Origin of the sequence: Rhizobium sp. R711, from assembly GCF_002211365.1 — a bacterium.
Taxonomy (GTDB): domain Bacteria; phylum Pseudomonadota; class Alphaproteobacteria; order Rhizobiales; family Rhizobiaceae; genus Rhizobium.
Window position 1 is genome coordinate 1 of sequence record NZ_LOKZ01000039.1, and the last position, 113,995, is coordinate 113,995.

Here is a 113,995-nt window from a genome sequence, read left to right on the forward strand (position 1 = left end):
CGGCCGAGCTTCTCGGCAATACTCTCAACGCTCAGGCCAGTCATTCGCCACCGGGCGATCTTGCGTCGTTCATCCAGATCAATATGGGAGTAGGTCCGTTTCATTGCATCTTCCTTGCGAGTGATAAGCCATTGGTATCATTCGCAAGTCGCACTTCATCCTTGAACCCACCCCCCGCTACAACACACGATCGCATAAGGTAACTTATGGAACTCCCATCCGCAGGTGCGATTCACCATTCCGATCGTCGTCGCAGATCAACACTCTGCGGAAATCTACCGCAGACATCTCCGCGATCATGGGTTGGTTGGCATCCGGGTGCTCAGTGTAATCGCATCAAACGAACGATCGCTGTGGATTCTTAAGAACGCTACGTCGGGAGATCCCACGGATTCACGAGCGCCACTCCCATGCTTTCAAAATCCTTGACGTTGCGCGTGACAAGCGTCATACGCCGGGTGAAGGCTGTCGCCGCAATATAGGCGTCATTGATTGGTTTGGGGTTGGGCACATGCCATTGGGCCGCCTGAACAGCCGCCGCCTCGTCCAAAGGCAGGATGCGGCCGGAAAATGCCGTGAGGACCGTATTTCCCAGCCAGTGGCGCAGCACCTTCCCGGCGACTGCATCATTATGCTCCACCAGCCGAACGCCGATCTCCAACTCGTGCAGAACTACGGATGAAATGAAGGTCTCGGCCGGATCGACGGTTTCGTTCCAGACCACGACATTGGGGTCGGCCTTGCCACTCGCGACCTTGCGCAGTTCTGACACGACATTGGTATCGAGCAACAGCATCAGGACAGGTCGACCGGCTGGGCAAGTTCCGTGCGCTGCGGGAGCGGCAAGTCAACATCATCCGCTCCGGGCGCGGCCAGCATGTCACCGAGCGTCCGCATTTTACCGGTAAGCCGCTTGTACTCATCGAACGACAGGAGAACATGCGCAGGCCGTCCCCTGTCGGTGATGATGACCGGTCCATCCCTGGTGGCGCGCTTTGCGCGGCCAAGGTCCTGATTGAGTTCTCGGCCCGAAAGTGTGGTAACGGTCACGATAAGCCTCCAGCGTTCGTGGTTACGTAACCACATTTAATCCGCATAAACTGGAATTGCAAGATGCGGGGCTCCTCAGACTGAATATCCCAGCGCGGCGGCCTTGCCATCGTTTCAGAATATCCGCAGGCTCAACCTTGGACGACGGCTTCTTCCAGATGATAGGAGCAGCTTTGTAACCGATGAGTGCCTATCAACCGCCGGCCGAGAGTGAAAGCCAGCGAGATGGAAAGTCTTCTGCCATGGAACTGGAAGGTTGAGCGAGAGGCGATGACAAAACAGGAGAGACGGGCGGCATGACGCACAACAGCCAGGCGACGACGACCGCACGACCGGAGCTTGATGATGAGGCGTTCGAGGCGTTTATCAGGGCACGTCGTCCTGCATCGCCAATCCGGTCAATGAGCGGTCTCGATGGCTATCTCACTGCTCTCACTATCGGACCGAGGTTTATCGACCCACGCCAATGGATCCCGGAACTGACCAGCCGAAAGACCACCGGCCCAAGTTCACCAAGATCGATAATCAGACCTTTGATCCATTCGATTGGGATCTCTCCTTTCTGCTGGGAACAGCGTACGCGCCGAGGTCTTGGCAACCGGTCCTTCGAGGTCATGCCGTCACTGGCGATATCATTGCGCCCATCCGCAACCTTGGCGAGACAAAACGGGAAGCGACCCGCCAGGATGTTGCTGACGTCGCCGAAGCACTCGTCAATATACGAACCTACTTTATGCCGCAGCGGGCAAAGCAGAAGTTCTGACTGAGAGCCAAAAACCTATTCCGTCAATCACGAAAGCCGTGGGCTGTTCGTCGCGCTCACAATTCATCTCCGCCCTTCGGCAGTCTCGGCGAATTCTGCTGGGTACCCGTTCTTGATCATCTCCGATAAAAGCTTGTCCCTGAAGCGAGAGACGCCGCTGGTGAACTTGAAGGTCAAAACCCGACGACCTGGTCGCCTATTCGCCCGGAATCGCGAATATAGCTGCGGAACGAACGCCCCATGACGCGCCGGAAAGCCGTACTAAAGGCTGCTTCCGAGTTGTATCCAGCTTCCTGCGCCAGATTTGCCAGCGGCTCCGGTTGGCGTTGATGCCGCGCAACGGCCGAGAACATCCGCCATCGGGTCAGATAGCCTATCGGCGTCTCGCCTACGGTCTCGCGGAACCGCTGCGCGAAGCCCGAGCGTGACATGCCCGCCTCACCGGCGAGGCGCTCCAGCGTCCACTTCCGTGCGGGCGCGGCGTGAATCGCCGTCAGCGCGGCGCTGATATGTCGATCGGCAAGCGCATAGAGCCAGCCCTGGCTCTCTGGCGTCTGTTCCAGATGCGCCCGCAACGCCTGCACCAGCATCATATGCGCCAGATGTTCGGCGATCAGCGACGCACCCGGACGGGCGGCTGACAATTCGTCCATCATTTGGCCGACCGAGAGGCGCAACGCGGTACGATCGGCCTCGCCATGAAGATGAATGATCGGCGGCAGGCCAGCTAAAAGCATGCCGGCCTCGATGCCCTGCACTGCGAAGCGGCTGCCAATCAGAAAAACTTCGCCGCCGCCGTTCAATGTCACGACCCCGCCGCTCCGGCCTGGCGGGATGATTTTGGCCGCATCAGTGGATGGCAGCGATAGATCACTCGACAATTGAAAGTCGCGCCCGGTTGGAAGCACGAAAGCCTCGCCGGCTTCAAGGCGGACCGGCTTTTCGACGCCGCTGACGGACAGCCAGCAGGCTCCAGAGACCACCCCATAGCATTTGAGAAAGCCCCGCTGATCGCGAAAGGCGACCGACCATGGACCCGCTGCGTCGAAGCCGGCAGAGACATAGCTCTGCGGGCGCAGCACCGAGAGAATATCCGACAGTGGGTCCATGCCTTCCTCGAGTTTGGACGATTGCGAATGTTTTATAGACGTTTGCGCATTGCTAGTACACCACGTTTGATCGATATTTGCGGCATGGCCAATTTGACGCCCAACCGCAGGAGCATAGAATGCGTGTTTTTGTCACCGGTGCGACCGGCTTTGTCGGCACGGCCGTCGTCGAGGAATTGCTTGCGGCCGGACACGAGGTTCTCGGCCTCGCTCGCTCGGAGAGATCGGCGGCAGCGCTGATCGCGGCGGGGGCGAAGGTCCATCGCGGTGATCTTGGTGATTTGGAGAGCCTTCGCACCGGGGCTGCTGCTGCGGACGCAACGATCCACCTTGGTTTCAACCACGACTTTTCGAGATTCGTCGAGAGCTGTCAGGAGGACGCCCAGGTGATCGAAACTTTGGGCGCGGCGCTGACCGGGCGTGACGGGCTGTTGCTGGTCACCTCGGGCACGGCGATACTGCCGGGCGGCACGGTCTCAACCGAAGCGACTCCGGCCCCGATGAGCGAGGGAGCCCACCCCCGCACGGCAAGCGAGCATGCCGCCGCGCGGGTTGCCGAACGAGGAGCGAAGGTGGCGGTGGTCCGCCTTTCGCCTTCGGTCCACGGGGCGGGTGATCGAGGCTTTGTTTCTTTCGTCGCCACATTTGCGCGCCAGCATGGTCGCTCAGCCTATGTTGGCAAGGGACTGAACCGCTGGTGCGCCGTGCATCGACGCGATGCGGCGCGGCTTTTCCGTCTTGCCTTGGAAAAGGGCGAAGGTAGAGCTTGTTATCACGCAGTCAGTGAGTCGGCCGTGCCATTCCGCGATATTGCCGCCGCGTTGGGGCGTAGCCTCGATCTCCCCGTCGAGGGTCTGCCGCCAGACGCCGCAGGCGCCCATTTCGACTGGTTCACGGCGCTGGCCTCCTCCGACACTCCAGCGTCGAGCGACTGGACCCGTACCACCCTCGGCTGGCATCCGACCGAGCCAGGTCTGCTCGCGGATATTGAGAGCGGCCTCTATTGCGGCGCCTGATTCCGAACCACGGTCCGGACGGTGGGGACCAGCGTTGCAACGGGCGCAGCAGCGCATGGCTCAACCTGGGCAACTTCGATGAAAACGGCCGGGGCGCGTCGCGCTGTCAGTTCGGCCGAGATCGGTCAGCCGGTGTTACGAGGCGGACAGCGCATTGGATGCAACTGCGAGCATGATGCCGCAGCAGCCTAGCCGTGCCGCAGGATTTAATCGCCACGGCACGTCCTCTCGCCAAGGTCAGCCCATAGGATCCACGCCAATCCGAGCTGAAACGCGGCGTCAGCACCACCTACTACGCGCTGTTCGTGCGCTCGCCCGTGATAGTGCGCAGTGTGCCATTCGACGGCCGACGAAGCCTGCGGGTCTGGCATCACATGAGCATTTCGATAAGAGAGTTGAAAGCAGTTCCCGCAGTTGGTGAGGGCCTACCCCGACGCCGATGTATTTCGCCGTGTAGCGGCTTTTCTCGCTGCTAGCTAGGCCTTCCCGCTCGTCCTTCCGGCGGAAGGGTACGTTCGTCTCATCGATCTCAATCATTCCGGGGCCAGGGAAATTGCTGTCTTGCCGACAAGTGGCTTTGGCGGTGCTTTCACGGAACCCGCTCAGCTAGGCCGAGCAGGCAGACTGATAACAGGCCTATCCAGGCCTGCCACCGTCGAGTGAGGCTCGGCCTCCAGCGAAGCCAGAACAGGCTGTTCCTTGTAGCGTCCATACCGCTTCGCACCGCGATAAAGCGAGCTGCCGGTCAGTAAGGCCGGAATGGCGATAAATCCTCCGGCCGGGCCCCAGAGCCAGATCCAGAAGGCGAACGAGACGAAAACAAGGAAAGGGTTCAGACGGGTCGCAGCCCCAAGCGCCTGCGAGGTAACGACTTGGGATTCAATCATATGCAGCAGAAGATATACAATGGCCGGCATCAGGATTGGAACGAGTCCATGGAAGCTGGAGAGTCCGGCAAAGACGAGCATCAGCGTCATGATCGCCGGACCGAGAAACGGAATGAAATTCAGGATGACCGCGAGAAGGCCCCATTCATAAGCATTGGACAGGCCAACCACAGCCATTGCTGCCCAGGTAACCAGTCCGAGCGCGAAATTGATGGCGGCAATGGTGATTAAATATTTTGAGATCGAAGTTTCGAAATCATCGAGAAAGCGCATCAGCATAGCTTTTACCGGCCGCTCGATAGGCAGCCCCCGGATGCCGTGCCAAAGCTTTGCGGCATTGGCGATAAAGAAGAATACGCTGACGACGAAAAGCAGATATTCCTTGACGATGACCGGGCCGAGCATCAGCGCCGACTGTACACCGTTGTCGTTTTGAACCTGAACGCTCGAGACGTGGCGGTCGTGGAAAAGGCCGGAAAACTGCCGTTGCGCTTCCTGGATTGAACCCAAGGTACCCTTCCAGGAAGCAAGTTCGAGACGGAAGCTCCTCCACATCTGCGGGCCACGGTCGATGAAATCGCTCACCGGCAGTGCGAGCCCGATGACGAAAATGAAAGTAACCAGGAAGACCAGCATCACGACGACGAGACCGGCCAGCATTTTCGGCGCGCCGAGCCTTTCGATCCTGCGGGACAGTGGCAGAAACATCGTCCCGACGACGATGCCGAGCGCAATGGGGGCGAAAAGTTGTTGGCCGACGCGCGCCACCGAGAAGAAGGCGACGATCGCAAGAAAGATCAGCGACAGCCGGGCACCGGCCGCCATCGTGTTCTGCATATCCGGTCTCCGGCAATATTTCTCAAGAGGATACGACGAATGGCGAACTGAATACAGGCCGGCCGGGTTTGAGCCCCAGAAATATCGTGGCTGCCGAGGTCGCGCAACAACCCGCCTGTTTGTCCAGCCTCGGGAGTGCCGGGGTCATCTTGCTCCATGCACAATGCAGGCGCCAAAGCTTGCCAAGTGCGCCGCCGTCCTTGCCTGCGAGAGGACAAAAAACCTTACCAAGTCACGCCCATCTGACCAATGTAGGCATGGCTCAGCATGCTTTGGCTCGAGAACGCAAAGCGAGCTTCCCAAGGCTCCAGTCGCCGTCTCAGGTCTCTGTTCGGCTGGAGAACCGGACGTACAAGGTGAATGGGGTGCCATTCCGCAAGACGGACTACAGTCATGAGGAGACCGAAATCTGGATGCGCGCTGCCTGCGAGGAAGCCCAACACTTGGCCCGGCCACTTCGGAACGACGGCCTTGTGATCACATCGCGGGAACCCTACGGTTCTACCAATGTCCGCAAAACTGGCGAACCACTTCCTGAGCCCATGGTGCTTTAGGCGATTTCAAGCCGGGTCGCGGCAATCGCAGTCGACCATTTCAACGATCAATCGTACAACCGAAAGAGGGAATGGATTTAACCCGGCTAATCTGGCGTAATGGGTCCATGGCAAAATCCGCGCGTTCTCGGCCGTTGGTCGCATCCGAGGAACCAGTTCGCAGCAGGTCTCGGAAGCCTCGCGATCCTTCGCAACCGCGCCTTCCCCTCGATCCGATGCCCTTACGCGTCGATCCCTGTCTTGCGCTCAGCAGACAAAGGCTCCCGAAGGGCGACGAATGGACGTTCGAGGTCAAGTGGGACGGCTACAGAATCTGTGTCCATCTCGAGAACGGCAGGGTGCGGATTCTGACGCGAGGCGGCCACGACTGGACACCCCGGTTTCCAGCCATCGAGGATAGCGTTAAGCGACTTGGTGTTGGTACGGCAATCCTCGACGGTGCGTCGCGCGCGCCGGCATCGGCAGCCTCGTCCCTGCCGCGCGCAGGGGAAACGATTTCGTCTACGTCCGATCGGTCGGAACAGGTTTCAATGAGCAGAATGCCGAGCAGCTCCGCAGAATGCTCGATCGACTGAAACGAAAGCGCGCACCGGTCGACTACTCGGGTCGAGGTAAAAATCTCGTGTGGGTGCAGCCCACGCTGATCGCTGAAATCGAGTATCGTGCCTGGACACACGACGGGAAGCTGCGGGCCGCTTCGTACAAGGGGGTACGCGATGTTCAGGACAATGCGGCGATCTACGAGATCGCAATCTAGCAGCGGATCGGCCCAGGGTCGTCGTTTATTGGGCGCGACCATCGGGCGGAGTTGGGGTTCACATTCAACTCGCGATACTGGACACACGCTTTCATATCCTTTCGGGGCGGAGACGCAGATCAGCGGGCTATGCGTATCGAATTGAACGTGTGGTGCTCGTAAGGACGAGCACGGGGATGACAGCCCTTGCTTGCGCAGGTAACTCGGAGTTCACCATCTCTCCAAAGTATCTATGAGGCAATGCCCCGAGCCAGTTGATTTCAAAGGGATTTTAGACTGATGTGGAGCTTCCACTATGGCTTCAGTCATGCAGCGCTACGAGATACAAGCACTTGAGAATGGAATGTGGTCGGTCATGGATCGCCAGACCGGCAGGCGAGTCGCTGACCGGGAAGGTTCGGGCGAAAGAACGAGGCTGGAGGCCCAGGCCTTGGCTGATTTCCGCAACGGCATGTTGGCTCGTCCCGCAAAGGAGAAGATTTCCTCGCGGCTCCAGAAGCTCCGTGGCGCCTGGGCACGCCTGACAGCGAAGCGGCAGACGCGATAGACCTGCGTCCCTATAGCCGGTCGGCCGGACCAAAGTCCGATTGCGACGAAGTGAGCTGAGCCTAATTGTCCCTTGTCCTCCGTTGGAAGGACCAGGGAGGCAACATCGGGTGGGGTTCGAAATGATCCGGTGGCCTCCCAACATCGTGGTCCGGTTGAAATCTGTTGGCGGCCCGCATTCATCAGGTTGTCATCCAGACCCCAAGCCCACGACAATCACAGAAATGTTGTCGTCTCCGCCAGCCTCCAAAGCGGCCTGCAACAAAGCATTGGCAGCGGCTTGCTCGTCCATTTCCTTTGAAAGAACGCGATGAATGACGGCGTCCGAAAGCATGTCCGAAAGCCCGTCGCTGCAGAGGAGCAGCGTTTCCCCATCTCCAAGCGGCTCTTGAGTGCTAACGTGAGAAAAGATGCGACTCGGCGTAAGACGACCGCCCAGCGCCTGCGTTATCTGATGACTGCGCCATGTCTGGCCGAACTGTTCTGGCACGTCATCGACTGTAACTTTGATAAGCTTCCCGTGACGACCAGTGCGGTAGCCTCGGCTATCGCCGACGTTGAAAACGGTGAGCGACGATGGGCCAAGTTCTATCCCCACCACTGTGGTGCCCATTCCCGTCAGCTCCGGACGGCGCGCCATCAACTTGAATATCTCCTCGTTGGCACGGCGAATGCGATCATCCCAGTCAGCGTCGTCAAAGCGGTCCATATCTGCCTTGAGGCATTCCAGGGCATAGCTACTCGCGACCTCACCGCGGGCGTGGCCACCCATGCCGTCGGCGATGAGGAACACCGGGCGTCTTTGGATAGAAACCGTACCGCTGCGCGATGCGTTATCACCCACCAAGATGGCATTTGCGACGAGGATGGCATCCTCGTTCTGTTGGCGAACCAAGCCCTTGTGCGTGACTGCAGCATATTGGATTGTCGGACCCGATTGGACTGTCATCGCTGACCTCCCCATTTATCCTTGATCCTCAGCCAGGCATGCTGGCTCCCTGTCGCATTCTCCGATGCTCGAAGGTCCTGCGATAGATCAACAGCTATTTCGCAACGAGATGGACAACATTCCCTCCGATACGTCCGAGCGTCACCGTCGAGGATTACACGAAAATTGCAATCACGGGAATTCCGGCTCCCTCCGCAGCGCGAATGAATGCCTCGTGCTGCGCTTACCGGGATATGGCCATGAAGGGCCATCGAGGCAAGCGAAACGGAAATGTTTCGGTGGTGCAGAACTCGAAGTTGTCGAGCACTCCGGTAGCTTCTTGGCGTCTTCACGCAGCTTGACTTGCCTTCGACCACCTGCTCGGTTGCGAATGATTGCAGTCGACCCAAAACCTTGCCGACATTCTTCTCAATAAGACCCACCTCTCGGGCTGACGTGCCATGAAAGTGCGCGTACAAGGCCTAAACCATACCCTATTTCAAGCGTCCAATGCCCCTCCCCTATCGAAAGTCAAAGGTTCTCCGCCGATCCCGTGTCCTATGGGGATCGTTCTCGCAATGGCGACCGAGACTGGTTTTCTGGATAGATGCAATCACGATCGGGATCGTAAGCGTCGGCTTCGCCAAGGCGGCCGATCTGGCGCAAAGAACATTCCTCTCGATCACTTCGTCGAGCCAGAACGCATTCTTGTTGTCGCTGCTGATCACGCCCATTGGCTTCATGCTCTCAGCCTATTTGGCTGCGCGGGTCTTTCCCAACTCCCAGGGAAGCGGCATCCCGCACGCTATTGCGGCAAGACACCTTCATGATGACGAAGATCGCGGCCGATTGCTTTCTCTGCGCACTGCTCTCGGTAAGATCGTCCTGACTGTCCTGGGTCTGTTCATTGAAAGCTCCAGATTGTGCGGGTGTTTAGAAAGGATTAGGCCATGCTCGGCCTGTCGCTGAGTATTACAGCCGGCAACTTATTTTGAGACGACAAAGCCACCAGGTCCGGTAGGCTCCTACCCATTGTGGGGAGTAGCTGAAAATGAACTCAGAAGCGCGCGATATCGAATATCAAGCCGACTGGCAAAGCATCGCCATGGTTCTAACGATGCCATTGGCCATTGCTGCGGTTTCGTTTGGATGTCAGTTTTTTCTGTAATTTTGCGGCACAAAGATAACACTGACTAGAAAAGGGACGGTTGTTGCCGCCCCTGTACCCAAGGTTCCGCAGTTGGCGGTCCACTTGTCGTTTCTCAGGACCACGTCGTGATTTACCGTCAAACCCCTGGCGACGTCCACGACTCGCCATGAGGAGGCGCTCTGCCAATGATCAAAGTGATCCTCTGCGCGGTCCCCATCGGTGATCCGATTGTCGCCATGACCGCTGCTACCCCGTGGGGCGCCGAATATCGGCAGGAAACCGACCTTTGAGGCGACGCCAGGGAGACCATTGACGGCTGATTGGCAACGCCACTGGTATTGGCGGCTGCCCTGACTCATCGCCTGTCACGTTGCTTTTCCTGAGACAGGAACTGGCCAATCACAGAAGTGGAACGCGCCTAACGACGCCGCCACGGGGGATGCCATCGTGTTTTCCTGATTGGTGTCCCGACTTCAAGCCGTTCGGGGGTGACACGGAAGGCCAGGTTGCTGTCGCCAAGGGCAAGGTGCAGGCGATCCAGAATGCTTTGCTCAGCAAGAACTGCTGGGCCGGTAATCCGCGAAAAGATATCACCGGCGAACAATGCCGTCGCCATGCGGTCTCAACAGGTGCCGTCAGGAACAAACTTGCCAGCGCCGCGGTTTCTGCAGAACAACCACGGAGAGTTCGTCATGCGTGCTCGCACCTTATCGGTCATTATCGCAATCACCGTCATTACGCCTGTATTGGCAGAGTCGTTGCCCGATGAGGCGGGACCTTCGCCAGGCCAGAAGAACTCTACTTCTCAACAGGAAAGCATCACAAACCCCGGTGGTTTCGGCAAGTCGCCTGATATGAAGGCAATCGACCCCAATCGCACCGGCTCCACTGATCTCGACTGCAGGCAACAGAAGGACATCAGGACAGAGCGAAGCGCCAAGGCTACCAACAATATGGATTGCGTGCGCTAGGAGCGATGCTCCGCGATTTGCGAGGCGCCGTACTTGATATCGGCCATGATCTTCGGAAGGAACAGCCACCGCCGGCTTCAGAGGGGCTGCCATTTGGGCCACTCGGGGCAGCTGGGTAGGCATGGGTGCGGTATACGACGTCCCGCCCAACTCACTTCGCGAAATAGTACTCTTAGGAGTTAGCTTCGTCGGGCCCTTGGCAGCCCTGAAAGATGCTCGCCATGCTTAGCTTAGGGACGCGGCCGACCGGGTGACGATTAAATACGCCTAAGTTGAATTAAATATGAGCAAGGCCCAAACAAATATTAATTTGTAGCCAATCGCTGCTACGTTATCGTCGAATCTGGTTTCGATGAGTGTGGTTATGCGCAGACATGCTGCCCCCTAGCTGTTTGCCGGTCATTCGCGGGGGCTGCGACATACTAGACGGACGTAATCCGCTAGGATCGGATCGTTAGCAAGGTGCTGCTGAAACAACCATTCCTCCATTTGGCCGCGGCAATAGATATCAAGCACATACTGCTGTTGCACCGTCAACGAGGGCAAATGAGCCAGAGCCGTCGGGCCCCTCGAAGTATGGCCCGGCGCTTTTTTCTCAGTTTCTTTGCCAAGTGATACTTGAGACGACATAGCTGTTCTCCTTCTGAGAGAAGAACTGCTGTCGAAGAGATGAGTTCCTTGGCCTTCGGCGCGCACGGCATGGCGAATAAGCTGCCGACCTTCCAAAGACTTTTGCGAACAACCCGACAGGTGGGAGTATACTGCGACATCGGCCCAAGTGCATGGCACGGGCCGGATTGAGACCCCTACGCGCGCTTGCCATTATGGAGGAGCGCCAAGATGCAAATCCCCACATTGACACTGGAAAACGGCGAGGTTGAAGTCCTCGCGTCGGTCGTCGGCGAAATGATGTTCGGGAGCGCGAAGCAATAGCGTGCCATGCCGGCGCCATGCTTGCCAATGTTTAGAAAATACTGAAGATTCTCATTCAAGTATCCGCTAATCTGCAGGCGCCTGTAGAGGGGACCACCGATCAGTTCGAGAAGGAGGTTGCTGCACTTGGTGAAGCTACGAGCGCGGCTGAAAACATTTCCTGCTGGCGCGCGGTCGGACATGATGATGCATACGCCGGTGTGCACTTGCGGCACCGCTCCGAATGCGGGACAACAGAAATTGAAACGCAAATGTTCCGGGCCACTGGAATGAAGATCCGGAGGCGGGGCAAAGGACGATGTTCCTTGTCTATATCCGATCTCAGGCAAGGTCTGTTCGAGCTGATGCGCCGCCTCCAGCAGTCTTATCAATGCCACCCCATCAAAGGACACGGTGACGTGTAGAGGTCGTGCCCTCCGTCGCCCATTGCAGTTCGGGATCGATGATCGGAGCATAAACCCCGTTCCCGGCGTCCGGCAGGTCGAGCGCCGTGCCGAGAAGCCATTCATGCAGGAACCATAGCCTCCGGGCATATCGGCCTGTCGGCTGCGCCCGAACGATCCCCTCAAAGGGAGCAGGGCCGACTGCCTGAAACAACGCTCTCAGAACTGCCAGATCGAGACCCTCGTATTTAAGGGCAAAGGTCGGTGACCCTCCAAGTCCGCGGCAGGCGCATGGCGCGGCGTGGTGTCCAGCCATCCCGGCTGTAACTTCTATGCCGCGGACCAATGGCTGAAAGCTGGCGGGGCAAAGGGACTTGCAGGCCGAACGCATCGATAAGGGCAGCGTAGCCGGCCGGGGTCGCCTGCTCCGGCAGCCTCAAATCCTGAAAAACAGTAACAGGTCCTGAAAAACGATACGGAAGCTCATTTCCCAGAAAAGTCGATCTACCATCTGAAATGACGTCCCCAGCAGAACATGCCGTGAAAAACGATAACTTCCTATGAAAAACGATAAGAGGATGCCAACCTCCTGAAATCTGAAACTTTATTGCGGCGGGATGGCGGATCTAACTGAAAGTTTGCTCAAGATTCATGCCCGTCACCCCTGATTGAGGAGTTCTGTGCCAATTGAATTTTCTCTCAAAACGAAATTCTGTTAGGCCATTGATTTTCTGCTTCTCGGCGAGAACCTTTCGTTGGCTCAAGGTCAACCCCGATGCGATATCGCCGTAGACCGCGATAGCGAGCTGTCGACTTCGGGAAACGGGGTATCAAGCGTCAAGGCAGCACACCGGTCGTTGCCGGCTCGACGGTCTGATCCTGATTTGCCCTCGCCGGCTTGCCTGCGCGACCTCGGCCGGCAGTGCGATTTACCGATGATCCGCACCGCCGATCATAGAACACCTCGCCTGCCCGTGTCAGTTCGCCCCGCCACTTCTGCCGCTTGAGCAGCCGTACACCCAATCCCTTCTCCAGCGCTTGGATGTGCGAATTCAGTGCCGGCCGGGCGATGTCCATGCGCACGACCACCCAACGGAAGTAGCAGCAGACCGCAGCACACAGCGATCCTGCAAAAGCTTGTCAGCACACCAGCAACGAACAAACTTGCATAATCGCAGTTAGGAACGAAAGGAGATCGCAATGGCCAAGCGAGACGTGATCGCAATCGGTGGTTCGATGGGGGCGGTCACAGCCGTGAGACAACTGCTCGCAGACTTTCCCGCAGCCTTCGCTCCTACTATTTTCATCGCCACCCATGTGGGCGCCCACGGCAACAACCTGCTTGCCGACATTTTTGCAAAAAGAGCACCAATTCCGGTCACCACAGCTATCGACAGCGAAGTGGTTCAAAAGGGACACGCCTATGTCGCCCCGGCAGACAGGCACCTCTTGGTAGTCGATGGCGTTATCCGTCTTGGGCGAGGTCCGCGCGAGAACCTGGCCCGCCCCGCAATTGACCCTCTGTTTCGATCCGTCGGCGCAACCTACGGTCCAAGGGCCATCGGATTGGTTCTTACAGGACTGCTGAATGATGGTGCCGCAGGTCTAGCGGATCTGAAGCGTTGTGGTGGCGTAACCGTCGTCCAGAACCCTGCGGACGCCGAAGCATCCGATATGCCGCTCGGGGCTCTGGCGGCAACCGAGGTTGATTTTCGTGCACCGCTTGCTGATCTACCGGACCTGCTGGTGCAGCTGGCAGGCGAAGAGATCGGCGAGCCTTTGCTCATACCGGACGACATCAAGCTTGAGATCGACATCGCTCTTGGCGGAAAGACCCGCGCTGCGACGATCGCCCAGATCGCGGACTGCGTTCCCTTGTCCTGCCCTTCCTGTGGAGGGGTGCTTTCGCAGATTAAAGCTCCCTCTCCTCTCAGATTTCGCTGCCAAATCGGTCATGCCTTTAGCTCAGAGGTTCTTGCTTCGAGGGCCGACGGCTCCGTTGTTGCAGCGCTGAGGATTGCGCTTCGCGTCATCGAGGAGCGTGTTACGCTCAGCGAGAAGATGGCAGACGACGCACGCCGAAGAGGCCGGACGGCTGCTGCCGCGATCAGCGAAGGGCGTGCTGACGAGGGTCGCCGATTTGCCCAGGTGTTGCGGCAAGCGCTTCTCGAACTTTAGCCGGTGCCTTCGCGCGCTCTGGTTGCGACTGACGCTAACACACCTTAATACGCTATCGGCGGTTTGACGATCATCAGCCACAATATACTGAGCACCGCGGCGAATGCCGGAAAACCGAACCAGAACCAGGTCCAGAATAATCGATGGTAGTGGGGCGGAAGCGGGGTTTGCGCGATAGATGCTGCCGTGGCGAGGTCCCGCAGCCGAATCTGGATCCAAACCACCGGCAGCCAGAAGACACCGGTTACAAGATAGAGAAGGATCGACAGCACGAGCCAGCCATCGAGCAAGGAGTAGCCGGCGTTCCAGGCCAGCGCGACGCCGGTGACTGGCTGGGCGATGACCGCTGTTGCGGTAAAAACGAAGTCGGCATTGACCACAATGCGCGCCACGCCAGCGATCTGCTGTGGTTTCCCGGTGAGATGCGCGGCCAACATGAAGAAGGCGATACCGGCGCCGGTTCCCAGAAGGACCGCGGCTCCAATCACGTGGAGATACTTGAGCACGAAAAACAGCATCAGCGGTCCCTCAAGATCACCAACGCGACCAGATTTAACATGACGATAGGCCAGATCTTAGTAAGCGGCCCCAAGGGCTCGATCCATAGGCGCGGCAACAGCAACGATCCGGCAACCGCATAGAACAGGGAAATGCCCAGAGCGGCAAAAAGAGCGATGCGGGTTGTACGGCGGAAAGCAATTCCGACACCTATCAGAAGGTTTGTAAGGCCCCCGGCAATGACAGAAGGGCCGCTCATCGATTTTGCGCCGCCTTCGAACATTAAATCGAGTCCGATCTGATATCCGGGTCCAATCGAAACCAATCCGGTGGTGATCCAAAACGCCGCAAGTATGATGAAGACCAGCGGTCGCAAAAGGTAAAGCAGCGCAAACCAGCGTTCCTGGACAGTGGCAGGCTGTTCGGCGAGTGCTTCTGGCAACGAGCGAGGGATGATACTTGTCACCCTTGTCCAATCCGTCGGGTCACCGACGGCCCCACGCGCGATTTCAAGCTCAGCGTTCGAGCGCACCGGAGGCCGCCAGCCGAGCTTGCCAATGGCGTCTCCAAAGCGATACGTCAATTTCGCAAAAGAGTGGGGAAGCATAAACTCATGCGCGGGCGACCAGCCGAGCCATTGCCGGTAGAGCTGGACTATCTCGGTGAAGCTGTGCCGAGTGGGACCGACGAGGTCGAGTGCAATCCCGTGCGCTGTCTCTTTCTGAACGAAATACTCAATAGTTGCCACGACGTCGTCCAGTTGAACGACTTGCAAAGGCCCTGTCGCGGGCATAACAGGCATGACAGGTAAGGCCGCAAGCCCACGCATCAACGCACTTGCACCAAATACCGGGCGACCAAGAACCACGGACGGACGTAGGATGACCCATGTTAGGCCGGAGGCCTTCAAAACCTCCTCGCTCCGCTGCTTTGTCGTGGAAAAGCGGCTTGTGGGATCCCGGTCGACACCTACTGCTGAGATGTGGATAATTCGCACCGCTTGCGAATGGCGGCACGCCATGATGATGTTTGACACGACGTCTTCATGAATAGCGGAAAGGTTTTCCCCTGGCGCGTCCTGAAGCGCGCCAACACAATTGACGACTGCTTCTGCGCCGGCGAGCGCCTCCTTCAACGCTCCCGTTGACCGGGAGAGATCCATCGATCGCCATTCGACCATAGGAAATCGTTGTCGCGAAACTTCGACGTCGCGGGCGATACCTACGAGGGTGTGCGATCGTTGCAGTCGGGAAACCGTGGCCGATCCGATAAGCCCGGAGGCTCCCAGTATGACGATACGCATGAAGATACGTTCCGATTCCAAGACCTCTACTACGCAAACCACCGCGCTCGGATGCGGTTCCATTTTCCCCCTCTATCGCCCCCGAGCCTGACCACATGCCCATGCGGCGACATGCACAAGTAAGTGCGTTCGCCACTTCAAGACAGCGGTCGGCGCCCTGTTTACGACACAGCGATCGCCGCAGCGGCGGGCGGGAGAACGGTCAGCGCGGCAAAACTGAAACGGCTGTGGCAAAGAACGATTTACCGCAGCTTTGGCATGCGTTCACAAAGGCCGTTTCGGATCGAGGTAGCAGCAATCGCACCTTGTCCCAATGCAACTGCTATCTGGTCAAGTCCAGCGACCACGTCGCCCGCTGCATAGCGGTGAGTCCGTCAAGCGAACAAGAGCTGCCTCTTTTACTGTCGCGACGTCGGCGTTCCGTGGAAGACCGGAGCGGACGGTTTCGGCAACGCAGTGGCTATGCCCAGAATGGTGAAGGTCTTGATAGGAATCGAACCGCCGGCCCGTTATAGTTAAGCGGCGCGGCAATTGAATTCCTCTCGAGGCAATAGCTTAGATCGGCATGCCTCAAGATGCGCCTGCGGCAGAGATTAAGGAACCACTGCAAAGGTTCGCGCCTCTGTCGCTGGTTTCTCAAACCAGGCTGACCCGGAGGTCATTGATCACAGCGGCAAGGCCGGTCGCGCCTATCAAAGGCACGATCCGTACCGGATCGAGTTTTGAGACGGCGCGTCCGAATACCGCGATGTTCGTGTGTCCGTTGAGCCGTGAAGGATAGATGATGCCATCCGGTAGGGATTTGTGTTCGTGGAATGCCAACGACCACGCGCGCCAAGCTTTGGCGCGAGGATTTCGCGACGTCCGTCGGAACCCCCATTCTGACAGCATGATCATCGCGCAGGTCGACGAGTAGAAGTTCTTCTGTCGTTTCGATCTCGGCGAACCGCCGTACATGAATTTCGTTCTCCTCAATCGGGAGATCTCCGATCAGACCGTCGCGGCGGTCGCGAAGCACGGCCTCCAGAAAGCACACTTTGAGCGTATCGCCCAAATAGAGCACACCGAACCGCCTTGCGGCGTCACGCCGGCGTGGATCGCTGAACCGGCTCGGCGTCTTTCCAAAGCCCAACGGGTCTGGAAAGACGCTCGCATAGATCCGGCCGAAACGAGACCCTGAGGGAAGGACTTTGAGATCGAGCGACGAATGTTCGAAACCGGCAGGCGGCTTGATGCCGGTCATTTAGCGAAAGTCACCGCGGGCGACACTTTCGGCTACGGCGATCGCATCGGCGTCCCGACCTCGCTTCAAGGCATCGAGTCCCGTGCGACCGTCAAGCGCCCCATGTGGCGAGACCAGAAAGCGGTAGACCGCCCAGGCTCCTGCCAAGATTTCATGCAGTTTCGGGAGCGCGGCATAAGGGCGACCGTCCTGATCGAGTTGCCACACAGGGAAACGAAAACCACGTTTGGCACCATCCAGGCCAAGCACCTGTCCGCTTTGGCGCTTCGTGTTGACCGTGACCCGCGAAACGCCCAAGAGATCCGAAAACGCGTCTGCGCTCAGCATATCATCCTCGCCCAGGATCTCCGCTACACGACGGCGACCGCGTTCCCGTGCAGCTGCCAAAACGGCGGAGAGTTCTTCGTCCGGTTTGGAAGCCTCTTCCACAGGGAACGCATGTTCAACTTCCGATGGGTCTTCCTCGACAATCGAAATCGTCTGCGCTCCGGCGAGTGGATCAACAACGACGCGGAAGCTAACTTGGTGACCAGCCTTCTGGCTGAGTTCGACGGCCCTGGTATACTGCCTGAGGAGTGCTTTCTCGAAGTCGGCCTTTCGGGGTAATTTCATCGAGAATGCGATGCTGGGAGCTTCGCCTTTGAGTTCGCTTGCTGTCGTTTTCGTGACGGGCATGACAACCAACCTTTCTTAACCTAAAGATAGGCAAGACGAGAGGGCTGGTCAAGTTCGTTAAGTTTGTAAAGCCATGTAAGGCTTTTTTACATTCACACAGCGGTCTTTCACGAGACGGCCTTGTGTTTCGGAAACGATTGCACGCCTTGAAGGGATCAGAACCAGCGACCCTGGTGTTGACAGAAGCTCTTTATCTCAAATGCTCCTGTAGCTGACATCGCCACCGGCCGAGGAGGCTGACCGATTTGGGGCCGACTGCAGAATGGCCGGATTTCGCGGCAGGAAGACTGAAGCAGACGTTTTCTCTGCCTGATCGGCCAATGAAAAGTTCAGGAGGCGTGAATGTAGCCGCGAAAGGGCTCGCCGCTCAACGCCGCGTGCGTCATGTCCGACGCAGTACCAGGTCGTAAGTCCCACCGGTAGGAGTTTGTGCAAGGAACGACGCAGTCAGTGGCCGATGGGCAGCCATGTGGCATGATTTTGATGCGCGCCGAGTGCGGCTTCGTCTTTGTAGATTTCCAGGAGCATGTAGGCGTCGGACTGAAGGCGCGACTTGAACAGTTCACCCAGATAGTTGCCCGCCTCGTTGGTGAGCGCGGCCTCCGGATAAACGATGCCTAGCGCCACCTCAGTGGAGCTAGGCATTGCAACGGCTTACGCTTGCGTCAGGAATTGCTGCGTCGTGATAGCATTTGCGTAGAAGGGTGCGATGTCGCTCAGGAACGAGGTCTGCTGCTCCTTGGTGAAGGCCGCCGACGCATCGTAGATGACGTTGGTGTGATAGCCGAGATCGTGGGCGTTGCGCACGGTCGACTCGACGCACTGCCGCAGCGCGAAGCCCATGACGTAGATGTCGAAGATCCGGTTATTGCGCAGGTAGCTGTCTAGCGTGGTCGCGGCGAAGGCGCTGCTGCCACCGGTGCGCTCGCTGATGGTATATTCGCCGTCGAGCGGTTCGAAGCCTGGGAAGAATTCCGTCTGCTCGCCGAGGAACGAGCCATAGTCGCGCACCATCTTGCGCAGCCCGTACTTCCCTTCGCCCAGCACCCGGTAGGCCGGTTCGAGCACCATCCTGACGTGGATGACTTCGATGTTGCGGCGACGTGCCTCTTCGATGACCTTCTTCGAATTGGCGATCGCGGTGTCGATCTGCTCGCGGTCCTGGAACTGGCCGTTGATGCCGCCGGTGGGTGCCAGCCAGTCGTTCTGATATTCGATGAGGATCAGCGCGCTCCTGGCGCCGGCTTCGTTGGATGCGTGGTCAGTCATGATGTTACTCCTTTGTTTTGGATCATGTTCGGGTGCTCGCCCCTGCGGTCGGCGTCAGGCCGCGAGGAGAGCCTGATGCTGGCGCAGGTGCGCGCGGAAGCGTTCGGCATAGTCCTCGACCACCGCGTTCCTGACGCTCGGACGCGCCGCCAGTGCCGCCCGCCACGCCGAGACTCGCGGGAAGCCTTCGAAGATCGCATGCGACACCGCGGGATCGATGATCGCGAAATAGCGGAAGAGCGGGGCGTAGACCGCATCGACCATGCCGAAGGCGGCACCGGCGAAATACGGCCCCGACCCCAGCTCGGCCTCCAACTTCCGGAGCCGGTCGCGGAATGCGGAACGCTTGGCCTCCGCGGTCGCCGGATCGGTGGCGTTGAGAAACTGCCAGCCATCGGCCAGGGTCTGCGTGGCGAACTCGATCCACGCTCGCTGCCGGGCGCGCAGCAGCGCATCGTCGGGATACATCGACGCGCCGCCCTGCGTTTCGTTGAGATACTCGCAGATCACCACGCTTTCGAAGAGGATGGCGCCCTCCTCGTCGGTCTGGTGCACCTTGAGCAGCGGGACCTTGCCGGTCGGCGACAGCGCCAGGAACCAGTCCGGCTTGGCTGAGAGGTCGACGTTGGTCCGCTCGAACGGTACGTTCTTCTCCAGAAGGACGATCGCGGCGCGTTGAACGAACGGGCAGAGCGGATGGCTGATGAGTGTCAGGCTGGGGTCGGGCATGATGGCTCTCGATGTGACGGCAATTCCGGATGAAGGAGCGGCGCGACGGTCAGATCGCCTGGCCGCCAGAGATGTCGAAGGTGGTGCCATTCGCCCAGCCCATGTCGTCGGACAGGATGGCCGCGACCGCGCCGCCGATGTCGTCGGGCTCACCGACACGGCCGAGCGCGATGGTCCCAGCGACATAGGCGTTGACGTTCGCATCATCGCGGACCACGCCGCCGCCGAAGTCGGTCGCGATAGCCCCCGGCGCGATCGTGTTCACGCGGATCTGCCGCGCGCCCAGCTCGACCGCCATGAACTTGGTCAGCGTCTGGATCGCCGCCTTCGCCGCCGCATAGAGGCCGTAGCCCGCCATCGTGACGCGCACGAAGCCCGACGAGACGTTCAGAATGCGTCCGCCATCCGCGATCAGCGGCAGCAGCTTCTGCGTCAGGAAGACCGGGCCGCGCAGATGCGTGTCGATCAGCGAGTCGAACTGTTCCTCGGTCGCGTCGGTCAGGAGCGCGTACAGGCCCTGGCCGGCATTGTTGACCAGGAAGTCGAACTGCTCGCGGCCGAACTGGGTCTTCAGCGTGTCGGCGACCGTCTCGGCAAATGCCGGGAAGCTCGCCGCATTGCTGACATCGAGCGCGATCATCGCGGCCTTGCCGCCCAGCGCCTCGATCTCCTGGCGCAGCGTATCGGCCTCTGCCGCGCCGCTGCGATAGGTGCCGATGATGGCGACGCCGCGCTTGGCAAGATGCAGCGCCATGCTGCGGCCGAGGCCGCGGCTGGCGCCGGTGATGAGTGCGATCTGCTTGGTCATGGTCTGTCCTTCCTGGAGTGGTCTCGCCGGAATGCCGCACCGCTGCGGCGTCGTTCCGATGCCAACCAGATAAGTCGGGCGGGGCGCGTCCGCCCGCCCAATGCTCTCAAACTATTGCCTGATTGTCTCAGGCTCTTTGCTTGTTCGAAAAACAGTGCCATAGAAGGCTCATGACCGAGCATCTCCAGCCGCATATCGACCTCGCCCTGCGCCACGCGCGATCGGGGATGACCGTTACGCCGATCCAGCGACTGGAGATCGGCGTGGGGCAAGCGACCTCCGGCACGTCGCCGTGCCTGTACCGCTCGATGATCTGCTTCATCCTGCAGGGGTCGAAGGATGTGGCGATCCACGACAATCTGTTGCGCTACGACTCCTCGCAGTATCTCGTCAGCGCGCTGGATCTGCCGCTGAGCGGCCAGATCCACGATGCCGATGACGGCCGGCCCTATGTCGCGGTGTCGCTCGTCCTCGACCCCGCATTGCTGGCCGAGATCGCGTCCACCATGCCACCGGTGCGCGACGCCGATGCGCCTGGCATCGGGATCGCGATCAATCTGATGACCCCGCCGCTGCGCGACACGCTGCTGCGCCTGCTGGCCTTGCTCGACACGCCGGGCGACATTCCGGTTCTGGCGCCGATGGCGGAACGCGAATTGCTTTATCGTCTCCTGCAAGGCCCGCAGGGGCGCCTGCTGCGCCATATCGCCCGGCCCGAGGGGGCGCTCGGCCGGATCCGGCGTGCGGTCGAATGGATTCGCGATCACCACAATACGCGGCTGCGGATCGAAGCCCTGTGCGATGCAAGCGGCATGAGCCGCGCCAGCCTGCACCGCCACTTCGTGGCGCTGACTGGGCTAAGCCCGATCCAGTATCAGAAGCAGCTTCGATTGCAGGAAGCGCGACAACTGCTGCTCTCCGGCGACCGAACCGCTTCAGATGTAGCCTTCGCAGTAGGTTACGAAAGCGCCTCGCAATTCAGTCGCGAATATCTCCGGCAATTCGGCGTACCCCCGGTGCGCGACATACGTCAGCTCAGGCAGGCGATCGGCAGCTCAGCAGCGGCGTAATCGGCCATATTGCATCGTCTGTATGATGCTCGTCCGCCGAACGAACGTCTGCTTACGAGAGTTGACGAGGCCACAATCGGCGACCGAATTGGGGGCGCGAAGCTGCCATCTATTCTACTGAGGGTTTGAGGCTACATGACAGTGTAGGTCTTGAAGAGATACGAACCTTCGACACGTGAATTCCATGGTGCCCTTTCACTGAAAATCCTTACTCTTCACCTTCAGCGTATCGATATGAAGATCACGAACATACATATCGCGCGCCTGCACGACCGGCTTCGGCGTATCGCGTGGATTCGGACCGCCACCATGGGCGAACTCGTCGCCCCGGCCTGTGGGTAGCTTCAACTCGGTGTCGCGGTCGGCCAGCCCTGAGAGATCGCCGGACAGATCGAATAGCTCTTGCGCCACCAGGTGCACCACCTCCCCTTCCCGCTGGATCCGCCCGTTGATCGCCATCATGGACGATCCGAGGACAACCCGCCTGCGCTTTTCGAACAGCGTCGGCCAAACCACGATGTTGGCCGGCCCCGTCTCGTCCTCGATGGTGATGAACATCACGCCCTTGGCCGACCCAGGCTTCTGGCGCACGAGGACAAGGCCAGCGGTGTAGACCCACCGGCCATCGCGCGCATTCATCGCCTCGCTACAGGTGATGATGTTGCGCTCCTGCAGATCCCTACGCAGGAAAGCGATCGGATGCTGGCGCAATGTCAGGCCGGTATGGCTATAATCCTGGATGACGTTATGTCCGTCCGTCATCTGCCGAAGCTCCACCTCCGGCTCCTGCTGTTCGGCGATGGTCTGCATCTCACGTTCGGCGGCGGCGGCAAACAGCGGCAGCGGTTCGTCGCGGAGCGCCTTGATTGCCCAGAGGGCATCGCGCCGTTCGAACTTCAACGACGGCAGGAAAGCATCCCCCTGGGCGAGCTGAACGAGAGCCTCGGCGGGTACGCCGGACCGGCGCCATATGTCGTCGACCGACCGGAAATCACTGTTCATGCGTGCCGCGACAATTCGGGCGGCATCCGCGACCGCCAGTCCCTTGACCCGCCGGAACCCGAGCCTGACCGCATGACGACCAGAATTATCAATTCTCTCCAGCGTGCAATCCCAGCGGGACCGATTGATGCAGACGGGACGCACCTCCACCCCATGCGCTCTCGCGTCGCCGACGATCTGGGCCGGCGCGTAAAAGCCCATGGGCTGGCTGTTGATCAGCGCCGCGCAGAAGGCTTCGGGATAGTGGCGTTTGATGAAGCTCGAGGCGTAGGCAATAAGCGCAAAGGAGGCCGCATGGCTTTCTGGAAAGCCGTAGGAACCAAATCCCTCCAGCTGCGAGAAGGTCTTTTCTGCAAACGCCGGCGAGTAACCGTTCTTCACCATGCCGCAGACAAGCTTGTCCTTGAAACGCAAGACGCCGCCGGTGAACTTGAAGGTCGCCATGGATTTGCGCAGTTGGTCGGCCTCGCCACCGGTGAACCCCGCACAGACCATAGCGACCCGCATGGCGCTTTCCTGAAACAACGGCACGCCAAGCGTCTTGCCAAGAACCGCCTCAAGCTCCGGCGTTGGATACTCGACCGCCTCCTTGCCTTCACGCCGGCGAAGATAGGGATGCACCATGTTCCCCTGGATCGGCCCGGGCCGGACGATCGCCACTTGGACGACGAGATCGTAGAATGTCCGCGGCTTCAGCCGCGGCAGCATTGCCATCTGGGCGCGGCTTTCGATCTGGAAGGTGCCAAGCGTATCGGCCTTGCGGATCATCGCATAAGTGGCCGGATCTTCTTGCGGGATGGTCGCAAGATCGATGTCCCGGTCCTTGTGCTCCCGGATGAGTTCGAATGCCTTGGCCATACAGGTGAGCATGCCGAGTGCCAGCACATCAACCTTCATGAACTTCAGCGCTTCGACGTCATCCTTGTCCCACTCGATGATCTGCCGATCCTTCATCGTCGCCGGCTCGATCGGCACCAGATCGTCGAGCCGGTCATGGGTGAGGACGAACCCGCCCGGGTGTTGGCCGAGATGGCGAGGCGCGCCCATCAGCTGTTGGGCCAGTTTCAGGGTCAGGGTAAGACGCCGATCGTCGGGATTGAGATTGAGCTCACGGACATTGCGGTCGCAGACCTCTTCCGACCAGGACCACATGTCTGAGGAGAGTGCCTTGATCACGTCCTCTGGCAGTCCGAGCGCCTTGCCAACGTCGCGGGTGGCGCCGCGAGCCCGATAGCGCGTGACGGTGGCGCAAAGTGCCGCTTTCTCTCGCCCATAGGTCCGGTAGATCCATTGAATGACCTCCTCGCGCCGCTCATGCTCGAAGTCGACGTCGATATCCGGGGGCTCGTCACGCTCCTGCGATACGAAGCGCTCAAACAGCAGATCGTTGGTGGAGGGGTCGATGCTGGTGATGCCGAGAATATAGCAGACGGCACTGTTGGCGGCCGATCCGCGGCCCTGGCACAAGATCCCCTGACTGCGGGCATAGCGGACGATCGAGAAGACGGTCAGGAAGTATGGCGCGTATTTCATGGTGCGGATGAGATCGAGCTCATGGCGAACGATCTTCAGCACATCAGGCGGCAGGCCTTCCGGATAGCGATCGGGCACGCATTGCCAAACATAGTGCTCGAGCGAGGATTGGGCGTCCTTGCCCGGCACGATCGCTTCCTCGGGATACTGATAGGTGAGCTCCTCGAGCGAAAACGTGCATCGCCGCACGATCTCCATCGTCCGCGCCAGAGCCTCCGGATAACGCGGAAACAGCCTCTGCATTTCCTCCGGCGGTTTGAGATAACGATCAGCGTGGCGCTCGCGCTCGAAACCAACATCATCAATCATGGTGTTGTGACGGATGCAGGTGACGACATCCTGCAACTGCCGCCGGCCCGGCTCATGGAAAAGCACGTCATTGGTGACGACGGTTTTCACGCGGAACTTGGCTGCCATGTTGGAAATCTCATGCAGGCGCAGCTGGTCATTCGGCCGCCGACGCAGGCAGAGCGAGACATGGGCACGGTCGCCAAAGACCTCGGCCAGTTTGCGCAATTGCACGGCGCAGGTCTCGTCGGCGAGATCAGGCACGAGAATGCCGATCATCCCGTCGCAATAGGCGACGATATCATCCCAGTGAAGGATACAGTTGTTCTTGCCGCCCCGGCTTTTGCCAAGAGTGATAAGCCGTGTCAGCCTCGAATAGGCGGTGCGATCGATCGGGTAGACCAACACCGACATGCCATCGGTAAGGTCCAGCCGGCAGCCGACGAGGAGGCGCAGGCCGGTCGCGCGCGATGCTTCCAGCGCGCGGACGATACCGGCCAGGCTGTTGCGATCGACCACACCGATTGCCTCGATGCCAAGCTCCCTGGCGCGGGTAAACAGCTCGTCGGCCGACGACGCCCCGCGCAGGAATGAGAAATGGGTGGTGACCTGGAGTTCGGCGTAGCTCATGCGAATATTCCATGCATGAACCAGCGATGGTCACCGGTCTCCGGATCGACACCATCCCCCGCCCTGAACACCCAGAGCCTCTCGCCGGCTTCGTCCTCGATGACGAAATAATCCCTGACCGCCTCCATCTCGGCGTCGCGCTGCCACCATTCCCCAAATATGCGTTCCGGACCGTCGGCACGTTTGACCTGTGTCGCCGACCGCGCCAGGTGATCGACGCCGGTGGATGGTCCGGCATCAGGGCAATGGCGGTGATGAGTTCCGGCCGCGGCAGCAACCGCACTGGCCGGCGCCAATGACCAACCCATGCCACCTCGAGCGGCTCAGAGGCGGCTCCAATCCGCTGAACCGAGCGTTCGGGCACATCCGATGCAACAGGGGCGACGCGGTAGACCCGCTGGCCACGGTTGCCGTAAATGTCGATCAAAGGAGTGACATCCCTCACCTCGTCCTCGACCAGAGACGAGACCCTCTGCATGTCCTCGAGCGATTCGGCGATGACGGCAACTAGCGTGAGTTTTTCGATCCCGAAGCCGGGTTCGATCTTCTCCGTCCGGTCGCGAAACAGCCTCGTCAGCCAGGCGACATCGCGGGCCGGCTTGGCCGTCCCGGCACGGATCGCCTGCCTTGTACCGTCAACCTTTTCGACGATCAGGTCGGCGCGGCGCACCCCGAGACCACGTTTCTGAAGCTCGCCGATCAACTGTACGACCAGCCTGCCGACATATTTGTCGATGGTCTCGGCGGCGCCGATCGGCTCCGCGAAGGCTCTGGAGACTTCAATCAGTTCCGGCGTTCGGATCGGATCGATCGGCTCGGAGACGCGGCCGAACATCTGGTCGAGGCGTCGGGCGATTTCGGGTCCGAAGCGCAGTGTCAGCGGCGCGCGCGGGGTATTGGCCAATTCGCCGATTGTCTGGAAGCCGAGGGTGGTGAGATCGCCGACGATCTTTTCCGGAAGGCGAAGCAGCGTGATCGGCAGCTTTTCGACGGCGGGGACGGTCTTGCCGATTGGCACGACGACGGTCTCGCGGCTGATCGCCCGCGCGCAAGCGTGTGCGGCACCCCAGGTATCGGCAATCGCGACCCTGGCCGTCAGCTTTCGCGCCAGGAACTGGTTGGAGATCTTGGTGACCATTGGCAACTCGCCGCCCTGCAGATGATCGGCGCCCTCAGTGTCGAGAACGATCCCGTCGGTGCCATCGACCGCGACAACAGGGGAATATTGCGTCAGCGCCCACAGCGTGATCCGTTCGAGAGCTGCCGCATCGGCATCCGGCTGCGCATCAACAAGCCTCAGCCCCCGAAATAGAGCCTGGGCTTTGGCCGCCGGCATGCCGACACGCAGACCGGCCTTGCGAGCAGCCGCATCGACGGCCGAAACCCAGCGCTTCGAGCCGCTCTTGGCGATCACCGCGATTGCCTGCTCAGCCGGAATGGACGGATCGTCGCGTCTGATCCGATCGGTCGGCAGATCCGGGAGATAGATCGATACGACCCTTGTCATCACACGCCCTCACGAGAAACTCAGCACACCCACCCGCTTTCACGCGCATCAGTTCCAGAAACCACTGCGCCCGGCCAACGCCAGGCACCGGAAGGTCTTCCGACGGAATGACGCTGACCCTCCAACGGGTGGTACTGGCTGTCGGCTGGCCAAAGTCATTGGCCTCCGTCTGTCTTCGCCATCGCCGCACCGTGAGCGCCATCGTCCCGGTGCGCTCCGCGGCAAGCTGCAGGCGCCGGGAGCTGACCATCGGCAGGCGAACGAGCTCACCGACCACGGCGCCAAGACCACCAAAGGACAAGCCTTCCTCCATGTTGGCAAGTACGTCTTCCTCCTTGTCGGACTCGACGAAGATCACCCGGTCGGGATGGAGGCCGACCTGTGCCAGTGCCGGAAAGAACAGATCGGGCCGCGTCAGGCACCAGACGATTGGACCCCTGGTGCGCGCCGCAATGCCGGCCGCACAGAGTGCGGCCGCGGCCCCATCAACCGTCCCAGACCCGCCGCCGGCGAACTCATGCAGTGCCCCATAGGCCAAGCCACCGCCGGGCAGAACGGCATCGATATCAGGCACGCCAAAGGCAAGACAGCCGGCCTTCCTGGCGGACAAGCCCTGAAGCGTAGAGATCCGCTCGCGCAGATCGGAAATCACATCTGAAATCCCCGGGGAACGGGCAGCAGTCATCGTTCACGGCTCCCTTCAAGATCGTGCGGCGTCAGGATCGGGCCGACATCATGTCGAGCAAAATGCGGATGTTCCCTTTCTGTTCCCGACAACCATAAGAGTCAAGCAACCCGAAGGATGGGAATATTATCCTGAATATTGTAAAATCCGCGAATTGCTATCGGAATCAAGCGGGTAGCTGGCGAGCGATTTTTTCCGCTGACTGTGGTTTGAACCACTATCCGCTTGGATAACGGGGATAAAGCTGAGATCGTCACGGTGTTTTAAACTTTCCCTGCTGAACTGCCGCCAGGCGTGGGCGATAAACTCAGGGCCAAGGGTCAAGCCGTCGATATGGGCGAGCTCATTCGCATTGTCCCGGTCACCACATTTGCGAAACCTGATCCCGCCAGCCAGGAGGACGGTAGGCAAGGTGCCGAATGCCTGGTTCGCGCGTGACGAAGGCAAATCCTTGGCATTCATGTGCCGCAACGGAAGAGCGTCCGGAAGGTGAAAGACGGGATGACCGCCGATGATCTCTATGGTTTCCTGACGACGGATCCGAACAACCTGGTGAAGCCCATTCACGACAAGGCGATGCCGGTGCTGCTGCCCACCTCAGACGAGACCGACGTCTGGATGCGGGCGCCGTGGATGAGGCGATGCACTTGGCGCGGCCGCTACCCGCTGCCGCGCTGATCGTCTCGTCTCGTGAGCCATACGGCTCCTTGATCGTTCACAAAGGACGGTGAACCGTTTCAGCAGGCGATGCTATTCTAGATAGACCAGTTCTCGATCGCCGTCGCCACATTTGACTCTGCCGACGAATGTTCGTGTTCTTTTCGATAGGGAAGGATACGCGCTTGTGTCGCCGGCCGGCTTTACGCGGCAACCTTGCCGCGCCTAACATAGATCGCTAAAGCCATAGCGCTTGGCATTGAAAAAAGAGGGCACCATGGCAACTGGCACTGTAAAATTCTTCAATCAGGACAAGGGTTTTGGCTTCATCACCCCTGACAATGGCGGACCGGACGTGTTCGTTCACATCTCGGCGGTCGGTTTTGGTGGCTCGTTGAAAGATGGCCAAAAGGTCAGCTACGACGTAGGCCAGGACCGCAAGACGGGTAAATCGAAAGCCGAAAACGTCGCCGTTCTCTGAAGTCGCTTGCCCCGTCTTGAGACGGGGCAAGCATTCCCTGGCGCTTAAGGGGTTCGAACCTTCGGCCCTGTGGAAGCTCGGATACGAGCGATAGTCATCTTTCGATTTTCTGGTATCGTGCGGTCCATAGCGTGGGGAGTAGGCGTTATGAAGAGTTTGGTTCCGGACGAGTTCTATTGGGCTCGATCAAATAAGTACGCAGGCGGCCGGACGACGATCGTGCAGGTTTCCACGATCTTCGGAGAATCCCCTGACTTCTGGACATTGGCGGTACCGGGATCCGATCAGCATCACATGATCGGCGATTTCGAGATCATTGCCCCCGTTGAGCCGCTCGAAGCCCATCCTCTACGTCACGCCGCGGAATAGCGCCGTTTTGAGGACCAAGTCGATCATTCGGCTTGCGCCCGCAAAAACCGGCAATCCGAAGGTTGATCAGGGGGACAGGCACTCCTCACAGATCCCGCAGCAGTCTTCCTCGATGATGGCGCGACGCCCGCAGCAGTCGCATGACGACATCTCAACCCCGCCGCAGGTCTTCCGTTCCGGCGGCAGGATTTCCATCGTGTCGTCGTCGAAAACGGTCGTGAGAATGAGGTCGTTCATGTCGAGGCTCCGGGGGATTCCGACTCAAGATGGTGATGCCGGCGCTGGAGACAAGATGGGCGCCTTGGCGGTTCGAAGCGGACGACGGTTCAGTCGTTGCGGATACTGTACCGGAAGTCTGTGTGTGAGCGGTCTGACGAGGTGCGAAAAAAGTTCTTTCGCAATGTCGGGAACGATCTTCGTCAGACGTCTTTTAAGCGTTGAGGACGAGGAGAGCCGACATGACGACGTCCATCACCGTTCAAGGGATTTACGCTGCGATCGCCGTACGCGACCTTGAGTCAGCACTCGAATGGTATGCAACGTTCATGGGCCGCCCAGCCGACGACCATCCGTTGCCGCACATGGCGCAGTGGCGGGACATGGGGACAGCGGGGCTCCAGCTGTGGCGCGACGACGAACGGACGGGAAGCGGGATCATGACGATCGTCGTGCCCAATCTTGCCGCGGAGAAAGAAAGACTGGCTGCCCAGGGAATCTTGCCCGCTACCGAGGCCAGTGGAGAGTTCGGCGCGGTCGCAAACTTCTTCGACCGGGAAAACAATCGCATCATCCTCGCTGAGCCGCCGAAGGGCTGATCAGCTTGCCGTTCAAGGGAGCGAAGACATGGACATGTCCAATCTCAAACCCGCTGTAGATCTGGCCGCGATGCGCGCATCAAGGTTCAAGAACGAAACCCGGGAATATGCGCAGGCCAGGACGAGCCTACTTGCGGAGGAAATCGAGGCGCGGCGGCATCTCACCCGCCTGGCCGAGCAACGCCGCCGCCTTCCGCCAGGTCCGCTTGTGGAGAAGGACTATCGCTTCAAGGACGAGAACGGAAGCGAGCTCGGTCTTGCCGATCTGTTCGGCAGGCACGACACACTCGTGACCTACTTCTGGATGTTCGGACCGCAGCGCGAGCGACCCTGCCCGATGTGCACCAACTTTCTCGGTGGCGCGAACGGCAACGGTGCTGACGTCAAGCAACGCGTCGCCTTCAAGATCATCGGACGCAGCCCCGTCGAGCGGCAGCGCGCCTTCGCCATGGAGCGCGGCTGGCGCGATCTCGATTTCGTGCAGACCGTCGGCGACGCCTATGCTCGCGATCTCGGGCTTCTGGACGACAAGGGCAACGAGTATCCGGGACTGACCGTCTATCAGAAGGACGGCAGCAAGGTCCGGGTCTTCTACAATGCCGAGATGCCGGCCGCGGCTGCGGATCCGGGACAGGACCCAAGGGGTTCCGTTGACGTCGCGCCGCTCTGGAACATTCTCGATCTGACGCCGGCGGGACGTGGCACGGACTGGTATCCGAAGCTCAGCTACTAAGAACGGAGGAGATCTCTGGCTGATAAGCAGCAGGCGATCATCGGTCTGTTATTGCACTGTCGTTTCAAATCGTTGACGCGGGAGACTACCATCACCATCTACGCTCCATGCCAAAGCACGAAAAGAACGACGTGGAGCTCATCCGGACATGGACGCTTTCTTCTGCGGCCACCATGGGGTCGTACGTGCGCGCGAAAGGAGTACTTCAGGAGCTGCAATCGCGTGTTCCTGCCACGTCGAAGAAGTCGCTGGCGCTTGATGGAAGCGACATCATCCTCGCCATGCCGGCCGACGACAAAGCCGCGTTCAACGCTGCGACCGCCATCGTCGCGAAGGCGATGATGGATATCGAAACTCTGCCCGTCATCCCGCGAGAGATCCAGGACATCCTCACGATCAAGACCAGTGAACGGCATCGCTGGCTTGCAGACGGCCGGCTACCGAGCGCTGGGACGCGGACCGTACGGCTGAATGGGCGGGCGCGGAGGATCACGTTCCACGTCTTCGATCCAAAGGTGGTCGTAGACCTGCTTGATCGGGGCGCAATCGACGAGTGGCGGGAAGACGACGTCTCAGCGAAGGCGGAGAACAGGCGGCAGGCTGCGTATCGCGCGAAGCTCAAACGTACGCTCAAAAAGCCGACCACCAAACCAAAGAGATCGGCGAAGCAGTCCGATGCTGCGGCCACGGAGCTTCGTGGGTGGGACGAATTCGATATCGACGGCCTGCTGCGGTAACCAAACCACATTACCACGCCTTGATGGGATACGAACCGCCGTTCGGCGGCCAAGAATCTTCTTAACCTCAACGACTTCGGACATCATAGGAATAGGGGTCATTGAAGATCACAGCTTTTGCATCTGATGACTTTACCGCCAGCTGCAGCCGGCGCAAACCGGGTCAACTGTCCTGGAGCACCGTTATCATTAGCGCACCAGCACCTGCGATGTTTGTCAGCTTCTCAAGCCGTTTCAATGGAGTTCCGCGAGTGAAGGCGTCCTCGACGCCGTCAGATGGGCAGCCGGAGGACGAGCCACAATCATTTTCGGCAGAGTCTATTGACCGTAATTCGCAACCCTGATTTATGATTTGCGGCAATGATGATACCTCGCCCCTCTATCGAAACTGCCCTTGAGCGCGCGTTAGCACGCGCGCCCGTTGTCGCTCTGATCGGCGCGCGTCAGGTTGGCAAGACCACACTCGCCCGCAAGATTGCCGATCGAATAAAAGGCACGATTTATCTGGATCTGGAACGTATAGGTGACCGCCGCAAACTGGAAGATGCGGAAGCGTTCCTCAAGGCTCAAGTCGGCCATTTGACGGTACTGGATGAAGTGCAGCGGTTGCCGGCGCTGTTTGCCGAGCTGCGTGGGATCGTTGACGATCGGCGCGCTGGCGGCGAGCGGTCAATGCAATTTCTGTTGCTGGGATCGGCGTCCCTGGACCTAATCCAACAGGTATCCGAGACGCTGGCAGGGCGCATAATCTATCTCGAAATGCCGCCAATCGGTGTGGAAGAGGCCGGGGCGGCTTCTATCGACATCGACGAGTTGTGGCTGCGCGGCGGCTTCCCCGATAGCCTGACGGCGGCGACGGATGAGGATAGTTATCTCTGGCGACAGGCATTTGTTCGCAGCTACCTTGAACGCGATGTTCCGATGTTTGCGCCCCGTATGCCAGCCGCGACAATCGGACGGTTTTGGACGATGCTCGCCAACGGCCAAGGAAATACACTTAATAGCGCGCGGCTTGCCCAAGGTCTGGGTGTATCTGCGCCTATGATTGGCCGCTACATAGATCTCCTTGTTGATCTCATGCTGGTTCGCCGTCTTCAGCCATGGAGCGGTAATCTTGGCAAGCGTCTTGTGAAGTCACCAAAGATCTATGTCCGCGACAGTGGGCTTGTACATGCTCTTTTGGAAATCGGAACACTTAATCAATTGTTAGGTCACCCCGTCGTTGGGCCGAGTTGGGAAGGTTTTGTGCTTGAGACGCTTATCCTCGCAGCCGGTCCAGACGTGGCGCCTTTCTTCTACAGGACAGCCGATGGGGCCGAGATCGACCTCGTCATTGAACAAGCTGGAAAGGCTAAGGTGGCGATCGAGGTCAAGCGTGCCAGCGCTCCACAAGCTGAGCGCGGCTTCTTTGTGGCTTGTGACGATCTGGAGATAGAAAACAGGATCGTCGTTGGCGCAGGAGCGGCTAATTATCAGGCGAAGGGCGGGGTCAAGGTGCGCACACTGCAGTCGGCTGTGAAAGAGGTCCGGGAAATCCTGAGATCACCGTTCGCGGCGTAAGCACTAATTATGGAACTGACGTGGTGAGCTTGGCTTTTGAAAAAATAGGATTCACGCCTCGTCGCCTCAACAGAGGAACGAAAGAACGCAGTCGACCTATTATCGACAAAGCCAGTTCCTGGCGATCGGACCTTGTCCTGATCGCTTCTCTGCGCAGGCAGCGGTCCGCCGGTAACCTTGCCCCCAGATTTATCCAGCTTTGAGTTTCCTCCAGCGGTATTTTGAAGTGCTCCCGATTTTGGGCCAGCGGGAGAGCTGGAATTTCCGGCGCCATGAAATCGGCGCCAAGACGGTGACGTTCAAGGTTCAGCCAGATCACCCGCAGCAAGACCGTTCCGGCAGCTCCGCCAGTGATCGGCGATCGCGAGCCCCCAACTTCTCGGAGTTTAGAAATCAACGATCTCTCGCGCACTCAATGATGACCCCGGATTCCGGGAGACAAGCGATGCGAAATAAAGCGACGCCATCAAGCTTGGCCATACCCCAAACGCGATCGCCCGACCTTGTCGGGCTCGCCACAACCGAGAAACTGCACATTCGGAGCCGAGCAGTTTAAATACTATCCAAAAGTGTAAAAAGACACGGGTCTCCGACGAAAGTCAACTGGCAAGGTGGACGAGTACTCCCCCGGTTTGAGACGCTATGTGTTTAATCTATTTGATAATGGTCAATCCTTTGGAAAACCGCGACGGCACGGATTGGGCGTTAAAGATATCGAATTATTTAAAATATTTCCCCTTCCCCGTCGAAATTTGACAAAGAAAGTTGCGAACGAACCTCAAAGTCTTGCCACGGGTCGACTACGATCACGCCGGTACCATCGAAATCCTGAACATTACGCGTGACTACAGTTAGACCGTGAACCAGCGCGGTCGCGGCGATCAAAGCATCAGCCTCGTTGCGGCGGTCCGGAATATGTAAGTGGGCACAACGCGTTGCTATCGCGTCATCGATTGGCAGAACTCGCTCGGCGAATTCAGGGCGAACACGGCTATCCATCCATCCTCGCAAGCGAGAGCCCTGGGCAGCGTCGCGACGCTGGATGGTTAATATCCCACGCTCAATTTCCAGGATCGTAATTGCGGAAATGAACAAGACATTGGAATCTTGCGCACCGACCCACTTCGTCACATTGGGATCGGCCTTACCGTCTCCAACTTTGCGCAACTCGGAGACGACGTTTGTATCCAGCAGGTACTTCAAGACAGATCGACCTCGCGAGGTGCAATCTCGGCTCTCGGTAAATCTAATTCGATCGTCGACAAACCAGGCATTGAAAGAGTATCGACGAGATTCCGTCGCTTGCCGGTCAGGCGGACGAATTCGCTGTACGTCATCAACACATGGGACGGCTTCCCGCGATCTGTAATAACTACAGGTCCTCTTTTGGCAGCCTTCTTTGCCTTACTGACGTCGTGGTTCAACTCCCGGCTAGACAAACTTGTGATGCTCATAGAATGCCTCCATGTAGGAACATACCTACATATATGATATTATTGACTGTGGAGCAATATCCAAGATAGCCGCCTTGATGGGAGTAGAACCAACGACCCTGCTGTTACGTTTGAAATTCCTCAATATCGATACCTGACTCTTGCGCCTTGGGAATCTTAGTAGTCCAGCCATCGGTGAACTTCTTAAGGTCGGCCGCAGCTACAGCTTGCAGCTCTATATCAACGTTCGCACAGTAGTTAAATGGAAGGTGCTTCAGCCTCCACCGGGGGCTATTCATAACTAAGGGTTTTTTGCGATTATCCGAAAGACTGCGAGGCGAGTGCAAATACGATCGGAGCACCTGTGCTCGGCCCCCCATATAAGGCGCTCTCAGAAGAAACCATGGTGGTCACGGCGTCGAAGACTGACATTCCGCTTTGCTGGATAAAACTGCCGAACGGTCCGGCACCAAAATGGGTGTCGAGGCGCAAAAAACTGCCGACATGGGCTACGACATGCGGATGAACGACGGCAATCGCGTCTTCCTCGCAATAAGCGACGACAGGACCGACGACGTGACCGCGGCCAAACCGGCGCCGCATGGAGTAAGCCATTAGCCTGCCACCGTCATAAAGACCGTAGCAGATGGAGCTTTCAAACAATCGCTTGAGGTGTTCATAGCGCCGCGTACCGAAAGCGGGCTCATCCAAGGCCGTAACAACGTCCAGATCGCTGCATTCGAGCCGCCTCAGGTCAAGCCCTTGCCTGATATCAGCCGCCTGAGGCACGGATAGAATTTCCCCTTGACACTGAAAGACCGTCTGTTTCGGCATAAATCCAAAAGTTGCGCATATCCGGCGCGCCGCTCTTGTCGCATTCAGCCGTATCCGTTCATGGTGGCATTCTTCCAGCATCCGCTTAACCAGCCACTCCGCCGCACCATTAGTCTGCAGGCGCGGCGCGGTGATAAGCATCCCGAACGTGGCGAAATTCTCTCCGTGTGGAAACCACATGGTCGAGCCCGAAACCCTGCCGATTTCGTCAAGCGCCACGAAGCCGCGGCCGACATCCCGTAGATGCTGCCAGTCCTGCGATCGATGCGGCCATCCGACTGACATCGAGAGAGCTTGAAGTTGAGACAGAGAGACTTCTGAGATGTCGGCAAAGCGCAGTTCGAATGCATCGACATGCAGTTTTTCGGGTACTTTTGTATCCATTCGCAATCCAACCGCCATTCGATCTTCCTGCTGCTTATTCGCGCAAGCCGGCATCATGTTTGGCGAGCTTAGCCGAGACCGCGCGAAACATTTCACTGCGTATGCAAATACCGACGCAAGAATTGACCGTATGAGCCACGCTTTCGGCAGGTATTCTTCTGACAGACGCCTAATCTTCTCGTTGATCACAACCTCACTCGCACAGACGAGGACGGCAATCGGAGATTGGCAACACCAATGCAGGCACTGGATATCCTGGCAAAGCTGGTCGCTTTCGATTCCGTCGTCGGAACGCCGAATGCTGAAATCGTAGAGTGGATCAGTACCTATCTGAAGTCCTTCGGTGCCACCGTCGATATTATTCCCGGCCCCGAGGGTGACAGGTCGAACCTCTTCGCCACCATCGGCCCTCGCAACAAACCGGGCTATGTCCTCTCCGGACACATGGATGTCGTGCCCGCCAACGAGGCGGGATGGGCGAGCGATCCCTTCGCGCTTCGGGTCGATGGCGAGAGGCTGTATGGCCGCGGCACCAGCGACATGAAGGGCTTTCTGGCCGCGTCTCTGGCGGCTGCGCCGATGCTCGCGGCAAGCCCCCTCGCGCGGCCAATCCATTTTGCTTTTTCCTATGATGAGGAAGCCGGCTGCCGTGGCGTGCCGCATCTCATTGCGCGCCTGCCGGAGCTTTGCCAAACGCCGCTCGGCGTCATCGTCGGCGAACCCAGCAACATGCGCGCCATCCTTGCACACAAGGGGAAATCCGCCGCCCGCATCACCCTGAAGGGACGCTCCGGTCATTCGTCGCGGCCCGACCTCGGCCTCAACGCCATCCATGCCGCCGCCGAGGTCTTGCAGGCAGCCGTTTCGACCGCCCATTCTCTTGCCCAAGGGCCGTTCGAAGCGAAGTTCGAGCCGCCTTATTCATCAGTCTCGGTCGGTACCATTCACGGCGGGCAGGCCCTCAACATCATTCCGGATCTCTGTATGCTCGAGGTCGAAGCAAGGGCAATTTCCGGCGCAGACCCGGCAGCACTGCTCTTACCGGTACACGAGGCCGTTGCCGTGCTTGAAAACCGAGGATTCCAGGTCCAATGGGAGGAGCTGAGCTCCTATCCCGCCCTTTCCCTTCCAAGGGCAGCCCCCCTTGCCGGCCTGCTGACCGAACTGACTGATATTGAGCCGCTGGCGGCCGTCAGCTACGGCACCGAAGCCGGGCTTTACCAGCGTGCCGGCCTGGAGGCGATCATTTGCGGTCCGGGCGACATCGGGCGCGCGCACAAGCCGAACGAATTCATCCTCATGGACGAACTCGCTGCCTGCCAGGCCATGATCGAGGGTCTCGGCAGTCGTTGCCTGGCCTGATGCGGCAAGAGCGAGGGATAGAAGCCCATGACGTTCCTTTTCAATTCGGATGCCCGTCGAGGTCATATCTTCCACGAAGCTTTCGCCCGCGAGCTGTCGGATCTCGCCTTCTCCATGGATCCGACGTCGGTCGATCCAGACGCCGTGCGCTATCTGATCACCTGGACGGTTCCGGACGACTTGCCGCGCTATCGCAATCTCGAAGTTCTGTTTTCCATCGGCGCCGGTATCGACCAGTTCAATACGGCGCATGTCCCCGATCACGTAAAAGTCGTCCGGATGGTCGAAGACGGCATCACTCGCATGATGCAGGAATATGTGACGCTTGGCGTCCTTTCGCTCCACCGCAACCTGCCCGCCTATCTCAGCCACCAGCGCCGCCAGGTCTGGAATGCCTTGCCACAGGTTCAGGCTCACGAGCGTCGCATCGGCGTGCTGGGGCTCGGGAACCTTGGCCAGGCCGTGCTCGAAAGATTGAAGCCGTTCGGCTTTGTGCTTTCCGGCTGGAGCCGCAGCCAACACGAACTGGAAGGCGTTGCCTGCTTTGCCGGCGAAGCGGGACTCCGGGCCATGCTTTCTGAAACCGATCTCCTGATCTGCCTTCTGCCACTGACTGACGAGACCCTCGGTTTTCTCAATGCCGATCTCTTCGAGAAACTGCCACAAGGCGCGGGTCTCGTGCATGTCGGTCGCGGGCCGCAGCTCGTGTCGGAAGATCTCCTGGTCGCGCTCGACAATGGCCAGCTTGCCGGCGCCGTGATCGATGTCACCGATCCCGAACCGCTGCCGGCCGGACATCCATTCTGGAGCCACGAGCGTATCCTGCTGACGCCGCATATCGCAAGCGTCACCCAGCCCCATAGCGCCGCGCGCGCCGTCATCGACAATATCAAGCGGATCCGGGCGGGCTTGGACCCGCTCGGCCTCGTCGACCGCCGACGTGGCTATTGATCTCAAGCCCGAAAGGAACCCTATGTCCCTCCTGAAGACGATTGATCCCAACCCCGCCTTCACACCGCGCGAAAACGTTGTCGCTCCCGAACGGCTGATCTCGGGCGATCCGAAGCTCAAGACCTGGGCGCAGGATAGCGCCCGCAACGAGACGGTGCACACCGGCGTATGGGAGGCGACCCCCGGTGTCAGCCACTCGATCAAGGGCGAAACCTTCGAATTCTGCCATATTCTCTCCGGCGTCGTCGAATTGACGCCGGAAGGCGGCGCGCCCGTCGTCTATAGAGCCGGCGACAGCTTCGTCATGAAACCGGGCTTCGTCGGAATCTGGAAGACGATCGAAACGGTCCGGAAGATCTACGTGACCGTCACCCCTTGAGATCCCCAGCACGATGCGGTTTCCGAGCCCTGCGTGCAGCCTTGCCAAAGAATACGCTGCCCGATCGTCTCAAAACGGCGTTTTCCGCCGCGGCAGCCGACGCGATCGGATCAAGCTACTTCGCCGATCCTATAGCATTTCGGTAAATTGACCGGAGGTATCATTATGGACCTGAGCTTCGATCCCGACAGTCTTTCGCTTCCTGTCGGCCATATCATCGGTGGGAACTTCAGGGCTGCGAGTGGTGTCATTCCGATGCACCGCCCCTCCGATGGGAAGGCCTATGCCGAGTGCCCGATCGCGGACGCGTCCGTTGTCGACCAGGCAGTTCAGGCGGCCAAGACCGCGCTGAAGCATAGCAATTGGGGCGGCGTCCGCCCGCGCGAGCGCCTGAATGTCCTGCACCGGTGGGCCGATCTCATCGAAGAGGAAGCCGAAACGCTGGCGAGGCTGGAGGCTGTCGCGTCGACGCGACCCGTCGGCCAGCTTGTCGAGGGCGATATCGCGATTTCGGCGGAGCAGATCCGCTTCTTCGCCGAATTCGCCGACAAGGAAGGCAGCGACCTCGTGCCGACCGACGATGGCAATATCGGCATGATCATGACGGAGCCCTATGGGGTGGTGGGAGCGATCACGCCCTGGAATTTCCCGATCAACATGGCCGCATGGAAACTTGGCCCGGCGTTGGCTGCCGGAAACGCCGTCGTCCTGAAGCCGTCCGAAATGACGCCGTTTTCATCCATCTATCTGGCAGAGCTCGCCGTGCGCGCCGGCCTTCCCGCCGGCCTGATCAATGTGGTGCTGGGTGACGGCGTGACGACCGGCAACGCGATCACCGGCCATCCCGAAATCGCCAAGATCAGCTTTACCGGTTCGACCCGCGCCGGATCGGCCATCATGAAGAACATCGCCCGGACGGGCATAAAGCCGATGACGCTGGAGCTCGGCGGCAAGAGCCCGCAGATCGTCTTTGCCGATGCGGACCTCGACAAGGCGGCCGCGGCCATCACGGCCAGTATCGTCGGCAACGCCGGCCAGGCCTGCGTCGCCGGATCGCGTCTCATCGTCGAGAAAAATATAGCGGCCGCACTGATCGACGCCATCCGGAACCGGATGAAGGGCGTAGCTCCGGGTCCCACCTGGGATGCAGCGAGCCGCTACTCCCCCATCATCTCGGAGAAGCAGAGACAGCGTATCGATGCGATCGTCTCCGCCACCATCGAAGCCGGTGCAGAATGCCTTGCCGGTGGCACGCGCATGGACGCACCAGGCTATTTTTACAGCCCGACGCTGATGGCCGGAGTCGATCAGAATTCTCCAGCCATCGTCGAGGAGGTCTTCGGTCCGGTGCTGACGCTCCAGACATTCGAGGACGAGGAGGAAGCCCTGCAGCTTGCCGACCATCCGTACTACGGGCTCGCCGCAGGCCTCTTTACCCGCGACCTCTCGCGCGCCATCCGGCTGACCCGCCGTCTGCAAGCCGGCACCGTCTGGGTCAATCGCTATAGCCGCACACGCGACCACATCCTGCCGACCGGTGGTTACAAGCAGTCGGGTATCGGCAAGGATCTGGGCCGTGAGGCATTCCAGGCCAACCGCAAGAGCAAGAGCGTTTTGATCAGCCTTTGAGGACAGCGAACATGAAAACCTACAAGATCGCTTTGATCCCCGGTGATGGCATCGGTCGCGACATGACCGCCGCTGCCTGGTCGGTTCTGCAAAAGGCAGCCGGCAACAGCGGCTTTCTGCTCGACGATACTGAATTTCCTTGGTCCTGTGCCTTCTACAAGGAAACCGGCGCGATGATGCCCACCGATGGCATTGCAACGCTGCGCCGTTTCGATGCCATACTGCTCGGAGCCGTCGGCTGGCCGGCCGAAGTGCCGGATTCGGTATCCCTGCACGGGCTGCTGCTGCCGATCCGCAAGAACTTCGTGCAATATGCCAATATTCGCCCGCACCGCCTGCTGCCGGGCGTCCAGGGACCGCTCAAAGCGTCAGCCTTCGACATTCTCTGCATCCGCGAAAACACCGAGGGCGAATATTCCGGCGCGGGCGGCCGCATTCATCAGGGCACGCTCGACGAGGTCGCGGTCGAGACGTCGATCTTCACCCGCAAGGGCGTCGAACGCATTCTGCGTTTCGCCTTCGAGCAGGCGCGAGCCAGGCGCGGCAAGCTCGCCTCGGTGACGAAATCCAACGCCCAGAAGCATTCGATGGTCTTCTGGGACGAAATCACCCGACAGCTTGCGCAGGACTATCCGGACGTCGAGGTCACGAGCTATCACATTGACGCCATGGCGGCCCGCATGGTGATGGCGCCAGAAACCCTCGACGTGGTCGTCGCATCCAACCTCTTCGGCGACATCCTCACGGATCTCGGCGCAGCAATCCAGGGCGGCCTCGGTTTTGCGGCATCGGCCAATATCAACCCTGAACGGAACGCTCCCTCGATGTTCGAGCCTGTGCATGGGTCCGCGCCCGATATTGTCCATCTCGGCATCGCCAACCCGATCGCAACTGTGTGGTCTGGCGCCATGATGCTCGAACACTTGGGCGAGCAGGATGCGGCAAATGCCGTCATGGCGGCGATCGAGACGACAACCGCAAGCGGCATCGGCACGGTTCCGGGCAAAGACCGGACCGACGCAATCACCACAGCACTGCTCGCCGCAATTTGAAGTCTTATCGAGGTTTGAACATGCAAAATCTGAAAATGCCATCCCTGTTCCGCGAGCAAGCGCTGATCGGTGGCGACTGGCTTGCCGCCCGTTCGGGCAAGACCGTTGCCGTCGTCGATCCGGCCACGCAGGCCATCATCGGAACCGTGCCGAATATGGGCGGCGACGAGACCCGTGCAGCGATCGAGGCCGCCGAGGCGGCTTATGGCTCCTGGAAGAAGCGGACCCATGCCGAGCGTGCAGCGCGGCTGGAAGCCTGGCATGATCTGATGCTCGAGCATATCGATGATCTAGCGCTGATCCTGACGATCGAGCAGGGTAAGCCGCTTGACGAGGCCCGTGGTGAAATCCGTTACGGCGCGTCCTTCGTCAAATGGTTCGCCGAAGAAGCGCGCCGCATCGGCGGCCAGACCATTCCATCGCCGACGCCCGACCGCCGCATCCTTGTGCTGAAAGAGCCGGTCGGGGTTTGCGGCATCATCACGCCCTGGAACTTCCCGAATGCGATGATCACGCGCAAGCTTGCGCCGGCACTTGCGGCCGGCTGCACGGTCGTGGTGAAGCCTTCCGAATTCACCCCCTACTCGGCCCTGGCGCTCGGCGTGCTTGCAGAAATGGCCGGCATTCCGGCAGGCGTCATCAATATCGTCACCGGCATGCCGTCCGAGATCGGCGCCGAGATCCTTGCCAACCCGACCGTGCGCAAGATTTCCTTCACCGGCTCCACGCCCGTCGGCTCGCTACTGATGCGCGGCGCAGCCAGCAGCATCAAGCGACTTTCCCTCGAGCTCGGCGGCAATGCTCCCTTCATCGTCTTCGATGACGCGGATCTCGACCTTGCCGTGGAGGGTGCGATCATCTCCAAATTCCGTAATGGCGGACAGACTTGCGTCTGCGCCAATCGTATCCTGGTCCAGGCCGGCGTCTACGATGCCTTCGCCAAGAAGCTCGCCGCGCGCGTCGATGCCATGAAGGTCGGGCCGGGCACGGAAGCCGGCGTTGCGATCGGTCCGATGATCAATGAAGCGGCGATCGCCAAGATCAGCCGGCATGTCGATGACGCGCTCTCGAAAGGCGCAACCATCGTGACGGCCAAGCGGGATCTGCCGGCCGGCCCGCAATATACGGCGCCGATCGTCCTGACCGGGGCCACCACCGCCATGCAGCTCGCCGCCGAGGAGACGTTCGGACCGGTTGCGCCGCTCTTCCGCTTCGAGACGGAAGACGAGGCGATCACGATTGCCAATGGTACGCCCTACGGACTTGCGGCCTATTTCTATACCGAGAGCCTGAAGCGTGCCTGGCGTGTGGGCGAAGCGCTCGAATTTGGCATGGTCGGCCTCAACACCGGCCTGATCTCGACGGAGGTCGCGCCGTTCGGCGGCGTCAAGCAATCGGGGCTTGGGCGCGAAGGCTCGCAGCTCGGAATCGAAGAGTATCTGGAAACAAAGGCCTTCCATATCGGCGGCCTTAACTGAGTTGTCGCGTCTCAGACTGGAAAAGGGGCCGCAAGCGCGACCCCTCTTTTTATGCTGCTGATTTCGTTCAAAGCCTGCCACCAGCTGATATCACTGAAATCTGTCGAGCGTTTTGTAATACAGGCCGACCAAGGGCAGAAACCAAGGCTTGCCGAAATGGCCGGGAACGGCCGGCCAATCGAGCCCCTTCAATGGATTGCGGTCGGGCCTTCCAAGGATCGCATCGGCGATCGTCATGCCAAGATGCGTGGAAAGCTGCGCGCCATGGCCTGAATAGCCCATGGCGTACCAGATGCCGTCATGATAGCCCGCGCGCGGATAGCGGTCCTTGGTGATATCGACGAGACCACCCCAGCAATAGTCGATCTCGACCTCGGCGAGCTGGGGAAATATGCGGGCGAGGCTTTCGCGAAGTATCGCGCCGCTCCTGGCGTCGGAGCGCTGGTCCGAGGTTGCGGAGAAGCGGGCCCGCCCTCCGAAGATCAGCCGGTTATCCGGTGACAGGCGCCAGTAGTTGCCGATGTTCATCGTGTTCACGCAGGTGCGATTGCCGGGCATTGCCGAGGCAACTTCCGCATCCGTCAAGGGCCGTGTCGCGACGATAAAACTGCCGACCGCCATGATGCGGCGACGGAAGTAGCTGAAATTAGCTGTCGTGTAGGCGCCGGTCGCGATCATGACCTGGTCTGCCGTAACGATGCCCTTGGTGGTCTTGAGGACGTGCCTACCGCCGGCCTGGCTGCGCTCCGTCACGGCAGCGCCTTCCACGATAACAGCTCCGCGTCGCTTGGCCGCCTCGGCCAATCCGGCGACATAGCGGCCCATATGCATCATGGCGCTCTTCTTCGACAGCATCGCGCCATGAAACGGCGAACCGATCTCATCCTTGAGTTCGGTGGCGGACAGCAGCGCGGTATCGGGATCGACCTCGGCATGCACCGCCTCGAAATTCCTGGCCAGACCTTCGAAATGCTGTGGCTTGGAGGCAAGCTTCAGCTTGCCCGCGCGACGGAAATTGCAGTCGATCCCCTCTTCCGCGATAATCGCTTCAAGCGTGTCGATCGAAGCATCGAATGCGCGATAGAGCGCGATCGCCCGCTCCTTGCCCAATTCCGCCTTGGCCGCGATGTAACTATGCGCCAAACCATTGTTCAGATGGCCGCCGTTGCGACCGGACGCGCCGAAGCCGACGGTCTCAGCCTCCAGAACAAGAACCTTCGCCCCCGCCATGGCAAGCTGCCGGGCGGCGCCAAGCCCGGTGAAGCCGCCGCCCACGACGACGACGTCATAATGCCCTTCGACGGGGCCGGCAGCGGCACCCGCAAAGCGAGGCGCCGTATAGTGCCAATAAGAGGAATGTTTCATCTGGCTGCCTTTTCTCAGAGCCCCACAACACCGGGCAGACGGGAAATATCGGCGATTTCGACATAGCCATAATAGGGATTGGCCGGCTCATGACCGCGGTTGACCCAGACCTTGTTCTTGATGCCGAGATCATGCGCCGACATGAGATCGTAGCGGAAGGAAGACGAGCAGTGCAGAATGTCTTCCGGGCCGCAGCCGAGCATGTCGAACATGTATTCGAAGGCCTGGAAGCGCGGCTTATAGGCATTGGCTTGCTCTGCCGTATAGACGGCATGGAAGGGTGCGCCGAGCTTTGCGACATTCGACATGATCTGGCTATCCATCGCGTTCGACAGGATGACGAGCGGAATTTCCTTCGCCACCTTGGCAAGGCCTGCCGGAACGTCGGCATGTGGTCCCCAGGTCGGCACGCGCTCATAAACCATCCTGGCGTCTTCCTCCTTGAAGGTAACGCCGTTGCGCTTGCACGTCCGTTCGAGCGAATTATGCACCACCTCAGCATAAGGCTTCCAAGCGCCCATGATTTCGTCGAGCCGATAAGCAGAAAAATTGTTGATGAACTGCAACATGGCCGCCTCGTCGAGACGATCGCCATAGAGGTCACGGGCAGCTTCCGCCATCTGGAAATTGATCAGCGTGCCGTGGCAATCGAAGGTGATATATTTCGGGCGGAAGGTGGTCATGCGCTTCGTCCTTACGTGCTGCCCCTCGAGGCGATTGGTGGAGAACACGATAATAGGATTGCTTTCGGCGTGTGAGCCTACTGAATTTGCGAGGTTCGGAGCAGAAAGTTTCGTATAGCGGCGTTCGTTTGGCATTTGCTTGCAGGAACAACCGACGAAGACGCGTTTCACTCCCGGTTTCGCGACCGCCGTCAACGAGGGTACGGCATAAGATGCGGCAAGGGCAAGCAGCTACGGCGAAAGATACCGTCAAGAACATCGCCTTCAGATAATCTACCGGCACCGACGCTCCGACACTTGGGCAAAAGAAATGCGAGGAGCGCCATGCAGGAGCGACGGATAGAAATCAGGCCATTCGGTCCCGAACACTTGGACGCTGCGGTCCGCCTGTCGCACGAGGCCGGCTGGCCTCATCGCCTGGAGGACTGGAAAGTCGCCCTCGGCCTAAGTAACGGCGTCGTTGCGGTCACCGCTGATGACGAGGTCGTCGGTACCACGCTCTTCACACCTTACGAATCGGACTGCGCTACGATCAACATGGTGATCGTCGCTGCAAGCATGCGCGGACGCGGGCTGGGACGCCGCCTCATGGAGGCCGCCTTGGCTCTCGCGGATGACCGTCCCCTGCGTCTCACCGCGACCGCCGATGGTCTGCCCCTCTATGAAAAGCTGGGGTTTCGCCAGACCGGCGCCGTCGTTCAGCACCAAGGGCCTGTCGCACCAACCGAAAAGCCTGAAAACACCGAAGCGGCAACAAAGGCCGATATTCCGGCAATTATTGCCCTCGACCGCGAGGCGTTCGGCGCCGACCGCTCCGCTCTTATTGAACGATTTGCGGATCTGGGTGAATTCGCGATCATCCGCCGCGACGGTAAAGTCACCGCCTTCGCCTGCCTTCGTCCTTTCGGCCGAGGCGAGGTGGTGGGGCCAGTCGTCGCCCCGGACATCGACGATGCGAAATCGCTGCTGTCGCACTTCATGAGCCGGAAGACAGGCGCATTGCTGCGCGTCGACACCGGCGCGGAAACCGGTCTTGGACCATGGCTCGCTGCCCATTCGCTTGTCCATGTCGGTGGCGGCATCACCATGGCGAACCCCGTTATCAAGCGCAGCAATTCCTCGACAGTCACCACTTTCGCCCTCGCCAACCAGGCGCTCGGCTGATCCGGAGAAGACCATGTACAGCAATTCCCTCATCGAGCTCGATCGTGCCCATCTGGTGCATCCGGTCGCCTCCTATCGCGGCCATGAGCAGCAAGGCGTGCGGGTGCTTTCATCCGCCAAGGGAGCAACGATCACCGATGCTCAAGGCCGCCAGTTGATCGATGGCTTCGCGGGGCTTTGGTGCGTCAACGCCGGTTACGGTCACGAAACGATCGTGGAGGCGGCGGCTCGCCAGATGCGCGAGCTTCCCTATGCGACAGCTTATTTCGGCCTCGGCAGTGAATCGGCGATCCGCCTTGCCGCCGAGCTCGCCGAACGCGCGCCCGGCGACCTCAACCACATCTATTTCACGCTGGGCGGCTCGGATGCCATCGACAGTACCGTCCGCTTCATCCGGTACTACTGGTTTGCCCGCGGCCAACCGCAGCGCGATCAATTCATCTCGATCGAGCAGGGCTATCACGGCTCTTCCACGGTCGGCGCGGGACTGACCGCCCTGCCCAACTTCCATGCCGGCTTCGGCGTTCCCCTCGACTGGCAGCACAAAATTCCGTCGCCCTATCCTTATCGCAATCCCGTCGGGCAGGATGCGAATGCCATCATCCGAGCGTCTCTCGCAGCACTCAGAGCGAAGGTCGACGCGATTGGAGCAGACCGGGTCGCCGCCTTCTACGCCGAACCGATCCAGGGTTCGGGGGGGGTGATCGTCCCGCCGAAGGGATGGATGAAGGCCATGCGGGAGCTCTGCAAGGAACTCGACATTCTCTTTGTCGCCGACGAAGTGATCACCGGCTTCGGCCGGACAGGCCCGCTTTTTGCCTGTTCCGAAGACGAGATTGTTCCCGATTTCATGACAACGGCCAAGGGGCTCACCTCCGGCTACGTTCCGATGGGCGCGGTTTTCATGGCCGATCACGTCTATCAGGTCATTGCCGATGGAGCGGGAGCCTCCGCCGTGGGTCACGGCTACACCTATTCCGCCCACCCCGTCAGCGCGGCAGTCGGGCTGGAAGTCTTGAAACTCTATGAAGGCGGACTGCTCGAAAACGGCATAAAGGCCGGCGCGAGGCTGATGGCGGGCCTCGAGAGCTTGAGAGATCATCCCCTGGTGGGCGATGTCCGCGGGCGCGGCATGCTGGCTGCGATCGAGCTGGTCGTGGACAAGGTCGCAAAAACGCCGCTGCCGGCGGAAGCCCAGCCATCACGCCGGATTTTCGACCGGGCTTGGGAAAACGGCCTGGTGGTCCGCGCCTTCGCCAATGGCGTGCTGGGGTATGCTCCGCCGCTTTGCTGCACGGACGCCGATATCGACGCGATCATCGAACGAACGGAAAAGACACTTGATCAGACGCTCGAAGATCCCGACGTCCGCCGGGCGCTGAAGGACTGAACCGGCCGAGGGCTAGGATCGATATACCGCGCGCAGGCGTTTTTCAGAATTTTGTGCCGCATCGCTAGTCCGATTCGGCGCAAACGGCGCGGTCGAAGTGCCAAACTTATCCTTAATGAAGGTCCATCCCGGCAAATTCGGGAGCGGTAAGAAAACAAGTGGACCTGGGAACAGCATAATCTTCCGCAAGGCGGCCGCCCGGCGCCGCCAGCAAGCAGACTGGGGCAGATATGACTAAGTCGTTGGCAGAATTCAAATATATGAGCTTCGACGTTGTCGGAACTCTGATCGACTTTGAAGGCGGCCTCAAAACCTGCCTCAACGAAATTGCAGCTGAAGCGAAGGTGACGATCGACGGCGAGGAGGCGCTGGCGCTCTATCGAGCCGCGCGCTACGCCGATGATGCGGATCTGTTTCCCGACGATCTCGTACGTGTCTATCTCGCCATCGCCCCAAAACTCGGTTTACCGACCGAAGAGGCCTATGGTCGGCGCCTGCGCGATTCCGCCAGACTATGTAAAGCCTTTCCCGATAGCGCCGAAGCCCTGGCGCAGCTGGCCCGCAAATATCGACTGATCGCCATGACGAACGCCCGCCGCTGGGCCTTCGAACATTTCTCGGCGGAACTGGGACATCCGTTTCATGCTGCCTTCACCGCCGACGACACCGGCACCGAGAAGCCCGATCCGGCCTTCTTTCACAAGGTCTTCGACTTCGTCGCCGGCGAGAATGCCAGCAAGGACGATATTCTCCACGTAGCGCAGAGCCAGTACCACGATATCGGGGTATCCCGGCAATTGGGGATGACGAATTGCTGGATCCAGCGCCGTCACGCGCAGGCCGGTTATGGCGGCACGATCGAACCGGCCGAATTCACCACGCCAGACTACCACTTCAAATCCATGGCCGAGCTTGCCGAAGCCGTGAGCGCGCTGGAGGCGGCCTGACCAGCCGTCATCATCGTCGCATGCAATAAAAAGCAGATTGCCAACCAGAAAAAAGGGGAATGACATGAACGACAAGATCATGAACTGGACTGCCTCGGATGACGCGATGGTCGAGAACGCCATTCGTCGAGGCGCCACCCGCCGCGAACTTCTCACCATGCTTCTGGCAGGCGGTGTTGCCATGTCGGCGGGCGGCCTGGTGCTCGGCCGGCCATCGAATGCCGTCGCGGCCACTCCCAAATCCGGCGGCAATCTGAAAGCAGCCGGCTGGTCGTCCTCGACCGCCGATACGCTCGACCCTGCCAAGGCGTCGCTGTCGACGGACTATGTACGCTGCTGTTCGCTCTATAATCGCCTGACCTTCATCGACAAGGCCGGCGTGACGCAGATGGAACTCGCCGAAAGCTTCGAAAGCAAGGACGCCAAGACCTGGACGGTCAAGCTGCGCAAGGGCGTGACATTCCATGACGGCAAGGAGCTGATGGCCGATGATGTCGTCTTCTCGCTCAAACGCCATCTCGATCCCAGTGTCGGCTCGAAAGTCGCCAAGATCGCTGCGCAGATGACCGGCTTCAAGGCTGTCGACAAGTCGACGGTCGAAATCACCCTGGCCGATCCGAATGCCGACCTGCCGACCATTCTCGCCCTGCATCACTTCATGATCGTCGCCAACGGCACGACCGACTTCTCGAAGGGCAATGGTACCGGAGCCTTCGTTCTCGAAACCTTCGATCCGGGCAATCGCTCGGTCGTGGTGAAGAACAAGAACTACTGGAAGTCCGGCCAGCCCTATCTCGACTCGTTCGAATTCTTTGCGATCAGTGATGACAATGCCCGCGTCAATGCGCTGTTGTCGGGCGACATTCACTACGCCGCTTCGATCAATCCGCGCGCCATGAAGCTGATCGACGGGCAGTCGGGCTTTACGCTGTCGAAAACGACGAGCGGCAATTATACCAACCTGAACATGCGCCTCGACATGACGCCGGGCAACAAGAAGGACTTCATCGATGGCATGAAGTTGCTGGTCAATCGCGAGCAAATCGTCAAGTCGGCCCTGCGCGGCCTTGGCGAAGTTGCCAATGATCAGCCCGTTTCCCCCGCCAATATCTATCACAACAACGATCTGAAGCCGAAGGCCTTCGATCCGGATAAGGCGAAGTTCCATTTCCAGAAGGCCGGCGTGCTCGGACAGTCCATTCCGGTGATAGCCTCGGACGCTGCAACTTCGTCGATCGACATGGCGATGATCATCCAGGCGGCCGGCGCAAACATCGGCATGAAGCTCGATGTCCAACGCGTCCCTTCCGATGGTTATTGGGATAATTACTGGCTGAAGGCACCGATCCATTTCGGCAACATCAATCCGCGCCCGACGCCGGACATCCTGTTTTCACTTCTCTACGCTTCGAATGCACCGTGGAACGAAAGCCAGTACAAGTCGGAAAAGTTCGACAAGATGCTGATCGAAGCGCGCGGCTTGCTGGATCAGGCCAAACGCAAGCAGATCTACGCCGAAATGCAGGTAATGATCGCTGAAGAAGCCGGCACCATCATCCCGGCTTACATCTCGAATGTGGATGCACTTTCGGGCAAGGTGCACGGATTGGAAGCCAACCCGCTCGGTGGCATGATGGGTTATGCAATGGCGGAGTATCTGTGGCTCGATGCCTAGCGGCCGCTGAACCTCCCCGGGCGGCGCAAAGTAGCCCGGGGACCTCCGTCTCGCGAACGCCGTTCGTTTCGTAGATCGCCGCAGGAGCATTGCCTTTGAGATCCGAGGTCTCCAATCTTATCCTAAACAGGCTCTTCATCGCGCTCATCACCTTGCTGATCGTGTCATTCGCCGTCTTCTTCGCAACCAGCATGCTGCCGGGAGACACGGCGTCCATCCTGCTTGGCCAGGCAGCGACGCCAGAAGCGGTTGCCGGCCTGCGCAAGGCAATGCATCTCGACGAGCCGGCGATCCTCCGGTTCCTGGAATGGCTTCTCGGCCTGATGAAGGGCGATCTCGGCACGTCCTACGCAAACAATATGCCCGTTGCGGAGCTGATCGGCCGCCGTCTGGTTGCGACGCTGGAGCTTGCCGCCATCACGACGTTCGTCTCGGTCCCGCTTGCACTCCTGCTTGGCATTACTTCGGCCATGCTTCGCGGCTCCTATTACGATCGGATTGTCACGATCATTTCCATCGGCGTCATATCGGTCCCCGAATTCATGGTCGCAACGCTTGCAGTGCTGCTGTTCGCCGTCTATCTGCGCTGGCTGCCGGCACTGTCCTCCATCAGCCAGGTGCATACGGTCTTCGATCTTCTGAAGATCTACGCCATGCCCGTCATCACGCTCACCTTCGTCATCTCAGCCCAGATGATCCGCATGACCAGGGCGGCTCTGATCGAGACGCTGAAGACGCCCTATGTGGAAATGGCCCTGCTCAAGGGCGCCTCGCGCGGCCGCATGGTCTTCAGGCATGCATTGCCCAATGCGCTGGGGCCGATCGTCAACGCGGTCGCACTGTCGCTCTCCTATCTCGTCGGCGGCGTGATCATCGTCGAGACCATCTTCAACTATCCGGGTATCGCCAAATTGATGGTGGATGCCGTCGCGACCCGCGATCTCCCGCTCATCCAGAGCTGCGCGATGATCTTCTGCCTCGGTTATCTCGTGCTGATCACCATGGCCGATATCGTCGCAATCCTGTCAAATCCGAGGCTGCGATGACGATGAACAGCTTGGCTTCCCGCACCCCTTCCCTTCTCGGCTATAATGTCAGCCTTGTTGGCGTCGTGGCCTTTGCGATAATCCTTGGCTGGACGATCGTCGCTTTGTTCGCACCCTACATGCTCCCCTATTCCGTCGGCGATATCGTCGATACCGACTATTTCGGCCCTATAAGCCGGCAATTATGGCTCGGCTCGGACTATCTCGGCCGTGATATGTTCTCGCGCGTTTTGATGGGCGCGCGCTATACGGTCGGCATTTCATTGGCTGCGGTCGCGCTGTGCTGCTTTTGCGGCGTGACGCTCGGCATGACAGCCGCTGTTGTCGGCGGATGGTTCGACACGATCCTGAGCCGGTTTCTCGATGCTTTGAACTCCATTCCAAGCAAGCTTTTCGGCCTGGTCGTCGTTGCCGCCGTCGGCTCGTCCATTCCGGTGCTGATCATCACGCTCGCCGTCATCTATACGCCCGGCGCCTATCGCTTTGCCCGCGCGCTCGCGGTCAATATCAACACGATGGATTTCATCACGGTTGCCCGCACCCGCGGCGAGCGGGTCGGCTACATTATCGGTTCGGAAATCCTGCCGAACATTATCCGTCCCGTTCTGGCAGATTTCGGCCTTCGCTTCGTCTTCGTCGTTCTCCTCTTGTCCGGACTGTCCTTCCTTGGCCTCGGCCTGCAGCCGCCCTATGCCGACTGGGGAGCCCTGGTCCGCGAAAATATCGGCGGACTGCCCTTCGCAGCACCGGCCGTGATCGTGCCCTCCTTTGCCATTGCCAGCCTCACCATCAGTGTCAACCTGCTGATCGATAATCTGCCGCGCAGGATCAGAGACAGGAGCGCATGACGATGGCCAATCTCGTTGAAATCAAGAATCTGAAGGTCGAGGCGACGACCGATTCCGGTCGCGTCGTCGAGATCATCAAGGGCGTCAGTTTCAATATCGCCAAAGGCGAGATTGTCGCGCTCATCGGCGAAAGCGGCTCGGGCAAGACGACGATCGCGCTAACCCTCATGGGGCATGCGCGCGAGGGCTGTCGCATCTCCGGCGGGGAGATCCAAGTCGATGGGCAGGACATGGCCGCCCTTTCCGAAAGCGAACGCTCGAAGGTCCGCGGCACTACCATCGCCTATATTCCGCAAAGTGCAGCGGCCGCCTTCAACCCGGCAACGAGGATCATGGAGCAGGTGATCGAGGTCACCCGCATTCATCGGCTGATGCCGCCTGAAGAGGCTCGCCAGCGCGCGATCGAGCTCTTCCGGGCGCTGTCGCTGCCGAACCCCGAAACAATCGGCGAACGATATCCGCATCAGGTCTCGGGAGGCCAGCTGCAGCGGTTGGCCGCAGCCATGGCTCTGATCGGCGACCCCAAGCTTGTCATTTTTGACGAACCGACGACCGCACTCGATGTGACGACGCAGATCGATGTGCTGAAGGCGTTCAAGTCCGTCATCCGTGCCGGCGACATTGCCGGCGTGTATGTTTCACACGATCTGGCGGTCGTCGCCCAGATCGCCGATCGCATTGCCGTGCTCAAGGGCGGCGAAATCCAGGAAATCGCGGAGACGGAGCCGATCCTGAGACGGCCGAGCCATCCCTATACGCGCGAGCTGCTGGCAGCCTTCGAGCCGAAGCAGTCTGCTCACGACAGCAAAACAAGCGGGGCGACTGCATCCGTGCTCAGGATTGACAACCTGGTGGCGGGCTATGGCGATATGCAGCCCAACGGCCTGCCGGCGGTCTGTGCGGTTCAATCCGTAAGCCTCGAAGTCGAGAAAGGCAAAAATCTTGGCATTATCGGTGAATCCGGATGCGGAAAGTCGACGCTGGCGCGCGCAATCGCCGGCATATTGCCGGCCGTATCAGGCACTATCGGCTTCAATGGCAGCGACATGAATCTCGCCGCGAAATTGCGCTCGCGCGATCAGTTGCGGGAAATGCAGATCGTCTTTCAATATGCCGACACCGCACTCAATCCGGCAAAGTCTATCGCCGATATTCTCGAGCGGCCCCTGGCCTTCTATCACGGGATGGACCGCAGGGCTCGGGCGGCCAGGGTCGACGAATTGCTCGACATGGTGCGATTGCCGCGTGCACTTCGCTATCGCTATCCGTCGGAATTGTCAGGCGGACAGAAGCAGCGCGTGAATTTTGCGCGTGCGCTTGCGGCAGAGCCACGGTTGATCATTTGCGATGAGATCACATCCGCGCTCGATACGGTGGTTGCGGCAGCGATTATCGACCTGCTTAAGGAACTGCAGCGGGAGCTGCATCTGTCCTACATCTTCATCAGCCACGATCTGTCGGTGGTCGAAGCGATTTGCGACAAGATCGTCGTAATGTATGGCGGCAAGAAAGTTGAACAGATCACACGCGAAGCCGCAAATGCGCCCCGCCACCCCTATTCCCAGCTGCTGTTCGGGTCCGTTCCCAAGCTGGATCCGACTTGGCTCGACAATCTCGTTCAGGACCCCGAACTCAAGCGCGAGTATGGCCACGGCTAGCCGGACAGCCCGGAAATAACATTGGATGCTACATGGGAAACAGGCTCGTCAACGGCATGTGCGCCTTGACGATCGGAGACTTGAGCACCACGAAGCTGAAATACTTGTCGATGCCGATATCCAGGTCGGTCAGGCGCTCCATGATCGTCTGATATTCTCCGATCCCAGCCGTCACGAACTTCAGCATATAGTCGTAGCCACCCGAAACGAGGTGGCATTCGATGACCTGATCGACCTTTTCGACTGCCGAAAGAAAACGGGCGAAGTCGATCTGCCGATGGTTCTTGAGCGTGACTTCCGTAAAGACTGTCAGCGTCTGACCTAGCTTACCGATACTGATCTGGGCCGAATATCCCTCGATATAGCCCTCCTGCTGCAGTTTCTTGACCCGCATCAGACAGGGGCTCGGCGACAGGTTGACCAGTTCCGCCAATTCGACATTGGTGATGCGGCCGTTCTTCTGAAGTTCGTACAGGATCTTGATGTCGATACGGTCGAGCTTCATCGGCAGATCTCTCCCATTTAAGGCGGCATTTTATGCTGCGAACTCTCAAAGATCGAGCATAACACCATGGTCCATCTTGTCTATTTCATTCTGCAGGAATCGAACCGGCACAATCAGCCGCTTGGTTCCCCATGAGCAGAATCTTATGCTGCATGGCGCGGTTGTGCGGCAGCTTCATGTCTGATCATTTCGCTATGCTGTCGGCTCGATAGGAGACCCGCATCCATGCCCGCACCGCTTGCCCTTGTCGAAAACTCTCCCGAATTGCCGACGTCCGCCGATGTCGTCGTCATCGGGGCTGGGATTGTCGGCGTTTTTACCGCCTATTATCTGGCAAAGCGGGGTCTCAAAGTCGTTCTCCTCGAAAAGGGTCACGTCGGCGCCGAGCAGTCCAGCCGCAACTGGGGTTGGTGCAGGCAACAGAACCGGGACGCCCGCGAGCTGCCGATGGCAACGAAGAGCCTCGAGCTCTGGGACCAATTCGCCGCAGAAACGGGAGAGGACACCGGCTTTCGCCGCTGCGGCCTCTTCTATCTGAGCAATAGCGAGGAAGAGCTTGCAGGATGGGCCCGCTGGCGCGATTTTGCCCGCGGCGTCGGTGTGACCACGCATATGCTCGATAGCGTTCAAGCCAGCGAGCGCGGCAAGGCGACTGCTCGCATCTGGAAGGGCGGCGTCTTTTCTCCGACCGATGGCATTGCCGATCCGGCCAACGCTGCACCGGCGGTCGCTCGCGCCCTGATGAAACTGGGGGGCTGTCTGCGCCAGAATTGCGCGGCGCGCGGCATAGAAACCGAAGGCGGGAAGCTCTCCGCCGTCGTGACCGAGGAAGGCACGATCAGGACGAGGATTGCCATCCTGTCCGGCGGCGCCTGGGCCTCGTCCTTCTGCCGCCAGCTCGGTATCCGCTTCCCGCAGGCGTCGATTCGCTCGTCGATCCTTTCGGTGAGCGATGGCCACGGCGAACTCCCGGATGCTCTTCATACTGCCTGTGTTTCGGTGACGCGTAGAGGCGACGGCGGTCATACGCTCGCCATCAGCGGCCGTGGCCGCGTCGATCCCACGCCACAGAACATGCGGTTCGGGGCACAGTTTCTGCCGATGTTCATTCGCCGCTGGCGCGCTCTGTCCGTGGGCGGCTTCGAGGGCCTTCGCAGCGGCCATGAAAACCTGTCACGCTGGCGCCTGGACCAGCCGACGCCGATGGAGCGGATGCGCATCCTCGATCCGGCCGTCGATAGAGGCACGATCCAGCTTACCTATGACCGTGCGCGCGAATTGCTGCCTGCCATCGCAAACCGCCGCATCACCGCAAGTTGGGCCGGCTACATCGATTCGACCCCTGACGGCGTGCCCGGCATCGGCGAGATCGCATCCATACCGGGCTTCGTGCTGGCGGCCGGTTTCAGCGGTCACGGCTTCGGCATCGGACCGGGTGCCGGCCACCTGATCGCCGATATCGTCACCGCTGCCACGCCGATAGTCGACCCGAAACCCTATCACCCCGACCGCTTCCTGCAATCCGCATGGGGCAAGGTGGCTGACTTCTGAAAGGGGCCATGCGTGCCAGACTTCGCCGGCAACCGAACCAGACCAAATGGATTTTCCTGATGCAGGCCCGTCAGCTCGAAGTCTTCTGCATGCTGATGCGATCCGGAACGGTGACCGGCGCTGCGGCCATGCTCAACATCACGCAGCCGGCGCTGAGCCAGATATTGCTGCATGCCGAAGACCAGCTGGGGTTCAAACTCTTCAATCGCGTGCGCGGCAAGCTGGTCCCGACAAGGGAGGCTGAAGAACTGTATCCGGAAGCCGAGCGCATCTTTTCCGAACTCGGAGCGCTTAGGCGTCGCACGACCGACATGCGCTTCGGGCGGACTGGACTGATCAGGATCGCTGCCACGACACCGCCAGCCATGTCGATCGTACCCAAGGCGCTTCTCGCCTTCAGAACGACCTATCCGGATATCGTCGTCCGCTCGCTGATCGCACCGCTGATCAACGTGGTGGACATGATCCGCAATGGCGATGCTCCACTCGGTATCGTCATGAACAACATCGCGCGGCCCGGCATCGATGTCGAAACGCTCGGATATGCCGAACTCACCTGCATCGTGCCGGAGGGACATCATCTTGCGGCGCGAGAGAACATCGCATTCGCCGATCTTCAGGACGAGACGCTGATTTCCTACCGTGCGGATACTTTCCCCGGCCAGCTGCTTGCCAATGCCGCAAATTCGGAAAATCAGGCGTTCAATCCCGCGATCGAGATCGATATCTCCATTACCGCCCTGCCTTTTGTCCGCAATGGCTTTGGTGTCGCGATCGTGGATGGTCTGCTGCCGTGGGAGCAGTTTCCCGGCCTCGTGCGCCGGCCGCTGTTGCCACGAAAGACAGTTCCGATCGCGCTGCTGACCAGCCGGGACCGCCCCTTGACGGGCAGCCACCTTGCGATGCGCGACTATTTGCGCCAGGCCTGTGCCGGCGTGCTGAAGGATGGAGAAGCCGCGCCGGAGTAAAATCGCGTCGGCATAGCCGAAACGAACTTGGTCAGGTCTCGTTTACCCAGGATCCGATCGGCAGCGGACGAACAGGCGCCTGCTCACGCAAGCGACCGACCTCGCAGACGGGGATTCCCGCACGCTCCGCAATCAATTCGGCGCCGGCGAGCTGACAAAACCGTCCCTGACATCGTCCCATTCCCACGCGCACCAATGACTTCACCCGGTTTGCCTCACCTCCGGCATAGTCGACGCTGTCGCGCAGATCGCCGGCGCTGATGCCCTCGCAGCGGCAGACTATCGTTTTATCGGGAACGGATCGGACCATGTCGGCAGGCCAGTGAAAGGCGCGGGCGATGGCGCGAGCAAAGCGTTCGTAGCGCGCAAGCCGCCGGAGATCCCGTGCCGGATCGGGATAGGGCAATCCCATATCGGCAAGGCAGGCACTCGCGGCAAGCCGCCCCGCAACTTCCGCGCCATCGGCGCCAAGGATCCGCAGGGCGTCGCCGGCAAGATATACGCCATCGGCAGCTCGGCCCATTCGATCCGCCTGCGGCAGCCACTGGGCCCAGCCCGGATCGTAATCGAACCTGCACCGAGCCAGACCGGCAAGGTGCGTTTCGGCTCTCAGGTGCCAGCCGATGCCGACCATATCGCATTCGGTATGATGGTCGCGCCCGCCGGCATCCCGCCAGCGAACTGCCGTCGCTCCGGTCTCGTCACTGACGATATCGGTCAGCGTCACGCCTGCGCGATATATCAGGCCGAGTTTCAGTCGCATCGCAAGGCCCCGTAGGACCACAGCCGGCCTTGCCAGCATGTCCGGAAGCGCAAAGATCTGGTTTCGAACAGAAGAGGTGTCGAGAACGGCCGCAACATTCGCTCCGGCCTTCAGAAGCTGGGCCGCAACGAGGGTCAGCAGGGGGCCGGAACCCGCGAGAACGATCCTTCGCCCCAAGGCGAGGCCCTGCGCCTTCAGGGCGATCTGCGCGGCCCCGAGACTGTAGACGCCAGGCGCTTGCCAGCCAGGTACCGGCACCAGCCGGTCGGTCGCGCCGGTCGCCAGTATCAGCCTGTTATAGGCGAATTCCCGGCGGCCGGCTGATGTCAGCACCTGCAGCCTATTGTCCGCGAGCGCCATCGCTGAACTTTGAGGATGGTATTCGACCTGGCCGCGAGCGACCATACGATCGAAGAGGGAATGAAGGGCAAGGGCTTTGCCGGCCTCCGATCCATAGAGTTGCTCGGCCGAACGCGTAAACCTCTCCGGGGGGCGACGATATATCTGGCCGCCCGCACTCATCCCCTCGTCGATGACGACGGGCCGGATACCGGCTGCCACCAGAAGCTCGGCTGCGCGGATGCCCGCCGGACCGGCACCGACAATCACTATTGCCTTCCGGTCATTCGCCACCGTCATGGCCAATCTCCCGGCGCCTGGGTCATCAGGGACATGCCGCTGGCAACGAGGGTCGAACAGGCGCGTAGGCGGGTTCCATCCTGCTGCCAGACCCAGCAGTCCTGGCAGGCGCCCATCAGGCAGAAGCCGGCCCTCCCTTCCGGCCCGAATTCGGATTGCCGAAGAACCTGCGAGAATGTCAGCATGGCCGTCAGCACCGTGTCACCGGCCAAGGCTTTGCGTTCGATGCCGTCGAGCAGGAAGCGGACGGATGGCCGATCCTGTTCGGCGAGACGGACGATGCGCCCCGTTTCTCCAGCCGGACGCGGCCCCTTACTCATTCGGCCACCTCCAGCTCTTTGATTTGAAGACGAACCTCCGGCATTTCCGGGAACCGTGCGCGGACATCGGCAAAAGCTGCGGCAACGCCCTCATGTCCCGCACGTCCCTTCATTCGGCGGAAAATCTCCGTCTTGGTGAAGAAGCGCCAATGGATCGGAAGACAGGCAAGAATATCCGTGAGCAGGTCATAGGCAGCGGGTGTCCATTGCGCCTCGTAGCCTTCACGCTCGTCACCGTAGTGAAAGTGAGTCGCTGGACTCGTGCGCGATGCCCTGAGACGGGATGTTTCGGCTTCGTCCACCTTGCCGTTGCGAATGACTACACCATAATCGCGCTCGGCCACTTCCACGGAAACATAGCCGCGCTCCACATCCTGCAGCACGCGCCAGGCCTCGCGCTCAAGCGGATTTCCGCGACCGCCGCCTCCGGCCGAACGAATCTCGAGCACATCACCCGGCTGCAGGACGGCGGTGTCGATGTTGCCGAGGCGGCGATAGTCCTCGCGCCCGGGATTCAGCACCATGTCGGAGAGCCCTGCAGCCTTGCCGCCGAGCAACCCCCAGGGACGGAAGAAGCTGCGGTCGCGGTTGCGGGCGGTGATACGGCTCCCGGGCGCGAACACGCGGAACGCCATTTCGGTCGCCAGACCGCCGCGCCAGCGGCCGGCGCCGCCGCTGTCCCTGGCAAGCCCGTATTTGACGAATTCGATCGGCACTTCGGTTTCCGTGATTTCGATCGGCGTATTCTTCAGATAGGCAGCATCGGCACCCGAACCGTTGGTGCCGTCACGATGCGGCATGCCGCCGCCGCCGCCGACCACCGGGTTGACGGCGGCGATTACGCTGCGGCCCGTGCGCTCGTCCGTGGTCATGACGTTGACGATGCAATTGTTGCCGGCCGGCGCGGCGGGCAGCAATTCGGGAACCGCCTGGCAGAAGGCGCCGAAGATCACGGACCGCAAGCGCGCGCAGGTGAGCGAACGCATACCGACAGCCGCCGGCGATACCGGATTGAGAACGCTCCCCTGGGGTGCAACGCAGGTAAAGGGGCGGGTCAGCCCGGTGTTGAGCAGGATCTTGGGGTTCAGCGTATAGAGAATATAATAGACGCCGACTAGCAACATGGTGTGGCGCGGATCGCCGCCCGAGGGAACGTTGAGCGACGAGCCAAGCTGCGGATCGGAGCCGGTAAAATCGAGGATCGCCTCATCGCCCCTGATCGTCAGCGTCAGCTTCAGGCGGCATGGATTGGCCTCGACGGAATCCTCATCCGCATAATCGACGAATTCCCACGTGCCATCAGGCATGACCCGTAGAAGATCGCGCGCCTGCGCTTCGGCGTGATCCAGAAGCAAGTCGGCGCCTTCGAGAAATGCCTGCTTGCCGAATTTTTCGACCATGGCCAGGATCTTGCGCTCGCCGGTGTTGAGCGCGCCGACCAGCGCCTTGATGTCACCGATGTTGAGGTCTGGTTTGCGCACATTCGTGGTCATGATTTTGAGGATGTCTTCGTCGAAGACACCTTCATTGACCAGCTTCATCGGCGGAAATCGAATGCCTTCCTGATGGATCTCCGTCAGCGCGCGCGAAAGGGAAGCCGGCACAGCACCGCCCATGTCGGTGTTATGGATATGCCCGCCGGTCCAGGCGATGATCTCGCCCTCGTAAAAAACCGGCCTCCAGAGATGCGTGTCCGGTGCATGTGTGGCCACGAAGCAGGAATAGGGATCGTTGGTGAAGGCAACGTCGCCCGGCTTGTAGTTCTCGATCATTTCGATGGCCCGGGTATAGGTGAGCCCAGGATACCATGTCGCGCCGAGACCCATCGGAACGCCGAAGGTTTCCCCCTTGCGATTGATCAGCATGACGGTGAAATCCTCCGTCTCCTTGACGAAGGCCGAATGAGCCGTCCGCTGCAGCGTATAGGCCATGTTTTCGGCGGCAGCCCTGGTATGGTTGGCAAACACTTGAAGGTTCGAACGGTCGAACATGGGCCGTTACTCCGAAAAGGTGAGGTGAAGGTTCAGGTGCCGGTCGATCGTCACCTGCGTGCCGACCGGAATGGCAAAGGTCGTATCGTCCTGGGCCACGATGGCAGGGCCGCTGAAGCGCTCGCCTGGACGCAGCTGGTCTCGCCGGTATAGTCCGATCCATTCGAACGCCTTGCCGGTATAGACCGGTATTTCGAGCTCGGGTTCGGCCATGCCGGCAATCTCGTCGAGGCCGACGGTCGTTTGCAGTGCCGGTCCGGCACCGATGGCAGACAGACGAAGATTGACGATTTCGATCCTGCCGGCCGGATCGGCAAAATCGTAAAGGCGGGCGTGCATGGCGTGGAAAGCCTCTTCCATCGCGGCAAGATTGCCTTGCGCCACCCAGGCCGCCTCCAGCGGAACCTCGATTTCAAAGCTCTGGCCGACATAGCGCATGTCGGCGGAAATCCGCAGTTCGGCAGGCCCTTCGTGTCCCTGCTTGACGAGCCAGCTTCGCCCTTCGGCCGACAACGCCTCCGAAGAACCGCGCAGCAAAGGCAGGGCTTCCGGCGACAGATGCGTGAAGATCGTTTTGATGAAGTCGCCGCGCAGATCTGCAACCAGACCGCCGAGAGCCGATACAACGCCCGGGCGCGGCGGCCCGATGGCCTTCGCCATGCGAAATTCACGGGCGAGAAACGCGCCCAGCATGGGGCCACCGCCGCCGAACGGCATGAGGGTAAACTCCCGCAAGTCGACGCCGGCCCGCGACGCTAGCTTTTCCACTTCGACGAACATCTCCGAGATCGCAATGTCGAGAATGGCCTGGGACACCTCTTCAACCGAACGCCCGATACGCTCGGCAAGCGTTGAAACGGCCGCGCGTGCGAGCCCGACATCGATGCGCAACTGACCGTAGGCCATCTCGCTGTGCCCCAGCCAGCCGCAGACAGCCATGGCATCGGTCACGGTCGCTTGCGTGCCGCCCCGGCCATAACAGGCAGGACCAGGCGTCGAGCCGGCCGATTCCGGTCCAACCCGCAAGACGCCATGCGCGTCGATGCTGGCAATGGAACCGCCGCCGATGCCGATGGAACTGACGGAGACCGAGGGAATATGAAGCGGAAACTCGCCGATCAATTCGCCCGTCCCGAATTGTGGCTCGCCGTCGATGATCAACGCGAAGTCTGCCGAGGTGCCGCCGATGTCGAGGGTGAGGACATGTTTCTCACCGGCGAGACGCGCCAGCCAAGCGGCGCCGATCACGCCCGAGGCCGTGCCGGACAGCAGCATCTGCACACAAGAACGCTTTCCTTCCGCCGCGTTCATCACGCCGCCATTCGATTTCGTCAGCAAAGCCGGCGCCATCACTCCGCGCGATGCGAGCTTATCTTCGAGAGCCGTCAGGTAACCCGAAACCCTCGGATGGACGTAGCCGTTGAGGATCGCCGTCGTCGTCCGCTCATATTCGCGAATGACCGGCCACACTTCCGAGGACGTGAAGACGAACAGATCAGGTGCAAGCTTTTCGATTTCGCTCTTGACGGCGGTTTCCTGGGCGTCGTCGCGCCAGGAATGCAGAAAGGATATGATGATGCCGGCCGCGCCCTTGACCTTTGCGGCCGCCACGGCCGCCGTAACCGCGTTCATGTCCGGCGCCTGCGCTTCGCTGCCATCGGCCCGCAACCGCGCGGGGATGCCGAAGATCATGTCGCGTGCGATGAGCTGCTCGGGCCGGGAGCAGAAGAGAGAGTAGACATCAGGCATTCTCAGCCGGGCCAATTCGATGACATCCTCGAGACCGGCATTCGTCATGAGGGCAAGCGAAACACCGCGCCTCTGGATGACGGTGTTGATACCGACCGTGGTGCCGTGAACGAAGCGACTGATGTCCTCCGGCTGCAATCCCTCGCGCTCGGCAAGCAAGGAAAGCCCGGTCATCAATTCCGCGCCCGGATCATCGGGCGTCGTCAGCACCTTCAACGAAGCGACGCGACCGGAGCGGCTTTCCAGCGCGCAGAAATCGATGAAGGTGCCGCCGATATCGACACCGATCTTCCAATCCTGCTGCGAAGCCCCTCGAACTTGCCCTTTCGCGTCCGCCATATCCGTTCCTTTCCTTTGCCTGTCACGAAACTGGCATGGACGCGCCGGAGAGGTCCAAGAGCGAAAATGCCAAAGGTCATAAGCCGGACTTATGCTCTGACGATCGGCTAAACCCATAGGCCGGGCTTATGGGCGCTGTGTGATCCCGACTTTGACAGCGCCAAGCGGGCTCGGACAAGGTGGAGATTGTTTTCAGCCTATGGAGATCCTCGATGGACGCTATCGTGCTGGGCGGCGGGCTCATGGGAGCCGCCTCCGCCTTTTTTCTCGCCCGGCGCGGCATCCGCGTGACGCTTATCGAACGCAATCGGGTCGGAAGCGGCGCGACAGTGGCGTCCTTCGGCAATATCAGGCGAAGCGGCCGATATATACCACAATTGCCGCTTGCTCACCGCTCGCTTGCCCTGTGGGGACAGGCCGAGGCCATGCTCGGACGCGATGTGGAATTCCGCGCAACCGGCCACCTGCGGCTGGTCTTCAGCCAGGAAGGACTTGCGGCGATGCGATCCTTTGTCAAGGAGGCCCGACCGTGGGGACTGGAACTGGAAGAGCTGACCGCGAAGGACGTGCGGTCGCGCTTTCCCGGCCTCGGCCCAGACGCGATTGCCGCCTCCTTTTCCCCGAATGATGGAAGCGGCAACCCGCGTCTCATTGCACCGGCCTTCGCGGACGCCGCCCGAAAATTGGGGGCCGACATCGTCGAGAATGTCGGCATCGGGACTATCAGAAAAAGTGACTGCGGATTTCAGGTCGAAACATCGAAGGGCTTGCACAAAGCCTCGATGTTGCTGAACGCAACGGGTGCCTGGGGTGCTCGTGTCGCAGGCCTGTTCGGAGAAACGGTTCCGATTACTGCCAGAGGCCCGCAAATGGGAGTGACCGAACCTCTCCCTCATCGCATTCTCCCGGTCGTCGGCGTCTGGGCGCATGATCACGGCGGCGGTTACCTGCGGCAGGTGGAAAGGGGCAATATCGTCTTCGGCGGTGGCGCCGATCGCACCGATGTTTCGCTCGATACCGGATACGCCAAGGCAGACCCTGCCCGCTTGCCGGGCCAGCTTCGTTCGTTGCTGCCGATTTTGCCGGCGCTGAAAGCGGTTACCGTGATACGTACATGGTCGGGTTGCGAGGGCTATGTCGAAGATGGCCTCCCGGTGATGGGGCCCTCCTTCACAACCGCCGGCCTGTTTCACGCCTTCGGCTTTTCCGGCCATGGTTTCCAACTTGGTCCGGGCGTTGGCGATGTCATGGCCGAACTCATGGCGACGGGAAGAACGGATATTCCGCTGCGCGATTTTCGAATCGAACGCTTTTAAAAATACTCTTGCGCCTTGATGAAGATCGAACCTTCGGCCCATCTATTTCTCATTAACTGAGAGGCAAGGGATCCGTGCCTTCGCTTAGAATTGCAAGGTATCGTTGATAGCTGAACACGCGGCCACGCTTGCGGCCGGTCACCTCATCAACAATGCCCAATCGCTCCAGATCGGCGAGTGCGGCGTTGACGGTTGGTGCGGACAGACCTGTTATCTGAACAATCTGGTTCGCTGTGTGAAAAGGATTCTGCTGGAAGAGCTCGTGAATGCGAAGGGCCGACCCTGCTCTATCACTCTCCACCGTGATCCGCTCCCGATCTTCCTTAAAAAGATCGACGATCTGGGTTGCGGCCTCAAATGCTTGATTGGCGGTGTCGGCGACACCGGTTAGGAAAAAGTCTAGCCAAGCTTCCCAGTTTCCATGTTCACGAACCTCTTGCAGTAACCGATAGTATTCTCTCCGATGGGACTTCAGATAGAGGCTGAGGTAAAGCAGCGGCTTTCGCAATACGCCGTTCATGCAAAGATACAGGGTTATAAGCAGGCGACCAATACGGCCGTTGCCATCGAGAAACGGATGGATCGTTTCAAACTGCACATGCAGCAATCCAGCTTTGATCAGCGCCGGGAGCCGAGATTGGTCGTCATGAATGAAGCGTTCGAACGCGTCCAGGCAACCGGCCATTTCAGTGACAGGTGGTGGTACAAAGAGTGCGTTACCGGGGCGCGTGCCACCAATCCAGTTTTGCGAGCGGCGGAATTCTCCAGGATCCTTGGTGCCTCCACGTCCACTGTGCAGGAGCTTGACGTGCATCTCACCGATCAGACGCAACGACATGGGCAGCGTTTCCAGCCGCTCCAAACCGTACATCATGGCGTCAACATAATTGGAGACTTCACGAATATCATCAACCGGTTGCCCGGCCTGAGCTTCGGTTTCGAACCGCAAGAGATCGGAAAGCGTCGACTGCGTGCCTTCAATCTGCGAGGAAAGAACAGCTTCCTTTCTCACATACATATAAAGAAACAGCTCCTGTCGCGGCAGCAGCATTGTGATACCATCCAGGCGTCCTAGCGCGCGCTCTGCTAGGCTGAGACGCTCCAGCAAAGAAAGCACATCGATCGTCGGCTCGGGTGGCAATGGTGGCGGCACGAACGCCCGCACTGTTTCATTGGCGGCAATCGTCTCGACAAAACGACCCAGACGATGTTTGGATTGGGAATCAGACATAACCCAGTATCAGCTGCGCCGCTTATTTAAACAAGAAGCGGTTCATTTAATTAAGCGACATACTTAGATAAGCGTGCTTAATTAACGCTCGGAAGCTGCAACCCTGAGCATCAATCTCCAATGATTTTCATAGATGCGATAATCTGGCCGCATTCGAATTGCCGCGCGCCATACATCCTTTCTTAAAGCTCGCCTCATATTCCCGCTCGCCCTCGGCATTGGCGCCGAGAGAAACGAAATGAGCATGAGCAAAAACGACCTTTCATCACACCATTTTCAGCGAAAGATATCCGAATTCTGCGAACTGCGTCTCACGCCAATCGCATCCAGGAGGGTGCTGGAGAAGATCAGGCCTTACCTGTTTGATCATCTATCGGAAATCGCCCCCGCTCCTAAATGGCCATATCGACTGGACGACGATCGGTCAGGCCTGCGGGATTGAAGCCGAGTTGACGGCAGAACTGAAAAAGCAGATCCGGCCAGGCCTGGATGCCAACAACCGACGGCTCGGCGCACCACCGACAGCCGAAGACCGGCCAACAAAGCAAAAGACTCGCCCGGATAAAATCGTGCCCGCCAAAAAGGTAGCTTCCGCATCCTCTACCAGAATACCGCAACGCGCGGCGGCCGACGGCCCCTCTGCCCGGTCTGCGTCGACACAGCGTGGGCCTACACCGAAGCCGGTCAGCCCATTCCCGGAACCATTATTTGAAGCGACAGAGAATCCGGCCAGCTTTCAGTATGCGCTGGTCTATCATATGCGGCGGTTCGGCGACACATATTGGCAGCTCTACCGCGCCGTGGTCTATCTCAATGAGACCTTCGACAACAAGACGCTGCTATCCTGGATCCAAGGCGAGCGTGTGCCCCGATCCGTTGCGAGTTTCGATATCCTTGCCCGCATTGAGCGGCGCTATCGGTTGCACGAGGGATATTTCAGAGAGAAGCTGCCGCACCAGGCACGCTCGCTATATGGTCACAATCTCGGTGACATCAGCCCGGCTGAACGGCGACGGATTTCATTTCACCTGCCCGAGGACTTCAACAGCCTGCCCTCTACCAAGCGCGAGGAGATCCTCGATTGGGTGCGCCGGGTGATCATATCCGGCTCTACGGAATATCGCCGCTATCAGGCGGCAGCCAGTAAGCAGCGTTACGCCATCCGCTTTCCCGGTGTCACTTATGGCAGCAGCTTTCTTTCCTCTCGATCGTTGGCCTCGGCGGCCGGCGCCAATCAGAATGTTGCGGCAGAACTTGATGATCCGGATCTACTCTCCGGCGTTGTCGATGCGCCGCCAAGGCTTGCGATGGAAATGGCTGATCTCATCCGCTTCAAGACCTCGACGCTGACGGCGATTGGCTTTCAACGCAATGGCGTGTGGGGTGAAGAAACGGCCTCCCAGAAGATTGAGCACCTCGGCTTGATGTTTGGTGCACTGGCCGCTTCACCAAACGGTGTCGTTAAGGGGTTCGGCGTGCCAGTCAATCAGTTGAGCTTCGGCCTCCTCGTCTTCCCCGGCGTTTGGGATTGGTATCTGCAATGGCGTGAGCAGCGCCGTGGCTTCTACACCAAGTGGGAAGAAGACATGCTGATGATAGCGCAAGCTCTTACTCGCGCAGATGTTGGTTGGATTCGGCAGCACCCGGAGCTACTTCAAAATGTCCGACCCATAAAGGGGCTGATTGAGCAGGAACAGATTGAGTTTGCCGCCCGCGACTGGCATGGCGCATGCGACGCGTTTCACCGACATGCAGCAAATCGGTCCAAGGAGATCCAGCGAGTAATGCGCGTGCATCGCGATCCGTTCGAACCGATCATGTGCGTACTTGAAGCGGACAGTCCGCTGTTGGAATATCGCAAGATCACGGACGAGATCGTGAGACGTATGCCGGATGAGAGCAAATATCCAGGACCGGCCGCCGAAGCCGTCAGATCATTCCTGCTGCTTCGCCTTGGCCTACACCTCGGGCTCAGACAAAAGAACCTTCGCCAACTTCGTGTCTGCCCCCGTGGACACTATCCGATGTCAGAACGCCGGCTGGAGGATTTGAAGTGCGGTGAGTTGCGCTGGAGTGATCGCGACCATGGGTGGGAGGTCCTTATCCCGTCGGTCGCATTCAAAAACTCCGGTTCATCCTTCTTCGGACAGAAACCGTTTCGGCTGATCCTACCGGACCTGCTCGACCTTTACGAATATCTCGATGCCTATATCGATCGTCATCGCGGTGTCCTCCTTGGCGGCGCCAAAGACCCCAGAACCCTGTTCATCAAAACGGTGAAGACCACCAGCACCGACGCGGCTTACAACTCGACCACATTCTGCGAGGCTTGGAGGACCGTCATCCAACGCTATGGAATTTATAACCCTTACACCGGGCGAGGTGCCATCAAGGGATTGTTGCCTCATGGACCGCATAACCTGCGGGACATTCTCGCGACGCATATTCTGAAGCAGACCGGGCCTACGAGCAGGCGAGCTACGCCATTCAGGATACACCCGATGTAGTGCAGCAGCACTACGGTCGCTTCCTTCCGCAAGACAAGGCTGCACTGGCCGCAAAGATCCTCAATCAGGTTTGGGAAGCTGCGTAAGGTCGAATGAGATGCTCGGCTCGGATACTCAGAACATGTTGCATCTGGGCAGAGCGTCCTCGTCTCCACGTTGATGGGGGCAAAACCTTGGACCCCACCATCCAATGTCTGGCTGCAGTTGAAGAGATGCGAACCTACGGGGGATCGAACCACAATTCTTCGGGGCAAACTGGCACTGAAGCCTAGAAACATGACGATATTGCCGTTCTAACAGCTATTCCGACCAACGCACTCTGGATGGCGGCACCCACAACGGGCCGCAACCGCGGCACTGATGCGATGAGAATGGAAAGACCCGGAAGATCAAGTGGATTGAGCAGAAGTGCTGAACTATGAATGATTTGCTTATCTTGAAGGGGCAGTTCCTTTTGAAGGTCGAAAAGCAGTGCCACCGCTGCGCTCGATCCTGCTAGGCACTTTGTCATAAACAGCAGGATATCTTGTTGAGTAAGATGGAGCATTTGAAGCAATGGTTGAGCGACGGACGTGAAAGCTGAAATTGCGCCAGCACTTTGGATCAGCTTTACGAGTGCAAGCGCAATCACGAGGACGGGCAAAACCGCGGAGATAACCTTGATGGCATCAGCGCCCCCGCGGTTGATTGCCGAAAGAAGATCGAGCCTTCCTTCACCGTGATTATCCACATCGTCGTCGCCAACAACGATGCTCGAAGGTGAAAGAGAACGACGCCCGACGATCCAGTATGCGAAGGTTGAGGCAACGAGTGCGCCGCAGACACCGTTCAATATAATCAGCGCAGGATCGATACCGATAGCCGCTAGCGGAAAGCTCGCATTTGCGGGAGCCGCGGCAAGCACACCAGCAAAGGCAGCTGCAAGAAATCTGTCCGACGCCCTTTTGTGTGTCATCAGTGACAAGGCCGCGATTGGAGCGGCAGAACTTACCAAGCTGAGTTGCAGGACGGCTACAACCCCCAAGCCATCCAGACCGAAAGCTCTGCAGACAGGATTGGCTTTGATGGCGAGCCATCGCAGTGCGCTTATGTTTTCGACATAGCGCATCAGCGAAAATGTCACAATCATCAGCGGCAAAAAGGTGAATATGGCGATGTCGACGGCACTTCGTCCGGCATCCAGGATGGCGGTGATCAGAATTGTCATGGGAACGGCTGGTTTGATGGACGGTGAACGCGCGGCCGGCTTGATGGAGGAAGCGGGCTCCGGATCTGATCCCGGAGCCACGTCGTTCAGACGCTATTCCGGATTGAAATCTTCCTCGAAGAAGCGGGCAACCTCGGAATAGACCTGCATGCGCTGGCTCTCCATGAGGGCGAGATGCGTCGCCTCCCCGATTTCCACCCATCGCCTGTAGGAGGCACCGGTCAGTTGCTCGAAATAGGCCCGCGCCAGATCGAGCGGGACGTCGATGTCCCATTCGCCGTGCAACAGCAGCACCGGCGCGCGAATCTCGCTTGGCCGATAATAGGGGGCTCCAGCTCTCCAGTAGGTGCGGATGTCCTGGATCGGCCCGTTGGTGGCCCGGAGTTTGCCTTGCTCTCTGTCGGCCTGCGACGGCTCCTCCGAGAGGGTCAGTGCGGCCCAGCGGTCGAACCAGCCCTCGGGCACAAGTCGTTCACGCGCGTATTCGGGTGCGGTGCCCAGCCAACGCGCCAGGGCCGCGTGGACGGGAACAAGCCTGTAGGAGCCAAGCGCGCCGCCCTGATCGATGGGGATGGCAACGTCACTCAGCCATTGCGGCGCGAGCAAGGCGAGCTTGACGACCTTGTCGGGGTTGCGCGCAGCATATGCACCGGCCACGGTACCGCCCCACGACATTGCAAAGACGTTCACAGCCTTCAGGCCGCGAAGTCCAAGGACGAAATCGATAGCCGTCGCGAAGTCGGCGACGCCGGTGTCTGTGGCGACAAGCGGGGGGTTGAGATTGGGCGCCGCCTGCATCTCCGGCGGGCGGGTCGATTTTCCATAGCCCCGGACATCAACCGCAAAGACATCGAAGCCTCGATGAGCGAGGAAGTCGATGAAGGACATTCCGTTGAAGGGAACGTCGTAGAGACTTCCAGACGAGAAGGTCGCCCCGTGCACCATCACGATCGTCTTTTCGGCGAGAAAGGTCTTATGGTCTTTCCGCCGCTTGTTGCGGACATAGAGTTTGATGCCGGCGGTATCGCTATCGACATAGTGTTCTTCGAAGACGATTTCCTTTGTGTCAAAGCCCGAAGATGTAAGCTCATTCTTAGACATAGGACCACCTAAACTTTTCGCCGTCGCGGGTGATGTATCCTGCAGACGAGCCGGGGAAATGAGTGGAGAAATACATGGCGGGATTGTCTGCCGCGAGGTCGAGCACACGCCTCCTGGACTGGGCCGCTTGTTCAAGAAACTCGCAAAAGACCGTATTCAGGTCGGGACGCTCTACCTGGATCGGATGGTGCATGACGTCTCCGGCAAATATCGCCGCCTCATTGTCCGACTCCAGCAGAACCGACATATGACCAATGCTGTGCCCCGGGGTCGGCAAGAAGGTAAATCGATCCAGGAAGGGACCACCTTCGCTGTCAATGAAATCGACAAGACCAGCATCGATGATCGGCTGGACGCTGTCCTCGTAGACGCCGGAGCTCGGAATATTCACGTCGTTGTGGCTGGCTGTCGACGAGTAGTACTCCTGCTCGACGCGCGGAAAGATGTAGCGCGCGTTTTTAAAAGCGGGGGCCCACTTTCCATCCTGGAGTACGGTATTCCAGCCGGAATGATCGACGTGGAGGTGGGTATTTATGACAAAGTCGACATCTTCGGGCTCGACACCTGCCTGGCGCAACCTGTCGAGAAACGGAATGGTCTGCTGATGGAAGGCGAGATTGCGCGGTCTCTCCTTATCGTTACCCGAACCCGTATCGATGAGGATGACGTGATCGGGCGTCCTGACAAAGCCAGCTGTGGATGCTCACCACAAGGGCATCGCGGCCCTCTTCCATATCGACGGCGGAAAGACGCGACTCGATCGCCTTGATCTCCTCGGATCCGGCAGTCGGGAAGAGAAATGAGGGCGGAACGTTGTGCAGATACTGCTCCTGCACCTTTCTGACCGTCACGCCGGCAATACGATATTCCTTTCCAAGATCGCTCATGGAATTTCCTTTCGAGTTGAACTGGACCGGGACAGCGCTGTCTGATGGCTATGGACAGTAGGGAGAATTTATGCAACGATCAAATCGATGAATGAAATTGTCTCCATCGATCATTTCAATTTGCGGTCTTTCGACCTCAACCTGCTCGTCGCCTTCGATGCGCTCATGAAGGAGCGGAGCGTGACGAAAGCTGCTGTTCGCCTGAAAATCCAGCAGCCCGCCATGAGCCACAATCTCGGCACTCTCCGGACCCTGCTTCAAGACGAGCTGTTCGTACGTGTCGGTCAGGTCATGCAGCCGACCCATCGGGCGCTGCGCTTCGCCGAAGCCGTGGAGCACATACTCAGTCGCACGCAGCTGGCGATCGTAACGCCTGCGACCTTCGAGCCGGGCGAGGCCGAGCAGATATTCCGCATTGGCTTTTCCAGCGAGCTTGAGGTGCTGCTGGTGCCGCGTCTCGCCGCTATGTTGAATGAGATGGCCCCCGGTATCAGAGTGCTTGCGCGAGCGGTCAACCCCGAGCTGGTCCATAAGCTTTTGGACGACAATGTCATCGACCTTGGCGTCGGCTGCTACGATGACGGCAACAACAGACACCGGCGGAGCCTGCTGTTCGAGCAATCGCTGATGTGTTGCTACAATCCGAAGCTTCTTGATCTTCCCGAAACTTTGGACCGCGACAGCTATCTCGGCCTGAAGCATGCCCTGGTTTCCCAGAAGGATGCCATCGAAGGCTGCATTGATGATGCGTTGAAGCGGATCAACGTGCGGCTCGACGTGTCTGTGGCAGCGCCGGAATTCCTCACAGTGCTGACCGCCGCCCTCGAAGCGCCCCTGATCGCCACCCTGCCGACCAGAATTGTGAAGCGGTATGCCGGTCTGTTCGGCTTGGCGATGGCCGAAGTTCCCCTCGATTTGACGGTGAGCCCGATATCGATGGTCTGGTCGGCGGCAGGCGACAATGATCCCGCCAACCGATGGATGCGTTCTCAGGTGGCACGGCTTGTTTCTTCTTGTGGCTAAGTTTGGCCGATAACCCTGAATTACCTCTGCCTGCAGTTGTTCATACTTCGCTCTTAAAAGGGAAACGATCCGCCGGCCCCGGCATTTCACAGTCACTTTGCAGTTGAAGAAATAAGAACCAGCGACCCTGCTATTACAAGCTTTCATTGCGACAAAATTCGTTAGACAAGCCAAATATTTAGCGTGGTGGGATTGGGGCCGGAAGCGGTCGGGCAGATTTCGGCGTCCGCATGGCAGAAGCGGATGTTCGGGTCGACACACCTTTAGTCTCGATCTGACCCAGAGCGGACTCTCGGCGCGTGGTCCCTCTGACGAAAGGCAGACATTATTGAGAGCGAGTGTAGGCCTGCGCGATGTCAGCAACGCTACGCTCGACTGTTCGAAGGTCGGCGATCCATGCATGTCCGCGACGTGAGCGCCGACTGACCATTGAACCGGGTCGGCGATCGCAATCGTTAGAGATCGCCCAATTCGCGATTGCGTCGAGGTTGGGCATCTGAGTTCGGGATGGCGAGAGACCCTGGTTAGCTCTTGTGAACGCTATCGACTTCGAACGCCGTCTCCTGGGGTGGCGAGGTGAAGCCGCCCTTGATGCCCTTGCTCATCGCGGGCATCAAGATTCCGTCGCGAAACGCCTCCCAGCTCGCCTTGGAGTCGTGAATAGCAACGATCGTCCAGCCCCCCGCGGACGGTCCCGCGGCATGGAAGGTCTGCCCCTTCGGCAGAGCGCCGCCCGCCGGGTGCACTGCAGCGATCGAAGCCTCGTATTGTGACTTCGTCCCACCCGCAAAATGGTGAACTATCCCGTAAGGCATCTCTTCCTCCATTGTGACGTTTGAGTGGTTCCTTTCTATAGGCCATCGTAAGTGTTTTAGCGAATCCTCATATCCACGAGTCATCGAGAGCGATAGGCACCATGGGCAAAGTGACGTTGGTGGGTTCCCACGGGAGCGCGGAACGCGCGAAAGTGGGGACGAGCCAGCTTGTCGACCACGAAATACATCTGACTAGGGAAAGCCGCCAACGCCCCCTTCTAGTGCAACCGCGACCCCCAAAACGTCGTGCCTGCAACGTCTGCTTTCAGGAATTGGCAGAGCTAGTTTCCATGGCCGACATGGTTAAGGGTTTCGGGTGCCGTCAGGCGTACGAAAGCCTCTCATGCAGGAACCCGCGGTCGGCATTCTCTGAGCTTTGGGGTTTTGTGTGTCGGATGTTCCGGCGGGCCGTCGATCGCAGCGACGTTTGTCAGCCCCAGCAGGCCGAGAGTGGTGTTTGCAGGTGTGATTGCCGAGATTTTCGTGGTGACTGGGAGCACGTTTGCCAGGCTGAATGTCGTCGCCATAGGAACTGGCGCAGGCCCTCCCGTTGGCCGGCTCTGTTTTGAGTGGTCCATATGAATGGATCTGCCATGCCGGGTCATGACGCACTCTCCCGGTTTGTTGTTGCCTTGTCTGGCGGTCCACGCGGTTGCCGCCAGCGTTCGAACACCTCGATGACGATCATGCGTCCGCCGCAGCATGGGCATGGCGGGCGGACCTCGATCGGCTCGTCGGCTGTGTCGCCAGCAGGCGGCGGGACAGCGTTCAGGAGTTCGGGCGCGGGTGATGCTGATCTTTCGGGAGCTGCCGGCGAGCAGACCGTAATGCCGGATGCGGTGGAACCCGCGCGGCAGAACGTGGAGCAGGAAGCGGCGAATGAACTCGTCGGGGGCAAGCGTCATGACCTGCTGCCGGTCGCGGCCCTCGCGGCGGTAGTCCTTGTAGCGGAAGGTGACACCGGTCTCTCGTCGAACGAGATCCGACTGTTCGAGATGGCCACCCGGTGCGTATAGCGCGAGAGATAGGCAAGAACCGCCTCAGGTCCCGCGAAGGGCGGCTTGGCATAAACGACCCAACGCTTCCTGCGCACCGGCGACAGGTACCGTCCGAATGCCCGGCGGTCAGCGAGATGCGCAGCCGAACCGAAGAAGGCGAGCCGCCCGGCATCGTGGAACTGGAGCAGTCGCGTGAGGAACAAGCGCCGGAAGAGCTTGCCGAGCACACGCACCGGCAAGAGGAATGCTGGACGTGACGATATCCAGCGTGACCCATCAAGGACTATGCCGCCGCCCGGCACGATCATGTGAACATGGGGATGATGGGTCATGGCCGATCCCCATGTGTGCAGCACGGCAGTGATGCCGATGCGCGCCCCGAGATGCTTCGGATCGGCGGCGATCGTCAGCATCGTTTCCGATGCGGCCTTGAACAGAAGGTCGTAAACCAGCGCGTTAATCGCAATGTCGGCCGAGCAGCGGACGAGCTTTTCGCCTTGAGAAGAATCGAACCGACGATCGGCCACTTCCGGATGGCGTAGATAGGATCACGGTTGCGACTCCGTATCGTGCAATGATACATATTGATTGACATTCACCAGTATCACCATATGATACAATTATGAAGAGCCAGACGTGATCAGGTCATTCAAGGACGCCAAAACCGAAGCCGTCGCGCGGGGCAAAGCACCAAAAGGATTTCCTTCTGACATCGTGAGGTCTGCCATTCGGAAATTGACGATCCTGAACAGCGTTGCCGTGCTTGAGGACCTGCGTTCTCCTCCGGGTAATCGATTAGAAGCCCTTAAGGGCAATAGGGAAGGCCAGCATTCGATCCGGATCAATGATCAGTGGCGAATCTGTTTCGTATGGACAGATGCCGGTATCGAAGACGTCGAAATAGTTGACTACCATTGAAGGCCTATCGTGGCACACAGGGAGCTTGAGATGACCCATATACTTCCGCCGGTCCATCCGGGCGAAATTCTCCGCGAGGAATACCTACTTCCTCTGAACATGAGCGCCGGCGCACTGGCGAAAAAGCTTAATGTTCCTCGCACGCGCATCGAACGCATAGCGGCGGAGCAAACACCGATTACGACGGATACCGCACTGCGCCTTGCAAAGTACTTCCGCACAACGCCGGAATTTTGGATGAACATGCAGACAAGCTTCAACCTCAAGACAGAAGAAATGGCACTGCATAGCGAATTGGAGCTTATCCCGGAAATCGATAGAGCGGCATAGTCGGGCCTGCCCCGTCAGGCACATTCCACTCGATCCATTATGCGATCTTCTTGGCCTAAAACGTGAACTCTATGGCAACAAGCCAGTCGCTCTCGAAGCTCTCGCCGTGCCAGCGGCGTAGGAAGTCCCGGCCAAAGCGGATGTCGAGCGACCGCTACAGCTGCTCCTCGGACTTAGGAAATCGATCATTGAAGGAGTTCGAGTAGCGACCTCATCCCTTTGGATAACTTTTCCCGCATCGGACACGCGTTGTACTATCTTGGCGGGAAATCCGGAGACGGGCATGCATTATCGCCAAAGGTCGGTGCTGTTCGCAGCACCGTGGCTGATCATCGGAGCTGCCGCAGTAGGCGTTTCGAGCGGTATAACCGTTGCAGACATCGAACAGCCGGAACTGCTCATCGCCGCGCTGTTTATCGGCCTCCTCATCGGCATGGCCGTTGAGCAATTCCTAGCCACGATGAGAAAACAGGCGTGGCGGAAGAGAAACAGATCACGTTGGGAGGAACGGCGCTGGAACGAGCGCGTTGTACTGGGACCTTGGCTTAAGACGCCAGCTGCGGAGCCATTGCGACCTGTCGACGCCGCGGACCAACTGCGTATCGTGATGCGCTCGGATTTCACTATTCAACCATTGCTGAACAAGAGCGAAGCGCGGGTGTTTCGGGAACTCGACAGCGTCGTGATCGGCTGCAATTCCTCCTGGCAGGTGATGGCTCAAGTTTCATTGGGCGAGATCCTGCGAAGTGCGGACCCAGACGCCTACAGTTGCATCAACTCCAAGCGGGTCGACTTACTGCTCGTGGACAGCAACTGCCGACCGCGGCACGTCATCGAATACCAGGGAGGAGCGCATCATCAAGCAGCAGCGGCCGCACGCGACGCAGTAAAGAAAGAGGCGCTGCGACGCGCCGGAATTGGCTACCACGAGGTGGTGGCTGGCCAAACGACCCCGTCGGAACTCAGGCGATTGGTCGAGAAGCTGGTGGACAAGCCGAGTGTCATCTAACGCGCCCTGGTCACGAATTCCTGCACGGTCGACCCTCTTCGATTGGAGGAAACCGTCTTCTTGGCTTGATGGAATTGAGGCGCACCCCATGATGATCTCCGATTTCCAGGCAGTTCGGCAGAATCTGTTTCCGGCCAGCCTCGGAGCGATCGAGGACTGGGAGACGTTCCCCTGGCATCGTGACCGAACCAACCGAATTCAGGCCTATAAGGTGCATTCGTCGCAAGCCATTGCAATCGACGTGTTCGGCACACTCAAAACGAGCACAGATCGCGACCGCATTTTCGACGCCATCGCCGAGCGTGTGGGAGTGGCGCCGGGTGGTCCATGGGCGGTAACACTCGAGTGGACGGATACTGATCGGCTTCTGGGGGAACCGAGGCCCACGCAAGTCGATGCACTTGCAGTCGGCTCCGCGGCAGTGCTCGTCATCGAGTGCAAGTTCACCGAACCCGGAGGACAATGTAGCCAAACTGCGGTGTCACGCTTCGGCGAGCGCCAATGAAACGGAAGCTACGTCGATCAGACCAACCCGGGCAACGGCGTTCGCTCACAGTGTGCTCTGACAGGCAAGGGAATTCGTTACTGGGAATATATCCCGACGGTCTTCACGCTCGAGGTGTTGACCATACGCCCTGCCCTTTTAAGGGAGATGCCTATCAGTGGATGCGCAACGCCGTGCTAGCGGCAGCGCTGGGCAAGAACCGCAATCTTCAAGGAACTGCTGTCGCTGCCTTTGCCGATCACCCCAGTTTCCCGACGTCGCGGAAGGCGAAGCGGGGTCTGATGGATGCCAGTCTCGCCGGCCAATCTGCGATCACGCCGGTCTCATACCAGCAGATCATTGCGATCGCTTGCCAAGTCGGCCTCGATCAAGAACTCTGGAATGGCCTTGCTGCATGGGTCGATCACAAGATTGCTACGGCAGCAATGGGTTCACCGTCGAGGTAGCGTAGCCGCTGGCGAAATTGACGGACCGACATCCAGAGGTGCGTTGGAACCTGGGACCGAGGAACCCGCTAGTCGAAGTAAATTCCTGAAACGGGAGGAAGTATTGACTGAAGGGCACATATACATCCTATTCAATCCAACCTATCGCGCAAACCAGTATAAGATCGGAATGACGACTCGGACGCCCGAAGAAAGGGCCGCCGAGATCTCGTCGGCGACGGGAGTGCCTCAAAACTTCGAAGTCCTGTTGTCCAGGCGGGTAACGGATTGTCATCGGGCGGAACGATTGATCCATCAGAGGTTGACGGAGCATCGGTCCGGTTCGGACCGTGAATTCTTTCAGGTCAGTCTCAGTGTCGCGATTGATGTCCTTAATGAAGTTGCCGCCGCAGTCGGACTTCGTCCGGAGAAATCAGCTGTACAGGAACCCAGCGGCCCGATGGCTGATACTGTGACCAAAGGCGACATCGACCTTGTCCTGCGTAAACATTCCGTAGGACCACAGAGGAGAAGGCAAGGGACGCCGGAAGGTCCTGCCTCTTTCGAAGATCACATCGCCTACGCCGACGCAGTCAGGCAGCCGCTTCTGCGTGAGCTCCGTGACCACATCCTGGCGATTGATGGCCGGTTGCGTTCAGGCGAGGTCGTCACGCCTCGGCAACGCATTGCCTACAAGGTTTCGGGCGGGACGAACTTTCTGGAGATTAAGGTCCAGCGAAGGGCAATCCTGATTCGCCTGCCGGAGACCAGCTTGGTGGACCCTGAAGAGAAAGTGCGAAAGATACCCGAGACGCACGGATGGGGGCGATTGAAGGACGAAATCCGCATTTCGAGCGCTCCCGATGTCAAATACGCGCTTCCGTTTGTCGAAGCTGCATGCCGGACAGAACTCAAGGGTCTAGATTAAGCGAAATTAGAACGTGCATGACCTTTCGACCGGCCGGAATAACAGGCTCCAGGCGGAAATTGCGAATGACCGCCTTGAACGGAATCGAACCTTCGGCCCGGTAATGGGACTACAGCAGATCGTTCCTGTTCACTTCACGTCGCCAGCAAGTTCAGAAACTTAGCCGCTCGGCAAGGCTTCTGGCCATTCCTGTGCGCCATGAAGGACGCGAAGGATGCGAACTCTCGTCTCGGTAACGGCATACGGGGCAACATAGGGCGTGCCGATGATCACCAGTTCACGCGTGCCCGCAATTCTACCAATTCGGCCGCTCGCGGGGAAATCTAAGAGGCGGCGGGTGGCGGCTACGATTCGTTCGTCTATCATAGCAGCCGCCAAAGGGTTATCGGCCTCGATATGTGTGAATATTTCATCGCGATCCGATAGCGCGAAAGCAGACCATGTAAGCTTCACGATTTGAGGGCACCTGCTCTAAAGCGTGCAGCCGCTCGTCGCTCCGCAAAATGCGCCTCGGCCTCGTCGTCGGAAACGTCCGGTCGAGTATCGTTCAGCGCTTCTAGCACTTTTGTTCGAAACCAAGCGTCATGGGCCTCACTTCCCGAAAGGAGCTCAAGAGGCAGCGCGCCTTCGTTGGCGGTTCGAGTAAGCAAGATTCGCACCGCGTCCGATACCGTTAATCCCATACTTTCGAGCACGGCAGACGCTCGATCCCGAACCTCAGCGTCGATACGAGTTTGAACTAGCGCGTTTGCAGCCATAACTATCTCCACATTTCAGCAAGAATGTAATGCAGGTGAATGACAAAGTCTATGGCATTTGCAACGTTATCTATATCAGCCCACATGTCGCAGCTGCTTCTGCTCTTGAACGGATAACGGCCCGGTTTTTATATTCTCACGCGGTAACAGATTATCTAGGCAGTATACGAGCTTGGGCGCTTGGCCATGCGGGAACGACTGATTTGGGGGCTGAAAGGCGTCGGTCGGCTTCCGTGCTCCGATTTGTGAAAGAAGACCTTGAGCCTGGCGGGCGCGTGATCTGACGCCAGGTGGACGTTCGGTCGCCCTCGGCCGACCGCACGCGCCGACGTCCCCTTCGGAAGTTCGAAATCCTTGGTTTCAGTCCCATCATTTCAGCTATAAGGTGCGAGACATCGCCCAAAGGGGATTCAAGACCCCATTGCCCACAGAGAAGGAGGACCGTTCGCCTGTTGCGCTGGAACAGCGCAACGTAAGCGCCGACCAGCGCTTGTTCTCACCTGCCGTTGCGCGAAATTCGGCGCCGATCCTCGCGGTCCTAAAACGTGTCCTTCCAACACATGGCACCGTGCTGGAGATTGGTTGCTGGACCGGCGAGCACGCCGTGTGTTTTGCGGGAGCAATGCCCAACCTCACCTGGGAGCCGAGCGATCCGGATGCCGACGGCCGCGCCAGCACGTCCAGCTGGATCAAATTCGCAGGGCTGAAGAATGCGCTGGCACCGCGGGATATTGATGTGTGCTCAGAACAATGGGGCGTCGAACAAACGGGGCATTTTGACGCCATCGCGTCGATCAATATGATCCATATCGCGCCATGGGCGGCAAGCTTAGGATTGTTCGCGGGAGCTGGCGTTTGCTTCGCGCGGGTGGGCTTCTTGTTCTCTAGGGCCCATTCATGCGCGACGGCACACACAACGCCCCCTCGAACGCTGCTTTCGACGCGGCTCTAAAAGAGCGAAACCCATCCTGGGGTGTGCGTGATATCGCTGATCTTGAACAAGTGGGTGAGGCCGCTGGAAGTCGGAAACCAAAATGCAGAAAAATAGGCGGAACAGATAACAGAGGGTTGAAATTGAAAGCGACAGCGGCCTTTGATCCGATGTCTTTAGCAGCTGGATTCGAACTTCTCCTAGCTTACGAGTATGTTCCGACGCGCCACTCAGGTCTTGGCTGCTCTAAAGCCCAGAACGCTGAACCCGGCTGGCGTCTCCTAAAGGCGGTAAGATAAAGATTTTTGGCGTGCAAATGGATCAATGTTCAACGCCTAAAGTGAGTCAAACCCCGAACCGCAACACGCCTGCGCCGCTGGATAGTCAATGTCAGTCGCCTTGAAGGGAGCAGAACTGCCGACCAGCCAATTAGGTTGCCGCCTTGAGTTTGTTCGAACCGGAGCACCGTGGTTCGCGCACAGATTTGAGAATGTGATTTCAACCGTTTTCGCCGGTGAACAGATTGGCGCAATGGTGCGTCCTTTCGGTATCCACCTTGAGAAAGCCGATCACTTGTTTTATATGATGCGTGATGATTGATGCGCGATGAGGCGGATATGAGAACGACCTTGGCAATCGACGACGATGTCCTGATCGCCGCAAAAGCGATGGCAACCCAGCAGCACCGGAGCGTCGGCGAGGTCATTTCTGAGTTGGCGAGACGTTCTCTGCGCCGACCGCCAAGCAGCGGCGAGCGCAATGGCATTCCTCTCCTGTCAGCTCGGCCGGATGCGCCGCCAGTGACGCTCGAAATCGTGAACACCTTGCGTGACGAACTGCCGTGACCTTCCTGCTCGACGTCAATGTGCTGATTGCCTTGATCGATCCGGGCCATGTAGCCCATGATGATGCGCACGAGTGGTTCGCGGCGATGGGTCAGACCGCTTGGGCTACCTGCCCCATTACCGAAAATGGTGTCATCCGGATTGTCGGCAACCCCAAATATCCCAACTCTCCCGGTTCACCGTCACTCGTGATGGAGATCGTCCGCAAATTGCGGTCGCTCCCCGGTCACAGTTTTTGGCCGGACGATGTGAGCCTTGTCGGGTCAGGTGATATCGCTCCCACGAAAATTCTAACATCGGGGCAGGTAACTGACACCTATCTGCTTGCACTGGCTAAAGCGCATGGGGGCCAGCTGGCGACATTCGATCGCAAGCTGTCAGCAGCAGCGGTTACAAGGGGCAATTCTGCCTTGCACCTGATCACCGCGAGTGGATCGTGAGTTCCCGTCGATACATCATGCGATCTTTTTGACCCAAAGCGTGAACATCACAGCAACAAGGCTTGCAGGGCTCGTGGAAGCACAGTTCTGTCCGGCGCAGAAGGCGCGTCCACGCTTAGGTCTACAAACGACAGCATTGCGCCTCATAATCGCGCCACCGGCCGCCGTTGCTGCAAAACGGACATGAGGCAATGACAACGAGGGTCGCAGTTGCGCCAAGCCGCCACTCCGCCCCATGCGGGTGATTAGATCACGAATTCCTCCTCGTACGTCTGTGGCTCGGGAACGACCGTAACCTCCACCGGAACGATCCAATTGGCCGCGTAGCTCTCGCAGTCGGAACGCGGAAGGTCGGGCTGCACGCACCCCGACCCATCGATCGCGCGACATCGCAGTATATATCGCCCCACTTCTTCAGGGATCCACATGTACTCCCACAAGCGCCATGCAAAGGGACGTTCTGTTTCGAGGAGCCTTCCCTCGCGCCAGCCCCTGCCATCTCCGGTGCAGACCTGCACCTGCCGGATAACAGCCTCTCCGCTCCAGGCGGCTCCGAAAATCCGGTACGGTCGGCCGGCGATGAGCCGCGCCCCCTGTACGGGACGCGCGATCTGCGCTTTGACCTCCATCTCCGCAAGGGGGACCAGCCTGGGTTCCCCGAGGCTGCGCTCCCAACGGAAATAGTCGCGCGCCTGCCAGTAGCCAAGGAACGGTTGCTCCACAACCGTGATATGCGTAATCCACTTGACCCAAGCCATGCCGAACCAGCCACCCACCACCGCGCGTAGTGGGTAGCCGTGATCGCGCGTCAACGGCTCCTCGTTCATCGAATAGGCAAGGATCGTGCTGTCAGCGATGGCCTTCTCAAGCGGTAAACTGCGCGCAAAAGCGATGGGGCCGGGAGAAGCCGTTTTCTTGTTCGTGTCGATCACACCGCTGTCTGCGCCTACGAGCAGAACCTCATGTGCGGTTCGCTTAACGCCCGCCATTTCTAGAATCTCGCGCAGAAGAACACCTGTCCACACGGCATTGCCGACGGCTCCATTCTGCCACTGCAACCCCTCCTTCGGCGGCACATAGTAGACGCGACCGTTCCCTGCGCACTCGACGACGGCGGTGAAAGTCGTGCTCCGCATCGCCTTGATGCTGTCGAGGTCAAGTTCGATCGGCCGCTCTACCGCCCCGCCAACGCGCAATCTCCAGTCTCGCGCATCAAGGTCCGGCGATGGGAAATGGTTTCGCACGAAAAAAAGCTCGGTTGGGATCAGCCAATCGGAGAGTGACGCAAACGGAAACTCGATGTTCGGTGGGGATTTCTGTCGAACTATTAGACTGGGTTGCTCTGGTGTCGGCATCGTCCTCGTCTCCCCTTCCAAGAGCACAATGTTGGCACTCGGTCGTGCGAATTCCGGTACGATCACACCGCCCCTCGCAGTGCGTCTGTCGCGTTCCGTCTTCGGCCCCATTCTAGCACATACCGCACGTTCCTCGGATCGGCCTCGAACGGCAGCAAAGAGACCGAATGCTGCTATAGGCCCACGTCTCTTTCGCGCCCGCTTGTCTTTCAGGCACTACCGCTGGAGAAGACCAGCAACATATTGTTGGTAGGCATCTCAATCGTCTCGCGGAGATTAAGTCCGGCGGCCTCACCCACTTGCTCAAGATCAGCGATATCACGCACACCCCAGGATGGGTTGCGCTCCTTTAGAGCCGCGTCGAAGGCAGCGTTCGAGGGGGCGTTGTGTGCCCCGTCGCGCATGAACGGGCCGTAAAGAAGAAGAAGCCCACCAGGGTGAAGCAAACGGCCAGCTCCTGCGAACAATCCTAAGCTTGCCGCCCATGGCGCGATATGGATCATATTGATCGACACGATGGCGTCAAAATGCCCCGTCTGTTCGACGCCCCACTGTCCTGAGCACACATCAATATCCCGCGGTGCCAGAATATTCTTCAGCCTTGCGAATTTGATCCAGCTAGACGTGCTGGTGCGGGCGTCGGCATCCGGATCGCTCGGCTGCCAGGTGAGGTTGGGCATTGCTCCCGCAAAACATACGGCGTGCTCGCCGGTCCCGCATCCAATCTGCAGCACGGCGCCACGTGTTGGAAGGAGACGTTTTAGGACCGCGAGGATCGGCGCCGAATTTCGCGCAACGGAAGGTGAGAACAAGCGCTGGTCGGCGCTTATGTTGCTCTGTTCCAGCGCAACAGGCGAACGGTCCTTCTTCTCTGGGGGCATTGGCCTTGAATCCCCTTTGGGCGATGTCTCCCACCCTATAGCTGAAATGATGGGACTGAAACCAAGGATTTCGAACTTCCGAAGGGGGGCGTCGGCGCGTGCGTTCGGCCGACGGCGACCGAACGTCCACTTCGCGTCAGTTCACACCCCCGCCAGGCTCAAGGTCTACTCTCGAAAATTGGAGCCCGGAAGCCGACCGACGGCCCCAATTGCGACGCCGGACTTGTAACGACCAAGAATCCGTTCTTCCCGCGGGGGCGGTTCCGATCAAATCCAGCAACGCGAACTCTCCATCAGCCTGAGCCGGCCGGAAGCCGGCAACAACATGCCGCTCAGTCTGAATCTGGATGTATCCGATCCTTCGCCTTGATGAGATCGGAACTGCAGACCAGGAGAAGATGGCCCTTCTTGTTCAGAAGCCCAATGTCGCGAGCGGATTCCCAGCCGCCGTCGCGGCCGGGGACAACAAATCACGTATTTAGGGTCTTAGAGAAGGGCATGGACTGTATCCGCTTGCCCAGCGCCTTATAGACGGCATTGGCAACGGCAGGGCCGACGGGCGGAACACCCGGCTCGCCGATGCCCGATGGCGGATTGGCAGAGGCGAGGATATGAACCTCCACCGCCGGCATCGCATCGATCCGTAGAGGCGTGTACATGTCGAAGTTACCCTGATCTACCTTGCCAGACGTCAAGGTGATTTCCTCGCCCAGAATGGCGCCCAGGCCGAAACCAATTCCACCCTCGACTTGCGCGCGGACCTGATCCGGATTGACCGCCAGGCCGCAATCGACGGCTGCGATGACGCGTTCGACCTTGATGCCGCCGCTTCCGTCGGTCGAAACCTCCGCAATCTGCGCGACGACCGATCCGAAGCTCTCCGCCACCGCAACACCGCGGAAACGACCTTTCGGCAGCGGCTTGCTCCATTCTGCCTTCTCCGCGGCGAGCTTGAGCACGATCGCATGACGCGACTGCGGCTCGAGCATCGAAAGACGGTACTCGATTGGATCACGCCCCGCCGTCTCGGCAATCTGGTCGATGAAAGCTTCGGCGGCGAAGGCGGTATGGGTCGACCCCACGGACCGCCACCAGAGGACGGGCACCCCGACATCCGTGGTCGTCAGACCAACCGTCTGATTGGGAATGGCGTAGGGCAGGTTGCTCGCCCCTTCAACCGATGTCGGGTCGACCCCGTTCCGAACCATGCCCTCGAAAGCAGTCTTCGCCATGATGGATTGACCGACGATATGGTCGCTCCAGGCAACGAGCTTTCCGTCGCCATCGATCCCGGCCTTGAGCTTGTGCACATAGGAGGGGCGATAGCGGCCCGCCCGCATGTCGTCCTCGCGGGTCCACTGCACCTTCACCGGCGCCCGGAATCCGATTGCCTTGGCGACATAGACGGATTCGACGACCACATCGCCATCGAACACGGCGCGGCGGCCGAAGCTGCCACCGGATTTCATGACGTGCAGTTGCACCTTGTCGGGCGTAATGCCGACGATCTGCCCGGCGAGCATCTGGTAGACATCGGGGAACTGATGTCCGCCCCAGATTTCCAGTGTCCCGTCCTCGTTCCGGCGGGCGACCGCATTGAGCGGTTCCATCGCCGAATGCGCCAGGTAAGGAAACTCGAAGGTTGCCTCGATGACCTTGGTCGCAGCCGCAAAGCCGACTTCGACATCGCCGTCCTTGCGCGCGAGGGCCACCGGCGCCTTTTCCGCAAGGTCCCGGTACATCGCCATGAGTTCGGGCGTGCTCCGCTTTTCGGCCGCCGCATCGTCCCACACGACATTGACGGCTTCGCGGCCCTTGATCGCAGCCCACATATGCTCGCCGACAACGGCAATGCCGCGGGGCGTCTCGACGACATCGACGACCCCCTTCACGGCTCTTGCCGCGGCGGCATCGAAAGACTTGACCTTGGCACCGAACATGGGTGGGTGGATCATCACGGCCGTCAGCATGCCGGGCAGTTTGACGTCAATCGTGTATTGCTCTGTTCCATTCGCCTTGCGGGCGCTATCGAAGCGCTTCAGCTTGGCATTGCCGATCAGTTTCCAATCAGCAGGCTGCTTGAGCGTCACGTCGGCGGGCACCGGCATGGCTGCAGCCTTGGTCGCGAATACCCCGAAGCCGGCCGTCTTGCCGGAGGGGTGCGCCAGCACACCGTTTTCGACCGTGATCTCCGACGGTTGAACGCCCCATTCCGTTGCAGCAGCAGCCACAAGCATGGCACGCGCCGCAGCGCCCGCCTTGCGGTAACGCTCCCAGGAAGTCACCATCGACGTGGAGCCTCCTGTTCCCTGGATGGCGCCGCCGAAGGCGACATTGCCATAGGCCTTCACGTTGCCGGCAACTCCGCGGACATCGATGGCCTGCCAATCGGCGTCGAGCTCTTCCGCGACGAGCGTGGCAAGGCCGTTATAGGATCCCTGCCCCATTTCGAACTGCGACGATAGCACCATGACCTGGCCGTTCTCGTCTATCGTCAGATAGGGTGTGAAGGCCGCCGCCTTGTGGCCGTCCGCCGTTCCGCTTGCCACAGCAGGGGATGCGGAAAGGATGTGATAGCCCACGGCGATGCCGCCGCCGGCGGCCAGCGCGCCGAGCATGAACTGCCGACGGGAGGCCTGCCTCTTCGCCACAGGAAGCAAGAGGGATTGCATCAGTTTCGGGATCATCGTTCAGGCCTCCAAACGCTTGGCAGCTTCGTGTATGCCGGCACGAATGCGATGATAGGTGGCGCAGCGACAGAGATTGCCGGTCATCGCAGCGTCGATATCATCATCGGTGGGCTTCGAATTGTTCGTGAGCAGATCGGTCGCCGACATGATCTGGCCGGACTGACAATAACCGCATTGCGGCACGTCGAGATCGGCCCAGACCGTCTGCACGGTTTCCGCCACCTTGCCCGAGAGCCCCTCGATAGTCGTCACCTTTGCCTCGCCGACATTACCGACGAATGTCTGGCAGGAACGCACCGCCGCACCGTCGAGCAGCACGGTGCAGGCGCCACATTGCGCCATGCCGCAACCGAATTTCGTTCCCGTCAGGCCAACGAGGTCCCGGATTACCCAGAGAAGCGGCATATCCGGCTCCGCCTCGACCTTGTATTCGTTGTCGTTGATCGTCAAAGTCACCATGGTCTTCTCCTCGCGTTGTGGCGCACGCTTACGGAACATCGGCCCTGGCTCAGCCGGTCCGGACTCCTTTGAAGTCGTCATCTGCCGGGTAAACCTATAAGACCATCCCGAGGCCCGATAGGTTCGATCCTGTCTGATTGTTGCCCGATCCTGTCACAAAGCTCACAATGGGCCTATTCCGGCCTCAAGCTTTCCCGCGGCCACTCCGGCCCCCAACTGCGCTAGCCGACCGAGCCCCGGCTTGCTGAATCGCCTGAATTGAGGATCGCCTTGACGTCGCGCAGGGGCGGATGGCCGAACATGCGGCGATATTCGCGGCTGAACTGGGTGGGACTTTCGTAGCCGACCCTGAGCGCCGCCGTCGCCGCATCGAGCGATCCGGAAAGCATCAGTTCCCGCGCATGGTGCAGCCGAAGATGCTTCTGGAATTGCAGCGGACTCATCGTTGTCATCGCGCGGAAATGATGATGCAGCGTGGAGACGCCCATATTTGCCATGTCTGCCAGGGCCTCGACCCGAAGCGGCATCGTGTAGTTCTCCTTCAGCCAGGCAACCGCCTTTGCCACGCGGTTGCTGTTGGTTCCGGCGAACGCAAATCGGCGCAGCCGTGCGCCCTGCTCGCCGGTGAGAAGGCGGTAATAGATCTCATTCTGAATATGATTTGCCATGAACGGGATGTCGTTCGGCGAATTCACCAGCGAAATCAGTCGCCAGAAAGCATCGTACAGTTCCGGCGTAACCGTACCGACTACGACGCCGCGGTCGCGATCGGACATATCCGTCGGATGCAGATCGTGGTTGGCAATAAATCGCCGAAGCGCTTCGAGATCCAGCCGCAGTCTTGCGGCGACATAGGGCTCTGTCGTGCTCGCCGCGCAGATCTGGCCGGTCATCGGCAGCCCTATCGTTGTCAGGAAGAAGCGAGTTTCATCATAGACGAGTGTTTCGTCTCCGATACGGACGCGCTTGCTGCCGCCGATGATCAACGAGAGGCTGGGTTCATACAGATGGAAGAAAGGCCCAGCGGGCTCGACGACCCGATAGAGCGAAAGCCCCGGTATGTCGTGCCTGAAGCTCACGCCGTCCCACGGCAATTGCGACAGAACGCCGAGAATCCGCGAGCGGGTTGCCGCAGTCTGAGCCTTGAGATCCTCTTCGTCAGACAAAATTTCCTCCTTCGAGCCTTCCCATCCAATTGTCGCCTATCTCGCGATCGGTCTCCAGTGTTATCGCATTATTTTGATTTCCAGAGTATTGGGCAAGAATTCAGCAGGAACACGGTACCGCCCTGCGGCCGCGGGCGCTACGTCTTTCGCTCTTGCTGAAGGCCCGATCAAGGTCGTCCTGTCTCATCCGGCAAAGCTATTAGGAGAGACCTTGGTGCGCGCAATGGCGGAAGCTCTCGATGCCGGCCGATCGCCAACTGTTTCGCAGCACGTTGTCCCGTTCGAATTTTACACTGCCACCAATATTTGAAGTTTAGCGAAAAGAGCAGTTAAAGCGCTTGAGAAACGCGGAAGCACGTTGGTCGTGGCGAGATAGACGGTGCGATCAAAACTAGCCGCCTTGAGCGGAATCGAACACCCGTTCACCTAGATAATGACTTCGTTGGAATTCATTAAACTGGCAACAATTTATTTCTGTAATGACAGCGAGTAGCGGGTATGCCGACGTTCACCCGTACGCGTGAGCGCACCGATCTCCACGAGCTGCTGTAGATCGCGTGTCGCTGTGGCGCGGGAAGTGTCTGTGATCGCGATGTAGTTTTCTGCACTTAGGCCCCCCTTGAAGCCTGCCGTGCCTTCCTTGAAGATGCGCGCGATTACCTTTTCCTGCCGCTCGTTCAGCCGGCCTCGAAAACGGTCGTAGAACTTTGCTTTCTGAATGAAGAAATCTATGCGCTCAAGCGTCGCCCGTTGAGCCTGCAGGATAGTTTCCGAGAAAAAAATGATCCAATCTGTAATATCGAGTGTACGCTGGTGGCGCTCAAGTTGGGAATAGTAGGCCTTTCGGTTTTTCTCGATTGTGAAGGCGAGTGATATGAGACTTGGCTGCCCTATGTTTTGCGCCAGGGATTTCTCAGCGAGCGCGCGCCCAATTCGGCCGTTGCCATCCTCAAATGGATGTATGCTTTCAAAGTAAAGATGGCCAACCGCTGCGCGCGTTAAAGCTTGAAGTGGAGTTTGGTCGGTTGGTCCAGATTGATTGAACCATGCGATGAAGGTCTCCATCTCAGCTGCAATCTGGCGAGATGGGGGAGCCTCGAAATGGATTGTGGGCTTATCCAATCGACCTGACACAATCTGCATGGCGTCTTCATGCTTGCGGTAAGCACCAACCGTTTCAATATATCGATTTCCGGCCATGAGCATTGAGTGCCAGTGGAACAGTTTCTCATGATGCAGCGGCCCCTGCCAGCTTCGGTGGACATCCGTCATCATCTCGGCGATCCCCCGTTCTTGGGGACGGATCTGTCTATCATCGCTATTGAGTCCGAACTGCTGGCGGAGTGATGATTGGATGCTTGCGCGGTCAAGAAACTCCCCCTCAATCTCCGAGGTCTTGATCGCTTCGTCGCTCAACAATTCAATGAGAAGTTGGCTGCTGTCGTCCTCGTTGAAATGCCGAACAGCACCGATAACCTCGCCGGCGGACTGCAGGAATTTATGCTCCAATGGGACCAGGCTCGCAGCGTCGTACCTGAAGTTTGGCCAATCGGCGTTCTGCCAATTCCATTTCATGAGTTATAGCCAGCCTTTCTATAACTCATGACTATCGCCGTAAATGAGTTATTGCAAGCCTATCTATTGCTCAGCGCCACAATCTGCGGCCCCTTCGAGCAGCGGCGATCGATAGGCAACCACCTACACATATTTTGTTAAAAGGTGCCCCTTATTTCCGCTCGCCCTCAGCATTGGTACCGAGAGAAACGGAATCAGCATGACCAAAAAAGATCCTTCATCACCTCATTTTCAGCGAAAAATTTCAGAATTCTGCGAACTGCGTCTCACGCCAATCGCCTCCAGGAGGGTGCTGGAGAAGATCAGGCCTTACCTGACCAGCTTGATCATCTATCGAAAGTCGCCTCCGGTCCTGAATGGTCATATCAACTGGACCACGATCGGTCAGGCCTGCGGTATCGAAGCTGAGCTAACAGCAGAATTGAAGAAGCAACTCCGGCCAGGCCTGGATGCAATAATCCGGTGGCTCGGTGCAACACCAGTGGCCGAAGACGCGTCACAATCAAAACCGCCTGTTCGCCCGGACAAGACGGCGACCGCCAGGAAGGCAACCTCCTCACCCTCAACCAGAAAGCCGCAACGCGCGACGACCGACGGTAGCTTTGCCCGATCTGCATCTGCGCAACGTGGGCCTGCACCAAAGCCGATCAGCCCTTTCCCAGAACCACTATTCGAAGCGACAGAAGATCCGGCAAGCTTTCAGGATGCGCTGGTCTATCACATGCGCCGCTTCGGCGACAGCTATTGGCAACTCTACCGCGCCGTGGTTCATCTGAATGAGATTTTCGACAACAAGACACTGTTGTCCTGGATCCAGGGCGAGCGTGTCCCTCGATCCGTTGCAAGCTTCGATATTCTGCGCCGTATCGAGCGGCGCTATCGCCTTCCAGAAGGATATCTCAAAGAGAAGCTGCCGCATCAGGCGCGCTCGCTTTGTGCTCACGATCTCGGCGATATCAACCCGGCTGAGCGGCGTTAGGATTTCACTGCACCTGCCGGAGGACTTCAACAGCCTGCCCTTCACCAAACGGGAGGAGATACTCGATTGGGTGCGCCGGGTGATCGTTTCCGGCTCGACGGAATATCGCCGCTACCAGTCGGCAGCCAGCAAGCAGCGATATGCCATCCGCTTTCCAGGCGTCACCTATGGTGGCGGCTCGCTCTTATCTCGATCCTTGGCTTCGACGGTCGGCGCCAATCCGAACATATTGGCAGAACAAGACGATCCCGATCTGCTATCGGGCGTTGTCGATGCGCCACCGCGGCTTGCAATGGAAATGGCTGATCTCATTCGGTTCAAAACCTCGACGCTGACAGCGATCGGATTTCAGCGCAACGGTGTCTGGGGTGAGGAAACCGCATCTCAAAAGATCGGGCACCTCGGCCTGATGCTCGGCACACTAGCCGCCTCGCCAAACGGTGTCGTGAAAGGTCGCGGCGTGCCGGTCAGCCAGTTGAGCTTTGGCCTCCTCGTCTTCCCAGGTGTTTGGGACTGGTATCTACAATGGCGCGAAACAGCGCCGTGGCTTCTACACCAAGTGGGAAGAAGACATGCTGATGGTAGCGCAGGCTTTTACTCGCGCAGATGTAGGCTGGATTCGGCAGCATCCAGAGCTCTTGAAAAACGTCAGGCCAATCGAAGGTTTGGTTGAGCAGGAAGAGATCGATTTCGCTACCCGCGACTGGAACAGCGCCTGCGATGCGTTTCACCGGCATGCAGCAAATCGGTCCAAGGAGATCCAGCGAGTAATGCGCGTTCATCGCGATCCGTTCGAACCAATCATGTGCGTACTTGAAGCGGACAGTCCGCTGGCGGAATATCGCAAGATTACCGACGAGATCCTGAAACGCATGCCGGATGAAAGCCGATATCCACTGCCGGCGGCCGAAGCCGTCCGCTCATTCCTGTTGCTCCGTCTCGGACTGCATCTCGGGCTCAGACAAAAGAACCTTCGCCAGTTGCGTGTCTGCCCACGCGGGCATCACCCGACATCGGAACGTCGACTTGAAGACATGAAATGCGGCGAGCTGCGCTGGAGTGACCGCGACAACGGTTGGGAAGTCCTGATCCCATCTGCGGCATTTAAGAACTCCGGCTCATCCTTCTTTGGCCAGAAGCCATTTCGGTTGATCCTTCCGGACCTGCTTGGCCTCTACAAATATCTCGATGCTTACATCGATCGCCATCGCGGTGCCCTGCTGGGTGGTGCGAAAGATCCTCGTACCCTCTTCGTCAAAACGGTGAAAACGACGAGTTTCGATGCGGCTTACAACTCCACCACTTTCTATGAAGCTTGGCGAACTGTGATTCAGCGTTACGGGATCTACAACCCGTACACTGGACGAGGTGCGATCAAAGGCTTGCTGCCGTATGGGCCACACAATCTGCGCGACATTCTCGCAACTCACATATTGAAGCAGACAGGATCATACGAGCAGGCGAGTTATGCTATCCAGGACACACCGGATGTCGTGCAGCAGCACTATGGTCGCTTCCTGCCGCAGGACGAGGCAGCTCTGGCCGCTAAGATCCTCAATCAAGTATGGGAAGCGGCATAAGGCGGACTGAGCCGTCCAGCTCGGATGTGAGGAGCATTTCGCATTCGTCAGTCCTCTCAGTCACTTGGCCGCCTGGTATCAGCTAAGTGTCCGGTTGCGGATTGCCAGCCGTCCACCAGAGTGGCAATGGCTGCCTCCAGCGGCGCCGATCCGACCTTTTCTGGCACCAGAAGTCCATCGATCGCGAGAAGGGTGGTGCCGTGAATGAGCACCCATGCGGCGGTCGCCGTCCCCTGACTGGCCGCTTGCGAATGGTGCCGGCAGCCTGACCGCGTCCGAGCATGTCCAGCACTACCTCGAATACAGCGAGCGCCCTTTGATCGAGATGCATTCCGACGGCCCGCCCCTCCTCCGGGCTGAACATGAGGCGATATAGGGCCGGGTTGTCGGTTCCGAACGCGACATATGCCAGAGATATCGGAGTGATTTCCTCGAGCAGAGATCGAAGGGGCTATCTGGACCTTTGCGGAAATCGACGGGATGACTGGCCAAAAAGACCTTCGCACCAGCGGGGATCATGCAGACCGCACCGCGCGGATCAGCCTGACGAGATGGGGCTCGTCGATCCCGACATTCACGCGGATCACTGCGTCGCCGATCATGATGTCCGCGGTAGAGGTTTCGCCCCGAGCCGTATCAACAACAGCCTCCGCTTTCAGTCGGGCATTGCGCCGCCATGTGAACAGCTGCGAGGGGTCGATCCCTATGCGCCTTGCCACCGCCGAAACGCTCGCACCCGGCTCCATGCTTTCGGCTACCGCCTGAGCCTTGAACTCATCTGACCAGCGTCGAACCTCTCGCGGCGCGCCCTCCAGGCGACCCGCAACGGCTTCGATCATATGGAACGTTCTATGTTCGGACATAGCTTCAGACATCGCAATCCATACCAAGCTCATTCCCTGAGCTCACATGAATAAGCGCGATGCCTTGCTATCGCCAGACGGGGTCAATGCACCGCTTACAATGCAGCCGAGCTAATTGTCGTCCAGGAGGTGCCGTCGTCAGAATTGTTGGAGATGCCCTTTGGCAGGCGTGAAGATGCGCGAGGAGAACCAGCAGGCTAGGACAGAGTTTCGTCACGCTCGGCCGGACGGCCTCAGCCCGCACACGTGCCAAGGATCGGTGTCATCAGACGCACATGAGTATCGATACGCTCGAGAACTTTCTCCGGAACGACGTTCCGTTCCGGCAGTAACCACCAAAGTTCGTTCACGCGCTCGACCGTGTCGATCACCGCCTGGAATACGGCCGCTTCCGGCAAGCGCGCGCGATTGGCGAACGCTTTCCAGCGCTGCACGTTCATCGCCTTGAATGGTCGATCGCCGGCGAGCGACAGAGCCATGGCATCCGCAGGGATGTAAGGAACTGTCGAGAGCATATCGTAGACAGGCGCGAGTTGCGGTTTGTCGCCAGCCTCGCGATAGATCAATGACCAGTTCTTCAGGTGCATGTCGCCATTGCCGGTTATAGCAGCCAGAGCCAGCCGGCGGACGAACTCGAGCGCGGCGGTGGACGAAACGGCAACGTTCAAGGCTGTAGCGATATCTTGATAGGCGGCTCCTTCGTACTTCCGCGAAGGATAGACGCCGAACACCTGTGCGAAATCTTCGATATGGATCCGCTCGCCGCCTTCGCCACGATCGAAGCGTTTGACGAGCAGGACTTTTCCGTCCGACAGCGTCTCGAACTCTTTTGGAATACCCTCGAACTCCGATTGCTCAACGAGTTCACGTTCCGGAACCTCCATGCCGATCGCTTCAGCCAATGCAAGATTGGCATATTCGTTTTCCGACACGCCAGGAAACGAGGTAGATGGAAACTTGGCGACATACGCCCCCTGATCGTCGCCAAGCGGTAACGTCAGTCCACCGCCCTTCCCCGTGTTCTTGATGACCGAAAGCTTCATCTGAACGCCGGCGAGCGAAAATCGGGCTTTCGGCTTGGGAGCGGCCGGGTTGTCAAAACGCACAACCGTTCTGTCACTCGGCATGACGCGGACTGCACCCGGCAGATCCGACCCGAGCGCGACGAGCAGGTCGAAATCGTTTCCCGCGCGAACACTCCCCGCGTGGTGTTTCTCCATCGCCTCGCGCAGCTTGTTTTCGGGGAGCAGATTGGCAAAGAACGCTGGCAGCGCTCTGGCAACGGGTTTCGGGTCCTTGCGCAAGCCGCCTGTGGACGCGCGGAACGACAGGCTGAGCACCGGAAAGCCGCCGGTTGCGCGATAGCTCTCCTCGAAGCTGAAGGCGTTGAAGTCGCCGGGCGTCCTAACGATCGTGCCGACTTTCGCGTCGTTCAGCAGCACGTCAAGCGACGAAATGGATCTCGGATCAGAAGAAGCCTCAGACATTCTCATCCCCGTCTGGATGAGCAATGAATGCCGGGAGATCGTCGAGATCGTCATGCGGCCGCAGCAGCACATCGACGGCCGGAACCATCGCCTGCGGTATGAGCATCAATTCAAGCCCGAGTGCGCGGGCGATGTTGATCAGGGTCGTCGTGCGCGCTGCACTGCTTCCGGCTTCGATCTCACGATAGCGGGGACGCGATATACCAGCGAGGTCGGCAACCTGCTCCTGTGTTAGTTGCTTGCCTTTACGAGTAGCCTTCAGCAGTTGCCCGATTTCCAGCAGGGCATCTGACTCAGATCGTGCCATACTACCTACCCAACCATTATCCTTGGAATAGGGCGGTTTATCTCAAAATTACTGGCGTCGGTCAACGAAAAAGACATAAATAGGGATCATTTTTTATAATTTGATCCTTTTATATATCATTCATGCTGTTATTCAAATGGCCACGCCACAGCTAGCGAGTCCTACCCATCATACATGCTTTGTTAAAGGCAGACCCCTATTCCCGCTCGCCCTCGGCACTGGTGCCAGAGAGAAACGGAATGAGCATGCCCAAACACGATCTTTCGCGATATCGGAGGTGAATCACGCTTCGATCGCTGAGAAAACCGAAATCTGAAATCGCAAGGAAACAGATCGAAAAACATTCGTTTCTTGCGATATCGATTACTGGGAAGCGTCCAATATACGCGAAATATCAATCGCTTCCGGATACTTCACGGCCGACTAAAGAATGGCCACTGAACGTACGTGCCTCGTCAGGCGCGAGTCACCCCTTGAGGCTGCGCACGGCGATCTCGCCGAGCTTCGTGCCCGTGCACAGCGTTTAAACCCGTGTGGCGTGGTTCAACGGATCTAGTCCTGATTGGCAACCATTGGCAATGAACCCTCGTCGTGAAGGCGGGCGTCGGTCTGTCGGGCTGCGGCCACGAGACGTCGTTGTGCCCGGATTGCATGCCATTGCTGGTCGATCAGGACGCCGATCAGGATCACACCGCCCATAACGGCAAAATTCAGCGACGACGGGATGCCGAGCAGGTTCACGAGGTTCTGCAACTCCTGGAGCAAAACGGTACCGAGCACGACGCCGATGATCGATCCCTCACCGCCGCGCAGTGAAAATCCGCCAAGCACGGCAGCGGCAATAGCGTAGAGTTCGTAGAACTGCCCGTGGCTTGCTGGTGAAATCGAGCGCGTGTACATGGCAAAATAGATCGCCGAAAGCGCAGTGAGCAATCCGCAGATGATGTAGGCCGACATGATCATGCGACCCGTGCGAATGCCGCAATAGCGGGCTGCCTCCTCGTTCTTGCCGATTGCGTAAAGATAGCGCCCGAATACGGAGCGATGCAGCACCACCCACATGATCACAGTAATGATGGTGAGCGCGATAAAGGTGTTTGGAACGCCGTAGAGCCGGCCCGCCGTCAGAAATTCGAGGTCAGGGAAATTCTGGCCGAAGGCAAATCCCGCCGTCCCGTCGGCGGTATAGAACCGTGCAGCCCCACGATAGATCAGCAAGCCGCATAACGTCACGACGAAGGGCTGCAGAACCAGCCTGGTAATCAGCCACCCATGAATGGCACCGATGAGCGCGCCAAGCACGAGGATGAGCGGCAGCGCCAACATCCAGGACATATCCTCCACCGCAATGAAATCGATGAACAGGACACCGAGAAGCGCGACGAGCGAGCCGACGGAAAGCTCGATACCGCCTGTAATAATGACAAAGGCCTGGCCGATCGAAAGAATGCCAAACAGGCCAATCAGGTTGGCAGTGTTCGCCAGATTGATCGGCAGCAAGAATCGCGGATTGATGATGGCGACGACGATGCCGACGACGACGATCAAAAGCAGCAATCCAAGGTCTTTCTTGATCATTCGAGATCCGTTCCCCGAAACCTGTTCATGGTGGCCGCGGCCGCTATTTTACGCTCTTGCCGACGGCAAGCAAAAGAACGCTTTCCTGGCTGAAGTCGTCCTCTTCCAAAATCCCGGCGATCTGACCCTCATGCATGACAGCGATGCGATCAGAAACGCCAATCACCTCTTCCATATCGCTCGAGATCATCAGGATGGCGACGCCAGCATCAGCAAGGGACCGCATCAGCCCGTAGATTTCGTTCTTCGCCCCGATATCGATGCCGCGTGTCGGCTCGTCAAAGATCATCACCTTCGGGCTCATCGACAGCCATTTGGCAAGCACCACCTTCTGCTGATTGCCACCCGACAAAGTGCCGGTCCGGGTCGAAACGGAAGGTGCCTTGATGCCAAGGCGAAGGCGTTGCTTCTCGGCCGTCGCCGTTTCTCGGTCGGCCGAGAGCATGTGGCGATTGGCAAGCTTGGGAAGATCGGCAAGTGTGATATTTTGGGCAATCGGGAAATCGAGGAGAATGCCGTTGCGCTTGCGGTCCTCGGGCACCAGAAAAATCCCGCGAGCGACGGCCTCACGCGCGGAAGCGACGACAATTTGATGGCCGTCCTGCAGAATGGTTCCGCCGTAACTCCGGTCAATGCCGAAGAGCACCCTTGCGAGTTCGGTGCGCCCCGAGCCGACAAGGCCGGCAAGCCCGAGGATTTCTCCATACCGGATGTCCAGATCAACAGGTCGGGATGGATAGGCCGCGGTACGCACGCTGCTTGCTGCCAGCGCAACGGAGCCGGGCGCGCGCTGCGGCTTCGCCGTGCGTGCCGCAAGCACCCTGCCAATCATCAGCTTGACCATCTGATCGTGGCCAATCTCGGCCTTGGCTAGCGTGCCGGCGAGCGTGCCATCGCGTAGAACGACGACGCGGTCGGCAACGCGCTCGACCTCATGCAGGCGATGCGAGATGAAAATGACACTGATGCCATCCGCTTTCAGGGATTTGATTATGCTCAAAAGCCGCTCGGTTTCGGCCAACGGAAGGCTGGATGTGGGCTCATCGAAGATGACGAGCCTCGCATTGATCGACAATGCCTTGGCGATTTCCACCATCTGCTGCTCGGCAAGCGAAAGCGACGCCACGGGAGTGTCGGCGGAAAAATGCGCCCCTACGCGCTTCAGAAGCGGCCTTACCATCTGCCGCAGTCGATCACGATCGACGAGCTTGAGAGGTCCCTTCAACGGCTCGCGGCCTAGGAAGATATTGGCGGCGACGTCGAGGTTTTCGAAGAGATTGAGTTCCTGATGGACGAAAGCGATACCCGACGAGATGCTCGATTCGACACTGAGCGACTGAAGCTCCGTCCCGTCGAGCAGGATCGTGCCGCGGTCGGGCGCGATCACGCCGCCGAGGATCTTCATGAGCGTCGATTTTCCTGCCCCGTTCTCGCCGACGAGGCCAATGACTTCGCCGGGCATGATGTCCAGTGAAAGGCCGTCAAGTGCGACAACGCCCGGATAAGTCTTTCCGACACCGGAAAGAGAAAGGAACGGTGTCGTGCACACGTCTGTTGAGGGAATGTCGGAGCTGTAGTTCATTGCCGGTCCATGGCTGCTGATGCTGTCGGCATGAAACATTGCTCGCGGCGGCGACTGGTGCCGCCGCCGCGAGGAGGGACTACTTGCCGGCCATGGCCTTCAGGTTGGCGGCATACTTGTCGACGTCATCCTTGCCGATAATTACCGTCGGGATGATGATCAGACCGTTGTCTGGAACGCCAGACTTGTCGCCCTTGAGATAGGCCGCCATCAGCTTCATGCCCTGGTAGGCCCATTCGAACGGCTGCTGCACGACGGTCGCCGCGACCGTGCCTTCCTTGACACCACCCAGTGTGATCGGATCGTCATCGAAGCCGACGACGGTGATCTGGCCGAGTTTGCCTGCGTCGCGCAACGCCTCATAGATGCGCGGCGTGTTGTAGGAGTAAAAGCCGACCATGCAGGTCACGTCGGGGCTGGCAACCAGCGCGTCCTCCACGTTCTTCTTGGCTCGGGTCTGGTCAATATCGTCGCCGCGTACATCCGTCAGCTCGATCTTCGTTCCCTTAAGCCCGTCCTTCATGCCCTCGATGCGTTCCTTGGCATTGTCTGCGCCGAGAAGTCCGACGAAGCCGATGCACTTGCCGCCATCGGGCATTGCCTTCTTGGCGATTTCAGCGGCCTGCTTGCCAGCGTCAATGTTGGATGAACCAATATAGGCAACACGGTTGGTCTGCGGTGCGTCGCTGTCGGTGGTAAAGAGTGCGGTCTGCGAACCAATTTTGTTCAGGCCCTCAGTTTGGGTCTTGGGATCGACAGCGGAGACCATGACGCCCTTGACGCCTGCACTAACTAGATCTTCCATCAAGCGCTGCTGAACCGCGACTGACGCTTGTTCAGGATACTTCAGCTCCATGTTGTAGTCTGGCATCTCAGCCTGTGCCTTCTTCACGCCCGCCTCGGCGGCCTTCCAGAAGTCGGACGCGCCATTGACCACGAAGGCGAGCGTGGGCTTGTCGGCAGCGTGAGATACCGCCACCGGCGCGGCACTCAGCATCAATCCGGTGAGGAACAAGGCTGCATTGCGTTTCAGCTGCTTCATCATACACCTCCCGAAGGGCCGGTAGCACGGGCCCATTTGTGACTTGCGGCCGGCCGGATGCGCGCCCCCTCCAAGGGTCGTCACAGAGCGACGAGTGGCATAGGTTCCGTTCGCCCCCTGACGGTATACAAGAATTCTAATTAGTAAATAGTATTATCAATATGGATCAAAACATTTCATAGAACAGCATCGTGAAATGGATTTTGTGCTGAGAAATGGTCGTTTACTTACCATAGTTATTCAACTTTCATGTGATTGCTAATCACGACGAATGAGTGCTAATATTATTACCATAAATCATCAATCATGCACTTTCACCGATCGTGCAAAGGTCCTGCAGGAAATGGGAAAGACCAAGATCTCGGACGAGAACGGGCCTGCGACAAGCAAGCCTTCGCGAAACCGAAAGGCTTTTCGCCCCGAGCGCGTGACCATGATGGATATTGCCAAGGCGGCCGGTTGCTCGCAGGCGGCCGTCTCCTTCGTCCTTAACAACACGCCCGGCACCCGCATCTCGCAGCAGACCCGGGACCGCGTGTTCGAGGCAGCACGCGCGCTTGGCTATATGGGGGCGACTTATGCAACGCAGACCTCCTACTCGGGTCTGGACAACGTGATCGGTTTCGCCGTCGACCAGCTCGCGACCAGCCCGGAAGCGATCGTTGCGATTGAAGGGGCGCGGCAGGCTTCCTGGAACGCCGGCAATGTCCTGTTGGTAACGCAAACTCTCAGCGATCCCGTCATGGAGCCAAGGGCGATCGAAGCGTTGACGAGCGGCGGCATATCGGCGCTCATTTACATGACAATCTACACGCGTGAGGTTGAGCTTCCCCCCTATTTTTACAAGCTCAACATCCCGACGGTACTGCTAAACTGTTATACGGCGGATTATGCATTTCCCTGCGTTGTGCCGAGCGAAATCGCTGGCGGACAGAGTTCTACCCGGCATCTGATCGCGCACGGACACCATCGCATTGCGACGATCACCGGCGAAATCTGGATGCAGGCAGCGCAGGACCGACTGACCGGATACCGCCGTGCGCTCGCGACCGCCGATATTCCCTTCGATCCTGAACTGGTCATCGAAGGCAACTGGTCGGCCAGCGCTGGCTATTCCGCGACAATGGAGCTGTTGGCTCTGAAGGAGCCGCCGACAGCGATCTTCTGCCAAAACGACAGAACTGCGATCGGATGCTACGAGGCGCTGAAGGAGGCCGGTCTTCGCATTCCCCAAGACATGTCTGTGGTGGGTTACGACGACGAAGAAATCTCGCGGCATCTCGTCCCTCCACTAACGACTTCTGTCCTTCCTCATCTAGCCATGGGCCAATGGTCGATCGAACATCTCAACCCGGAAAGCCTTCCCGGCAAGAAGCGTTATCCCATTACGAAGCTCGAATGCTCTCTCGTCAAGCGCCACTCTGTCGCGGCACCTCCCGTCAAACGGCCAAGGAGCCTCCGCGGCGATCAAACTGCGCAATAGAGCAGACATTGCGAATGAGCCTAGCAAATGTGATCAGCTGCCTGAGGACGCCATCCATCTTCGCCACAAGCTCGACCGACAGGATGATCTTTTGCGACGACGTCTCCCTTCCTGACACCATCTCAGAGCCAACCGAAAATGTCGCGCTAAATACCCGACCAGGCATTCAGGCTCGCTGCCTGGCTTGACCGCGCGAACCAACTTGCCTGCCGCGTCGGGCAGGCGGCAGTATTTTCCAAAATTCCTTCATGAGGTCGGCGAGATCAGCTCGACGGTCGGGAAGTATGACCGATAGCGACTGACGTCTCGCGTCAGCAGTGGCAGTTGCCGAACGGCTGCATGTGCGCCGATGAAAAAATCGGGTAGTACGCCTGTCCGGGACCCTCCAACGCGGCGATATTGCGTAAACACCTTGCCCGCAAGAAAAAGCGCTTCCCGCGGAAACGGTGTCATCACAAGATCAGCATCTTCTATAAACGAATCAAGGTCTTCGATCCGTTCGTAGCGAACCGCAATTTCGGCGTAGACGACGTCGTTGATCAACAACGGCCCTGCAAGGCTCGCGTCTTCAAGTTGCTGGATCGACCAATCGGCCCAAATTGGGTCGTTGGTCACGAGATCGAGCAAGATGTTCGTGTCGACAAGTGTCACTCTTCACCACGCGTCAGTGCCATGATGGCGTCAGTGCTAAGCCCCTTTCCCGCATGACCTCGAAGTCGCTGGAAACGGCTTGCGGGCTGCTTTTTGTCAGCACGCGTGAGAACGACACTCCCATCCGCAGTTCTATGGAAGTCGACCTTGCTTCCCGGGGCGATGCCAAGCAGTTCCCGCACCGCCTTTGGGATGGTGACCTGTCCCTTTGATGTAACGGTCGTCGTCATTCCTGAGCCCTTGTAATACTCGCACTTTAAAAGGTATTACTGGTCGGCCGGGATTTCAATAGGTCTCCCTTGCCTGTGAACTGTTCTAAACTCGAAAACCCGGTTCTGGACGCATAGCGAACCTTTTTCACAAGGATCGTTCGATGGCATCGCGAAGTCGCAAGAGCGCAATTGAGCGGTCGCTTATTTCTTGCCGCTTGGCCGCCCTCCAACGATATGTTTCCTACGAAAATGTTGTCGTCCATGACAGCGGGTATGGCATCCTTGCTTGGGATGATGCCCAGCTTCATCGTCAGAAACGGGATATCCGTTTCCGCGTGGATGACGCTTTAAGGCAGCGTCAGCCATTGCACGGGCCGCACGACCCGCAAGAACTGCAGCTGGGTCCTCGCACAGCTCAACCCTGCAAAAACGAGCACCGGGCAAGCCCCGAACCTGTCTGGTGACCTGCCAAACAAAGCGGCATTAGGTAGCAAAGACCACCAAAAGCGATTTATATCGCTGAACTAAAGCGACAATTTCGCTCAAATTGCCGGCCTCATGTAGCAAATGCCGCAGGATTCTGAGTGTAAAGATTTTGCTCCATGGTCTGCATTTGTCGGCCGTCGCGGAGTTGAAGAGCAAGTTGGCGGAAGTTGAGGCGAGGAGGTCAACGCTGCCCCATACGGTTCGCCCTCGGGCGGGGTGAAAGCCGTCAGCCTATCCGCGTCGCTCTGGTAATCAGGCTTAGCCTTTCGAGAGCGGTTACCCCGTCTAGGTCCAGTCAGCGCTGACGCCAGGCTCATAGCTCAGGACGACGCGATCCAGCGCGCCCATGAGCGCATGAATCTCGATTTGCTCCGTCGCAATCTGCTGCAACCTCCCGACCAACGCGGCCCGCTTCCGCTTCAACTCCTACGCTACACTCATTGGAGGCTCCGTTTTTCATTGGAACTAGGGTAGTCGGGATGCCATTTCAGGTCTGGTGGTTTTTGCTACCTAATTCCGAACAAAGCGCTTCGATTCATTCTTTGTCTCTTCTCCCGATTCATGCTCATAAACCGGATCAAACCGCGGCCGAGCGTGCTTGCGTTCCCTCTTGACCTTCCCACCATGGGAAGCCCCACATAGTCCTTGTCACGTTGAATTGGAGACCTTCCATGTACGAATTCACTATCCAGAACATGACCTGTGGCCACTGTGCGGGTGCAGTGGAAAAGGCGATCAAGGCCGCTGATCCCGACGCTCGAGCCAAGATCGATCTCGCCACGCGGACGGCCAAGGTGGAAACGAGGCTCGACCCTGCCGCGATAGCAGCGGCCATCGAGAGTGCCGGATATCCGAGCAGCCTCACGTCGCTTTAGGATTTCGGGAGCGCCGCCCTTGCAGCTCTCCCGATACTTACCTTAAGCCTGATACGCGACATTGGTCATCATCCCGCTCGCCATATGGTAGAGGTGATGGCAGTGGAACGGCCAGCAGCCCGGATTATCGGCGTCGAAGGCGATGGTGACATGCGACATCATCGGTAGCAGCACAGTATCGCGAACAGCCCCGTTTATTGTCCGACCGTTGACGCCGATCACCTGGAACGTGTGGCCGTGCAGATGCATCGGATGTGACATCATCGACATGTTCCTCATCGCAACTTCGACGCGGTTTCCCCCGGCAACTTCAAGAGCGTCCGCCTGGATGCTCCAGCTGTACTTCGCCATATCTCCAGTCAGGGTGACCCCGTACGACCTTTCGGTCGGGCGATCATCATTGCGCTTCAGTGGACGTAAAACTTGTTCGAGATCGAGCCCAAGAAGCGGACCTTTCGCATCGCCAGTCGTGGCAATTCTTGAGATGTTCGCACCAGCCGTGGCAAGGATGAATCCGGTTTGTTGAGGAGCGCCCTCGCGACGAGCAAGAATTGGGTAGCTGCCGCCCTCTTTTGGAATCTCCAAAACAATATCGAGACGTTGGCCCATCGTGGCCGGAAACTGCCGCCCCTGGACAGGCTCGATATCGTGGCCGTCGACAGCAACGAGCGTAGCGTCCATTCCGCCCGTGTCGATGGTGAAGCCGGTCGCAGTCGCGCCATTGATCAAACGGATTCGAACCCGTCCGCCCTTCTCGACCTGGAAGATTTCAGGATCATCGAGCGTGCGGTCATTGGCGAGATAGGCATCGTATTCGATATCGTTGATGTCCATTGCTCCCATCGTCATTCGTTGACCCATGGGCATGTTGCCCATGTCCATCGTCATGGAATGGCCGGACATGTTCATCATGGAACCCATGTTATGCGCCGACATGCCCCTACCCGCGCTGCCCTTTCCTTTTAGACCGGCAAGCAGTTCCTCAGGCGATTTGAACGAAAAGTCGTGCAGTAGAACGACGACCTCCTGTTCGTCGCGTCGTTTGTCTTCGGCCGTGTGGATGATCAACGGCGCTGCAAGGAGGCTTTGCTCCTGCAGCGTATGGGCATGCATCCAGTGCGTTCCACCATATGCAAGGGGGAAGTTATAGCGCCGGGTTTTTCCCGATTTGATCAGAGCGGCGGGATTGTCAGGTACGCCGTCCTGCTCCCACGGCGGTGTCAGCCCATGCCAGTGGATCAGTGTTGGCGCGTCGATCTGGCTGGACAGCTCGACATCGAAAGCCGCGTCGGCGTCGAGTATCAGCCCTGGCGAGCCATCTGGCCGCGTCAGGCCGAGGACGCTCGCAGGCTTTCCATTCACCTCGATGGTTCTCTTGACGATGTTCAGTTTCCCGGTTGATCCCGCCACAGTATTGGTCTCGGCACTTGCCGGGGTGGTGACGGGATTGACCACGGCATAGGCGGCGGCAGCCATCGTGCGGGTAAGAAATTCGCGTCTGTACATGTCGTTGTCCGGTTTCGAGAATCTCGGCGCATTGCGCCAGCGGAGAAACGTCAGACAGCAAAACGGGGCGGATCGAGCCCGGGCGGCACCGCATTTCCCGTCAAGGGCGATACCTGAACGAGATAGACAACAGGGTGGGAGACCGGCTGGAACACCGAAGTTCCCGTACCTATCGGTGCTGCGCATATCGAGCAAATCGAGACACAGCAGTTTCCGGCTGCCAGATGCGACGGGTCGGAGTGGCGATGGGCACGGCCCGCCGCCGCTTCAGGGTGCCCCTGCAACAGGAGCTGCCCACGCACTGAGCCATCAGCGCAAGGGTGAGCATGTGCGGCGGCAACCGACGCCAATACCAGGCCAATGGTCAAAACGACCATTCCGACCAATCGCATCATTGCTCTATGAAAATTCGCTGCCATGCCATCCAGCCTATTAGGGACCGACTGCCACAGTAAACATGACGGCTTGACGCGGCGTTGATCCACATCAAACAGGTGAAGGATAACCCTTGACCTTCCCATCATGGGAAGGATTACTTATCTATGCAGTGAAATGAGGATTCTCCCATGACTGCACTCTCGCCGTTCGAAAAAAGCACATCGATACCCATTCCGACCGAGTTCGAAATCGACGGCATGTCATGTGCATCCTGCGTCGCCCGCGTGGAGAGGGCGATTTGGGCTCTTCCAGGTGTCAACACCGCATCGGTCAATCTCGCGACCGAGCGAGCGACGGTGACGTTCAAGGACGTTGTCGATATCGGATCGGTCTTACGCGCGATTGAAAGCGCCGGTTATCAAGCCAAGACCGAGACCCGGGAATTCGGCATCGAAGGCATGACATGCGCCTCCTGCGTCGCCAGAGTTGAGAAGGCGCTCAAAGCCGTCCCCGGCGTCATAGACGCATCTGTGAACCTGGCGACCGAGCGGGCGACCATTCGGCTCGCTACCAGCGCGGTACAGACATCCGCCCTGGAAACGGCGGTGAGAAATGCTGGCTACGATGTTCGTCGGCTAGCGGCGACCGCCACGGAAGAACCCAAGGATCATCGCGCGGCCGAAATCTCGAAACTCAAGGCGCTGCTGATCGTCTCCGCTGCCCTGACACTTCCCCTCTTCCTTCTTGAGATGGGGTCGCACTTCATTCCCGGCGTCCATGAGTTGATCATGGACACCATTGGTATGCGGAACAACCTGTACCTGCAATTCGTCCTCGCGAGCATCGTCCTGTTTGGTCCCGGCCTGCGCTTCTTCCGGACGGGCGTCCCGAACCTCCTGCGCTGGACGCCTGACATGAACTCGCTGGTCGTTCTCGGCACGACGGCGGCATGGCTGTATTCGGTCGTGGCGACCTTCGCACCATCGGTGCTGCCCTCTGGGACCGTCAACGTCTACTACGAAGCCGCAGCCGTCATCGTAACGTTGATCCTGCTTGGTCGCTTCCTCGAAGCTCGTGCCAAGGGCCAGACCAGCCAGGCCATCAAACGGCTAATCGGCCTCCAGGCAAAGACCGCCTTCGTCTCGCGCAACGGTGAGTTTGTCGAAATCCGGATCGAAGATGTAGTCGTCGGTGATCTTGTCCGCATCAGGCCGGGAGAGAAGGTACCGGTCGACGGTGTCGTCGTGACCGGCATTTCCTATGTCGATGAGTCCATGATCACGGGCGAGCCGGTACCAGTCGAAAAGGCTGTCGACAGTGAAGTTGTTGGTGGGACGATCAACACGAATGGCGTTTTCACCTTCACGGCAACAAAGGTGGGCAGCGACACACTGCTGGCGCAGATCATCAAGATGGTCGAGGCCGCCCAAGGATCGAAACTGCCAATTCAGGCCTTAGTCGACAAGGTGACCGGCTGGTTCGTACCGGCGGTCATTCTGGCAGGAGCACTCACCTTTGCCGCCTGGTTTGTGCTTGGCCCGTCGCCTGCCCTGAGTTTTGCCCTCGTCAACGCGGTCGCCGTGCTGATCATCGCCTGCCCATGCGCTATGGGCCTGGCGACACCGACATCGATCATGGTCGGGACGGGTCGCGCCGCTGAACTTGGCATCCTGTTCCGGAAAGGCGAAGCACTGCAAAGCCTTCGGGAGGCCGACGTTGTCGCCCTCGACAAGACCGGCACGCTCACGAAGGGGCGGCCCGAACTGACCGATATCGATGTCCGCGACGGCTATGCGGAGGCGGAAGTGCTGCAACTGGTCGCCAGCGTCGAAACTCTGTCGGAACATCCGATTGCCAAGGCGTTGGCCGCAGCCGCATGGGAACGCGGAATTCGGGTGCTTCCGGTCGCCGACATCCAGGCCAATCCAGGCTTCGGCATTGAAGGTTCGGTGAACGGCCGCAAGGTTCTCGTGGGTGCTGATCGTGCCTTCCAAAAGGCAGGTATCGACATCAGCAGGTTTAGCGAGAAGGCGGCCGCCCTTGGCGATCAGGGCAAGTCCCCGCTTTACGCGTCCATCGACGGCAATCTAGCGGCGATCATTGCCGTGTCCGATCCGGTAAAGGAAACGACTCCAGCGGCTATCTCGGCGCTGCATGCGCTCGGCCTGAAGGTTGCGATGATCACAGGCGACAATAGACGCACAGCCGAAGCCATCGCTCGCCAGCTCGACATCGACGAGGTCGTGGCCGAGGTGCTGCCCGACGGCAAGGTGGAGGCCGTCAAGCGCCTGAGGACAGATGGGCGGAGTGTCGCCTTCATTGGAGACGGCATCAACGATGCTCCGGCATTGACCGAGGCGGACGTCGGCTTGGCCGTCGGCACGGGCACGGACATCGCAATCGAGAGCGCCGACGTCGTGCTGATGTCGGGCGATCTGACCGGGGTTCCCAAGGCAATCGCCCTCAGCAAGGCGACAATCGGAAACATCAAGCAGAACCTCTTCTGGGCCTTTGCTTACAACGTCAGCTTGATCCCGGTGGCGGCAGGCGTGCTTTACCCGGTGAACGGCACGCTGATGTCGCCGATATTCGCAGCAGCAGCCATGGCGATGTCCAGCGTCTTCGTGCTTGGAAACGCCTTGCGCCTCCGCTCGGTAAACCCATAACCCATGGAAAGCGGGCTGGCCCACCAGGGCCGCCCGTTCAAGGAGCTCAAACATGAATATCGGACAAGCAGCCAAGGCGAGCGGCGTTTCGGCGAAGATGATCCGCTACTACGAACAGATCAAGCTAATCACGCCCGCTCATCGCACGGAATCGAGTTACCGCACCTACACGGACAACGACATTCACACACTGCGCTTCATTCGCCGCGCACGCGATCTCGGATTTTCCGTAGAGCAGATGAAGACCTTGCTTGCTCTGTGGAGGGACCGTTCACGTGCCAGTGCAGACGTCAAGACCGTCGCGATGGAGCACATTGCCGAGCTGGAACGGAAGGCTGCTGCCATCCATGCGATGACCGAGACCCTGAAGCATCTGGCAAACCATTGCCACGGCGACGACCGCCCGGATTGCCCGATCATCGAGGAGTTCGCCAATGCGTCCGGTGGAGACGATATTCCATCGATGAACAGTCGCTTTGGTGTCAACGGCCTCAGGCCTGAGCAACCAATGCGCCGGTAATCCTATTCCGTTCGGTACCGGCTGTGGCAGGTCGTGCAGGTCTGCAGCATCAAATGGAAGGCATGCTCTGCGGGAATGGATGAGAGTTGCTCTTCGCTTCGAACATGGGTGCCAAGCGGTCCCCCGCCCATCGGCTCCCCCGGTTTCATCCGCATGCTGTCCGGCATTGCCGTTAAATTCTTCTCGGCAGCGACAGCGAGCGCTCCGGCATAGGACTTGAGATCGTCGGCAAGACGGTCGAAGCGCTCAGGTTCATCGGCGATATTCGGCTTGGCCTTCGAATTCGGAGAAGCGGCTGCCTGCGCAAAATGGCCGATTAATACCTGGCCAGCCTTGCCGCGAATGGTGTCAGCCGCCCGTCCGAACTCGGCTGCGTGATATGTCGAAGGCTCCTTGAACATGCCAGCGATGAACTTGGCAGCAGCGGCCATTGCCTTCATGTCCGCCTGGCGCATCGCCACAACGTCCTCAGCGGCGATAGTCTGCGCTGCGGCCAGGGGCAACAAAATCAAACAGCAGGTGATAATTTTGAGCTTCATGGCACCTCTTCGCTCAACGTAAGATGGGCGTACTTGCATATGCGTCACCCTTGAATTTGATCAGGATCAATGTCTTACTTTGAGGCCTCAGCTATCGGCAGACATTGGCGAGATTCAGCCCGAAACGGCTCACCAGAGGTCAAGGTCGGAAAGATATGGTCGCGGTCTTCATCGCACTCCTGCTTTTCCTCTCCCCGGCAATGCCAGGTCTCATGCCGGTGGCTTCTCCGCCGACCTCGCTTCAAGTTTCGGTGGCTCACCTATCTGGCGAGGATTGCGACCCCACGAAGCTTCACCACGCGCCTCAGGAGTGCTGTGCCCTCCAATGCCAGGTGTTCGTCGCCGAGGCCGTACCCGGCGAGGTTCTTGATCTGCCTGTTTTCGTGGATGTCGCCTACCCGGAACCGGTTGAACATCTGACCGGCATCGCTGTCCCTCCCTCCGTCGGACCACCCCGCGCTGTCGCTTGATTGATCGAGAGCGGCCGAACCCGGTCGCATGAAGAGACAACAGAAAGACGCGGAGTATCCCGTGACATCACCACATCATCACAACCATAACCACATGGTGGGATCGCCACCACCCCCGGTGACCGGCGAGCCGGTCATTTACACCTGCCCCATGCACCCGCAGATCAGGCAGCCTGGTCCAGGAAATTGCCCGATCTGCGGGATGACCCTTGAGCCCGAAGCCGTGACCGCCGAGGCGGGTCCGAGCGCCGAGCTGGTCGATATGCAACGTCGGTTCTGGATCGGCCTCGTTCTCGCCCTCCCCGTCGTCGCGTTGGAGATGGGTGGGCATCTCACGAACCTGCATATGCTTTTGGGAGCGCACACCGCCAACTGGGTGCAGATGGTGCTCGCGACACCCGTCGTACTATGGGCAGGCTGGCCATTCTTCCAGAGAGGATGGCAGTCGCTTGTGACCCGTCATCTCAACATGTTCACCCTGATCGCCATGGGGACCGGCGTTGCCTGGGTTTACAGCACCATGGCAACATTGCGTCCCGATATCTTCCCCGAGACGGTCCGCTCGAACGAAGGCGCTGTCGCGGTCTATTTCGAGGCCGCCGCAGTCATCACAGTTCTCGTCCTGTTAGGTCAGGTTCTGGAGCTTCGAGCCCGCGAGCAAACGGGAGGAGCCATACGGGCGCTTCTCGATCTCGCGCCTAAAATGGCTCGGCGGGTGAAAGTAGATGGCTCTGACGAGGACGTCAGTTTGGACGCGGTCGCGGTCGGAGATCGCCTTCGCGTTCGCCCCGGTGAAAAGGTGCCTGTCGATGGTGTCCTGTTGGAAGGCAGAAGCTCCGTCGACGAATCCATGATTACCGGCGAATCCATGCCGGTCACCAAAGAGATGGGCTCGAAACTGATCGGCGGCACGATGAACCAGACTGGCGGGTTCGTCATGGAAGCTGGCAAGGTTGGCCGCGACACGATGCTTTCCCAGATCGTTCGGATGGTTGCCGACGCCCAGCGATCCCGCGCTCCGATCCAGCGCCTGGCAGACCAGGTATCGGGTTGGTTCGTCCCCGTTGTCATCGTCGTCGCGATTGTTGCGTTCGCCGCCTGGCTGCTTTTCGGACCCGAGCCGCGATTTGCCCACGGGCTCGTCGCGGCTGTTGCCGTCCTGATCATCGCGTGCCCCTGCGCCCTCGGCCTCGCAACGCCGATGTCAATCATGGTGGGTGTCGGGAGGGGCGCGAGTATGGGCATACTGATCAAGAACGCTGAGGCGCTGGAGCGCTTCGAAAAGATCGATACCCTTGTAGTCGACAAGACGGGAACACTGACCGAGGGACGTCCTAAGCTTACCGCGATCCTCGCTCACGGGCGCTATTTCGAAGACGATGTTCTGAGACTAGCCGCAAGCCTCGAACGTTCTAGCGAGCATCCCCTGGCCCATGCCGTTGTCAATGCAGCCAAAGAGCGGGATATCGCGTTTGCAGATGCGGAGGACTTCGACAGTCCGGTCGGCAAGGGCGTGACCGGAAAAGTCGACGGCAAGAACCTCATACTGGGCAGCCACCGGATCATGGAAGATTCAAACGTTGACGTACTCCCGCTGACGGCTCGAGCCGAACAGCTGCGGGACGAAGGAGCGACGGTCATCTTCCTCGCGTCCGACGGGCAACTCGCGGGCCTTCTGGCCATCGCCGATCCCATCAAGGCCACGACGCACCAGGCCGTCCAGCAACTGGTCAAGGAAGGCGTTCAGGTTGTCATGCTGACGGGAGACAACACCACGACCGCCGCCGCCGTTGCGCGCAAGCTTGGCATCAACAAGGTGGAGGCCGAGGTTCTTCCGCAGGACAAGAGCAAGATTGTCTCGCAACTCCGCAGCGAGGGACGAGTTGTCGCCATGGCAGGTGACGGGGTCAACGATGCGCCCGCACTCGCCGCAGCCGATGTCGGCATCGCGATGGGAACGGGAACAGACGTCGCCATCGAAAGCGCAGGCGTCACCCTTCTCAAAGGCGATCTCCAAGGGATCGCCCGCGCCCAGCAGCTCAGTCGGGCAACGATGCGTAACATCCGGCAGAACCTGTTTTTCGCCTTCATCTACAATGCCGCAGGAGTCCCCATTGCAGCGGGCGCTCTCTACCCCGCGTTCGGCATTCTCCTCTCCCCGATCATCGCTGCCGCCGCCATGGCGCTCTCTTCTGTCAGCGTTATCGGCAATTCCCTCAGACTTAGGAGGATCGGTCTATGAACTCGCGCACCTGGATTTTAATGGCCGTCTCACTGGGCATCATCGTGTTGTTCTTCGTCTTGCGGGAGCATTGGGCCCACGCACTTGGGATCGCTCCGTACATTCTGCTTCTCGCGTGCCCCCTGATGCACCTGTTTCACGGCGGGCATGGCGGACATGACCATCGGGACGGCGCGTGATGACCTACGAGGCGTCGGCTTCAAGTAGCATTGACCTGCTGGCTCCGCCCCAGCAGGTCTTCGCCTTTCTCGATGATCCATCCGTCGTTGGAGCACACATGCAGCGGCCCTCTCTGATGATGTTGGGAGCGACGATGGAGTACGATGTCGACCAGGGAAATGGGCAAGTGATTGGCTCCATCATAAAGATGCGCGGCAAAATTCTCGGCATGCACCTGTTCGTGGAGGAGATTGTTACGGAGTGGCAACCGCCTTGGCGCAAATCCTGGCAGACGCTCGGCAGTCCGAAGCTGCTGGTCATCGACTCCTACCATATGGGATTTGTCGTCAAACCTATCGCAGTCGGCTCGCGGGTAATCGTCAAAATCGAATACTCGTATTCCCACAGCCCGCTGGGTAGCAAACTCGGCGGCATCCCGGCAAAAGCCTATGCAAGGTGGTGCGTATCAAAAATGACGACGGAGGCCGGAAACCGCTTCACTCAGGCTCCACGGAACGATCAATAACGGGAGGGCCAGTCTCCAGGCCCTCCCGCACTGCCGTCAGGCGGCCATCTTTTCGCAGCTCTCGGCGCAACGGCGGCAAGCGTCCACGCAGCTTTCCATGTCACCGATACGTTCGCAATCGGCAGCGCACTCGCGGCAGATTTCGGCGCACTCACGGCAGGTGTGCTTGTGATGCGGTGTGCCGATCAACATGAAATGGCCTGAGGTCCGGCACATTTCCGCGCATGCCATCATCAGGCGGAAATGGTCAGGCTTCGTGTGTTCGCCGCCCATCTCCAGGCAATGGCTCATCGCCATCGAAAGGCACTCCTGGTAACAGGCCAAGCAGGCTTCGATGCAACGCTTCATTTCTTCCGATTGGTGGTGCACGACCGCCTCCTATTTGGCTTCCTTATCGACCCACTTGGTCATGTCGGCGATTTCCTTCTTCTGGGCGGCAATCACCTTCTTGGCCATTGCCTTGGCCGCCTTGTTGTCGCCGGTCTTCAGCTCGGCCTCGGACATTGTGATCGCGCCCATGTGGTGGGCGATCATCCCGCAAACGAAAGCCACGTCGGGGTCCTTCTGCATCATTCCCTGCATCATGTTGTCGTGCATCGACTTCATGCCTTCCATCGCGGCCTTTTGATAGTCGCCCATGTTTTCCATGGGCATATCCATCTTCATGTCGCCGCCGGAAGACATGTCAGTCTTCATGCCGCCGCTGGATGGCGTGCCCGTTTGGGCCATGTCCATTCCCTTGCATTTCTCGGGATAGATCATCTCCTGGGCCATTGCGGTCGCGGCCAAAGAAAGCAGCGAAGCGGCGACAGTCGTAACAAGGAGTCTCGTTTTCATCGGTATTCTCCATTGATCGGGTTGATCGAACCGTCAGGCCAGAAGCGTCTTCGGCGGCGGATCGATTGGCCTTATCAACAAGAGCGGGCTGGCTCGGGGGACCTCTGAGAAGATGACACGCCGCGAATCCAGGACAGTCGCGGCTACAGGTCCGTTCGGGACCACTGGGCAGCAATGCATGCCGGTGCAGCAGGTTAGGGAAATGGCCGGACCCGGGCGCACCGCATTCGAGTGGTAGTCATCGGCATGAGCGCAACGATGTTCGAGGCGACTGGCGGCGACTGCAAATTGACCTAGTCCGGCCGCAGCTAGCGCCAACATCAGCACCGCGAGGAGCCGAACAACTTTGCTACGAAAAACTGTCACCGTGGCATTCCTTGCGCCTCCGGACCGCGAAAAGGGAAACTTGTTCCCTTCCCGGGATATGGATTGGCCGTCGCAGAAGGCAAGCCGAATGGCGCAGTTCCTTGGTTCAGCCCAGGACTTTGTCTCGGATGCGAAGAAAGGTCCTTTCGATCAACAGCCAGAGCAGGACTGCAGCAATGAAGCTCGTCATCATATAGACGAAAAATCCCTGCATTCCTTGCAGGTTTTGCGAACCCAAGAGGACCCTGTCCAAGTTGAAGACGGATTTGTGGGTCAAATAGAGACTGTAGGACAAGGTTGCCGTCACCGCTGCGCCTGCAATTGGCCACCGCCTGAGGACTTCGTCGAGGTCGAGAAGAGCACCAAGGAGAAGCGCTACCCCGAGTGAGATCAGTGGGAAACCAGCGACCGCTCCAGGTTGAGCCTGAAAGACGAGGAACAAATTGGTCCCAGCGAGCGGACCTCGGATCGAGAACAGCACGATAGCACCTGCCACCAAGGCTGCTCCCACCGAGGCTGCAACAGCTGGCGGCAAGACCCTTCGGTACAAGTCTGAGCGGAAAAAGCGAGCTGCAGCGAGAAGCACGCCAAACAGCAGACCATCGAACCTTGTGTAAGTGGGATAGTAGATATCCCGCAGGTAGACCGCAAATGCTTCTCGCGCTCGTCCAGCCCCGACCAGCTCACCAACCTCACCGTCCCAAATTGAGGACCGAAGAATTACGCCGAGGGCGACAAGCGTCACGGTCAGGAGAAGGGCCCACATCGCGCTGATTTTGCGGCAAAGCAGAAGAACCATTACAGGGAGCACGAGGTAGAATTGCTCCTCCACGCTCAAGGTCCAAGCTTGCGTGAACGCATTGCCGTTGCGGGGATCAAGGCCAAGATTGACTGTAAACGTCGCGAAACGCCAGATCGGTTGCATCGACGGAGCGTCGCGGAAAAGCGGAAAAAGGGCATAGAGCCCAAGCACAACGAAGTACGCCGGGAATATTCGGAACGCACGCCTCAGGTAGAACGACTTGAAGTCCAAGCGGCCCGTCCGCGACATCTCCTTAAACAGCTGAGTACCGATCAGGAACCCGCTTAGAACAAAAAAGATATCGACTCCGAGCCACCCGTAGTTGCGGACCCCGACCAGAACGCCGGGCGTTGCCTCAAGCGGCAAGTGAACGAGCATAACAAGAAGGATGGCCAACGCTCGCAGGATATCTGGGCCGCTGGAGCGTGCCCCGACCGCCACGGCCCCGCTTGGTTGAGAGGTTTGCGACAAGGTCGATGCAGGACTGACTACGAGACTCATTTGGCCACCTAATCCTCTCTCACACGGAAAACGTGCAGTAGATGTACACGTTCGGATGCGGACCGAAATGACACAGTTGTGAAAGGTGGAGTTAACCTAAATGAGTGGTAAACGGCGGGCGGCGAGCGCTGGTTGCCGCGAGACTTCGAACATAGCCTGAATTCGACGACTGAAAATTTACCGACCATACGGCATTGTCTCCCGGAAACGCTGGGGCAATGATGCGGTACGGTTACAGAGCTTCGCAGATAGTCTTGCATTGGGTGGTGGCCGGCCTGGTTTCCGTTCAATATCTGACCGGTGGCAGTATCGAACGGACCCATCATGCCGTGCACATGGGCGTACAGCCGTCACACGTGGATGTGCTGCTACACCTTGTCCACAACTACGCGGGGATGGCCATCGGCGGCGTCATGGTCCTGCGGCTTCTCCTGAGGATCATGCAGCCGCCGTCAATGGCTGAACCGCCGACGGGTGCCGCGCTGGTAGCGAGGGCTCTTCACTTCGGCTTCTATGCGGCGCTCGTCGCACAAGCTGCACTTGGCTTTGTCGCCAGCTATTTGACGTTCTCCGTCGCGCCGCTTCACGTGATCGGCTCGTACCTGATCCTCGCGCTGGTCACCGTCCACTTCGCAGCGGCCATATGGCACATTGATCAAGAGAGACGAAACGATGGATCGCATGATCCTTCCCCGGGATGACAAGCCAGTCACCTGGACTGCCAGGTAACCCACGGTCCTCCAGCGTACGGAAGCTGTGAGTGGGACTTTAGTCCGATTGCCCAAGCTGCTTCTCATCCTAGAGTTCCCCTATCCTTCATCTCCTGGGAAGGACGCGGGAGACCACGATGGAGGGATGGTTCGCAAGAACTCTGTGGTCTCCCTGCTTGCCTTCGCCGCTGTCTTTGCTCGCTCAGCAGCCTTAAAGCGGCAAAATCAGTTCAGCAGTATTGACCTTCCAACGGTGGCAAGCCGTAAACGCCGCCACGACTGCCTCACAATGGTCGCGAATCATTGAGAAGTGCGGCGGCGCAATTGAAGTGCCGTCGCTTTGGCTGTAGCACTTGGGAAATGGGCAAAATGTATCGAATCGCACTGAGCAAAATGCTCATTTTTGTGCGGCTGGTGATCATCGTATCGCTGGCGGGATACACGTTGTCCAACGCGAACGCCGCCATGCATGGATCGGCTTTCCCCGAATTACCGTCAGCGGTTGCCGCTAGCGAGCACGAACAGCACGCTATGTCCGGCCACGACCATGCGATGACCGGCGATCATGAAGCAATTCAAGATGTCCACCAA

103 protein-coding genes and 12 pseudogenes (1 of these 115 cut by a window edge) are annotated in these 113,995 nt (G+C 59.0%); 54 read left to right on the forward strand and 61 right to left on the reverse strand.

The window, feature by feature from the left end; translation table 11 throughout:
* From ATY80_RS27310 to ATY80_RS27320, 3 genes are all read right to left on the reverse strand, one after another.
* The coding region (locus ATY80_RS27310; RefSeq protein WP_141105592.1) for a helix-turn-helix domain-containing protein at positions 1-104 on the reverse strand (104 nt) is incomplete at its 3' end.
* 266 nt (positions 105-370) lie between these two features.
* The gene (locus ATY80_RS27315) at positions 371-796 is read right to left on the reverse strand and encodes a type II toxin-antitoxin system VapC family toxin (protein ID WP_088695426.1); all 426 of its coding nucleotides are present in this window, start codon (positions 794-796) and stop codon (positions 371-373) included.
* On the reverse strand, positions 796-1,050 hold the full coding sequence (locus tag ATY80_RS27320) for a type II toxin-antitoxin system Phd/YefM family antitoxin (RefSeq protein ID WP_088695427.1): 255 nt from the start codon (positions 1,048-1,050) through the stop codon (positions 796-798). Before ATY80_RS27320 ends, ATY80_RS27315 begins: the two co-directional genes overlap by 1 nt.
* Positions 1,051-1,346: 296 nt before the next feature.
* Here ATY80_RS27320 and ATY80_RS27325 point away from each other — a divergent pair.
* Positions 1,347-1,813, forward strand: a pseudogene (locus ATY80_RS27325) (UPF0149 family protein).
* Between the two features lie 173 nt (positions 1,814-1,986).
* Here the strand turns inward: ATY80_RS27325 and ATY80_RS27330 are convergent.
* A complete protein-coding gene (locus ATY80_RS27330) occupies positions 1,987-2,922 on the reverse strand; it encodes an AraC family transcriptional regulator (protein ID WP_088695428.1) in 936 nt (311 codons plus the stop codon).
* 119 nt (positions 2,923-3,041) lie between these two features.
* On the opposite strand from ATY80_RS27330, the gene ATY80_RS27335 reads away from it, so the two are divergent.
* On the forward strand, positions 3,042-3,938 hold the full coding sequence (locus tag ATY80_RS27335; RefSeq protein ID WP_088695429.1) for an SDR family oxidoreductase: 897 nt from the start codon (positions 3,042-3,044) through the stop codon (positions 3,936-3,938).
* 602 nt (positions 3,939-4,540) lie between these two features.
* Here the strand turns inward: ATY80_RS27335 and ATY80_RS27340 are convergent.
* Positions 4,541-5,662: an AI-2E family transporter gene (locus ATY80_RS27340; RefSeq protein WP_088695430.1), complete on the reverse strand. Its 1,122-nt coding sequence runs from the start codon at positions 5,660-5,662 to the stop codon at positions 4,541-4,543.
* 661 nt (positions 5,663-6,323) lie between these two features.
* Between ATY80_RS27340 and ATY80_RS27350 the strand changes: the two are divergent.
* Positions 6,324-6,973, forward strand: a pseudogene (locus ATY80_RS27350) (DNA ligase).
* 295 nt (positions 6,974-7,268) lie between these two features.
* Positions 7,269-7,520 (forward strand): hypothetical protein, encoded by a 252-nt coding sequence (locus tag ATY80_RS27355; RefSeq protein WP_245306937.1) that lies wholly within the window; start codon positions 7,269-7,271, stop codon positions 7,518-7,520.
* 189 nt (positions 7,521-7,709) lie between these two features.
* On the opposite strand, the gene ATY80_RS27360 is transcribed toward ATY80_RS27355, so the two are convergent.
* Positions 7,710-8,468 carry a protein phosphatase 2C domain-containing protein gene (locus ATY80_RS27360; RefSeq protein ID WP_189637283.1) on the reverse strand — a complete coding sequence of 253 codons (759 nt, stop codon included), beginning with the start codon at positions 8,466-8,468 and terminating at the stop codon, positions 7,710-7,712.
* Positions 8,469-8,957: 489 nt separating this feature from the next.
* On the opposite strand from ATY80_RS27360, the pseudogene ATY80_RS27365 reads away from it, so the two are divergent.
* Both ATY80_RS27365 and ATY80_RS28780 read left to right on the forward strand, forming a co-directional pair.
* Positions 8,958-9,353 (forward strand): annotated as a pseudogene (locus ATY80_RS27365) (chloride channel protein); the annotation flags it as partial.
* 936 nt (positions 9,354-10,289) lie between these two features.
* The gene (locus ATY80_RS28780; RefSeq protein ID WP_141105596.1) at positions 10,290-10,568 is read left to right on the forward strand and encodes a hypothetical protein; all 279 of its coding nucleotides are present in this window, start codon (positions 10,290-10,292) and stop codon (positions 10,566-10,568) included.
* Positions 10,569-11,882: 1,314 nt separating this feature from the next.
* Here the strand turns inward: ATY80_RS28780 and ATY80_RS29870 are convergent.
* Positions 11,883-12,200 (reverse strand): hypothetical protein, encoded by a 318-nt coding sequence (locus ATY80_RS29870; RefSeq protein WP_245306938.1) that lies wholly within the window; start codon positions 12,198-12,200, stop codon positions 11,883-11,885.
* A 521-nt stretch (positions 12,201-12,721) separates the two neighbouring features.
* On the reverse strand, positions 12,722-12,961 hold the full coding sequence (locus ATY80_RS27390) for a LysR family transcriptional regulator (protein ID WP_088695434.1): 240 nt from the start codon (positions 12,959-12,961) through the stop codon (positions 12,722-12,724).
* A 123-nt stretch (positions 12,962-13,084) separates the two neighbouring features.
* Here ATY80_RS27390 and ATY80_RS27395 point away from each other — a divergent pair, with 123 nt between their 5' ends.
* Positions 13,085-14,062 carry a chemotaxis protein CheB gene (locus ATY80_RS27395; RefSeq protein ID WP_088695435.1) on the forward strand — a complete coding sequence of 326 codons (978 nt, stop codon included), beginning with the start codon at positions 13,085-13,087 and terminating at the stop codon, positions 14,060-14,062.
* Between the two features lie 44 nt (positions 14,063-14,106).
* Here the strand turns inward: ATY80_RS27395 and ATY80_RS27400 are convergent, their stop codons facing one another.
* The 9 genes and pseudogenes from ATY80_RS27400 to ATY80_RS27435 form a co-directional block, all read right to left on the reverse strand.
* Complete coding sequence (locus ATY80_RS27400; RefSeq protein ID WP_088695436.1) at positions 14,107-14,580, reverse strand: DUF2269 domain-containing protein; 474 nt, start codon at positions 14,578-14,580, stop codon at positions 14,107-14,109.
* A complete protein-coding gene (locus ATY80_RS27405; protein ID WP_088695612.1) occupies positions 14,580-15,863 on the reverse strand; it encodes an SDR family oxidoreductase in 1,284 nt (427 codons plus the stop codon). Before ATY80_RS27405 ends, ATY80_RS27400 begins: the two co-directional genes overlap by 1 nt.
* A 242-nt stretch (positions 15,864-16,105) precedes the next feature.
* Positions 16,106-16,225 (reverse strand): annotated as a pseudogene (locus tag ATY80_RS29875) (NAD(P)/FAD-dependent oxidoreductase); the annotation flags it as partial.
* Between the two features lie 296 nt (positions 16,226-16,521).
* On the reverse strand, positions 16,522-17,106 hold the full coding sequence (locus ATY80_RS30190) for an RES domain-containing protein (protein WP_348626665.1): 585 nt from the start codon (positions 17,104-17,106) through the stop codon (positions 16,522-16,524).
* On the reverse strand, positions 17,107-17,781 hold the full coding sequence (locus ATY80_RS27415; RefSeq protein ID WP_088695437.1) for an XRE family transcriptional regulator: 675 nt from the start codon (positions 17,779-17,781) through the stop codon (positions 17,107-17,109).
* A 447-nt stretch (positions 17,782-18,228) separates the two neighbouring features.
* Positions 18,229-18,426 carry an antibiotic biosynthesis monooxygenase gene (locus ATY80_RS27420; RefSeq protein ID WP_141105597.1) on the reverse strand — a complete coding sequence of 66 codons (198 nt, stop codon included), beginning with the start codon at positions 18,424-18,426 and terminating at the stop codon, positions 18,229-18,231.
* A 9-nt stretch (positions 18,427-18,435) separates the two neighbouring features.
* Complete coding sequence (locus ATY80_RS27425) at positions 18,436-19,050, reverse strand: isochorismatase family cysteine hydrolase (protein WP_037385496.1); 615 nt, start codon at positions 19,048-19,050, stop codon at positions 18,436-18,438.
* Between the two features lie 54 nt (positions 19,051-19,104).
* A complete protein-coding gene (locus ATY80_RS27430; protein ID WP_088695439.1) occupies positions 19,105-19,779 on the reverse strand; it encodes a glutathione S-transferase family protein in 675 nt (224 codons plus the stop codon).
* 49 nt (positions 19,780-19,828) lie between these two features.
* Positions 19,829-20,587, reverse strand: coding sequence for an SDR family oxidoreductase (locus tag ATY80_RS27435; protein WP_088695440.1), 759 nt, complete (start codon positions 20,585-20,587; stop codon positions 19,829-19,831).
* Positions 20,588-20,757: 170 nt separating this feature from the next.
* On the opposite strand from ATY80_RS27435, the gene ATY80_RS27440 reads away from it, so the two are divergent.
* Positions 20,758-21,657, forward strand: a complete 900-nt coding sequence (locus tag ATY80_RS27440) for an AraC family transcriptional regulator (protein ID WP_088695441.1) — start codon at positions 20,758-20,760, stop codon at positions 21,655-21,657.
* Between the two features lie 195 nt (positions 21,658-21,852).
* Here the strand turns inward: ATY80_RS27440 and ATY80_RS27445 are convergent, their stop codons facing one another.
* The 3 genes and pseudogenes from ATY80_RS27445 to ATY80_RS27455 all read right to left on the reverse strand — a co-directional run bounded on the left by ATY80_RS27445 (position 21,853) and on the right by ATY80_RS27455 (position 27,302).
* Positions 21,853-25,110 (reverse strand): error-prone DNA polymerase, encoded by a 3,258-nt coding sequence (locus tag ATY80_RS27445; protein WP_088695442.1) that lies wholly within the window; start codon positions 25,108-25,110, stop codon positions 21,853-21,855.
* Positions 25,107-26,617 (reverse strand): annotated as a pseudogene (locus tag ATY80_RS27450) (DNA polymerase Y family protein). Before ATY80_RS27450 ends, ATY80_RS27445 begins: the two are co-directional and overlap by 4 nt.
* A complete protein-coding gene (locus ATY80_RS27455; RefSeq protein WP_088695443.1) occupies positions 26,538-27,302 on the reverse strand; it encodes an ImuA family protein in 765 nt (254 codons plus the stop codon). The pseudogene ATY80_RS27450 and the gene ATY80_RS27455 overlap by 80 nt, the downstream one beginning before the upstream one ends.
* A 300-nt stretch (positions 27,303-27,602) precedes the next feature.
* On the opposite strand from ATY80_RS27455, the pseudogene ATY80_RS29880 reads away from it, so the two are divergent.
* The 3 genes and pseudogenes from ATY80_RS29880 to ATY80_RS27470 all read left to right on the forward strand — a co-directional run.
* A pseudogene (locus ATY80_RS29880) lies at positions 27,603-28,033 on the forward strand (SOS response-associated peptidase); the annotation flags it as partial.
* Between the two features lie 203 nt (positions 28,034-28,236).
* Positions 28,237-28,440, forward strand: a complete 204-nt coding sequence (locus tag ATY80_RS27465) for a cold-shock protein (RefSeq protein WP_088695444.1) — start codon at positions 28,237-28,239, stop codon at positions 28,438-28,440.
* A gap of 147 nt (positions 28,441-28,587) precedes the next feature.
* On the forward strand, positions 28,588-28,809 hold the full coding sequence (locus tag ATY80_RS27470; protein ID WP_088695445.1) for a hypothetical protein: 222 nt from the start codon (positions 28,588-28,590) through the stop codon (positions 28,807-28,809).
* Between the two features lie 66 nt (positions 28,810-28,875).
* Here the strand turns inward: ATY80_RS27470 and ATY80_RS29165 are convergent, their stop codons facing one another.
* Positions 28,876-29,046 carry a hypothetical protein gene (locus ATY80_RS29165; RefSeq protein ID WP_189637284.1) on the reverse strand — a complete coding sequence of 57 codons (171 nt, stop codon included), beginning with the start codon at positions 29,044-29,046 and terminating at the stop codon, positions 28,876-28,878.
* 221 nt (positions 29,047-29,267) lie between these two features.
* Between ATY80_RS29165 and ATY80_RS27475 the strand changes: the two genes are divergently transcribed.
* The 4 genes from ATY80_RS27475 to ATY80_RS27490 all read left to right on the forward strand — a co-directional run bounded on the left by ATY80_RS27475 (position 29,268) and on the right by ATY80_RS27490 (position 32,654).
* Positions 29,268-29,624 carry a VOC family protein gene (locus ATY80_RS27475; protein WP_088695446.1) on the forward strand — a complete coding sequence of 119 codons (357 nt, stop codon included), beginning with the start codon at positions 29,268-29,270 and terminating at the stop codon, positions 29,622-29,624.
* Between the two features lie 28 nt (positions 29,625-29,652).
* Positions 29,653-30,357, forward strand: coding sequence for a DUF899 family protein (locus ATY80_RS27480; RefSeq protein ID WP_088695447.1), 705 nt, complete (start codon positions 29,653-29,655; stop codon positions 30,355-30,357).
* Between the two features lie 107 nt (positions 30,358-30,464).
* Complete coding sequence (locus tag ATY80_RS27485; protein WP_088695448.1) at positions 30,465-31,094, forward strand: hypothetical protein; 630 nt, start codon at positions 30,465-30,467, stop codon at positions 31,092-31,094.
* Between the two features lie 360 nt (positions 31,095-31,454).
* Positions 31,455-32,654 carry an ATP-binding protein gene (locus ATY80_RS27490; protein ID WP_088695449.1) on the forward strand — a complete coding sequence of 400 codons (1,200 nt, stop codon included), beginning with the start codon at positions 31,455-31,457 and terminating at the stop codon, positions 32,652-32,654.
* 723 nt (positions 32,655-33,377) lie between these two features.
* Here ATY80_RS27490 and ATY80_RS27495 read toward each other — a convergent pair.
* From ATY80_RS27495 to ATY80_RS27505, 3 genes are all read right to left on the reverse strand, one after another.
* Entirely contained in the window at positions 33,378-33,857 is a 480-nt protein-coding gene (locus tag ATY80_RS27495) for a type II toxin-antitoxin system VapC family toxin (protein WP_088695450.1), read from the reverse strand.
* Entirely contained in the window at positions 33,854-34,108 is a 255-nt protein-coding gene (locus ATY80_RS27500) for a type II toxin-antitoxin system prevent-host-death family antitoxin (protein WP_088695451.1), read from the reverse strand. Before ATY80_RS27500 ends, ATY80_RS27495 begins: the two co-directional genes overlap by 4 nt.
* Positions 34,109-34,405: 297 nt before the next feature.
* Entirely contained in the window at positions 34,406-35,323 is a 918-nt protein-coding gene (locus ATY80_RS27505) for a GNAT family N-acetyltransferase (RefSeq protein WP_088695452.1), read from the reverse strand.
* Positions 35,324-35,542: 219 nt separating this feature from the next.
* Between ATY80_RS27505 and argE the strand changes: the two genes are divergently transcribed.
* The 6 genes from argE to ATY80_RS27535 all read left to right on the forward strand — a co-directional run bounded on the left by argE (position 35,543) and on the right by ATY80_RS27535 (position 42,156).
* Positions 35,543-36,667 carry an acetylornithine deacetylase gene (gene argE / locus ATY80_RS27510; protein ID WP_088695453.1) on the forward strand — a complete coding sequence of 375 codons (1,125 nt, stop codon included), beginning with the start codon at positions 35,543-35,545 and terminating at the stop codon, positions 36,665-36,667.
* Between the two features lie 27 nt (positions 36,668-36,694).
* Entirely contained in the window at positions 36,695-37,618 is a 924-nt protein-coding gene (locus tag ATY80_RS27515) for a glyoxylate/hydroxypyruvate reductase A (RefSeq protein WP_088695454.1), read from the forward strand.
* Between the two features lie 22 nt (positions 37,619-37,640).
* Complete coding sequence (locus ATY80_RS27520) at positions 37,641-37,997, forward strand: cupin domain-containing protein (protein WP_088695455.1); 357 nt, start codon at positions 37,641-37,643, stop codon at positions 37,995-37,997.
* Positions 37,998-38,162: 165 nt separating this feature from the next.
* The gene (locus ATY80_RS27525; protein WP_088695456.1) at positions 38,163-39,626 is read left to right on the forward strand and encodes an aldehyde dehydrogenase family protein; all 1,464 of its coding nucleotides are present in this window, start codon (positions 38,163-38,165) and stop codon (positions 39,624-39,626) included.
* An 11-nt stretch (positions 39,627-39,637) separates the two neighbouring features.
* A complete protein-coding gene (locus ATY80_RS27530; RefSeq protein ID WP_088695457.1) occupies positions 39,638-40,678 on the forward strand; it encodes a tartrate dehydrogenase in 1,041 nt (346 codons plus the stop codon).
* A 20-nt stretch (positions 40,679-40,698) separates the two neighbouring features.
* A complete protein-coding gene (locus ATY80_RS27535; RefSeq protein WP_088695458.1) occupies positions 40,699-42,156 on the forward strand; it encodes an NAD-dependent succinate-semialdehyde dehydrogenase in 1,458 nt (485 codons plus the stop codon).
* 90 nt (positions 42,157-42,246) lie between these two features.
* On the opposite strand, the gene ATY80_RS27540 is transcribed toward ATY80_RS27535, so the two are convergent.
* The gene (locus ATY80_RS27540) at positions 42,247-43,521 is read right to left on the reverse strand and encodes an FAD-binding oxidoreductase (protein ID WP_088695459.1); all 1,275 of its coding nucleotides are present in this window, start codon (positions 43,519-43,521) and stop codon (positions 42,247-42,249) included.
* Between the two features lie 14 nt (positions 43,522-43,535).
* On the reverse strand, positions 43,536-44,204 hold the full coding sequence (locus ATY80_RS27545; RefSeq protein ID WP_088695613.1) for a haloacid dehalogenase type II: 669 nt from the start codon (positions 44,202-44,204) through the stop codon (positions 43,536-43,538).
* Positions 44,205-44,528: 324 nt separating this feature from the next.
* Between ATY80_RS27545 and ATY80_RS27550 the strand changes: the two genes are divergently transcribed.
* The 7 genes from ATY80_RS27550 (at position 44,529) to ATY80_RS27580 (ending at position 52,932) form a co-directional block, all read left to right on the forward strand.
* Positions 44,529-45,368, forward strand: a complete 840-nt coding sequence (locus ATY80_RS27550) for a GNAT family N-acetyltransferase (RefSeq protein WP_088695460.1) — start codon at positions 44,529-44,531, stop codon at positions 45,366-45,368.
* 13 nt (positions 45,369-45,381) lie between these two features.
* Positions 45,382-46,758, forward strand: a complete 1,377-nt coding sequence (locus ATY80_RS27555; protein ID WP_088695461.1) for an aspartate aminotransferase family protein — start codon at positions 45,382-45,384, stop codon at positions 46,756-46,758.
* A 230-nt stretch (positions 46,759-46,988) separates the two neighbouring features.
* Positions 46,989-47,705: an HAD-IA family hydrolase gene (locus ATY80_RS27560; protein ID WP_088695462.1), complete on the forward strand. Its 717-nt coding sequence runs from the start codon at positions 46,989-46,991 to the stop codon at positions 47,703-47,705.
* A 64-nt stretch (positions 47,706-47,769) separates the two neighbouring features.
* A complete protein-coding gene (locus ATY80_RS27565) occupies positions 47,770-49,380 on the forward strand; it encodes an ABC transporter substrate-binding protein (protein ID WP_088695463.1) in 1,611 nt (536 codons plus the stop codon).
* A gap of 95 nt (positions 49,381-49,475) precedes the next feature.
* Complete coding sequence (locus tag ATY80_RS27570) at positions 49,476-50,426, forward strand: ABC transporter permease (protein WP_088695464.1); 951 nt, start codon at positions 49,476-49,478, stop codon at positions 50,424-50,426.
* Positions 50,423-51,274 carry an ABC transporter permease gene (locus tag ATY80_RS27575; protein ID WP_088695465.1) on the forward strand — a complete coding sequence of 284 codons (852 nt, stop codon included), beginning with the start codon at positions 50,423-50,425 and terminating at the stop codon, positions 51,272-51,274. The genes ATY80_RS27570 and ATY80_RS27575 overlap by 4 nt, the downstream gene beginning before the upstream one ends.
* 2 nt (positions 51,275-51,276) lie before the next feature.
* Entirely contained in the window at positions 51,277-52,932 is a 1,656-nt protein-coding gene (locus ATY80_RS27580) for an ABC transporter ATP-binding protein (protein ID WP_088695466.1), read from the forward strand.
* A gap of 28 nt (positions 52,933-52,960) precedes the next feature.
* On the opposite strand, the gene ATY80_RS27585 is transcribed toward ATY80_RS27580, so the two are convergent.
* Positions 52,961-53,437: an Lrp/AsnC family transcriptional regulator gene (locus ATY80_RS27585; protein WP_088695467.1), complete on the reverse strand. Its 477-nt coding sequence runs from the start codon at positions 53,435-53,437 to the stop codon at positions 52,961-52,963.
* A 225-nt stretch (positions 53,438-53,662) separates the two neighbouring features.
* Between ATY80_RS27585 and ATY80_RS27590 the strand changes: the two genes are divergently transcribed.
* Both ATY80_RS27590 and ATY80_RS27595 read left to right on the forward strand, forming a co-directional pair.
* Complete coding sequence (locus tag ATY80_RS27590) at positions 53,663-54,988, forward strand: FAD-binding oxidoreductase (RefSeq protein WP_088695468.1); 1,326 nt, start codon at positions 53,663-53,665, stop codon at positions 54,986-54,988.
* Between the two features lie 59 nt (positions 54,989-55,047).
* On the forward strand, positions 55,048-55,956 hold the full coding sequence (locus tag ATY80_RS27595) for a LysR family transcriptional regulator (RefSeq protein ID WP_088695614.1): 909 nt from the start codon (positions 55,048-55,050) through the stop codon (positions 55,954-55,956).
* 31 nt (positions 55,957-55,987) lie between these two features.
* Here ATY80_RS27595 and ATY80_RS27600 read toward each other — a convergent pair whose 3' ends face one another.
* The 4 genes from ATY80_RS27600 to ATY80_RS27615 are packed head-to-tail and all read right to left on the reverse strand — an operon-like array spanning position 55,988 to position 61,757.
* Positions 55,988-57,358 (reverse strand): FAD/NAD(P)-binding oxidoreductase, encoded by a 1,371-nt coding sequence (locus ATY80_RS27600; RefSeq protein ID WP_088695469.1) that lies wholly within the window; start codon positions 57,356-57,358, stop codon positions 55,988-55,990.
* On the reverse strand, positions 57,355-57,678 hold the full coding sequence (locus ATY80_RS27605) for a (2Fe-2S)-binding protein (protein WP_088695470.1): 324 nt from the start codon (positions 57,676-57,678) through the stop codon (positions 57,355-57,357). The genes ATY80_RS27600 and ATY80_RS27605 overlap by 4 nt, the downstream gene beginning before the upstream one ends.
* The gene (locus tag ATY80_RS27610) at positions 57,675-59,669 is read right to left on the reverse strand and encodes a hydantoinase B/oxoprolinase family protein (protein ID WP_088695471.1); all 1,995 of its coding nucleotides are present in this window, start codon (positions 59,667-59,669) and stop codon (positions 57,675-57,677) included. Before ATY80_RS27610 ends, ATY80_RS27605 begins: the two co-directional genes overlap by 4 nt.
* A gap of 6 nt (positions 59,670-59,675) precedes the next feature.
* On the reverse strand, positions 59,676-61,757 hold the full coding sequence (locus ATY80_RS27615; protein ID WP_088695472.1) for a hydantoinase/oxoprolinase family protein: 2,082 nt from the start codon (positions 61,755-61,757) through the stop codon (positions 59,676-59,678).
* A 212-nt stretch (positions 61,758-61,969) separates the two neighbouring features.
* On the opposite strand from ATY80_RS27615, the gene ATY80_RS27620 reads away from it, so the two are divergent.
* A complete protein-coding gene (locus ATY80_RS27620) occupies positions 61,970-63,073 on the forward strand; it encodes an FAD-binding oxidoreductase (protein WP_088695473.1) in 1,104 nt (367 codons plus the stop codon).
* A gap of 52 nt (positions 63,074-63,125) precedes the next feature.
* Here ATY80_RS27620 and ATY80_RS27625 read toward each other — a convergent pair whose 3' ends face one another.
* Entirely contained in the window at positions 63,126-64,304 is a 1,179-nt protein-coding gene (locus ATY80_RS27625) for a Fic family protein (protein WP_088695474.1), read from the reverse strand.
* 244 nt (positions 64,305-64,548) lie between these two features.
* Here ATY80_RS27625 and ATY80_RS28795 point away from each other — a divergent pair.
* Positions 64,549-66,897, forward strand: a pseudogene (locus ATY80_RS28795) (hypothetical protein).
* A gap of 182 nt (positions 66,898-67,079) precedes the next feature.
* Here the strand turns inward: ATY80_RS28795 and ATY80_RS27635 are convergent.
* The 4 genes from ATY80_RS27635 to ATY80_RS29885 form a co-directional block, all read right to left on the reverse strand.
* A complete protein-coding gene (locus ATY80_RS27635) occupies positions 67,080-68,018 on the reverse strand; it encodes a hypothetical protein (protein WP_088695615.1) in 939 nt (312 codons plus the stop codon).
* Between the two features lie 93 nt (positions 68,019-68,111).
* Entirely contained in the window at positions 68,112-69,119 is a 1,008-nt protein-coding gene (locus ATY80_RS27640; RefSeq protein ID WP_088695475.1) for an alpha/beta fold hydrolase, read from the reverse strand.
* Positions 69,112-69,783, reverse strand: a complete 672-nt coding sequence (locus ATY80_RS27645) for an MBL fold metallo-hydrolase (protein ID WP_348626667.1) — start codon at positions 69,781-69,783, stop codon at positions 69,112-69,114. Before ATY80_RS27645 ends, ATY80_RS27640 begins: the two co-directional genes overlap by 8 nt.
* Positions 69,758-70,006: a hypothetical protein gene (locus ATY80_RS29885; protein ID WP_245306940.1), complete on the reverse strand. Its 249-nt coding sequence runs from the start codon at positions 70,004-70,006 to the stop codon at positions 69,758-69,760. Before ATY80_RS29885 ends, ATY80_RS27645 begins: the two co-directional genes overlap by 26 nt.
* Positions 70,007-70,093: 87 nt before the next feature.
* Between ATY80_RS29885 and ATY80_RS27650 the strand changes: the two genes are divergently transcribed.
* The gene (locus tag ATY80_RS27650; protein WP_088695476.1) at positions 70,094-71,029 is read left to right on the forward strand and encodes a LysR family transcriptional regulator; all 936 of its coding nucleotides are present in this window, start codon (positions 70,094-70,096) and stop codon (positions 71,027-71,029) included.
* 524 nt (positions 71,030-71,553) lie between these two features.
* Here the strand turns inward: ATY80_RS27650 and ATY80_RS27655 are convergent.
* Positions 71,554-71,844 carry a hypothetical protein gene (locus ATY80_RS27655; protein ID WP_037113457.1) on the reverse strand — a complete coding sequence of 97 codons (291 nt, stop codon included), beginning with the start codon at positions 71,842-71,844 and terminating at the stop codon, positions 71,554-71,556.
* Between the two features lie 601 nt (positions 71,845-72,445).
* Positions 72,446-73,291, reverse strand: a pseudogene (locus ATY80_RS27665) (transposase); the annotation flags it as partial.
* Positions 73,292-73,478: 187 nt separating this feature from the next.
* Between ATY80_RS27665 and ATY80_RS27670 the strand changes: the two are divergent.
* The 6 genes and pseudogenes from ATY80_RS27670 (at position 73,479) to ATY80_RS29895 (ending at position 76,957) form a co-directional block, all read left to right on the forward strand.
* The gene (locus tag ATY80_RS27670; RefSeq protein ID WP_037113455.1) at positions 73,479-73,760 is read left to right on the forward strand and encodes a type II toxin-antitoxin system RelE/ParE family toxin; all 282 of its coding nucleotides are present in this window, start codon (positions 73,479-73,481) and stop codon (positions 73,758-73,760) included.
* A 30-nt stretch (positions 73,761-73,790) separates the two neighbouring features.
* The gene (locus ATY80_RS27675) at positions 73,791-74,090 is read left to right on the forward strand and encodes a HigA family addiction module antitoxin (protein ID WP_037144436.1); all 300 of its coding nucleotides are present in this window, start codon (positions 73,791-73,793) and stop codon (positions 74,088-74,090) included.
* Positions 74,091-74,373: 283 nt separating this feature from the next.
* Entirely contained in the window at positions 74,374-75,099 is a 726-nt protein-coding gene (locus tag ATY80_RS27680; protein WP_088695478.1) for a DUF2726 domain-containing protein, read from the forward strand.
* A 91-nt stretch (positions 75,100-75,190) separates the two neighbouring features.
* Positions 75,191-76,050 (forward strand): annotated as a pseudogene (locus tag ATY80_RS27685) (hypothetical protein).
* A pseudogene (locus tag ATY80_RS30065) lies at positions 75,986-76,420 on the forward strand (GIY-YIG nuclease family protein); the annotation flags it as partial. The pseudogenes ATY80_RS27685 and ATY80_RS30065, both read left to right, overlap by 65 nt.
* 69 nt (positions 76,421-76,489) lie before the next feature.
* A complete protein-coding gene (locus ATY80_RS29895; protein ID WP_245306955.1) occupies positions 76,490-76,957 on the forward strand; it encodes a hypothetical protein in 468 nt (155 codons plus the stop codon).
* A 159-nt stretch (positions 76,958-77,116) separates the two neighbouring features.
* On the opposite strand, the gene ATY80_RS27695 is transcribed toward ATY80_RS29895, so the two are convergent.
* Together ATY80_RS27695 and ATY80_RS27700 are read right to left on the reverse strand one after the other, a co-directional pair.
* On the reverse strand, positions 77,117-77,410 hold the full coding sequence (locus tag ATY80_RS27695) for a type II toxin-antitoxin system RelE/ParE family toxin (RefSeq protein ID WP_088695480.1): 294 nt from the start codon (positions 77,408-77,410) through the stop codon (positions 77,117-77,119).
* Positions 77,407-77,715, reverse strand: coding sequence for a type II toxin-antitoxin system RelB/DinJ family antitoxin (locus tag ATY80_RS27700; RefSeq protein WP_088695481.1), 309 nt, complete (start codon positions 77,713-77,715; stop codon positions 77,407-77,409). The genes ATY80_RS27695 and ATY80_RS27700 overlap by 4 nt, the downstream gene beginning before the upstream one ends.
* A 385-nt stretch (positions 77,716-78,100) precedes the next feature.
* On the opposite strand from ATY80_RS27700, the gene ATY80_RS28800 reads away from it, so the two are divergent.
* The 5 genes from ATY80_RS28800 to ATY80_RS27715 all read left to right on the forward strand — a co-directional run bounded on the left by ATY80_RS28800 (position 78,101) and on the right by ATY80_RS27715 (position 79,931).
* Positions 78,101-78,667, forward strand: coding sequence for a DUF938 domain-containing protein (locus tag ATY80_RS28800; protein ID WP_245306941.1), 567 nt, complete (start codon positions 78,101-78,103; stop codon positions 78,665-78,667).
* Complete coding sequence (locus ATY80_RS30070; RefSeq protein ID WP_280950707.1) at positions 78,613-78,945, forward strand: DUF938 domain-containing protein; 333 nt, start codon at positions 78,613-78,615, stop codon at positions 78,943-78,945. Before ATY80_RS28800 ends, ATY80_RS30070 begins: the two co-directional genes overlap by 55 nt.
* A gap of 88 nt (positions 78,946-79,033) precedes the next feature.
* Positions 79,034-79,246: a hypothetical protein gene (locus tag ATY80_RS28805; RefSeq protein ID WP_141105599.1), complete on the forward strand. Its 213-nt coding sequence runs from the start codon at positions 79,034-79,036 to the stop codon at positions 79,244-79,246.
* Positions 79,247-79,263: 17 nt separating this feature from the next.
* Entirely contained in the window at positions 79,264-79,491 is a 228-nt protein-coding gene (locus ATY80_RS27710; RefSeq protein WP_088695616.1) for a CopG family transcriptional regulator, read from the forward strand.
* Positions 79,488-79,931, forward strand: coding sequence for a TA system VapC family ribonuclease toxin (locus tag ATY80_RS27715; protein ID WP_088695482.1), 444 nt, complete (start codon positions 79,488-79,490; stop codon positions 79,929-79,931). Before ATY80_RS27710 ends, ATY80_RS27715 begins: the two co-directional genes overlap by 4 nt.
* A 245-nt stretch (positions 79,932-80,176) precedes the next feature.
* On the opposite strand, the gene ATY80_RS27720 is transcribed toward ATY80_RS27715, so the two are convergent.
* The 6 genes from ATY80_RS27720 to ATY80_RS27750 form a co-directional block, all read right to left on the reverse strand.
* Positions 80,177-81,286, reverse strand: coding sequence for a sulfite oxidase (locus ATY80_RS27720; protein WP_280950708.1), 1,110 nt, complete (start codon positions 81,284-81,286; stop codon positions 80,177-80,179).
* Positions 81,287-81,495: 209 nt separating this feature from the next.
* Positions 81,496-82,167 carry a DUF938 domain-containing protein gene (locus ATY80_RS27725; protein ID WP_088695484.1) on the reverse strand — a complete coding sequence of 224 codons (672 nt, stop codon included), beginning with the start codon at positions 82,165-82,167 and terminating at the stop codon, positions 81,496-81,498.
* Between the two features lie 470 nt (positions 82,168-82,637).
* Positions 82,638-84,854 carry a xanthine dehydrogenase family protein molybdopterin-binding subunit gene (locus tag ATY80_RS27730; RefSeq protein WP_088695485.1) on the reverse strand — a complete coding sequence of 739 codons (2,217 nt, stop codon included), beginning with the start codon at positions 84,852-84,854 and terminating at the stop codon, positions 82,638-82,640.
* Positions 84,855-84,857: 3 nt separating this feature from the next.
* On the reverse strand, positions 84,858-85,316 hold the full coding sequence (locus tag ATY80_RS27735; protein WP_088695486.1) for a (2Fe-2S)-binding protein: 459 nt from the start codon (positions 85,314-85,316) through the stop codon (positions 84,858-84,860).
* A 221-nt stretch (positions 85,317-85,537) separates the two neighbouring features.
* Positions 85,538-86,485: an AraC family transcriptional regulator gene (locus ATY80_RS27740; RefSeq protein ID WP_189637294.1), complete on the reverse strand. Its 948-nt coding sequence runs from the start codon at positions 86,483-86,485 to the stop codon at positions 85,538-85,540.
* Positions 86,486-86,950: 465 nt separating this feature from the next.
* Entirely contained in the window at positions 86,951-88,057 is a 1,107-nt protein-coding gene (locus ATY80_RS27750; protein ID WP_088695489.1) for a Fic family protein, read from the reverse strand.
* Between the two features lie 199 nt (positions 88,058-88,256).
* On the opposite strand from ATY80_RS27750, the pseudogene ATY80_RS27755 reads away from it, so the two are divergent.
* A pseudogene (locus ATY80_RS27755) lies at positions 88,257-90,616 on the forward strand (hypothetical protein).
* An 82-nt stretch (positions 90,617-90,698) separates the two neighbouring features.
* Here the strand turns inward: ATY80_RS27755 and ATY80_RS27760 are convergent.
* The 7 genes from ATY80_RS27760 to ATY80_RS27790 form a co-directional block, all read right to left on the reverse strand.
* The gene (locus tag ATY80_RS27760) at positions 90,699-90,980 is read right to left on the reverse strand and encodes a hypothetical protein (protein WP_245306942.1); all 282 of its coding nucleotides are present in this window, start codon (positions 90,978-90,980) and stop codon (positions 90,699-90,701) included.
* A gap of 151 nt (positions 90,981-91,131) precedes the next feature.
* Positions 91,132-91,455 (reverse strand): transposase, encoded by a 324-nt coding sequence (locus ATY80_RS30075; RefSeq protein ID WP_280950711.1) that lies wholly within the window; start codon positions 91,453-91,455, stop codon positions 91,132-91,134.
* A 257-nt stretch (positions 91,456-91,712) separates the two neighbouring features.
* Complete coding sequence (locus ATY80_RS27770) at positions 91,713-92,966, reverse strand: HipA domain-containing protein (RefSeq protein WP_088695490.1); 1,254 nt, start codon at positions 92,964-92,966, stop codon at positions 91,713-91,715.
* Positions 92,959-93,273 (reverse strand): helix-turn-helix domain-containing protein, encoded by a 315-nt coding sequence (locus ATY80_RS27775; protein WP_088695491.1) that lies wholly within the window; start codon positions 93,271-93,273, stop codon positions 92,959-92,961. The genes ATY80_RS27770 and ATY80_RS27775 overlap by 8 nt, the downstream gene beginning before the upstream one ends.
* Before the next feature lie 552 nt (positions 93,274-93,825).
* Positions 93,826-94,851, reverse strand: coding sequence for an ABC transporter permease (locus tag ATY80_RS27780; RefSeq protein WP_088695492.1), 1,026 nt, complete (start codon positions 94,849-94,851; stop codon positions 93,826-93,828).
* A 43-nt stretch (positions 94,852-94,894) separates the two neighbouring features.
* Positions 94,895-96,433, reverse strand: a complete 1,539-nt coding sequence (locus tag ATY80_RS27785; protein ID WP_088695618.1) for a sugar ABC transporter ATP-binding protein — start codon at positions 96,431-96,433, stop codon at positions 94,895-94,897.
* A 79-nt stretch (positions 96,434-96,512) separates the two neighbouring features.
* The gene (locus tag ATY80_RS27790) at positions 96,513-97,475 is read right to left on the reverse strand and encodes a sugar-binding protein (RefSeq protein ID WP_088695493.1); all 963 of its coding nucleotides are present in this window, start codon (positions 97,473-97,475) and stop codon (positions 96,513-96,515) included.
* A gap of 433 nt (positions 97,476-97,908) precedes the next feature.
* Here ATY80_RS27790 and ATY80_RS27795 point away from each other — a divergent pair, with 433 nt between their 5' ends.
* Complete coding sequence (locus tag ATY80_RS27795) at positions 97,909-98,958, forward strand: LacI family DNA-binding transcriptional regulator (RefSeq protein WP_088695619.1); 1,050 nt, start codon at positions 97,909-97,911, stop codon at positions 98,956-98,958.
* 246 nt (positions 98,959-99,204) lie between these two features.
* On the opposite strand, the gene ATY80_RS27800 is transcribed toward ATY80_RS27795, so the two are convergent.
* On the reverse strand, positions 99,205-99,609 hold the full coding sequence (locus ATY80_RS27800) for a type II toxin-antitoxin system VapC family toxin (RefSeq protein ID WP_088695494.1): 405 nt from the start codon (positions 99,607-99,609) through the stop codon (positions 99,205-99,207).
* Positions 99,606-99,839, reverse strand: a complete 234-nt coding sequence (locus tag ATY80_RS27805) for an AbrB/MazE/SpoVT family DNA-binding domain-containing protein (RefSeq protein ID WP_088695495.1) — start codon at positions 99,837-99,839, stop codon at positions 99,606-99,608. Before ATY80_RS27805 ends, ATY80_RS27800 begins: the two co-directional genes overlap by 4 nt.
* Positions 99,840-100,978: 1,139 nt before the next feature.
* On the opposite strand from ATY80_RS27805, the gene ATY80_RS27820 reads away from it, so the two are divergent.
* Positions 100,979-101,182: a heavy-metal-associated domain-containing protein gene (locus ATY80_RS27820; RefSeq protein ID WP_088695497.1), complete on the forward strand. Its 204-nt coding sequence runs from the start codon at positions 100,979-100,981 to the stop codon at positions 101,180-101,182.
* 42 nt (positions 101,183-101,224) lie between these two features.
* Here the strand turns inward: ATY80_RS27820 and ATY80_RS27825 are convergent, their stop codons facing one another.
* The gene (locus tag ATY80_RS27825) at positions 101,225-102,688 is read right to left on the reverse strand and encodes a multicopper oxidase domain-containing protein (protein ID WP_088695498.1); all 1,464 of its coding nucleotides are present in this window, start codon (positions 102,686-102,688) and stop codon (positions 101,225-101,227) included.
* A 566-nt stretch (positions 102,689-103,254) separates the two neighbouring features.
* Here ATY80_RS27825 and ATY80_RS27830 point away from each other — a divergent pair.
* Together ATY80_RS27830 and cueR are read left to right on the forward strand one after the other, a co-directional pair.
* Positions 103,255-105,732, forward strand: a complete 2,478-nt coding sequence (locus ATY80_RS27830; RefSeq protein WP_088695499.1) for a heavy metal translocating P-type ATPase — start codon at positions 103,255-103,257, stop codon at positions 105,730-105,732.
* A gap of 52 nt (positions 105,733-105,784) precedes the next feature.
* Complete coding sequence (cueR, locus tag ATY80_RS27835) at positions 105,785-106,252, forward strand: Cu(I)-responsive transcriptional regulator (RefSeq protein WP_088695500.1); 468 nt, start codon at positions 105,785-105,787, stop codon at positions 106,250-106,252.
* A 2-nt stretch (positions 106,253-106,254) separates the two neighbouring features.
* Here cueR and ATY80_RS27840 read toward each other — a convergent pair whose 3' ends face one another.
* Both ATY80_RS27840 and ATY80_RS29170 read right to left on the reverse strand, forming a co-directional pair.
* The gene (locus ATY80_RS27840) at positions 106,255-106,791 is read right to left on the reverse strand and encodes a cytochrome c (RefSeq protein WP_088695501.1); all 537 of its coding nucleotides are present in this window, start codon (positions 106,789-106,791) and stop codon (positions 106,255-106,257) included.
* A gap of 260 nt (positions 106,792-107,051) precedes the next feature.
* Entirely contained in the window at positions 107,052-107,207 is a 156-nt protein-coding gene (locus ATY80_RS29170) for a hypothetical protein (protein WP_189637285.1), read from the reverse strand.
* Between the two features lie 148 nt (positions 107,208-107,355).
* Between ATY80_RS29170 and ATY80_RS27850 the strand changes: the two genes are divergently transcribed.
* From ATY80_RS27850 to ATY80_RS27860, 3 genes are read left to right on the forward strand one after another with little or no spacing between them, the layout of a single operon-like run.
* Positions 107,356-109,503, forward strand: coding sequence for a copper-translocating P-type ATPase (locus tag ATY80_RS27850; RefSeq protein WP_088695503.1), 2,148 nt, complete (start codon positions 107,356-107,358; stop codon positions 109,501-109,503).
* Positions 109,500-109,682 carry a DUF2933 domain-containing protein gene (locus ATY80_RS27855; RefSeq protein WP_088695504.1) on the forward strand — a complete coding sequence of 61 codons (183 nt, stop codon included), beginning with the start codon at positions 109,500-109,502 and terminating at the stop codon, positions 109,680-109,682. Before ATY80_RS27850 ends, ATY80_RS27855 begins: the two co-directional genes overlap by 4 nt.
* Positions 109,682-110,188 carry an SRPBCC family protein gene (locus ATY80_RS27860; RefSeq protein ID WP_088695505.1) on the forward strand — a complete coding sequence of 169 codons (507 nt, stop codon included), beginning with the start codon at positions 109,682-109,684 and terminating at the stop codon, positions 110,186-110,188. The genes ATY80_RS27855 and ATY80_RS27860 overlap by 1 nt, the downstream gene beginning before the upstream one ends.
* A 36-nt stretch (positions 110,189-110,224) precedes the next feature.
* On the opposite strand, the gene ATY80_RS27865 is transcribed toward ATY80_RS27860, so the two are convergent.
* From ATY80_RS27865 to ATY80_RS27875, 3 genes are all read right to left on the reverse strand, one after another.
* Complete coding sequence (locus tag ATY80_RS27865) at positions 110,225-110,557, reverse strand: four-helix bundle copper-binding protein (RefSeq protein ID WP_088695506.1); 333 nt, start codon at positions 110,555-110,557, stop codon at positions 110,225-110,227.
* Positions 110,558-110,566: 9 nt separating this feature from the next.
* Positions 110,567-111,025: a DUF305 domain-containing protein gene (locus ATY80_RS27870; RefSeq protein ID WP_088695507.1), complete on the reverse strand. Its 459-nt coding sequence runs from the start codon at positions 111,023-111,025 to the stop codon at positions 110,567-110,569.
* Positions 111,026-111,497: 472 nt separating this feature from the next.
* Positions 111,498-112,694: an acyltransferase gene (locus ATY80_RS27875; RefSeq protein WP_088695508.1), complete on the reverse strand. Its 1,197-nt coding sequence runs from the start codon at positions 112,692-112,694 to the stop codon at positions 111,498-111,500.
* A 221-nt stretch (positions 112,695-112,915) separates the two neighbouring features.
* Here ATY80_RS27875 and ATY80_RS27880 point away from each other — a divergent pair.
* Together ATY80_RS27880 and ATY80_RS27885 are read left to right on the forward strand one after the other, a co-directional pair.
* Positions 112,916-113,423: pseudogene (locus tag ATY80_RS27880) on the forward strand (cytochrome b/b6 domain-containing protein).
* Between the two features lie 350 nt (positions 113,424-113,773).
* Positions 113,774-113,995: the 5' portion of a hypothetical protein gene (locus ATY80_RS27885; RefSeq protein WP_088695509.1), read on the forward strand. Its footprint extends 198 nt past the window's final position; 222 of the gene's 420 nt are visible here — the first part of the coding sequence; it begins with the start codon at positions 113,774-113,776; its stop codon lies off the right edge, out of view.

Excerpts from the sequence above, each read along its gene's own strand:
- ATY80_RS27825 (WP_088695498.1), bottom strand. The coding sequence starts at position 102,688 with ATGTACAGACGCGAATTTCTTACCCGCACGATGGCTGCCGCCGCCTAT.
- ATY80_RS27415 (WP_088695437.1), bottom strand. The coding sequence starts at position 17,781 with ATGCCCGTCACGAAAACGACAGCAAGCGAACTCAAAGGCGAAGCTCCC.
- ATY80_RS27485 (WP_088695448.1), top strand. The coding sequence starts at position 30,465 with ATGCCAAAGCACGAAAAGAACGACGTGGAGCTCATCCGGACATGGACG.
- ATY80_RS27850 (WP_088695503.1), top strand. The coding sequence starts at position 107,356 with ATGGTGGGATCGCCACCACCCCCGGTGACCGGCGAGCCGGTCATTTAC.
- ATY80_RS27610 (WP_088695471.1), bottom strand. The coding sequence starts at position 59,669 with ATGTTCGACCGTTCGAACCTTCAAGTGTTTGCCAACCATACCAGGGCT.
- ATY80_RS27505 (WP_088695452.1), bottom strand. The coding sequence starts at position 35,323 with ATGGCGGTTGGATTGCGAATGGATACAAAAGTACCCGAAAAACTGCAT.
- ATY80_RS27550 (WP_088695460.1), top strand. The coding sequence starts at position 44,529 with ATGCAGGAGCGACGGATAGAAATCAGGCCATTCGGTCCCGAACACTTG.
- ATY80_RS30190 (WP_348626665.1), bottom strand. The coding sequence starts at position 17,106 with ATGACCGGCATCAAGCCGCCTGCCGGTTTCGAACATTCGTCGCTCGAT.
- ATY80_RS27340 (WP_088695430.1), bottom strand. The coding sequence starts at position 5,662 with ATGCAGAACACGATGGCGGCCGGTGCCCGGCTGTCGCTGATCTTTCTT.
- ATY80_RS27775 (WP_088695491.1), bottom strand. The coding sequence starts at position 93,273 with ATGGCACGATCTGAGTCAGATGCCCTGCTGGAAATCGGGCAACTGCTG.
- ATY80_RS27565 (WP_088695463.1), top strand. The coding sequence starts at position 47,770 with ATGAACGACAAGATCATGAACTGGACTGCCTCGGATGACGCGATGGTC.
- ATY80_RS27575 (WP_088695465.1), top strand. The coding sequence starts at position 50,423 with ATGACGATGAACAGCTTGGCTTCCCGCACCCCTTCCCTTCTCGGCTAT.
- ATY80_RS27530 (WP_088695457.1), top strand. The coding sequence starts at position 39,638 with ATGAAAACCTACAAGATCGCTTTGATCCCCGGTGATGGCATCGGTCGC.
- ATY80_RS27655 (WP_037113457.1), bottom strand. The coding sequence starts at position 71,844 with ATGCCTTACGGGATAGTTCACCATTTTGCGGGTGGGACGAAGTCACAA.
- ATY80_RS27315 (WP_088695426.1), bottom strand. The coding sequence starts at position 796 with ATGCTGTTGCTCGATACCAATGTCGTGTCAGAACTGCGCAAGGTCGCG.
- ATY80_RS27750 (WP_088695489.1), bottom strand. The coding sequence starts at position 88,057 with ATGAAATGGAATTGGCAGAACGCCGATTGGCCAAACTTCAGGTACGAC.
- ATY80_RS27500 (WP_088695451.1), bottom strand. The coding sequence starts at position 34,108 with ATGAGCATCACAAGTTTGTCTAGCCGGGAGTTGAACCACGACGTCAGT.
- ATY80_RS27780 (WP_088695492.1), bottom strand. The coding sequence starts at position 94,851 with ATGATCAAGAAAGACCTTGGATTGCTGCTTTTGATCGTCGTCGTCGGC.
- ATY80_RS29170 (WP_189637285.1), bottom strand. The coding sequence starts at position 107,207 with ATGTTCAACCGGTTCCGGGTAGGCGACATCCACGAAAACAGGCAGATC.
- ATY80_RS27855 (WP_088695504.1), top strand. The coding sequence starts at position 109,500 with ATGAACTCGCGCACCTGGATTTTAATGGCCGTCTCACTGGGCATCATC.
- ATY80_RS27770 (WP_088695490.1), bottom strand. The coding sequence starts at position 92,966 with ATGTCTGAGGCTTCTTCTGATCCGAGATCCATTTCGTCGCTTGACGTG.
- ATY80_RS27830 (WP_088695499.1), top strand. The coding sequence starts at position 103,255 with ATGACTGCACTCTCGCCGTTCGAAAAAAGCACATCGATACCCATTCCG.
- cueR (WP_088695500.1), top strand. The coding sequence starts at position 105,785 with ATGAATATCGGACAAGCAGCCAAGGCGAGCGGCGTTTCGGCGAAGATG.
- ATY80_RS27390 (WP_088695434.1), bottom strand. The coding sequence starts at position 12,961 with ATGGACATCGCCCGGCCGGCACTGAATTCGCACATCCAAGCGCTGGAG.
- ATY80_RS27675 (WP_037144436.1), top strand. The coding sequence starts at position 73,791 with ATGACCCATATACTTCCGCCGGTCCATCCGGGCGAAATTCTCCGCGAG.
- ATY80_RS27650 (WP_088695476.1), top strand. The coding sequence starts at position 70,094 with ATGAATGAAATTGTCTCCATCGATCATTTCAATTTGCGGTCTTTCGAC.
- ATY80_RS27795 (WP_088695619.1), top strand. The coding sequence starts at position 97,909 with ATGATGGATATTGCCAAGGCGGCCGGTTGCTCGCAGGCGGCCGTCTCC.
- ATY80_RS27580 (WP_088695466.1), top strand. The coding sequence starts at position 51,277 with ATGGCCAATCTCGTTGAAATCAAGAATCTGAAGGTCGAGGCGACGACC.
- ATY80_RS27785 (WP_088695618.1), bottom strand. The coding sequence starts at position 96,433 with ATGAACTACAGCTCCGACATTCCCTCAACAGACGTGTGCACGACACCG.
- ATY80_RS27760 (WP_245306942.1), bottom strand. The coding sequence starts at position 90,980 with ATGTTCAGCCCGGAGGAGGGGCGGGCCGTCGGAATGCATCTCGATCAA.
- ATY80_RS30070 (WP_280950707.1), top strand. The coding sequence starts at position 78,613 with ATGCGCGACGGCACACACAACGCCCCCTCGAACGCTGCTTTCGACGCG.
- ATY80_RS27480 (WP_088695447.1), top strand. The coding sequence starts at position 29,653 with ATGGACATGTCCAATCTCAAACCCGCTGTAGATCTGGCCGCGATGCGC.
- ATY80_RS30075 (WP_280950711.1), bottom strand. The coding sequence starts at position 91,455 with ATGATCGAAGCCGTTGCGGGTCGCCTGGAGGGCGCGCCGCGAGAGGTT.
- ATY80_RS27590 (WP_088695468.1), top strand. The coding sequence starts at position 53,663 with ATGCCCGCACCGCTTGCCCTTGTCGAAAACTCTCCCGAATTGCCGACG.
- ATY80_RS27515 (WP_088695454.1), top strand. The coding sequence starts at position 36,695 with ATGACGTTCCTTTTCAATTCGGATGCCCGTCGAGGTCATATCTTCCAC.
- ATY80_RS27595 (WP_088695614.1), top strand. The coding sequence starts at position 55,048 with ATGCAGGCCCGTCAGCTCGAAGTCTTCTGCATGCTGATGCGATCCGGA.
- ATY80_RS27615 (WP_088695472.1), bottom strand. The coding sequence starts at position 61,757 with ATGGCGGACGCGAAAGGGCAAGTTCGAGGGGCTTCGCAGCAGGATTGG.
- ATY80_RS27725 (WP_088695484.1), bottom strand. The coding sequence starts at position 82,167 with ATGCCCCCAGAGAAGAAGGACCGTTCGCCTGTTGCGCTGGAACAGAGC.
- ATY80_RS27425 (WP_037385496.1), bottom strand. The coding sequence starts at position 19,050 with ATGACTGACCACGCATCCAACGAAGCCGGCGCCAGGAGCGCGCTGATC.
- ATY80_RS27620 (WP_088695473.1), top strand. The coding sequence starts at position 61,970 with ATGGACGCTATCGTGCTGGGCGGCGGGCTCATGGGAGCCGCCTCCGCC.
- ATY80_RS27560 (WP_088695462.1), top strand. The coding sequence starts at position 46,989 with ATGACTAAGTCGTTGGCAGAATTCAAATATATGAGCTTCGACGTTGTC.
- ATY80_RS27640 (WP_088695475.1), bottom strand. The coding sequence starts at position 69,119 with ATGTCTAAGAATGAGCTTACATCTTCGGGCTTTGACACAAAGGAAATC.
- ATY80_RS27680 (WP_088695478.1), top strand. The coding sequence starts at position 74,374 with ATGCATTATCGCCAAAGGTCGGTGCTGTTCGCAGCACCGTGGCTGATC.
- ATY80_RS27710 (WP_088695616.1), top strand. The coding sequence starts at position 79,264 with ATGAGAACGACCTTGGCAATCGACGACGATGTCCTGATCGCCGCAAAA.
- ATY80_RS27875 (WP_088695508.1), bottom strand. The coding sequence starts at position 112,694 with ATGAGTCTCGTAGTCAGTCCTGCATCGACCTTGTCGCAAACCTCTCAA.
- ATY80_RS27555 (WP_088695461.1), top strand. The coding sequence starts at position 45,382 with ATGTACAGCAATTCCCTCATCGAGCTCGATCGTGCCCATCTGGTGCAT.
- ATY80_RS27520 (WP_088695455.1), top strand. The coding sequence starts at position 37,641 with ATGTCCCTCCTGAAGACGATTGATCCCAACCCCGCCTTCACACCGCGC.
- ATY80_RS27860 (WP_088695505.1), top strand. The coding sequence starts at position 109,682 with ATGACCTACGAGGCGTCGGCTTCAAGTAGCATTGACCTGCTGGCTCCG.
- ATY80_RS27635 (WP_088695615.1), bottom strand. The coding sequence starts at position 68,018 with ATGACAATTCTGATCACCGCCATCCTGGATGCCGGACGAAGTGCCGTC.
- ATY80_RS27395 (WP_088695435.1), top strand. The coding sequence starts at position 13,085 with ATGGCCAAGCGAGACGTGATCGCAATCGGTGGTTCGATGGGGGCGGTC.
- ATY80_RS27490 (WP_088695449.1), top strand. The coding sequence starts at position 31,455 with ATGATGATACCTCGCCCCTCTATCGAAACTGCCCTTGAGCGCGCGTTA.
- ATY80_RS27335 (WP_088695429.1), top strand. The coding sequence starts at position 3,042 with ATGCGTGTTTTTGTCACCGGTGCGACCGGCTTTGTCGGCACGGCCGTC.
- argE (WP_088695453.1), top strand. The coding sequence starts at position 35,543 with ATGCAGGCACTGGATATCCTGGCAAAGCTGGTCGCTTTCGATTCCGTC.
- ATY80_RS27700 (WP_088695481.1), bottom strand. The coding sequence starts at position 77,715 with ATGGCTGCAAACGCGCTAGTTCAAACTCGTATCGACGCTGAGGTTCGG.
- ATY80_RS27535 (WP_088695458.1), top strand. The coding sequence starts at position 40,699 with ATGCAAAATCTGAAAATGCCATCCCTGTTCCGCGAGCAAGCGCTGATC.
- ATY80_RS27475 (WP_088695446.1), top strand. The coding sequence starts at position 29,268 with ATGACGACGTCCATCACCGTTCAAGGGATTTACGCTGCGATCGCCGTA.
- ATY80_RS27735 (WP_088695486.1), bottom strand. The coding sequence starts at position 85,316 with ATGGTGACTTTGACGATCAACGACAACGAATACAAGGTCGAGGCGGAG.
- ATY80_RS27445 (WP_088695442.1), bottom strand. The coding sequence starts at position 25,110 with ATGAGCTACGCCGAACTCCAGGTCACCACCCATTTCTCATTCCTGCGC.
- ATY80_RS27600 (WP_088695469.1), bottom strand. The coding sequence starts at position 57,358 with ATGACGGTGGCGAATGACCGGAAGGCAATAGTGATTGTCGGTGCCGGT.
- ATY80_RS27585 (WP_088695467.1), bottom strand. The coding sequence starts at position 53,437 with ATGAAGCTCGACCGTATCGACATCAAGATCCTGTACGAACTTCAGAAG.
- ATY80_RS27805 (WP_088695495.1), bottom strand. The coding sequence starts at position 99,839 with ATGACGACGACCGTTACATCAAAGGGACAGGTCACCATCCCAAAGGCG.
- ATY80_RS28780 (WP_141105596.1), top strand. The coding sequence starts at position 10,290 with ATGCGTGCTCGCACCTTATCGGTCATTATCGCAATCACCGTCATTACG.
- ATY80_RS27430 (WP_088695439.1), bottom strand. The coding sequence starts at position 19,779 with ATGCCCGACCCCAGCCTGACACTCATCAGCCATCCGCTCTGCCCGTTC.
- ATY80_RS29895 (WP_245306955.1), top strand. The coding sequence starts at position 76,490 with ATGGCTGATACTGTGACCAAAGGCGACATCGACCTTGTCCTGCGTAAA.
- ATY80_RS27355 (WP_245306937.1), top strand. The coding sequence starts at position 7,269 with ATGGCTTCAGTCATGCAGCGCTACGAGATACAAGCACTTGAGAATGGA.
- ATY80_RS27330 (WP_088695428.1), bottom strand. The coding sequence starts at position 2,922 with ATGGACCCACTGTCGGATATTCTCTCGGTGCTGCGCCCGCAGAGCTAT.
- ATY80_RS29165 (WP_189637284.1), bottom strand. The coding sequence starts at position 29,046 with ATGAACGACCTCATTCTCACGACCGTTTTCGACGACGACACGATGGAA.
- ATY80_RS27605 (WP_088695470.1), bottom strand. The coding sequence starts at position 57,678 with ATGAGTAAGGGGCCGCGTCCGGCTGGAGAAACGGGGCGCATCGTCCGT.
- ATY80_RS27440 (WP_088695441.1), top strand. The coding sequence starts at position 20,758 with ATGACCGAGCATCTCCAGCCGCATATCGACCTCGCCCTGCGCCACGCG.
- ATY80_RS27720 (WP_280950708.1), bottom strand. The coding sequence starts at position 81,286 with ATGCCGACACCAGAGCAACCCAGTCTAATAGTTCGACAGAAATCCCCA.
- ATY80_RS27420 (WP_141105597.1), bottom strand. The coding sequence starts at position 18,426 with ATGCCTAGCTCCACTGAGGTGGCGCTAGGCATCGTTTATCCGGAGGCC.
- ATY80_RS27455 (WP_088695443.1), bottom strand. The coding sequence starts at position 27,302 with ATGACTGCTGCCCGTTCCCCGGGGATTTCAGATGTGATTTCCGATCTG.
- ATY80_RS27545 (WP_088695613.1), bottom strand. The coding sequence starts at position 44,204 with ATGACCACCTTCCGCCCGAAATATATCACCTTCGATTGCCACGGCACG.
- ATY80_RS29870 (WP_245306938.1), bottom strand. The coding sequence starts at position 12,200 with ATGGCTGGACACCACGCCGCGCCATGCGCCTGCCGCGGACTTGGAGGG.
- ATY80_RS27400 (WP_088695436.1), bottom strand. The coding sequence starts at position 14,580 with ATGCTGTTTTTCGTGCTCAAGTATCTCCACGTGATTGGAGCCGCGGTC.
- ATY80_RS27360 (WP_189637283.1), bottom strand. The coding sequence starts at position 8,468 with ATGACAGTCCAATCGGGTCCGACAATCCAATATGCTGCAGTCACGCAC.
- ATY80_RS27820 (WP_088695497.1), top strand. The coding sequence starts at position 100,979 with ATGTACGAATTCACTATCCAGAACATGACCTGTGGCCACTGTGCGGGT.
- ATY80_RS27470 (WP_088695445.1), top strand. The coding sequence starts at position 28,588 with ATGAAGAGTTTGGTTCCGGACGAGTTCTATTGGGCTCGATCAAATAAG.
- ATY80_RS27840 (WP_088695501.1), bottom strand. The coding sequence starts at position 106,791 with ATGAAGCTCAAAATTATCACCTGCTGTTTGATTTTGTTGCCCCTGGCC.
- ATY80_RS27790 (WP_088695493.1), bottom strand. The coding sequence starts at position 97,475 with ATGAAGCAGCTGAAACGCAATGCAGCCTTGTTCCTCACCGGATTGATG.
- ATY80_RS28805 (WP_141105599.1), top strand. The coding sequence starts at position 79,034 with ATGTCAGTCGCCTTGAAGGGAGCAGAACTGCCGACCAGCCAATTAGGT.
- ATY80_RS27525 (WP_088695456.1), top strand. The coding sequence starts at position 38,163 with ATGGACCTGAGCTTCGATCCCGACAGTCTTTCGCTTCCTGTCGGCCAT.
- ATY80_RS27625 (WP_088695474.1), bottom strand. The coding sequence starts at position 64,304 with ATGTCTGATTCCCAATCCAAACATCGTCTGGGTCGTTTTGTCGAGACG.
- ATY80_RS27540 (WP_088695459.1), bottom strand. The coding sequence starts at position 43,521 with ATGAAACATTCCTCTTATTGGCACTATACGGCGCCTCGCTTTGCGGGT.
- ATY80_RS27435 (WP_088695440.1), bottom strand. The coding sequence starts at position 20,587 with ATGACCAAGCAGATCGCACTCATCACCGGCGCCAGCCGCGGCCTCGGC.
- ATY80_RS27870 (WP_088695507.1), bottom strand. The coding sequence starts at position 111,025 with ATGAAAACGAGACTCCTTGTTACGACTGTCGCCGCTTCGCTGCTTTCT.
- ATY80_RS29885 (WP_245306940.1), bottom strand. The coding sequence starts at position 70,006 with ATGAGCGATCTTGGAAAGGAATATCGTATTGCCGGCGTGACGGTCAGA.
- ATY80_RS27405 (WP_088695612.1), bottom strand. The coding sequence starts at position 15,863 with ATGCGTATCGTCATACTGGGAGCCTCCGGGCTTATCGGATCGGCCACG.
- ATY80_RS27730 (WP_088695485.1), bottom strand. The coding sequence starts at position 84,854 with ATGATCCCGAAACTGATGCAATCCCTCTTGCTTCCTGTGGCGAAGAGG.
- ATY80_RS27465 (WP_088695444.1), top strand. The coding sequence starts at position 28,237 with ATGGCAACTGGCACTGTAAAATTCTTCAATCAGGACAAGGGTTTTGGC.